Origin of the sequence: Bacillus sp. FSL W7-1582 (assembly GCF_038593325.1) — a bacterium.
Classification (GTDB): domain Bacteria; phylum Bacillota; class Bacilli; order Bacillales; family Bacillaceae; genus Bacillus; species Bacillus altitudinis.
In genome coordinates, this window is sequence record NZ_CP151987.1 from 1,448,593 (window position 1) to 1,563,935 (window position 115,343).

114 protein-coding genes and 1 riboswitch (2 of these 115 only partly in view) are annotated in these 115,343 nt (G+C 42.1%); of the genes, 107 read left to right on the top strand and 7 right to left on the bottom strand.

Features of this window, described 5'->3' with window-relative positions:
• Both pyc and NSQ11_RS07440 read left to right on the top strand, forming a co-directional pair.
• Nucleotides 1-2,005 carry the 3' portion of a pyruvate carboxylase gene (gene pyc / locus NSQ11_RS07435; RefSeq protein WP_048001592.1) on the top strand. It extends 1,442 nt beyond the left edge of the window, so only the last 2,005 of its 3,447 coding nucleotides appear in the window; its start codon lies off the left edge, out of view; its stop codon occupies nt 2,003-2,005.
• Nucleotides 2,006-2,307: 302 nt separating this feature from the next.
• Nucleotides 2,308-3,741 (top strand): deoxyribodipyrimidine photo-lyase, encoded by a 1,434-nt coding sequence (locus NSQ11_RS07440; protein WP_046527240.1) that lies wholly within the window; start codon nt 2,308-2,310, stop codon nt 3,739-3,741.
• Nucleotides 3,742-3,780: 39 nt separating this feature from the next.
• On the opposite strand, the gene NSQ11_RS07445 is transcribed toward NSQ11_RS07440, so the two are convergent.
• The gene (locus NSQ11_RS07445; protein WP_025207284.1) at nt 3,781-4,704 is read right to left on the bottom strand and encodes a heme A synthase; all 924 of its coding nucleotides are present in this window, start codon (nt 4,702-4,704) and stop codon (nt 3,781-3,783) included.
• A gap of 389 nt (nt 4,705-5,093) precedes the next feature.
• Here NSQ11_RS07445 and cyoE point away from each other — a divergent pair, with 389 nt between their 5' ends.
• The 6 genes from cyoE to ctaG all read left to right on the top strand — a co-directional run bounded on the left by cyoE (nt 5,094) and on the right by ctaG (nt 11,278).
• Nucleotides 5,094-6,011 carry a heme o synthase gene (gene cyoE / locus NSQ11_RS07450; RefSeq protein ID WP_007499825.1) on the top strand — a complete coding sequence of 306 codons (918 nt, stop codon included), beginning with the start codon at nt 5,094-5,096 and terminating at the stop codon, nt 6,009-6,011.
• A 278-nt stretch (nt 6,012-6,289) separates the two neighbouring features.
• A complete protein-coding gene (gene coxB / locus NSQ11_RS07455) occupies nt 6,290-7,357 on the top strand; it encodes a cytochrome c oxidase subunit II (protein WP_039168612.1) in 1,068 nt (355 codons plus the stop codon).
• A 188-nt stretch (nt 7,358-7,545) separates the two neighbouring features.
• Nucleotides 7,546-9,417, top strand: a complete 1,872-nt coding sequence (gene ctaD, locus NSQ11_RS07460) for a cytochrome c oxidase subunit I (RefSeq protein ID WP_007499823.1) — start codon at nt 7,546-7,548, stop codon at nt 9,415-9,417.
• Nucleotides 9,414-10,037: a cytochrome c oxidase subunit III gene (gene ctaE, locus NSQ11_RS07465; protein ID WP_089374148.1), complete on the top strand. Its 624-nt coding sequence runs from the start codon at nt 9,414-9,416 to the stop codon at nt 10,035-10,037. Before ctaD ends, ctaE begins: the two co-directional genes overlap by 4 nt.
• Nucleotides 10,038-10,039: 2 nt before the next feature.
• Complete coding sequence (gene ctaF, locus NSQ11_RS07470) at nt 10,040-10,369, top strand: cytochrome c oxidase subunit IVB (RefSeq protein ID WP_003211520.1); 330 nt, start codon at nt 10,040-10,042, stop codon at nt 10,367-10,369.
• Between the two features lie 30 nt (nt 10,370-10,399).
• Nucleotides 10,400-11,278, top strand: coding sequence for a cytochrome c oxidase assembly factor CtaG (gene ctaG / locus NSQ11_RS07475; RefSeq protein ID WP_008345036.1), 879 nt, complete (start codon nt 10,400-10,402; stop codon nt 11,276-11,278).
• A 31-nt stretch (nt 11,279-11,309) separates the two neighbouring features.
• Here the strand turns inward: ctaG and NSQ11_RS07480 are convergent, their stop codons facing one another.
• Entirely contained in the window at nt 11,310-11,675 is a 366-nt protein-coding gene (locus NSQ11_RS07480) for a YugN family protein (RefSeq protein WP_008345035.1), read from the bottom strand.
• A 161-nt stretch (nt 11,676-11,836) separates the two neighbouring features.
• Here NSQ11_RS07480 and NSQ11_RS07485 point away from each other — a divergent pair, with 161 nt between their 5' ends.
• From NSQ11_RS07485 to coaD, 9 genes are all read left to right on the top strand, one after another.
• Nucleotides 11,837-12,259, top strand: a complete 423-nt coding sequence (locus tag NSQ11_RS07485) for a CBS domain-containing protein (protein ID WP_034646433.1) — start codon at nt 11,837-11,839, stop codon at nt 12,257-12,259.
• Between the two features lie 122 nt (nt 12,260-12,381).
• Nucleotides 12,382-13,425 (top strand): CAP-associated domain-containing protein, encoded by a 1,044-nt coding sequence (locus NSQ11_RS07490; RefSeq protein WP_342501326.1) that lies wholly within the window; start codon nt 12,382-12,384, stop codon nt 13,423-13,425.
• A 109-nt stretch (nt 13,426-13,534) separates the two neighbouring features.
• Entirely contained in the window at nt 13,535-13,948 is a 414-nt protein-coding gene (locus NSQ11_RS07495) for a YlbD family protein (RefSeq protein ID WP_017367184.1), read from the top strand.
• 19 nt (nt 13,949-13,967) lie between these two features.
• Nucleotides 13,968-14,216, top strand: coding sequence for a YlbE-like family protein (locus NSQ11_RS07500; protein ID WP_017359376.1), 249 nt, complete (start codon nt 13,968-13,970; stop codon nt 14,214-14,216).
• A 73-nt stretch (nt 14,217-14,289) separates the two neighbouring features.
• On the top strand, nt 14,290-14,697 hold the full coding sequence (locus NSQ11_RS07505; protein ID WP_035392159.1) for a hypothetical protein: 408 nt from the start codon (nt 14,290-14,292) through the stop codon (nt 14,695-14,697).
• A 57-nt stretch (nt 14,698-14,754) separates the two neighbouring features.
• Nucleotides 14,755-15,204, top strand: coding sequence for a YlbF family regulator (locus NSQ11_RS07510; protein ID WP_007499807.1), 450 nt, complete (start codon nt 14,755-14,757; stop codon nt 15,202-15,204).
• Between the two features lie 65 nt (nt 15,205-15,269).
• Nucleotides 15,270-15,542 (top strand): YlbG family protein, encoded by a 273-nt coding sequence (locus NSQ11_RS07515; protein WP_008345023.1) that lies wholly within the window; start codon nt 15,270-15,272, stop codon nt 15,540-15,542.
• Nucleotides 15,543-15,855: 313 nt separating this feature from the next.
• The gene (gene rsmD / locus NSQ11_RS07520) at nt 15,856-16,413 is read left to right on the top strand and encodes a 16S rRNA (guanine(966)-N(2))-methyltransferase RsmD (protein WP_007499805.1); all 558 of its coding nucleotides are present in this window, start codon (nt 15,856-15,858) and stop codon (nt 16,411-16,413) included.
• 3 nt (nt 16,414-16,416) lie between these two features.
• Complete coding sequence (coaD, locus tag NSQ11_RS07525) at nt 16,417-16,899, top strand: pantetheine-phosphate adenylyltransferase (RefSeq protein WP_007499803.1); 483 nt, start codon at nt 16,417-16,419, stop codon at nt 16,897-16,899.
• A gap of 13 nt (nt 16,900-16,912) precedes the next feature.
• Here the strand turns inward: coaD and ylbJ are convergent, their stop codons facing one another.
• A complete protein-coding gene (gene ylbJ / locus NSQ11_RS07530) occupies nt 16,913-18,121 on the bottom strand; it encodes a sporulation integral membrane protein YlbJ (RefSeq protein ID WP_048001591.1) in 1,209 nt (402 codons plus the stop codon).
• Between the two features lie 156 nt (nt 18,122-18,277).
• Here ylbJ and NSQ11_RS07535 point away from each other — a divergent pair, with 156 nt between their 5' ends.
• Together NSQ11_RS07535 and NSQ11_RS07540 are read left to right on the top strand one after the other, a co-directional pair.
• Nucleotides 18,278-19,057, top strand: coding sequence for a patatin-like phospholipase family protein (locus NSQ11_RS07535; protein WP_017367186.1), 780 nt, complete (start codon nt 18,278-18,280; stop codon nt 19,055-19,057).
• Nucleotides 19,058-19,061: 4 nt separating this feature from the next.
• Nucleotides 19,062-20,090 carry a SepM family pheromone-processing serine protease gene (locus tag NSQ11_RS07540; RefSeq protein WP_017359372.1) on the top strand — a complete coding sequence of 343 codons (1,029 nt, stop codon included), beginning with the start codon at nt 19,062-19,064 and terminating at the stop codon, nt 20,088-20,090.
• Between the two features lie 36 nt (nt 20,091-20,126).
• Here NSQ11_RS07540 and NSQ11_RS07545 read toward each other — a convergent pair whose 3' ends face one another.
• Nucleotides 20,127-21,551, bottom strand: coding sequence for a nucleotidyltransferase (locus tag NSQ11_RS07545; RefSeq protein WP_038475156.1), 1,425 nt, complete (start codon nt 21,549-21,551; stop codon nt 20,127-20,129).
• A 26-nt stretch (nt 21,552-21,577) separates the two neighbouring features.
• On the opposite strand from NSQ11_RS07545, the gene NSQ11_RS07550 reads away from it, so the two are divergent.
• The 3 genes from NSQ11_RS07550 to gerR all read left to right on the top strand — a co-directional run bounded on the left by NSQ11_RS07550 (nt 21,578) and on the right by gerR (nt 22,969).
• Nucleotides 21,578-22,096, top strand: a complete 519-nt coding sequence (locus NSQ11_RS07550) for a DUF177 domain-containing protein (RefSeq protein ID WP_008345010.1) — start codon at nt 21,578-21,580, stop codon at nt 22,094-22,096.
• Nucleotides 22,097-22,117: 21 nt separating this feature from the next.
• Nucleotides 22,118-22,291 carry a 50S ribosomal protein L32 gene (gene rpmF / locus NSQ11_RS07555; RefSeq protein WP_008354700.1) on the top strand — a complete coding sequence of 58 codons (174 nt, stop codon included), beginning with the start codon at nt 22,118-22,120 and terminating at the stop codon, nt 22,289-22,291.
• Nucleotides 22,292-22,429: 138 nt separating this feature from the next.
• On the top strand, nt 22,430-22,969 hold the full coding sequence (gene gerR, locus NSQ11_RS07560; protein ID WP_017359370.1) for a sporulation-specific transcriptional regulator GerR: 540 nt from the start codon (nt 22,430-22,432) through the stop codon (nt 22,967-22,969).
• 53 nt (nt 22,970-23,022) lie between these two features.
• Here gerR and NSQ11_RS07565 read toward each other — a convergent pair whose 3' ends face one another.
• A complete protein-coding gene (locus tag NSQ11_RS07565) occupies nt 23,023-23,502 on the bottom strand; it encodes an N-acetyltransferase (protein ID WP_007499784.1) in 480 nt (159 codons plus the stop codon).
• Nucleotides 23,503-23,712: 210 nt separating this feature from the next.
• Here NSQ11_RS07565 and NSQ11_RS07570 point away from each other — a divergent pair, with 210 nt between their 5' ends.
• The 59 genes from NSQ11_RS07570 (at nt 23,713) to NSQ11_RS07860 (ending at nt 86,145) form a co-directional block, all read left to right on the top strand.
• Entirely contained in the window at nt 23,713-24,606 is an 894-nt protein-coding gene (locus NSQ11_RS07570) for a 2-dehydropantoate 2-reductase (protein WP_048002856.1), read from the top strand.
• Nucleotides 24,607-24,671: 65 nt separating this feature from the next.
• Nucleotides 24,672-26,291, top strand: a complete 1,620-nt coding sequence (gene bshC, locus NSQ11_RS07575; protein ID WP_052320389.1) for a bacillithiol biosynthesis cysteine-adding enzyme BshC — start codon at nt 24,672-24,674, stop codon at nt 26,289-26,291.
• Between the two features lie 127 nt (nt 26,292-26,418).
• Nucleotides 26,419-26,850: a division/cell wall cluster transcriptional repressor MraZ gene (gene mraZ, locus NSQ11_RS07580; protein ID WP_003211163.1), complete on the top strand. Its 432-nt coding sequence runs from the start codon at nt 26,419-26,421 to the stop codon at nt 26,848-26,850.
• Nucleotides 26,851-26,916: 66 nt separating this feature from the next.
• Nucleotides 26,917-27,849: a 16S rRNA (cytosine(1402)-N(4))-methyltransferase RsmH gene (gene rsmH, locus NSQ11_RS07585; RefSeq protein WP_007499781.1), complete on the top strand. Its 933-nt coding sequence runs from the start codon at nt 26,917-26,919 to the stop codon at nt 27,847-27,849.
• A 36-nt stretch (nt 27,850-27,885) separates the two neighbouring features.
• A complete protein-coding gene (ftsL, locus tag NSQ11_RS07590) occupies nt 27,886-28,233 on the top strand; it encodes a cell division protein FtsL (protein ID WP_008344998.1) in 348 nt (115 codons plus the stop codon).
• A 7-nt stretch (nt 28,234-28,240) separates the two neighbouring features.
• Nucleotides 28,241-30,391, top strand: coding sequence for a penicillin-binding protein (locus tag NSQ11_RS07595; protein ID WP_024720306.1), 2,151 nt, complete (start codon nt 28,241-28,243; stop codon nt 30,389-30,391).
• Between the two features lie 125 nt (nt 30,392-30,516).
• A complete protein-coding gene (locus tag NSQ11_RS07600; protein ID WP_017359366.1) occupies nt 30,517-32,436 on the top strand; it encodes a stage V sporulation protein D in 1,920 nt (639 codons plus the stop codon).
• Nucleotides 32,437-32,647: 211 nt separating this feature from the next.
• Nucleotides 32,648-34,123, top strand: coding sequence for a UDP-N-acetylmuramoyl-L-alanyl-D-glutamate--2,6-diaminopimelate ligase (locus NSQ11_RS07605; RefSeq protein ID WP_017359365.1), 1,476 nt, complete (start codon nt 32,648-32,650; stop codon nt 34,121-34,123).
• Between the two features lie 136 nt (nt 34,124-34,259).
• Nucleotides 34,260-35,234 (top strand): phospho-N-acetylmuramoyl-pentapeptide-transferase, encoded by a 975-nt coding sequence (gene mraY / locus NSQ11_RS07610; protein ID WP_007499771.1) that lies wholly within the window; start codon nt 34,260-34,262, stop codon nt 35,232-35,234.
• Entirely contained in the window at nt 35,235-36,590 is a 1,356-nt protein-coding gene (murD, locus tag NSQ11_RS07615) for a UDP-N-acetylmuramoyl-L-alanine--D-glutamate ligase (protein WP_017359364.1), read from the top strand.
• Between the two features lie 59 nt (nt 36,591-36,649).
• Nucleotides 36,650-37,750: a stage V sporulation protein E gene (gene spoVE / locus NSQ11_RS07620; protein ID WP_007499768.1), complete on the top strand. Its 1,101-nt coding sequence runs from the start codon at nt 36,650-36,652 to the stop codon at nt 37,748-37,750.
• Nucleotides 37,751-37,948: 198 nt separating this feature from the next.
• Nucleotides 37,949-39,043: an undecaprenyldiphospho-muramoylpentapeptide beta-N-acetylglucosaminyltransferase gene (gene murG / locus NSQ11_RS07625; RefSeq protein WP_024720309.1), complete on the top strand. Its 1,095-nt coding sequence runs from the start codon at nt 37,949-37,951 to the stop codon at nt 39,041-39,043.
• 30 nt (nt 39,044-39,073) lie between these two features.
• Entirely contained in the window at nt 39,074-39,985 is a 912-nt protein-coding gene (gene murB, locus NSQ11_RS07630) for a UDP-N-acetylmuramate dehydrogenase (protein ID WP_007499764.1), read from the top strand.
• Nucleotides 39,986-40,121: 136 nt separating this feature from the next.
• Entirely contained in the window at nt 40,122-40,901 is a 780-nt protein-coding gene (locus NSQ11_RS07635) for a cell division protein FtsQ/DivIB (protein WP_046527246.1), read from the top strand.
• Nucleotides 40,898-41,587, top strand: coding sequence for a DUF881 domain-containing protein (locus tag NSQ11_RS07640; protein WP_046527247.1), 690 nt, complete (start codon nt 40,898-40,900; stop codon nt 41,585-41,587). Before NSQ11_RS07635 ends, NSQ11_RS07640 begins: the two co-directional genes overlap by 4 nt.
• A 20-nt stretch (nt 41,588-41,607) precedes the next feature.
• A complete protein-coding gene (locus tag NSQ11_RS07645) occupies nt 41,608-42,333 on the top strand; it encodes a DUF881 domain-containing protein (protein WP_046527248.1) in 726 nt (241 codons plus the stop codon).
• Entirely contained in the window at nt 42,333-42,701 is a 369-nt protein-coding gene (locus NSQ11_RS07650) for a small basic family protein (protein ID WP_003210988.1), read from the top strand. The genes NSQ11_RS07645 and NSQ11_RS07650 overlap by 1 nt, the downstream gene beginning before the upstream one ends.
• Before the next feature lie 159 nt (nt 42,702-42,860).
• Nucleotides 42,861-44,183, top strand: a complete 1,323-nt coding sequence (gene ftsA / locus NSQ11_RS07655) for a cell division protein FtsA (protein WP_007499754.1) — start codon at nt 42,861-42,863, stop codon at nt 44,181-44,183.
• 33 nt (nt 44,184-44,216) lie between these two features.
• On the top strand, nt 44,217-45,362 hold the full coding sequence (ftsZ, locus tag NSQ11_RS07660) for a cell division protein FtsZ (protein ID WP_007499752.1): 1,146 nt from the start codon (nt 44,217-44,219) through the stop codon (nt 45,360-45,362).
• A gap of 306 nt (nt 45,363-45,668) precedes the next feature.
• Nucleotides 45,669-49,982 (top strand): S8 family peptidase, encoded by a 4,314-nt coding sequence (locus NSQ11_RS07665; RefSeq protein WP_240688381.1) that lies wholly within the window; start codon nt 45,669-45,671, stop codon nt 49,980-49,982.
• 249 nt (nt 49,983-50,231) lie between these two features.
• On the top strand, nt 50,232-51,161 hold the full coding sequence (spoIIGA, locus tag NSQ11_RS07670) for a sigma-E processing peptidase SpoIIGA (RefSeq protein WP_008344972.1): 930 nt from the start codon (nt 50,232-50,234) through the stop codon (nt 51,159-51,161).
• 58 nt (nt 51,162-51,219) lie between these two features.
• Entirely contained in the window at nt 51,220-51,939 is a 720-nt protein-coding gene (sigE, locus tag NSQ11_RS07675; protein WP_007499746.1) for an RNA polymerase sporulation sigma factor SigE, read from the top strand.
• A gap of 143 nt (nt 51,940-52,082) precedes the next feature.
• Nucleotides 52,083-52,862, top strand: a complete 780-nt coding sequence (gene sigG / locus NSQ11_RS07680; protein WP_003211879.1) for an RNA polymerase sporulation sigma factor SigG — start codon at nt 52,083-52,085, stop codon at nt 52,860-52,862.
• Nucleotides 52,863-53,012: 150 nt separating this feature from the next.
• Nucleotides 53,013-53,951, top strand: coding sequence for a sugar-binding transcriptional regulator (locus NSQ11_RS07685; RefSeq protein ID WP_007499742.1), 939 nt, complete (start codon nt 53,013-53,015; stop codon nt 53,949-53,951).
• A gap of 243 nt (nt 53,952-54,194) precedes the next feature.
• Nucleotides 54,195-55,439, top strand: coding sequence for an SAF domain-containing protein (locus NSQ11_RS07690; protein WP_025207299.1), 1,245 nt, complete (start codon nt 54,195-54,197; stop codon nt 55,437-55,439).
• Between the two features lie 12 nt (nt 55,440-55,451).
• Nucleotides 55,452-55,883 carry a transcriptional regulator GutM gene (locus NSQ11_RS07695; protein ID WP_008354650.1) on the top strand — a complete coding sequence of 144 codons (432 nt, stop codon included), beginning with the start codon at nt 55,452-55,454 and terminating at the stop codon, nt 55,881-55,883.
• A gap of 17 nt (nt 55,884-55,900) precedes the next feature.
• Complete coding sequence (locus tag NSQ11_RS07700) at nt 55,901-56,431, top strand: PTS glucitol/sorbitol transporter subunit IIC (RefSeq protein ID WP_003210918.1); 531 nt, start codon at nt 55,901-55,903, stop codon at nt 56,429-56,431.
• Between the two features lie 13 nt (nt 56,432-56,444).
• Complete coding sequence (locus NSQ11_RS07705) at nt 56,445-57,455, top strand: PTS glucitol/sorbitol transporter subunit IIB (RefSeq protein ID WP_008344962.1); 1,011 nt, start codon at nt 56,445-56,447, stop codon at nt 57,453-57,455.
• Nucleotides 57,456-57,481: 26 nt separating this feature from the next.
• A complete protein-coding gene (locus tag NSQ11_RS07710; RefSeq protein WP_007499733.1) occupies nt 57,482-57,838 on the top strand; it encodes a PTS glucitol/sorbitol transporter subunit IIA in 357 nt (118 codons plus the stop codon).
• Between the two features lie 129 nt (nt 57,839-57,967).
• Nucleotides 57,968-58,744 carry an ABC transporter ATP-binding protein gene (locus NSQ11_RS07715; RefSeq protein ID WP_019743283.1) on the top strand — a complete coding sequence of 259 codons (777 nt, stop codon included), beginning with the start codon at nt 57,968-57,970 and terminating at the stop codon, nt 58,742-58,744.
• A 79-nt stretch (nt 58,745-58,823) separates the two neighbouring features.
• Nucleotides 58,824-59,060: a YlmC/YmxH family sporulation protein gene (locus tag NSQ11_RS07720; RefSeq protein WP_008344958.1), complete on the top strand. Its 237-nt coding sequence runs from the start codon at nt 58,824-58,826 to the stop codon at nt 59,058-59,060.
• A gap of 224 nt (nt 59,061-59,284) precedes the next feature.
• Complete coding sequence (gene pgeF / locus NSQ11_RS07725) at nt 59,285-60,148, top strand: peptidoglycan editing factor PgeF (protein ID WP_035700679.1); 864 nt, start codon at nt 59,285-59,287, stop codon at nt 60,146-60,148.
• A gap of 6 nt (nt 60,149-60,154) precedes the next feature.
• Entirely contained in the window at nt 60,155-60,844 is a 690-nt protein-coding gene (locus NSQ11_RS07730) for a YggS family pyridoxal phosphate-dependent enzyme (RefSeq protein WP_048001631.1), read from the top strand.
• Nucleotide 60,845: 1 nt separating this feature from the next.
• Complete coding sequence (gene sepF, locus NSQ11_RS07735) at nt 60,846-61,304, top strand: cell division protein SepF (RefSeq protein ID WP_017359354.1); 459 nt, start codon at nt 60,846-60,848, stop codon at nt 61,302-61,304.
• Between the two features lie 3 nt (nt 61,305-61,307).
• A complete protein-coding gene (locus NSQ11_RS07740) occupies nt 61,308-61,592 on the top strand; it encodes a YggT family protein (protein ID WP_034657633.1) in 285 nt (94 codons plus the stop codon).
• Between the two features lie 54 nt (nt 61,593-61,646).
• On the top strand, nt 61,647-62,423 hold the full coding sequence (locus NSQ11_RS07745; RefSeq protein WP_048001582.1) for an RNA-binding protein: 777 nt from the start codon (nt 61,647-61,649) through the stop codon (nt 62,421-62,423).
• Between the two features lie 26 nt (nt 62,424-62,449).
• Nucleotides 62,450-62,944, top strand: coding sequence for a DivIVA domain-containing protein (locus tag NSQ11_RS07750; RefSeq protein ID WP_008344947.1), 495 nt, complete (start codon nt 62,450-62,452; stop codon nt 62,942-62,944).
• Between the two features lie 356 nt (nt 62,945-63,300).
• Nucleotides 63,301-66,066, top strand: coding sequence for an isoleucine--tRNA ligase (gene ileS, locus NSQ11_RS07755; protein WP_007499722.1), 2,766 nt, complete (start codon nt 63,301-63,303; stop codon nt 66,064-66,066).
• A gap of 160 nt (nt 66,067-66,226) precedes the next feature.
• Nucleotides 66,227-66,601 (top strand): hypothetical protein, encoded by a 375-nt coding sequence (locus NSQ11_RS07760; RefSeq protein ID WP_007499721.1) that lies wholly within the window; start codon nt 66,227-66,229, stop codon nt 66,599-66,601.
• Between the two features lie 94 nt (nt 66,602-66,695).
• On the top strand, nt 66,696-67,163 hold the full coding sequence (gene lspA, locus NSQ11_RS07765; RefSeq protein WP_008344942.1) for a signal peptidase II: 468 nt from the start codon (nt 66,696-66,698) through the stop codon (nt 67,161-67,163).
• On the top strand, nt 67,160-68,074 hold the full coding sequence (locus NSQ11_RS07770) for an RluA family pseudouridine synthase (protein WP_074042037.1): 915 nt from the start codon (nt 67,160-67,162) through the stop codon (nt 68,072-68,074). Before lspA ends, NSQ11_RS07770 begins: the two co-directional genes overlap by 4 nt.
• Nucleotides 68,075-68,244: 170 nt before the next feature.
• Entirely contained in the window at nt 68,245-68,787 is a 543-nt protein-coding gene (pyrR, locus tag NSQ11_RS07775) for a bifunctional pyr operon transcriptional regulator/uracil phosphoribosyltransferase PyrR (RefSeq protein ID WP_007499718.1), read from the top strand.
• A 155-nt stretch (nt 68,788-68,942) separates the two neighbouring features.
• Nucleotides 68,943-70,271, top strand: a complete 1,329-nt coding sequence (locus tag NSQ11_RS07780) for a solute carrier family 23 protein (RefSeq protein WP_050827243.1) — start codon at nt 68,943-68,945, stop codon at nt 70,269-70,271.
• Between the two features lie 130 nt (nt 70,272-70,401).
• On the top strand, nt 70,402-71,325 hold the full coding sequence (locus NSQ11_RS07785) for an aspartate carbamoyltransferase catalytic subunit (RefSeq protein WP_017367206.1): 924 nt from the start codon (nt 70,402-70,404) through the stop codon (nt 71,323-71,325).
• Complete coding sequence (locus NSQ11_RS07790; RefSeq protein WP_008344934.1) at nt 71,309-72,595, top strand: dihydroorotase; 1,287 nt, start codon at nt 71,309-71,311, stop codon at nt 72,593-72,595. The genes NSQ11_RS07785 and NSQ11_RS07790 overlap by 17 nt, the downstream gene beginning before the upstream one ends.
• On the top strand, nt 72,592-73,686 hold the full coding sequence (locus NSQ11_RS07795) for a carbamoyl phosphate synthase small subunit (RefSeq protein ID WP_019743288.1): 1,095 nt from the start codon (nt 72,592-72,594) through the stop codon (nt 73,684-73,686). Before NSQ11_RS07790 ends, NSQ11_RS07795 begins: the two co-directional genes overlap by 4 nt.
• Nucleotides 73,671-76,886 carry a carbamoyl-phosphate synthase (glutamine-hydrolyzing) large subunit gene (gene carB, locus NSQ11_RS07800; RefSeq protein WP_206114318.1) on the top strand — a complete coding sequence of 1,072 codons (3,216 nt, stop codon included), beginning with the start codon at nt 73,671-73,673 and terminating at the stop codon, nt 76,884-76,886. The genes NSQ11_RS07795 and carB overlap by 16 nt, the downstream gene beginning before the upstream one ends.
• Entirely contained in the window at nt 76,883-77,659 is a 777-nt protein-coding gene (locus tag NSQ11_RS07805; RefSeq protein WP_144740274.1) for a dihydroorotate dehydrogenase electron transfer subunit, read from the top strand. Before carB ends, NSQ11_RS07805 begins: the two co-directional genes overlap by 4 nt.
• Nucleotides 77,653-78,585 (top strand): dihydroorotate dehydrogenase, encoded by a 933-nt coding sequence (locus tag NSQ11_RS07810; protein ID WP_017359348.1) that lies wholly within the window; start codon nt 77,653-77,655, stop codon nt 78,583-78,585. The genes NSQ11_RS07805 and NSQ11_RS07810 overlap by 7 nt, the downstream gene beginning before the upstream one ends.
• On the top strand, nt 78,557-79,261 hold the full coding sequence (pyrF, locus tag NSQ11_RS07815; RefSeq protein ID WP_342501327.1) for an orotidine-5'-phosphate decarboxylase: 705 nt from the start codon (nt 78,557-78,559) through the stop codon (nt 79,259-79,261). Before NSQ11_RS07810 ends, pyrF begins: the two co-directional genes overlap by 29 nt.
• A 7-nt stretch (nt 79,262-79,268) precedes the next feature.
• The gene (pyrE, locus tag NSQ11_RS07820) at nt 79,269-79,907 is read left to right on the top strand and encodes an orotate phosphoribosyltransferase (protein ID WP_017359346.1); all 639 of its coding nucleotides are present in this window, start codon (nt 79,269-79,271) and stop codon (nt 79,905-79,907) included.
• Between the two features lie 158 nt (nt 79,908-80,065).
• A riboswitch (SAM riboswitch) is annotated at nt 80,066-80,168 on the top strand.
• Between the two features lie 74 nt (nt 80,169-80,242).
• On the top strand, nt 80,243-80,389 hold the full coding sequence (locus tag NSQ11_RS07825) for a YezD family protein (protein WP_008344920.1): 147 nt from the start codon (nt 80,243-80,245) through the stop codon (nt 80,387-80,389).
• Between the two features lie 45 nt (nt 80,390-80,434).
• Nucleotides 80,435-81,136, top strand: a complete 702-nt coding sequence (locus tag NSQ11_RS07830) for a phosphoadenylyl-sulfate reductase (RefSeq protein ID WP_007499702.1) — start codon at nt 80,435-80,437, stop codon at nt 81,134-81,136.
• A 13-nt stretch (nt 81,137-81,149) separates the two neighbouring features.
• Nucleotides 81,150-82,214 carry an inorganic phosphate transporter gene (locus NSQ11_RS07835; RefSeq protein ID WP_008344915.1) on the top strand — a complete coding sequence of 355 codons (1,065 nt, stop codon included), beginning with the start codon at nt 81,150-81,152 and terminating at the stop codon, nt 82,212-82,214.
• Nucleotides 82,215-82,271: 57 nt separating this feature from the next.
• Complete coding sequence (gene sat, locus NSQ11_RS07840) at nt 82,272-83,408, top strand: sulfate adenylyltransferase (protein ID WP_125588903.1); 1,137 nt, start codon at nt 82,272-82,274, stop codon at nt 83,406-83,408.
• 13 nt (nt 83,409-83,421) lie between these two features.
• The gene (gene cysC, locus NSQ11_RS07845; RefSeq protein WP_008344911.1) at nt 83,422-84,015 is read left to right on the top strand and encodes an adenylyl-sulfate kinase; all 594 of its coding nucleotides are present in this window, start codon (nt 83,422-83,424) and stop codon (nt 84,013-84,015) included.
• A 28-nt stretch (nt 84,016-84,043) separates the two neighbouring features.
• On the top strand, nt 84,044-84,799 hold the full coding sequence (gene cobA / locus NSQ11_RS07850) for a uroporphyrinogen-III C-methyltransferase (RefSeq protein ID WP_024720329.1): 756 nt from the start codon (nt 84,044-84,046) through the stop codon (nt 84,797-84,799).
• Nucleotides 84,800-84,875: 76 nt separating this feature from the next.
• Nucleotides 84,876-85,661, top strand: a complete 786-nt coding sequence (locus tag NSQ11_RS07855) for a sirohydrochlorin chelatase (protein WP_099496499.1) — start codon at nt 84,876-84,878, stop codon at nt 85,659-85,661.
• Nucleotides 85,642-86,145 (top strand): NAD(P)-dependent oxidoreductase, encoded by a 504-nt coding sequence (locus NSQ11_RS07860; RefSeq protein WP_057079569.1) that lies wholly within the window; start codon nt 85,642-85,644, stop codon nt 86,143-86,145. The genes NSQ11_RS07855 and NSQ11_RS07860 overlap by 20 nt, the downstream gene beginning before the upstream one ends.
• Before the next feature lie 31 nt (nt 86,146-86,176).
• On the opposite strand, the gene NSQ11_RS07865 is transcribed toward NSQ11_RS07860, so the two are convergent.
• Nucleotides 86,177-87,886 carry an NFACT RNA binding domain-containing protein gene (locus tag NSQ11_RS07865; protein ID WP_099496500.1) on the bottom strand — a complete coding sequence of 570 codons (1,710 nt, stop codon included), beginning with the start codon at nt 87,884-87,886 and terminating at the stop codon, nt 86,177-86,179.
• Between the two features lie 165 nt (nt 87,887-88,051).
• Between NSQ11_RS07865 and NSQ11_RS07870 the strand changes: the two genes are divergently transcribed.
• The 17 genes from NSQ11_RS07870 to spoVM all read left to right on the top strand — a co-directional run bounded on the left by NSQ11_RS07870 (nt 88,052) and on the right by spoVM (nt 105,622).
• Complete coding sequence (locus NSQ11_RS07870) at nt 88,052-90,727, top strand: calcium-translocating P-type ATPase, SERCA-type (RefSeq protein WP_007499684.1); 2,676 nt, start codon at nt 88,052-88,054, stop codon at nt 90,725-90,727.
• An 83-nt stretch (nt 90,728-90,810) separates the two neighbouring features.
• Nucleotides 90,811-91,686: a YicC/YloC family endoribonuclease gene (locus tag NSQ11_RS07875; protein ID WP_007499682.1), complete on the top strand. Its 876-nt coding sequence runs from the start codon at nt 90,811-90,813 to the stop codon at nt 91,684-91,686.
• Between the two features lie 76 nt (nt 91,687-91,762).
• On the top strand, nt 91,763-92,032 hold the full coding sequence (remA, locus tag NSQ11_RS07880; RefSeq protein ID WP_008344898.1) for an extracellular matrix/biofilm regulator RemA: 270 nt from the start codon (nt 91,763-91,765) through the stop codon (nt 92,030-92,032).
• 9 nt (nt 92,033-92,041) lie between these two features.
• Complete coding sequence (gene gmk / locus NSQ11_RS07885; protein ID WP_007499680.1) at nt 92,042-92,656, top strand: guanylate kinase; 615 nt, start codon at nt 92,042-92,044, stop codon at nt 92,654-92,656.
• 3 nt (nt 92,657-92,659) lie between these two features.
• A complete protein-coding gene (gene rpoZ, locus NSQ11_RS07890; RefSeq protein ID WP_008344896.1) occupies nt 92,660-92,863 on the top strand; it encodes a DNA-directed RNA polymerase subunit omega in 204 nt (67 codons plus the stop codon).
• A 115-nt stretch (nt 92,864-92,978) separates the two neighbouring features.
• Nucleotides 92,979-94,196, top strand: a complete 1,218-nt coding sequence (coaBC, locus tag NSQ11_RS07895; RefSeq protein ID WP_048002840.1) for a bifunctional phosphopantothenoylcysteine decarboxylase/phosphopantothenate--cysteine ligase CoaBC — start codon at nt 92,979-92,981, stop codon at nt 94,194-94,196.
• Nucleotides 94,193-96,601 carry a primosomal protein N' gene (priA, locus tag NSQ11_RS07900; RefSeq protein ID WP_017359338.1) on the top strand — a complete coding sequence of 803 codons (2,409 nt, stop codon included), beginning with the start codon at nt 94,193-94,195 and terminating at the stop codon, nt 96,599-96,601. Before coaBC ends, priA begins: the two co-directional genes overlap by 4 nt.
• Before the next feature lie 15 nt (nt 96,602-96,616).
• On the top strand, nt 96,617-97,099 hold the full coding sequence (gene def, locus NSQ11_RS07905) for a peptide deformylase (protein ID WP_017359337.1): 483 nt from the start codon (nt 96,617-96,619) through the stop codon (nt 97,097-97,099).
• Between the two features lie 5 nt (nt 97,100-97,104).
• Nucleotides 97,105-98,058: a methionyl-tRNA formyltransferase gene (gene fmt / locus NSQ11_RS07910; protein ID WP_017359336.1), complete on the top strand. Its 954-nt coding sequence runs from the start codon at nt 97,105-97,107 to the stop codon at nt 98,056-98,058.
• Nucleotides 98,045-99,388 carry a 16S rRNA (cytosine(967)-C(5))-methyltransferase RsmB gene (rsmB, locus tag NSQ11_RS07915; protein ID WP_254505756.1) on the top strand — a complete coding sequence of 448 codons (1,344 nt, stop codon included), beginning with the start codon at nt 98,045-98,047 and terminating at the stop codon, nt 99,386-99,388. The genes fmt and rsmB overlap by 14 nt, the downstream gene beginning before the upstream one ends.
• Nucleotides 99,389-99,391: 3 nt before the next feature.
• Nucleotides 99,392-100,480, top strand: coding sequence for a 23S rRNA (adenine(2503)-C(2))-methyltransferase RlmN (rlmN, locus tag NSQ11_RS07920; protein ID WP_007499669.1), 1,089 nt, complete (start codon nt 99,392-99,394; stop codon nt 100,478-100,480).
• 3 nt (nt 100,481-100,483) lie between these two features.
• Complete coding sequence (locus tag NSQ11_RS07925) at nt 100,484-101,254, top strand: Stp1/IreP family PP2C-type Ser/Thr phosphatase (protein WP_034647887.1); 771 nt, start codon at nt 100,484-100,486, stop codon at nt 101,252-101,254.
• Complete coding sequence (gene pknB / locus NSQ11_RS07930; RefSeq protein WP_342501328.1) at nt 101,248-103,203, top strand: Stk1 family PASTA domain-containing Ser/Thr kinase; 1,956 nt, start codon at nt 101,248-101,250, stop codon at nt 103,201-103,203. Before NSQ11_RS07925 ends, pknB begins: the two co-directional genes overlap by 7 nt.
• A 12-nt stretch (nt 103,204-103,215) precedes the next feature.
• Nucleotides 103,216-104,112, top strand: a complete 897-nt coding sequence (gene rsgA, locus NSQ11_RS07935) for a ribosome small subunit-dependent GTPase A (RefSeq protein ID WP_041090545.1) — start codon at nt 103,216-103,218, stop codon at nt 104,110-104,112.
• A 3-nt stretch (nt 104,113-104,115) separates the two neighbouring features.
• Complete coding sequence (rpe, locus tag NSQ11_RS07940; RefSeq protein ID WP_050827255.1) at nt 104,116-104,766, top strand: ribulose-phosphate 3-epimerase; 651 nt, start codon at nt 104,116-104,118, stop codon at nt 104,764-104,766.
• 59 nt (nt 104,767-104,825) lie between these two features.
• A complete protein-coding gene (locus NSQ11_RS07945) occupies nt 104,826-105,470 on the top strand; it encodes a thiamine diphosphokinase (protein ID WP_050827256.1) in 645 nt (214 codons plus the stop codon).
• Nucleotides 105,471-105,541: 71 nt separating this feature from the next.
• Nucleotides 105,542-105,622, top strand: a complete 81-nt coding sequence (gene spoVM, locus NSQ11_RS07950; RefSeq protein ID WP_008354550.1) for a stage V sporulation protein SpoVM — start codon at nt 105,542-105,544, stop codon at nt 105,620-105,622.
• Nucleotides 105,623-105,691: 69 nt separating this feature from the next.
• Here spoVM and rpmB read toward each other — a convergent pair whose 3' ends face one another.
• On the bottom strand, nt 105,692-105,880 hold the full coding sequence (gene rpmB, locus NSQ11_RS07955) for a 50S ribosomal protein L28 (protein ID WP_003212514.1): 189 nt from the start codon (nt 105,878-105,880) through the stop codon (nt 105,692-105,694).
• 271 nt (nt 105,881-106,151) lie between these two features.
• On the opposite strand from rpmB, the gene NSQ11_RS07960 reads away from it, so the two are divergent.
• From NSQ11_RS07960 to fabG, 9 genes are all read left to right on the top strand, one after another.
• Entirely contained in the window at nt 106,152-106,514 is a 363-nt protein-coding gene (locus NSQ11_RS07960; RefSeq protein ID WP_008344871.1) for an Asp23/Gls24 family envelope stress response protein, read from the top strand.
• Between the two features lie 15 nt (nt 106,515-106,529).
• Nucleotides 106,530-108,203, top strand: coding sequence for a DAK2 domain-containing protein (locus tag NSQ11_RS07965; RefSeq protein ID WP_270107960.1), 1,674 nt, complete (start codon nt 106,530-106,532; stop codon nt 108,201-108,203).
• A 149-nt stretch (nt 108,204-108,352) separates the two neighbouring features.
• The gene (gene sdaAB, locus NSQ11_RS07970; RefSeq protein WP_008344864.1) at nt 108,353-109,015 is read left to right on the top strand and encodes an L-serine ammonia-lyase, iron-sulfur-dependent subunit beta; all 663 of its coding nucleotides are present in this window, start codon (nt 108,353-108,355) and stop codon (nt 109,013-109,015) included.
• 20 nt (nt 109,016-109,035) lie between these two features.
• Nucleotides 109,036-109,938: an L-serine ammonia-lyase, iron-sulfur-dependent, subunit alpha gene (gene sdaAA, locus NSQ11_RS07975; RefSeq protein WP_026050092.1), complete on the top strand. Its 903-nt coding sequence runs from the start codon at nt 109,036-109,038 to the stop codon at nt 109,936-109,938.
• The gene (gene recG / locus NSQ11_RS07980; protein WP_342501329.1) at nt 109,916-111,964 is read left to right on the top strand and encodes an ATP-dependent DNA helicase RecG; all 2,049 of its coding nucleotides are present in this window, start codon (nt 109,916-109,918) and stop codon (nt 111,962-111,964) included. Before sdaAA ends, recG begins: the two co-directional genes overlap by 23 nt.
• Before the next feature lie 112 nt (nt 111,965-112,076).
• Nucleotides 112,077-112,643: a transcription factor FapR gene (gene fapR, locus NSQ11_RS07985; protein WP_017359102.1), complete on the top strand. Its 567-nt coding sequence runs from the start codon at nt 112,077-112,079 to the stop codon at nt 112,641-112,643.
• 15 nt (nt 112,644-112,658) lie between these two features.
• Nucleotides 112,659-113,657, top strand: coding sequence for a phosphate acyltransferase PlsX (plsX, locus tag NSQ11_RS07990; protein ID WP_050827257.1), 999 nt, complete (start codon nt 112,659-112,661; stop codon nt 113,655-113,657).
• Between the two features lie 15 nt (nt 113,658-113,672).
• Entirely contained in the window at nt 113,673-114,617 is a 945-nt protein-coding gene (gene fabD / locus NSQ11_RS07995; RefSeq protein ID WP_206116192.1) for an ACP S-malonyltransferase, read from the top strand.
• Nucleotides 114,617-115,343, top strand: the 5' portion of a protein-coding gene (gene fabG, locus NSQ11_RS08000; protein ID WP_008344855.1) for a 3-oxoacyl-[acyl-carrier-protein] reductase. It continues 17 nt past the right edge of the window; only the first 727 of its 744 coding nucleotides appear in the window; the start codon lies at nt 114,617-114,619; its stop codon lies off the right edge, out of view. Before fabD ends, fabG begins: the two co-directional genes overlap by 1 nt.

Here is a 115,343-nt window from a genome sequence, read left to right on the forward strand (position 1 = left end):
TGGGTTCCCTGGTATTTCGGAAAATAAGAAGCCTCATTTTGATAAACCAAATGTGCCGAAACTTGCTGTCCATGAAACGATTCCTTCTGGAACAAAACAATTGTTAGACAAGCATGGACCTGAGGGGCTCGCCAATTGGGTGAAAGAGCAAAGCGGTGTACTTTTAACGGATACAACCTTTAGAGACGCACATCAATCCCTGCTTGCAACACGCTTTAGAACACACGACTTAAAGAAAGTTGCGCAGCCAACAGCAGGTTTATGGCCAGAGTTATTCAGTATGGAAATGTGGGGCGGCGCTACATTTGATGTGGCATATCGTTTCTTGAAAGAAGATCCTTGGGAAAGATTGAAAGAGCTTCGTCAAGAAGTGCCAAACACTTTGTTCCAAATGCTATTAAGATCATCAAACGCTGTCGGATATACAAACTATGCGGATAATGTGATTAAAGCATTTGTAAAGGAATCGGCAGAGGCAGGCATTGACGTCTTCCGTATTTTTGACAGCCTAAACTGGGTCAAAGGCATGACGCTTGCCATTGATTCTGTTCGTGAATCAGGCAAAGTGGCAGAGGCAGCGATTTGTTATACAGGTGATATTCTTGATCCATCACGTCCGAAATATGATTTGAAATATTATGTCTCTCTTGCGAAGGAGCTTGAATCCGCAGGCGCTCATATTTTAGGCATTAAAGATATGGCGGGATTATTAAAACCGCAGGCGGCTTATGAACTTGTATCTGCTCTAAAAGACGAGCTCACGATTCCAATCCATCTTCATACACACGATACGAGTGGAAATGGACTCTTCACCTATGCAAGAGCGATTGATGCAGGTGTTGATATTGTTGATGTTGCAGTCAGCTCTATGGCGGGGCTCACATCACAACCAAGTGCGAGCTCATTATATTATGCTTTAGACGGACATGAAAGAAAGCCCGAAATGAATGTTCAAGCGGTTGAACGTCTTTCTCAATATTGGGATTCCGTCAGAAAATATTACCATGAGTTTGAAAGCGGAATGAATTCACCGCATACAGAAATTTATGAGCATGAAATGCCTGGTGGCCAGTATAGTAACCTGCAACAGCAGGCGAAAGGGGTCGGCCTTGGCGACCGCTGGAATGAAGTAAAAGAAATGTACAGACGTGTAAATGACATGTTTGGTGACATTGTGAAAGTGACACCGTCTTCTAAAGTGGTCGGAGATATGGCACTTTATATGGTGCAAAACGATCTGACAGAAGAGGATGTTTATGAAAAAGGAGCAACACTGGATTTCCCAGATTCGGTTGTTGAATTGTTTAAAGGCTATTTAGGACAGCCTCATGGCGGATTCCCAGAAAAATTGCAAAAGCTGATTTTAAAAGGGGAGGAGCCGCTTACTGTCAGACCAGGTGAGAAACTGAAACCAGTGGACTTTGAAGAAATCAAAAAGCAGTTCAAAGAATCGCATGACTTGACGTTAACAGAACAAGATGCCATTGCATATGCTTTATACCCGAAAGTCTTTTCTGAATTTGTTCAAACAGCAGAAAGCTATGGAGACATCTCTGTTCTTGACACACCAACCTTCTTCTACGGCATGAGACTTGGTGAAGAAATTGAGGTAGAAATTGAAAAAGGGAAAACCCTCATTGTCAAACTCGTGTCAATTGGAGAACCGAATCCGGACGCTACAAGAGTGCTTTACTTTGAGCTGAATGGACAACCGCGTGAAGTGGTCATTAAGGATGAAAGCATCAAATCCTCCGTTCAAGAAAAAATGAAGGCAGATCGCTCAAATCCAAATCACATTGCGGCATCGATGCCAGGCACTGTGATCAAAGTGCTTGTTGAAAAAGGACAGAAAATTTCTCAAGGTGAGCATTTGATGATCAATGAAGCGATGAAAATGGAAACGACGGTACAAGCACCGTTCTCAGCAGTCGTGGATGAAATTCATGTCACGAATGGAGAAGGGATTCAAACTGGAGATCTGTTGATTGTCTTAAAGCCTGAATAATGAGTGAGACACATCCACTGCGATGTGTCTCAGCGTGTAGACAAACCCTTGCATTCTTTGTCAGTCCTGCGTGCTGGTGCTCACGAATGTCAAATTCGCTCCGCTCCAGTACTCGTTCTTTTCCTAGACTTCAAGGGCTTTCTATCACGCTGAAAAGAAAACAAAGGGCTAAAATAAAGAGCATTTTAGCCCTTTGTCAACAATCCAAGACACATCCACTGTGATGTGTCTTTTTTTTGAGCGCATTAAAATGTGCAGCCGCCCGCTAGAGTGATTACACTATAGAATGAGGTGAAGAAAGAGTGGAAATTGTCGTGATTTGGTTTCGCCGAGATATGCGATTGGATGATCATATCGCCTTATCAAAAGCGATCACATATGCAAAAAAACATCAGTACCGATTATTTGCTTTTTATCATCTAGATCCGTTTTTTACAGAAATGGAACTGGATTTGAACAACGAACATTTCTTTCAAAACTTGGCCAATTTCGTCAAGGAAGCGAGAGAATCTCACATGTATGTTCATCTCATTCATGATGATATTTTGTCCGCTTTTCAAAAGCTCATGAATGCTTATGACATCAATGCGGTCTTTTTTAATGAGGACGAAGTAGGAAATGGTCGAACACGTGATGAGCAAGTGACCCGTTTCTTAGAAGAAAAGGGCATTCATGTGTCAAAGTGGCAAGATACGCATCTGCATGGGGCGAGAGATATTTTAAAAGCGGATGGGTCTCATTATCAAGTGTTTACTCCATACTATCAAGCGTGGCGGAAGCAGGAGAAGCAGTCTGTGATAAAAGTTGACAAATCATTTCTGAGCAGTGAGCACACGATTTGTGATGAGTCACTTTCTGAAAAGGGAGATGAGAAACTAAGGGACATCATCAAGAAATGTACAAGGAAATTCGATCAGATTGGGTCAGACAAAGCGAGAAGCACGCTAGGCGGCTTTATTCAAGAAAGATTGACGCGTTATCACGAGAAACGAGATATTCCGTCTGTTTTTGGGACGAGCAAGCTGTCTCGGTTCTTAAAAACCGGGACCATTTCTATTCGCACAATCTTTCATGCGGTCAATGAGGAAGAACTTTTTGAAGATGAGGGCAAGGAAACATTTATCAAAGAGCTGGCATGGCGTGATTTTTATCATATGATCTTTGCGCATTATCCAGAGATGAAAGAAAAAGAAATCAATGCCTCCTTTCAACATATAAAATGGAATGATGATGAGACACTTTTTGAAGCTTGGTGTAAAGGACAAACAGGCTTCCCGCTCGTTGACGCTGGGATGAGACAGTTAAATGAAGAAGGCTGGATGCATAACCGTTTGAGAATGGTGACGGCTTCATTCCTGACAAAAGATTATCTCATCGATTGGAGAATGGGCGAAGCGTATTTTGCGAGAAAACTTGTCGACTATGATGAGGCTTCGAATATTGGAGGATTTCAGTGGGCAGCCTCTGTCGGAACGGATGCTGTTCCTTACTTCCGTATTTTTAACCCAACGACCCAGTCGAAACGATTTGACCCAAGCGGAGAATATATTAGAAGGTATGTACCAGAACTAAAGCATGTGAATGAAAAATGGATTCATGAACCGAGTAAAATGCCGATAGATGAGCAAATGAAATCGGGATGCATGCTGGGGGATACATATCCTCTGCCTACAGTCGATCATCAAGAAAGACGAAAAAAGGCCATTTCGCTATTCGAAGAAGCGAAACAAACATAAAAGAAATCCCCCTTTTCGGATGAAAGGGGGATTGTATGTTTATCTGAAAGGCTCTCTATTTTCATATTTAAACCGGGCAATGAGTAAGCAGAAGTAGCATAGTACCCCAAACAAACAAGAAATAAAGAATGAATGAGCAAGCGCATAACCGAGTGCGAGATGAGAATAAACAGACATGACACCAGAGATCGCTTGAAGTGTAATCAGAATGGCTGAAATGATCCATCCATAATACAGCTGCTTTTGTTCTTTATAATGTTTAAGGGCATGGAACATCGCAACAAATATCCAAACGAATAAAAGAAGGGCTGCTGCTCGGTGAGACATTTGAACCCATTGATTAAAATACGCTGGAAGTGCGCCGTCTTTTGAACAAAATGGGAAGACAGAGCATGCAAGACTTGATTTTGTATGTCTCACATAGGCGCCCGTATACACCACAATATACGTATATGTGATCAACCCATAAATATGGAACTGCATTCTTTTGCCGATATGAAGCGGCTTCACAAGCTTTGTTTCAGATCTGGTGGCTTCAAACACAAGCAGTGCCAGCAGTAAAACGGAAGCAAAAGAAATCAGTGAAATACCGAAGTGCAGTGCCATGACAAGTGCGTTAGAACCAAACACAACGGCGAGTGCCCCTAACAGCGCTTGAAGCAGTAAGAATATAATGGACATGATGACCAAAAATTTGGTTTCACGGAATACTGGACTGATTTTTTTCCAGCATAAGACCGCCAGTGCCAGTACAAGAATGGTGGAAACTCCTGTTGACATGCGGTGGCTCCATTCGATAATGGAAGCAGGGTTCATTTCTGGAAAGAAACGACCGTGGCAAAGGGGCCACTGTCTGCCGCAGCCAAGACCGGAGCCAGTTTTCGTCACAAGCGCACCGCCAATCAGAACGATCAGCATCACAAATGTTGTGACAACGCTCAATAACCTTAAAGCAAATTTCATCAAATGATTTCACCTTCTCTAAATAACTTCTGATCTAAATGAAAACCTCACATGCTCTCAAGTTTAAGCCAAATGCGTGTTCTGTTGCAATTCATAATGACCAAAGTTCACAAAAAAATGATATGTTAGTTCACAAAGTTTACAGATTTAGAGTGCTTGATCTTTCTTTGACAGTCTGATAGAAATAGAGGAGAGAATATTTCATTTTGCACCGCCTTCTGAAACGCACATCCTAATAAATTCACGAAAAGTTCACAAATAACTTCAAGTTTGTCGTTTATTATTTAATAGGATGTTTTTTTACAGCTCTTTATCTTGTATGATAGAGTTGTAACGATTTTACGTTTTATTCGTTCGTTTGAAGGTTTGGGCAAGGGAGGTTATACACATTGGCAAATTCCAAAACAGCCGCGGAAGCAGCTATTCATGGACAAATAGAAGAAACAACCGCTTTAAAAGATTTTCTTGCTCTTATTAAAATGGGCATCGTCAATTCCAATTTCATTACAACTTTTACTGGAATGTGGCTTGCTTTTTATTTTACAGATATGAGTTTTCTTGGGAATCTTGATATTGTGCTGTTAACAATGATTGGTTCTTCTCTTATTATTGCCGGTTCATGCGCCATTAATAATGCGTTTGACCGTGATATTGATATACTAATGGAAAGAACAAAAACAAGACCGACGGTGACAGGTAAAGTTCAGCCGGGTCAAGCGTATGCATTTGGTATTCTGCTTGTTGTACTTGGACTGATTATGCTTCTGATGACAACTGTTACATCAGCAGTGATTGGATTTATCGGTGTCTTTACTTATGCAGTTCTATACACGATGTGGTCTAAACGTCATTACACCATTAATACAGTCATTGGGAGTGTATCTGGTGCGGTTCCGCCATTAATTGGCTGGACAGCTGTTACAGGCACCATCGACACAACGGCTTGGGTCCTGTTTATGATTATGTTCATCTGGCAAATTCCGCATTTCTTATCACTTGCGATTAAGAAAACGGAAGATTACCGCAAAGCAGGTATTCCAATGCTGCCAGTTGTTTACGGCTTTGAAGTCACAAAACGCCAAATCATCATTTGGACAGCATGTCTTCTCCCGCTTCCATTTTTCTTAGGTGGATTAGGATGGCCGATTGTCGCACTTGGCACATTGCTGAACATTGGATGGCTCGTCATTGGTCTTATGGGCTTTAAAATGAAAGATATCATGAAGTGGTCAACACTCATGTTCGTTTATTCATTAAACTACTTAACGATCTTTTTCGTTGCGATGATTATTATTACACTATTCTAGAGTGAAATACACTTTGATCACATCAAAACAATGGCTATATCTTATAACACAACATTTTCTTACAACTATGAAAGCCGCCTGATATTCAGTTCTATTTAGGCGGCTTTCTGTTTATACATAAATGGTATTTTGAGTAAAAACATCATTTTTTTATGAAAAGAGGAAATGTAAGTGCTTTTATAAGAGGCGGGGGTTATGGATGGGTGAAAGGTGATTTTATAAATAAGAGGTAAAAGCGAAAGGCAAAGGAGATCAAGCAAAAGGGGTTGGGACAAATTATGATAAGAAAATGGCGTGTTTATTCACTGTTTCTCTTACTGACGCTCGTTTTGGCGGGCTGCGGTGAACCATACTTATCAACACTCAAGCCAGTTGGGGAAGTAGCAGATAAACAGTTTTTCCTAACGGTACTGAGTACACTTATTATGGTTCTTGTCGTTATTGTTGTATCGATCATTTTCTTTTACGTCATCATTAAATTCAAACGTTCTAAAGTGGGAGAAGATACGATTCCTAAACAGGTAGAAGGGAACCGTAACCTCGAAATTACGTGGACAGCGATTCCGATACTTCTACTCATTATTCTCGTTGTACCTGTTGTGGCATACACGCTTGAGCTAGGGGATACAAGCGCTATGGATAAGAAAAAACGAGATCCTGAAAAAACACTTGTTGTGAATGTAAGAGCCAGCTTATATTGGTGGGAATTTGAATACCCTGATTATGGGATTGTGACAAGTCAGGAATTGATTGTTCCAACTGATCAAAAGGTTTATTTTAAGCTGAAAGCATCTGATGTGAAACACTCATTCTGGATTCCATCAGCTGGGGGTAAAATTGATACAAATACAGACAACGAGAACAAGTTTTATTTAACATTTGACTCAAAACGAACGAAAGATGCTGGAGAATATTTCTATGGGAAATGTGCAGAGCTTTGTGGTCCATCACATGCTTTAATGGACTTTAAAGTTAAAACGCTTTCTCAAGATGAGTTTTTAGGCTGGACGAAAAAGATGACAGATTATAAAAAGCCTGCATCTACGTCAGATCTAGCCCTTGAGGGTGAAAAACTCTTTAAAGAGAAAAACTGTTTAAGTTGTCACGCGGTAGAGCCTGGAGATGAACGACCAGAGGCGGCAAGGACTGCACCAAACCTTGCAACCTTCGGAGAGCGGACAAAAGTAGCTGGAATTAAAGACATGAACAAAGAAAATGTCAAAGCATGGCTGAAAGATCCAGAGAGCTTTAAACCAGGTAATAAGATGACAGGGACGTACCCTAAACTAAATGATTCAGAAGCAGATGCACTCTACGAGTATTTAAAAGGTCTTAAAATACAGTAAATGCCTTGAGCAGCTTGAAGTTGCGCACATTCAAAAGGGTATACGATCTATGTGAAGTTTTTGTTAAGAGCTCCCGAATAAGTCTCTACATCCAAGAATAAGTCATCTGTCAGATATAGTCTGTTTTTAGAACGTGAAGATAGACATTGATATGAAAAGGGGCAAATGGGAGATAAGAGGGGGATTTCATGGTGAGTACAATAGCTAAAAAGCGGGGGTTTGGCGCTGTCTTATGGGATTACTTAACGACGGTTGACCACAAAAAAATTGCCATACTATATTTAGTGGCAGGGGGATTTTTCTTTTTAATTGGTGGCCTGGAAGCGATGATTATCCGTATTCAGCTAGCCATCCCTGAAAATGATTTTGTGAGTGCAGGGTTTTACAATGAAGTCATGACGATGCATGGAACAACGATGATTTTCCTTGCAGCAATGCCGCTTTTATTTGCATTAATGAACGCGGTTGTACCCATTCAAATTGGTGCACGTGACGTAGCGTTTCCATTTGTGAATTCACTTGGTTTTTGGTTGTTCTTTTTCGGAGGAATTTTCTTAAACCTTGGATGGTTTATGGGCGGAGCACCTGATGCAGGCTGGACTGCCTATGCGTCGCTCACGCTGAATTCAGAAGGGCACGGCATGGATTTCTATATTTTAGGGTTGCAGATAGCGGGTATTGGTACGCTAATTGCCGGAATCAACTTTCTTGCAACGATTATTAATATGAGAGCGCCAGGTATGACGTATATGAGAATGCCGCTCTTTACCTGGACGACGTTTGTGGCATCTGCACTAATTTTATTCGCATTCCCGCCGCTGACAGCAGGACTTGCGATGCTGATGCTTGATCGAATGTTTGATACGAGCTTTTTTAATCCAGAGCTCGGCGGAAATACAATCATCTGGGAGCATTTGTTCTGGATTTTTGGACACCCAGAAGTGTATATCTTGATTTTGCCGGCATTTGGGATTTTCTCTGAGATCATTCCGGTGTTTGCAAGAAAAAGATTGTTTGGTTATTCGTCCATGGTGTTTGCGACTGTATTAATTGGTTTCCTTGGATTCATGGTGTGGGCGCATCACATGTTCACAACAGGACTTGGTCCAATTGCCAATGCGATCTTTGCCGTAGCCACAATGGCGATTGCGGTGCCAACTGGAATTAAAGTGTTTAACTGGTTGCTCACCATATGGGGCGGTAATGTGAAGTTTACAACGCCGATGCTATATTCAGTTGCGTTCATTCCGTCATTCTTACTTGGCGGTGTAACCGGCGTCATGCTTGCAGCAGCAGCAGCGGATTATCAGTTCCATGACACGTACTTTGTTGTGGCGCATTTCCACTATGTCATTATCGGTGGTGTGGTCTTCGGTATTTTAGCTGGTGTGCATTATTGGTGGCCGAAGATGTTTGGGAAAATACTGAATGAGAAGCTTGGGAAAATTGGCTTTGTGCTGTTTTTCGTCGGTTTCCATTTAACGTTCTTTATCCAGCATTTTCTCGGTCTTTGGGGCATGCCGCGCCGAGTCTTTACATTCTTGCCAGGTCAGGGTCTAGACCTTGGGAACTTGGTCAGTACGATTGGGGCACTGTTCATGTTTGTAGCAGTTGTGATCATGCTGATTAATATCATCTGGACGACAGCAAAAGGAGAGCGTGTATCGGGCGATCCTTGGGGAGATGGAAGAACGCTTGAATGGGCAGTATCTTCACCTCCGCCAGAATATAACTTTAAGCAGCTGCCTCTTGTACGGGGACTTGATCCATTATGGATTGAGAAAATGGATGGTAAAAAAGGAATGACAGCATCTGAACCGCTCGATGATATTCACATGCCGAATAATTCCATCTTGCCTATCATTATCTCATTCGGTCTATTTGTGTCAGCGTTTGGTTTTATGTATCGTCAAGAACACAGCTGGGGTCTACCGGTGATCTTCATTGGTCTTGGGATCACGTTTGCGACCATGCTCGTTCGCTCTCTTAAAGATGATCATGGATACCATATTCACAAAGAAGATTTGACGGATGACGATGACAAAGGGGTGAAAGCATAATGGAACCACAAAAAATGACAGCGGAAACCTTTCCGGCTTCTCCTGAGAAAGCCACGTTAGAAGGAAAGAATAAGTTCGTCGGGTTCTGGTTGTTTCTTGGGGGAGAAACGGTCCTGTTTGCATCTTTGTTTGCCACTTATTTGGCGCTGAAAAATTCAAATGCAGGCGGCGCAACAACAACTGAAATGTTTGACCTCACACTTGTCTTTATTGCCACAATGCTTCTGTTAACGAGCAGTTTAACGAGTGTGTATGCTATGTATCATATGAAAAACTTTGCCTTTAAAAAAATGCAGCTTTGGCTAGGTGTAACCGTTCTTTTAGGTGCTGGATTTTTAGGGGTAGAAATTTATGAGTTTTATCATTATGTGCATGCGTATGAATTTACCATTACGAGCTCTGCACTTGGCTCTTCCTTCTATACGCTTGTTGGAACACACGGGGCTCACGTCGCATTTGGACTTTGCTGGATCACCGCTCTGATGATTCGGAATATGAGACGCGGACTCGATTTATACAATGCACCAAAATATTATGTGGCGAGCCTTTATTGGCACTTCATTGATGTTGTGTGGGTCTTCATCTTTACCGTTGTATATTTAATGGGAATGGTGGGATAAGAATGGGAAATAAAAACACAAATCAGTCCAAAGTCGATCTTGTCTATCGGAAAAAGAAAAATGCCGAAGAAATGAAGCATCAGCTCATTTCTTTCGGCTTGATGATTGGTTTAACGTTTGTTGCCTTTTTAACAATCGCCTCTGAAGATGTCGGAAATTGGTTCGCTGTCCCTTTTATTTTACTGCTTGCAGTGATTCAGGTAGCTTTTCAGCTTTATTATTTTATGCACATGAACCAAAAAGGGCATGAAACACCCGCGTTGTTTCTTTACTCAGGTGTGTTTGTCGCGTTTATTACCGTTTTAGCCTTTTTGACCATTATTTGGTGGTAAGCTCGCTTTGCCCTTGAAGGAGGCGCAGCAATGGAAAACTTAGAGATATTTGGATTTCGTGCATTATGGAGTCCTTACTATTTGACATGTATTGTAGTAGCAGCCGCTTTTTATCTGCTTCTCGTGACGAAGGGCAAGCACCGTGCGACGGTGAAAGAGAAAACGCTATTTCTCACGGGGCTTGTGTTGCTTTATGCAGTGAAGGGGAGCCCGATTGATTTAATGGGGCATATTATGTTCAGTGCGCATATGGCGCAAATGGCAGTGCTCTATTTGGTCATCCCGCCGCTTCTTATTACAGGTTTACCTGCGGCGATTTGGGAGCGGATCATTCAAACACGGGGCATTCAGCCGATTTTCCGCTTGTTTTCTAAGCCGTTGATTGCCTTGCTCGGATTTAACGGGTTGTTTTCGCTGTATCATATTCCGCTTGTGTTCGATTTTGTCAAAACAGATCCGTTTTATCACGCATTGATGACGGTTGTCATTTTTATCGCTGCCTTTTTCATGTGGTGGCCGCTTGTCCATAAAGTGCAAAGTCAGCCGCAGATTACGGGCATTTTAAAGCTTGGATATATTATGGCAGATGGGATTTTAATGACACCTGCCTGCGCACTCATTATGTTTAGTGAAGCGCCTATCTATGCCACTTATTCAGATGCCGGCGCATGGATACAAGCACTGCACCTATGCGTACCGAGTGATATGCTTGCTGGTCTTGCGCTTACGGGACCTGACATGTTTCATACATTGCCGCTGCTAGAAGATCAGCAGCTAGGTGCTATTTTGATGAAAATCATTCAAGAGATTGTATACGGATCGATTCTTGCTGTTGTCTTCTTTGACTGGGCGAGAAAAGAAAGAGCGAAAGATGCTGTACCAGATGCGCTCATTCCGAAATATGAATAAATGAAAAGCACAGCCGCAGGGGCTGTGCTTTTTATGCTTCAGCAGTTATCGCTTCTAGTTTTTCTTTTAATTGGTTCAGCGTTTTTTTGCTTGATTGAATAAGAGATTTAGGGAAATCTTCGCCTTCTCCATATTCAACACCATGTGGATAATAGTGTTTTCCAAGTAAAGGTGTCAGCAGCTGGATGTGGGCTTTTTTGGAGCCAACATCTCCCTCAGTGGCGTAGCCAGAGATCCGTAAGTAAAACGTCCCCTCTACCATGTTATACTTCCTGTCGTACGTCACACGCTCATAATCCCATTGATCGGCTCGTACAAATCCTTCACTTTCCATAATGAAATCCAATTTATTTAAGTCAGCTGATACCTTCTCAATCCCCGTACCTTCAAACTTCACCCAAAACCCCTCCTTATAAAAATTCCCTTTACTGACAATCATAGTATGAAAGCGTTAAACTTTCAACTGTGAAAGGTATGTTCTTTTATAAGCTGGTTACAGTAATAAAGAAAATAACGGATGGAGGAATCAACGTGAAAACGAAAAAAATCAAAGATATCATGACGAAAAAAGTAGTGACGTTGCAAAAGGACGACAATGCGTATGAAGCGGCAGTCAAAATGAAAGATGCTGACATTGGTGCCATTCCAGTAGTCGACGGAGATCAGCTTGTTGGTATTGTCACAGACCGCGACCTTGTACTTAGAGGTATTGCTGAGAAAAAGCCGAACTCACAAGAGGTTGGTGCCATCATGACGAAGGAAGTTTTGACAGCTGAAGAAGATGCAACCCTAGAAGAAATTGTCCGGTTGATGTCAGAACATCAGCTCCGCCGTATCCCGGTTGTCAAAAATGGGGCACTCACAGGAATCGTAGCCCTTGGGGATTTATCAGTTGAAGATTTATCAAACGATCGTGCAGGTGATGCTCTAACGGAGATCTCTCAACAAGACCAGGATCATGGCCAAGGATTTCTTCATTAGGAGGGGCATATTTTAAATTCGTGTTAAATAGGCTGTATTGTCGTTGATAAATGGAGCAAGTTTTGTTTAAATGACAATAGAAGGTACTTTTTGTACCTTGCCAATTTAACGGAGGTGTTTATTTGAAAACTGTGCTGAAAACACTCTTCATCCTCCTGATTATATCTGGAACGTACATTCTGTTTATTCAATATGGATCTTCACCAGAAAAAGAAAACAGCAATGAGCCGAAGGTGTCTAATGAAGAAACATCTAGCGATAAGCCGATCAACATTCCGAAAAAAGGTCTCATGTCCTTTATGGGGAAGTCTTCAAACGAAGTGCTTAAACAGCTAGGGGAACCAGATCGCATTGATCCTTCCGCATATGATTATGACTGGTGGATATACAATCAATCGAAGAAACACTATATTCAAGTAGGGGTAAAGGACAGTAAAGTGGTGACCTTGTTTGCGACAGGGGATGGGCTGAATGTTGAGCCGTTTAAAATCGGTCAAGCCACAAGTGAAGTATTTAAAAAAACACAAATCGCTCCTTACATTCATGTAGAGGACGAGGGAAATTCATATCGCTTTGAATTCTCAGAAGATGATATGAATACCAGGCCGACGGTGAAAGTGGGAGATGATGTGTATGTCCAGCTCTACATGGATAAGTTTGAAAGCACTCTTTCGAGCATTAGAGCCTTTAACGCAGATACATTTGTCAAACAAAAGCCGTATGAAGTCGTTTATCGAGGTCAATTAATTGAACCTGAGGCGATATCAGGTGAAAAATGGAAGGATATTGAAGCGTCGAGTCAAAAACAAATTTTTGATATGACCAATATTATCCGCCATAAGTACAAACTGCCGACCTTAAAGTGGGACGATGAAACCTCTGAAGTGGCATTCATGCATAGTGAGGACATGAAAGATCATCATTATTTCTCCCATGAATCTAAAAAATACGGCACGCTGAAAGACCGGTTAGAAAGAGGTGAGGTCGCATTTCAGCTTGCGGGGGAAAACATTGCATATAATTATGTTGATGGCCCTGCAGCTGTAGAAGGCTGGCTGAATAGCGAAGGTCACCGGAAGGCATTGTTAAATCAAGATTACACGCACCTTGGCGTTGGTGTGAAAGAAAAGTACTATACACAAAACTTCATTAAGAAAACGTCTTAATCCTCTAAACAGCTGCGCACAGATGGCGGCTGTTTTTTTATGAAAAGGGCTCACCAAAATAGACCCAGATGTATATAGTATAGTAGGCATTTGTATGGGGGGTGAGGATATGACAAATAAGCAAAAGCAAACATCCATTGATGAATTTAAACAGTTCGTCAGACGCCATCCGAAATTAATTCAAGAAGTGCAGACGCAAGAAAAAAGCTGGCAAAGTTTATACGAGAATTGGGTCATGTTTGGTGAGGAAGATGATATGTGGTCTCCTTACCGGCAAACACAAAAGGAAGAAGCAAAAGAAGAAAAAGCCGCTAAGCAAAGTGAACCGGGAAAAGCAGATTTTATGTCTAAAATGGTTTCTGCAGTGAAAAAAATGGACGCTGATCAAATGAATGAACAAATTAATAAAATGAGCCAGTCTATTTCCTCTTTACAAAGCTTACTCGGTCAATTTTCATCCAATGGCTCAAAGAAGGGTTCATCTGGAGGCAGCCAGCACCCATTCTCCTTCAGGAAAGATTAATTGAAAGGGGATGCTTTTGGTGCGGAGAGAAGTACAAGAGTTTGTCATGGCCGAAGAGGATCGAATCAAATTCATCAGGCAGCGCCCACTCTGGTATAGACAGTTAACGCGGCATCCTGAAAATGTCACTTCGTTTGAATTAGATAAAATGAACTTTTACGAAAAAACCATTCCTCATCGTGTAAGCCAGTTGAGCAATAGTGTCCAAATGGCTGAAATGATGATCCAGATGTTCCAAGCAATGCGCAATCAAAATGGAGCCGGGTAAGGCTTTTTTTGAGTTGATTAAGATGTCTATTTCATGAGCATCCTATGAAAGTAGACGAAAGGAGAATCAGAACATGAAATGGATGCTGTCAATATGCGCATTGCTTTTTCTTCTCACCGGATGTCAAAGTCAACATGATCAAGAGCAAGTAACTAGGCAAGAACCAGCAATACCAGTCATGCAGCAAACGCAAAGTGAAATGAAGCAGCAAGGCTTTTTAAAATACAAAGTGCAGGGATCTGTTGTGTATATAGAAAGTACACTTCAAGATTTTCACCTTGAACCTTCACCCTTGAAAAAGGATAAGAAGGCGGGGTATTTTACTGTGTATGTAGACGGGAAACGGGCAGGCAATGAGTATACTGCGGCGTTTGTGGTCAAGCACCTTTCAAAAGGAAAGCATAAAATGACCGTTGTGCTAAATTCTCGTCACCCTGAATATAAGCAGAAAAGAGAGACATGGGATGTATTTGTCACGTAAAAGCATTTTCTGATCCATAGGTTTCGTGGTAAACTATGAATTGGAGGTGCAACATTTATGTATGCGACAATCGAATCTGTGGAGCTCCAAGAGGAAGCAAATCAATTGGCTGCCATGATTCTTCAGTCGGAGGAGGCTGAACATTACCGCAACTGCTTTAAGCGTCTCCAGCAAGACGAAGAAGCCCAACAAATTATTGCCCATTTTACAAAAGTAAAAGAGCAATATGAAGATGTGCAGCGGTTCGGCAAATACCATCCGGACTATAGAACGATCTCAAAAGAAATGCGTGAGGTCAAAAGAAAGCTAGATCTTCACGATACAGTGGTTGATTTCAAAAAAGCAGAAACAGCGATTCAATCCATCTTAGATGAGATTAGTATTGAAATCGGTCAAGCTGTATCAGCATATATTAAAGTTCCAACAGGGAACCCATATTTTGATGGTCTATCATCATGCGGCGGTGGCTGTGGATCAGGAGGCAGCTGTGGCTGTAAAGTATCTTGACGAGACTTGAACGTCTCGTCTTTTACATAATGAACGGAAAGAATTGAAAAGCGGCAGGTGAAAAGATGGATACCAAACGTCAAGGGATGGTCGTTTGGCTGCATTCGTTAAAGCAGTCAAAAGCGCTAAGGAAATTTGGGAATGTTCACTATATTTCAAGGAAAATGAAATATGCAGTGATTTATTGTGATATGAATGATCTTGAGCGCCACATGGCAAAGCTCAGTTCATTGCCATTTGTAAAACGTGTTGAGCCTTCCTATAAACCTTTTATTAAATTAGAGTACGAATCGAAATTGGACAAAGCAAAAGAGTATGATTATAAGGTGGGCTTTTAAAGACACAAAAAAACCCCCGCGGCATCACCCGCGGGGTCCTTCTATTCTTAATGATTCATTAAGGAGAAGGCAAAGGGAGAGGAGAAACCGGAGGAAGAACTTATGGGGAAACGTAAGTCTTCTCCGCGGTTGGCAACAGCACCACATCAGATGCTGTTAACAGTAGTATGACCCTCTCTTTTGTGATCTATACATAGAAAATGAATGGAATTCAGTGCATTGTCCCATGTGGAGTGGATATGGTAAGATAATGTTGAATTTTTTGTCATCAAACAATATTCAATAGATGCAAGCAGAAAAAGTGGTGGAAAAAATGAGAGTGATTTCTGGAACAAAAAAAGGCCGCACGCTGAAAGCCGTACCCGGCCAATCAACAAGACCAACAACAGATAAAGTAAAAGAATCCATTTTTAATATGATTGGACCGTATTTTGATGGGGGATGGGCCCTTGATTTATTTGCTGGAAGTGGTGGTTTAGGTATTGAAGCGCTTTCTAGAGGGTTCGATCATTGTATATTTGTGGATCGAGATATGAAGGCGATTCAGACGATTAAAGGCAACTTGAATCAATTGTCGCTGATGGATCAAAGTGAAGTGTTTCGAAATGATGCAAACCGTGCACTCGCCGCTGTAGTGAAGCGAGAAGAATCTTTTCAAGCCATCTTCCTTGATCCGCCGTATAAAGATCAAAAGTTGAAAGCACTTCTTGATACGATTGATGAGCATTCCTTATTAGCAGATGATGGCGTCATTGTGTGTGAGCATGATAAAGATGTGACACTGCCAGAGGAAGCAGGACAGCTGCATATCTCAAGGCAGGAAATGTACGGAATGACTGGCATTACGATCTATAGAAAGCGGGGAAATTAAAGCATGGGGAATATAGCCGTTTGTCCGGGTAGCTTCGATCCAGTCACATTGGGCCATTTGGATATTATCAAAAGAGGGGCGAAGATTTTTGATGAAGTATATGTGTGCGTCCTCAATAATTCGTCAAAAAAGCCGTTGTTTACTGTTGAAGAGCGATGTGAACTCATTCGTCAAGCAACAAAGGAGCTACCAAATATCAAAGTGGAATCCTTTCATGGACTGCTCGTTGATTATGCGAAACAAAAAGAGGCGAAAGTCATTTTACGCGGACTTAGAGCGGTGACGGACTTTGAATACGAGATGCAAGGGACATCAATGAACAAAGTGTTGAATGATGACATTGAAACGTTCTTTATGATGACGAATAATCAATACTCCTTCTTAAGTTCAAGCATTGTTAAAGAAGTAGCGAAATATCATGGATCAGTCAAAGAGCTTGTACCGCAAGAGGTCGAAGCTGCGCTGAAAGAGAAATTTAATGGATGAGTGCATTGTGCACTCATCCATTTTTTAATTTCTGATAATAGAGTGCAATATACACGATCAGACTGAACAAGGTGATGAGAGGACCAGCAGATACAAGCTGATTCCATAACACGCTGCTAAACATCACGACTTGCTCGCTTGTTTCAAATGCCCCTGCTGGAAGCGCCATGTCTGCTTTAGAGACATAAAGGGGTTTGAATAACAAAAAGGCAAAGACGGCTGCGTAAATACCGTGAAGCAAACGGGCGAAGAAAAACGGTTTAAAGCGTATATCGGTGGCTGCCAAAATCCCAGCTACCTGAGCTTGAACGGAGAATCCGCTAAATCCTAAAATAAAGCTGACCACAATTGTTTTAGCGAGCAGGGAAACCTCTTGTGACCCTGTGAGCTGACTTCCTAATGTGATTTCAAATAGACCCGCAATCATGGCTAGATCTAATTCCGGCGGAAGGTGCAGCGTTTTCAGTATAGAGCCGATCCCGATAGAGAGAAGATCTGTTACATGAACGACAGCGAGCATTTTACTAAAGACAGAAAATAAAATGATAAAGCCGCCAATCATAAAGAGCGTTTGAACAGATGACATGACAGCGTCACTTAATATTTGGCCAAGTGGTCTTTTTTCTGCGAGTCTTGCCGTATGAAGAGCGCTGAATGCTTCTCGAATTGGAGGCAATAAAAATCCTTTTCGGCTTCTGAGGTGCGCATCATGACGTGCTTTATATCCGCGCATCGTCACCCCAACCGCGAGATTTCCTAAATAATGTGCACAGGCTAACACAATGCCTAAAGCTGGGTGATGAAAAAATCCTACAGCCACTGCTCCAAAAATGAACAAAGGGTTTGAAGAATTGGTAAATGACACAAGGCGTTCTGCTTCAATTCTTGTCAGCTGTCCTTCCTGCCGAAGTCTTGTCGTCAATTTAGCGCCAGAAGGAAAACCAGAGGCCATTCCCATCGCTAATACAAAACCGCCGACACCAGGCACCCGAAAGATAGGCCGCATAAATGGCTCTAATAATACGCCGACAAATCTGACAATCCCGAAACTGATTAATAGCTCGGACAAAATAAAAAAAGGTAGCAGCGATGGAAAAACCACTTCCCACCACATTGCAAGTCCATTTTTCGATGCTTGCAAAGAGGCTTGTGGATGTGTTATCACAGTGGCTGTTAAAAAGATAAAAAAAGCAGCGATGAACAGAGTGTTCCATTTTTTCATGGAGATGTCGCCCCTTGCCGTTATAATCTATTGGCGAGCTCGTGATTAAAGAAAAAGAGATGCTAGCCGAGCCTGTCTTCTATTACTATACGATGAGAAGGGGCATGTTTAGACCTATAGATTCGTATATATGCATAGAAAGAGGAGGGTGGATTCATGAAACGACCGATTATCGGGCTTGCGCTGGGCTCCGGGGGTGCCAGAGGGATGGCGCATATCGGGGTTTTATCTAGTCTTGAGAAACAAGGAATTCAGGTGGATATGATCGCAGGAAGCAGTATTGGTGCTCTTGTGGGGAGCTTTTATGCGGCAGGACAAGACGTAGAAAAAATGAAAAAACTTGCACTTGTCTTCAGAAGAAAGTATTATGCTGACTATACACTGCCAAAAATCGGTCTGTTAAAAGGAAATCGAATTTTGCAGCTGATTCACACGTTTACATATGGGAAGAATATTGAAGAAATGCGCGTGCCTCTTGCGATTGTCGCCTGTGACCTTCAGACAGGGGAGAAGGTTGTGTTCAAAGAAGGGTCTGTCTCACAAGCAGTCAGGGCAAGCATTAGCATTCCGGGTGTGTTTGTTCCGCATGAAATAGGCGGCAGGCAATTGGTGGATGGAGCGGTAGTGGACCGCATTCCTGTCTCTGTTCTCAAAGAAATGGGGGCAGATCTCATTATCGCCTCTGATGTATCAAGGGTGAAAAAAACAGAAAAGGCAACGAGATTATCGGATGTCATTATGCAAAGTTTGGACATCCTTCAAAATGAATTGGTTCGTCACCAAACCATTCATGCAGATCTCATGATTCGGCCGAAGCTCGAGACCTTTAGCTCTAGTGCGTTTACACAGGTTCAAGAAATGATTGAAGCAGGTGAACTCGCCGCCGACCAACTAAAAGGAAAACTGAAAGATGTCATTGATAAATGGGAGTGTTAATCGAATGAAAAAATTAAATATTCGCTGGCTCAGCTTTTTTGCTGTTGTTCTAGTCTTATTTGGCTTAACTTTTGTGAAACTGCCCTATTACGTCACAAAGCCAGGTGATGCCACAGAAATTGCGCCACACATTCAAGTAGACGGAGGATATGGCGAGAAGGGCAGCTTTTCTCTTATGACCATTAAAGTAGGTCCAGCCAATCCATATACGTATTTGCTTGCAAAAATGAACAAGTATGACGAAATCGTTCCAGAAGAAAATATTAAAGCGGACGGAGAGTCTGATGAGGATTATATGAAACGGCAGCTGCAGCTCATGAAAAGTTCTCAAGAAAATGCGATGATTGCCGCTTATACAAAAGCGGGAAAAAAAGTAGATTATACGTTTAATGGGGTATATGCGAGCTATGTGATGAAAGGAATGCCTGCATATGGGAAGATTGAAGTTGGTGATAAGATCAAAAGTGTCGACGGCCATACATACGAGTCAGCAGATAAAATGGTTTCGTATATCAGCAGTAAAAAAGCAGGCACGACTGTCCGTTTTGTACTTGAACGTAATGGCAAAGAAATCACGCAGAACGTGACGTTAAAACCATTTAAAGAAGAGCCAAAACGAGTGGGAATTGGCGTATCACTATTTACAGACCGTCATGTGAAAGTGTCTCCTTCTGTGAAAGTGGATATTGAAAACATCGGCGGTCCATCGGCTGGTTTAATGATGTCACTTGAAATTTACAATCAGCTGACAAAAGAAGATGAAACACATGGCTATGCGATCGCAGGAACTGGAACGATTGATGCAGATGGTACAGTCGGACCGATTGGCGGAATTGATCAAAAGGTTGTTGCAGCAGACAAAGCAGGGAAAGACATCTTCTTTGCACCGAATGATAAAGGTGACCCAAACTCTGACTACAAAAATGCAGTCAAAACAGCAAAAGATATTAAAAGTGATATGAAAATCGTTCCTGTGGATACCATGCAGGACGCACTAAACTATTTAAACAAATTAAAAGAGAAAGCATCATAAAAAAGAGCAGCCTGCAAATCAGGCTGCTTTTTTCTATCAAGATGAAAAGAGTCCGCTCTCTTCATCATATCGAATCGGTGATGTTTTAAACTCTGCTTTCGTTAATTCTGTTTGCATGGGTTCACAGATGGGAAGGCTGAACACCCTTGAAGCGCGAATATCAAGATCAAGGGCGGGATGTGAAAAGGAAGACAGTTTACTCACAAGTGGTACATCCAACTCTTTTTTTACAAGAGACAGGTACTGTTGTCCTTTCCTTGTCATTCCAAGTAAACGAATATAGGGCGCTTTTTTCTCTTCAAGCAGCTCGTGCATCGTCTTTTTCTTCACGTTCATTAATAGATGCGTATTCATCCGCTGTAACCTTGTCCACGTATATCGTTTTGTTTTGACAAGTGATAGATACTCCTCGTAGGAAGACGCATGTGTCATGGCTTTTTGCATGCGGTGTTCAATGCCTTCTTCAATTTCATAGATGCCCTCTAGTTCACTCGTATCCATTGTATGAAAGACATGTTTCAGAAAGCGAAAATAGGCTTCTTGCGTATGTAAAAGACCATATGAAGAATGATAGTCGTGTAATTGCTTTAAAGTAGCGTCCGGGAGGTAGGGCGTGACTGCTTGAAATGAGCTCTGTTCTTTTAAAGCTTTTCGGATACTTGTTGCGCTTGCGATTTTTTGGTTGTCAGGTAGTTCTTCATCATGATAATCAGATGCAATTCTTTGAGACGTAAAAGGCTGCATGTGAGGAGCTCTCTCTAAGATGGCTTTAACATAATGAAAGCCTAAAATGTTATTTGGTTTGGACAAATCCAGTAAGTGTTCAGAATGAATGACTTCTTGAAACGCACCTGCTGCTGCTGCGGGATAACTAAGACCTTCTTTCACCTTTTCTTTTGTGAAAAGGTCAATCTCTGCCTTTTTTTCATACCAAGCGTGTGCTGTGCGCTCAAATGCGTTGATCTCTCCATCCTCACTGCCGAAAAAAAGAGAATGGCATTTTAATGCATCAAGGATGGACACAGCGCCATTGGCGAAGGTTTCTGCCTTTTGTACGGCATATATGTATGGAAGCTCACACACAATGTCTACGCCGTTTTGCAGTGCCATTTTTGTGCGTGCCCATTTTGAGACGATGGCAGGCTCCCCGCGCTGGAGGAAAGAACCGCTCATGACGGCAATGGCAACATCTGAGGAGGTTTGTTTTTTCGCCTGATTCACATGATAGGCATGCCCATAATGAAATGGATTGTACTCGACAACGACTCCCACTGCTTTCAATAGATGTTCCGCCTTTCTTGCTATGGTTAAATGGTCTGTGCTACAGTAGCATAAGGGAAAAATGAAGACCATTTTTTTCAGTTTAGGCATTCCGAGAACTGATGTCAAACAGCCCTTTGACGTCATGAAGGACTGTAAAGAAAAAATATTGACAAATAGCATGATGAAAGCTATAATCATGTTTGTTGCTCTTAGAGGTGATACAATTGAAATGGACAGTTTATCAGTTACATCAAAAAGCTAAAAACAGCTTCGATTTTCATGAGACGGTTGACTTAAATGAACTTACTAGCCTTCATTCAGATATACGTCGTATTTCACCAGTAGAGGTGAAAGGGACTGGAGTGATCGAATCAAAGCAAGTCGCATTTGATTTAACCATCACAGGTGAAATGACATTGCCTTGTTCAAGAACGCTTGTTGATGTAAATTATCCATTTGCGATTTCAACAAAAGAACTATTTGTACTTCATAAGACAGACGATATAGAAGATGAAGACGTATCTGTTGTAGAAGACGATATCATCGACTTAACGCCTATAGTCAAGGAAGAAATTCTTCTTGAAGTGCCCATGCAAATCTTTTGCGACCAAGCTGACGTAAAAGGTGCTGCACCACAGGAAGGGAATGACTGGGCGGTCATTTCGGAAGATGCACATCAAAACCGAATTGATCCTCGTCTGGAAGGCTTGAAGAAGCTCTTAGAAGAAAATAATGAATCTTAACTCTTTAAGGAGGTGGGAATAATGGCTGTACCTTTTAGAAGAACTTCTAAAATGAAAAAAAGATTGCGTCGTACGCATTTCAAACTACAAGTACCTGGTATGGTAGCTTGCCCAGAATGCGGTGAAATGAAAATTTCTCATCGTGTCTGCAAATCTTGCGGAACATACAAAGGCAAAGACGTAAAAAGCAACTAATGCTTGATAAAAAAACGTGAGGGAATCTTCCCTTGCGTTTTTTTATTGATCTATTTTTTAGGTTTCTCTCCTGCAAATAGTCTATCTACTCTAGTAAGCGCATATGATGTGGTATTCAGATTCAGGGGGGATGATGAGTTGACGATTACACGGCAGGACGCATGGACACAAGATGAAGATTTACTTTTAGCAGAAGTTGTCTTAAGGCATATCCGAGATGGCGGTACCCAGCTTTCAGCATTTGAAGAGGTTGGAAAAGCATTGTCAAGAACAGCAGCAGCATGTGGATTCAGGTGGAATTCTTACGTCAGAAAGCAGTACCAGGCGGGCATTGAGCTTGCCAAAAAACAGCGAAAAGAACTGCGTAAAAAAATTGGTATCCATTCTTCGGGTTTACCGCAGCATGCGTTCACCATAGAGGAGAAGGCATCTTCTGATCAGACTGAACTGACGCTTCGAGAAGTAATTCGGTTTCTAGAGCAGCTTGAGAAAGAACCATCTGGTCCAGCTTATTTACGGGAGGAGCTTAAAGATGCACAGCATCAATTAAAATCACTCACCGAAGAAAATGAACAGCTGAAACGTCAATTAAAAATGACAGAAGAAGATTACCGGGCACTTATTGGTATTGTTGAAAGAGTCAAACAGAATATCAGCTTAAAAGATTACGCAAAATAAGAAAACGCCCCTCACAGATGGAAAGAGGGGCGTTTTCTTATTGATTAAAATGATTAAGCGGACTCACCTGTGTTCTTTTGAATATGTGCAGGCTCCCAAATGAGTGGGTTTTCTCCTTTATCGCGTTCCATATCATATTTCACCGCTTCAAAGCCCATTTTATCCCAAAAACCGGCAGATTTGACGCGTGGATTCGTTCGAATTGGAAGGCCGAAAGATTTTGCGAAATCAACAAGTGCTTCGCCGTATCCTTTACGCTGATATCCTGGCAGCACTTCTAGCTTCCACAGCTCTAGATAATCATGATTATGGTCAAAATACGTCGTCGTCGAGCCATCTACTTGATAGAGGCTCATACGTGCCACAAGCTTATCTCCAAAGTAAATCCCATAAAATGGAGAGTTGCTGTCATTTTCAATCATATTACTTTCTAGGTCTTCAAGCATGGAAAGTTCTTGTATGCCATATTCCTTAAATTGTTTAAATTCCTCTAATGTTTTGTAGTTAATCAGAAGACGTTTTACTTGTGTCATGTGATCTTCCCCCTTACACACATAATGTCGACAGTGATGTCATTGAAGGCGTTTTCATCCCATCCGCCTAAAAAAGTTTTTACACTTATTATTATAGTTTTTTAATTAAAAAAATTCAATCATAGCGCGTTATCTGCTTTTTGCATCGTAGCACGAAACTGGTAAAATAGTTGATAACATGAAGTAAACAGAAAAAGGGAAGTGCGGCAATTGAAAATTGGAATCATTGGCGGTGGTGCGATTGGTCTGCTTTGTGCTAGTTATTTATCAGAGCATCATGACATTACCGTCTTTACAAGAAGAAAACAGCAGGCAGAAGAAATTCGAGCATTAGGAATCGAACGAATGGTAAGAGGGGAAACCATTCAATCAGCTGTTGGGGCCGATACGGGAGTCAAAGGAATATTTGATTTGCTGATTGTGACAGTGAAGTATCATCACCTGCAAGATGTTCTAAGTGAATTATCAGGACTGCCTCGTCAGCGGATCTTATTTTTGCAGAACGGAATGGCCCACTTATTCGATTTAAAGAACTGGAAAACGGCACATCAGTTATATATTGGTGTAGTAGAGCATGGCGCAATGAAGGTGTCTGATCGCGCAGTAAACCATACAGGAATGGGTGTCATCAAGTGGGGAGCATTTCTGCATGAGGAAAAAGGACCTATGAGTAGTGAACTGTCAACGGGCGATTTTCAAATGGTTTATACAGATGAATGGAAGAAAGTACTGGAGGAAAAACTGCTCGTCAATGTGTGTATTAATCCGTTGACGGCTTTATTACATGTGAATAATGGGGAATTGGTATCGAACCCGTCATATGAACATATGATGACATGTGCATTTGAAGAAGCGGTTTCCATTCTAGGGTTGCCTGAGAAAGATCGTCTATGGGCTCATGTGGAATCAATTTGCCATCAAACGGCTGCCAATCAATCGTCGATGCTGCAAGATATCGTCAAAGGCCGCCAAACTGAAAGAAAAGCAATCATTGGCTACCTTTTAAAAAAAGCTCAAGGTCAAGGGATGACGCCGCCATTCCTCACTTTCTTGAATAGAAGCTTGGAAGTATTGGAAAAAAAGCAAACAAAATCTTTTGAGTGAGCTCATTTACATGCTATACTTTTTTCGGGAAACTAACTATTTATTGAAGAAAGGAAGTTCTAAACATGCAATTGACTGAACTTTCCATCCGAAGTCAGAATTTATTCATACGTGATTATATAGAAGAAAAAAAAGAGATGACTGCTTTTTTTGATTATGATATACATTCTGAGCACACATGGAAAAAGAGATACGACGATCTCATGGAAAGGAGCTTCCCGCGCGAGGCTTTAGCGGATTATATGAGCGCATATCATGCAAAATTTGATTCGGCTGCGATGCGTGAGAATATTGAGAAGATCCGTGATGAACGGAGCGTCATGGTGGTTGGAGGACAGCAGGCAGGCTTACTGGCAGGTCCGCTTTATACCATACATAAAATCATTTCCATTATTCAGTTTGCCAAAGAAAAAGAATCAGAGCTTGGCGTTCCTGTTATTCCGGTCTTTTGGGTAGCGGGTGAAGATCACGACGTAGACGAAATTAACTTTGTGTACACGTCTGGCGAAAAAGGCCCAGTCAAACAAAAGCTTCCATTACATCATGTGAAAAAAACAGCTGCGAAAAGAACACCCCTCCACCAAGAGAAAACAGAGAGATGGCTTCGTGATGTATTTTCAACCTATGAGGAATCTGCTTACACAAATGACTTGTTTGATCAGCTTCTTCGATGTTTACGCAAATCAGAAACGTTTACTGATTTCTTTGAGTGGATTGTTTGCGATCTATTTGAAGAAGATGGACTGCTGTTATTGAATTCAGGAGACTTCGGCGTGAAGCCACTTGAACGTACGTTATTCAAGCAAATTGTGGAGTCAAGTGATGCGATCGTAGCTCGCTTAAATAACACGCAGGCTGCCATGGAACAAGCAGGGTATCAGCCGATTATTGAAGCTGGTGACCAACAAGCCAACTTGTTTTACGAATATGATGATGAGCGTTTCCTCATTGAAAAAGAGAATGGCCAATTTTCTATATCAGAAGTGGGGCTTACTTGGACAAAAGATGAGCTATTACAGGAAGTCGAGGAGCACCCAGAGCGGTTTAGCAATAATGTGGTGACACGTCCATTGATGCAGGAAACCCTTCTTCCAACGCTTGCTTTTATGGCTGGACACGGTGAAGTGAACTATTGGGGTGAGCTGAAAGGCATCTTCGAGTACTTCGATGTCAAAATGGCACCCGTTCTTCCGAGACTGCACGTCACCATTCTTGAACGTCACATTGATAAGAAGCTGCCGATAAGAGAATTGTCGGTTGAAGAAGTGCTGACAAAAGGCGTGAAAGAAAAGAAGGATGCGCACTTTCAGCAAAGTCTTCCAGACAGCTTCGTTCAATCAGTTCAACATGCCAAACGTGAATTAGCGAATGTTCACGAGGCCATGAGACAAGAAGCGCTAGAGATCGAACCAAGCTTTGAACAGCTATTAGATAAAAATGCCAAATTTATAGAAGACCAGCTTCAATTTGTTTATCAAAAGGTTGCAAAGCGTGTGGAAGAGAAGGAAGGATACATCCTTCGAGATTTTGAACGAATTGAAAATAGTTTAAAACCACTCGAAGCACCACAAGAAAGAATTTGGAATATCATGTACTTTTTAAACAAATATGGTCCAGAATTCTTCAAAACGTTCAAAAATCTGCCATTTTCATTTCAAAACAAGCAACAAATTGTCAAACTTTGAAATAAAGTTTTAATGAACCCTGACTAGTTCAGGGTTTTTTTTTATGTAGAAACAGTGTAAAATAAGTTTTGTGGAGAGAAGTGGTGGATAGTGGAGAGTATGGGTGAGAAAGTGGGGCTCTGATATCATGTTCATGGGTGAATACCAACATACGATTGATACAAAAGGGCGCATGATCATCCCTGCTAAATTTAGAGACGGTCTCGGAGAACAGTTTGTGCTGACGAGAGGGCTTGATCAATGTTTATTTGGCTACCCTATGAGTGAGTGGAAACTAATTGAAGAGAAACTCAAAGCACTGCCGCTAACGAAAAAAGATGCACGTGCGTTTACCCGGTTCTTCTTCTCCGGCGCAGTTGAATGTGATCTGGACAAGCAGGGGCGCATTAACATCGCATCCAACCTACTCCAATATGCAAAACTCGAAAAAGAATGTGTGGTCATCGGCGTTTCAAATCGAATTGAGTTGTGGAGTAAGTCGATCTGGGAACAATATACAGAAGAGCAAGAAGATTCTTTTGCTGAAATTGCTGAAAACATGATTGGATTTGATATATAATAATCCCTTGTGCAGCAAGCTTTCTACACATTCATTTCTATTTGAAAAAGGTGGGACCATATCATCATGTTTCAACATGAGACAGTATTATTAAAAGAAACAGTTGACGGTTTAAACGTCAAAGAAGACGGTACATATGTGGACTGCACGCTAGGCGGCGCAGGTCATAGCTCATATTTACTATCTCAATTATCAGAAAAAGGTACATTGATTGGGTTTGACCAAGACGATGCTGCACTGGATCATGCACGAGAGAAGCTCGCACATGTTAAAGCGAACATTCTTTTCATAAAAAGCAACTTCCGATATTTAAAAGAACGTCTGAATGAACAAGGAATTACAAGCGTAGACGGTGTGATTTTTGATCTTGGGGTTTCATCACCTCAGCTTGACACGCCAGAGAGAGGCTTTAGTTATCACCATGATGCACCTCTTGACATGCGAATGGATCAAACCGCTGCTTTGTCAGCAAAACAAGTGGTGAATGAATGGCCATTTGAAGATCTAGTTCGGATTTTCTACAAATATGGGGAAGAAAAATTCAGCAAGCAAATCGCACGCAAAATTGAAGAAGCCAGAAAAAAAGCGCCAATTGAAACAACAGGTGAGCTTGTCGACATTATTAAAGAAGGAATTCCCGCACCTGCAAGACGAAAAGGCGGACATCCAGCGAAAAGAGTATTTCAAGCGATCCGAATTGCCGTAAATGACGAATTGAAAGTATTTGAAGAAGCACTAGAACAAGCAATAGAGTTACTCAATCCGAAGGGGAGAATTTCTGTCATTACATTCCATTCACTTGAAGATCGGATTTGTAAAAGTACATTTAAAGAAATGTCTTCTCTTCCAGAACTTCCGCACGGACTACCAGTGATTCCAGAAGGACTTGAACCAAAACTGAAGCTGATCACGAGAAAACCAATCGTTGCATCAGAACAAGAGCTGGAATATAACAACCGTGCCCGTTCAGCGAAGCTCCGAATTGCAGAAAAAAAGTAAACGACACCATAGATGATGATAAAAAGGAGGTTTCTTATGAGTAATTTGGCTTACCAAAGAGAAGTAAAGCAACATCAAACCGAGCAGCAAGGTCAATCGGTTGTGATTAGAAGAAGAGGTTCTATTACACTTGGTGAAAAAATCTTACTTGTCATGTTTGTCATGGCTCTCATGTGCAGCTCGATCCTCATCATTTCGAAAGCCTTTGCTGTTTATCACGCAAATATCGAAGTGCAGAAGCTAGAACAGCAAGTGTCTTTAGAATCGAAAAAGATCACTGAACTGCAAAAGGAAAAAGACTTACTAAGTGAACCAGAGAGAATCATTGAAGCCGCTAAAAAAGCGGGCTTAAGCATATCGAAAGATGTTAAGAAGGTCGATTAACATGGCGATGCCTAAAAAGAATAAAATGATGAACAGAGGCGCGGCAATTGCGAGTATTTGCTTCGCCCTGTTTTTCTTTATCATCCTTGCACGTTTTATTTACATTCAGATTACGGGAACCGTCGATGGACAAGTGTTAGCTGCAAAAGCCAATGAACAATATCAATCGAAAAAAACACTTGAAGCCAAAAGAGGGTCCATTTTAGACAGAAATGGCAATGTGATTGCGGAAGATACATCTGTGTATAAGCTGATTGCGATCATGAGCAAGAAAATGACGGTCGATCCAAAGCATCCGATGCATGTCGTTGACAAAGAAAAGACAGCAAAAGAGCTGTCAAAAGTCATTGATATGAGTGAGAGTGAAATTTTAAAGCGTCTGAATACAAAGGATGCGTTCCAAGTTGAGTTTGGTAAAGCCGGAAAGGATATTAGTTTTTCAACAAAGGAAAAAATTGAAAAGCTAAAACTTCCTGGAATCGCCTTTGAAAAAGACACAAAGAGGTATTATCCAAACGGCATGTTTGCTTCGAACTTAATCGGTTACGCTAGATTAGATGAAGCAACGAAGGACATGTCAGGCGCAATGGGTCTAGAAAAGGCTCTGAATAAATATTTAAAAGAAAAAGATGGCTATGTAACATATAACAGCGACAGAAGCGGATGGGCACTTCCGAATAGTAAAGAAGACATCGTTGCCCCGAAAGACGGGAAAAACGTCACACTGACCATCGACCAAAAAATTCAAGCATTTCTTGAAGAAAGTATGACGCAGGTCGCTAAAAAATATAAGCCGAAGAAAATCATTGCGACAGTCGTTGATCCGAAAACTGGAAGAGTTCTTGCAATGGGACAGCGGCCAAGCTTTAATTTAAATGAACTCGACATTACGAATTATAACAACGATGTCATTTCTTACGCATTTGAACCAGGTTCAACGATGAAAATTTTCACACTCGCTGCTGCTATCCAAGAAGGAGTGTACCAAGGCAGTGACAAGTATCAGTCTGGTACTTATAAAGTAGGCGGCGGTCTTGTAAGAGACCATAACAACGGAAATGGTTGGGGGAAAATTGATTTTCATGAAGGTGTTCTACGTTCTTCAAACGTAGCTTTTGCGAAACTGGCAAAAGAAAAGCTAGGTTTCACACGCTACGAACAATACTTGCAAAAATTCCATTTCTATGACAAAACAGGCATAGACTTGCCGAACGAAGCGTCTAGTAAAATCAATTTCAGATACGAATATGACAAAGCATCGACTGCTTATGGTCAGGCGTCCGCGATTACCCCAATTCAGCAAATTGAAGCGGCGACAGCCATTGCAAACGGTGGAACGATGATGAAACCATATGTAATCGATCATATTACAGACCCGAACACAAACAAAACAATTTTACAGCACGAACCAACAGTAGCAGGAAAACCAATTTCTTCTGATACAGCGAAGCAAGTCCGTGACATTTTAGGTGAGGTCGTTTCCTCAAAAATTGGCACAGGACAGCCATATCAAATCAAAGGTTTTGATGTCGCTGGGAAAACAGGTACAGGACAAATTGGTGGTGCTGGCGGCTACCTTCAAGGGAGAAACGATTACGTCTTTTCATTTATGGGAATGGCACCAAAAGATGATCCGAAGCTGCTCGTTTATGTGGCTGTCCAACAGCCTCAGCTATCTGAAACACAAACAGGCTCTGCCCCTGTTTCAGAAATCTTTAACCCTGTGATGAAAAATAGTTTGCTCTATTTAAATATCGCACCAACAAAAACAGACGATAAAAAATCTGGCAAACAGAAAATAAAACAAGAAACAATGCCGTCATTCCTAGATTTAGAAGTGAAACAGGCAGAAACAGAAGCAAAAAACAAAAAGTTATCACCTGTTGTCATTGGTGACGGTCTATCCATTAAACGCCAATGGCCAAATGCGGGCTCTGAATTCTCTGAAAGCCAGAAAGTCTTTTTGAAAACAGCAGGGAAAACCATTAAAATGCCTGATATGACAGGCTGGTCCAGAAGGGAAGTTCTTCAATATGCGTCTATTTCAGGTGTGCATATTGAAACAAATGGACAAGGATATGCTGTCAAACAAAGCGTGAAAAGTGGAGCGGAGATTTCAGATAAAGTCGTCACAGTGACCTTCAAAAGTCCAAATTAACTTGAAAACCTAGCAAATCATTTGCTAGGTTTTTTTCTTTTGCTTGAGCGATGGACGAGATCGTTCTATAAAAAGACGAGCCTGCATATGATGAAAACAAGCCATATGTAAGGAGTGAACCGGGCGTGCGAGTGTCAAGTGTAACAGTGAGAAAACGATTGCTTTTCGTGCTGCTGTTTGGGGTGATCATTTTTTTCATCATAGATACTAGATTAGGATATGTGCAGTTTATTATGGGCGAGAAGCTGACAAGTTTAGCGAAAGATTCATGGAGCCGTAACCTTCCATTTGAACCAGAACGAGGAGATATTTTGGATCGAAATGGGGTGGAGCTGGCGACGAACAAAAGTGCTCCCTCTATTTTAGTCGTGCCACGGCAGGTGAAAGACCCAGCAGAAACAAGCAAAAAATTAGCAGCAGTGCTGAATATGTCTGAGGAGAAAGCGTACAAGCATGTCACCAAGAAAACGTCTATAGAACGAATTTCCCCAGAGGGGAGAAAAGTATCTCATGAAAAAGCAAAAGAAGTCAGAGAGCTTGATTTAGATGGAGTCTATGTAGCAGAGGACAGCATCAGACATTACCCGTTTGGAAGTTTCTTATCTCATGTATTAGGTTTTGCTGGAATTGATAATCAAGGCTTACTTGGGCTAGAAGCGTACTATGATGATGACCTAAAAGGTGAAAAAGGCTCTGTGAAATTTTATTCTGATGCAAAAGGGCAGAAAATGCCAGATGAAGCAGATGATTATACACCGCCTAAAGATGGGCTTGATATGAAATTAACCGTTGATTCAAAAGTACAAACCATCATCGAACGAGAACTAGACAATGCTCAGGCAAAATATAACCCAGATGGCATGATTGCCATTGCCATGAATCCGAAAAATGGTGAGGTTCTGGGAATGTCGAGCAGACCTGACTTTGATCCGGCTGACTATCAATCAGTTGATTCAAAAGTATTTAACCGAAACTTACCGGTGTGGAGCACATATGAGCCAGGATCGACGTTTAAAATCATTACACTGGCAGCTGCCCTGGAAGAAAATAAAGTAAATTTAAAACGTGATCATTTTTTTGACAGCGGATCTGTGACAGTGGATGGCGCAAGGCTCAGATGCTGGAAAAAGGGAGGACATGGATCACAGTCGTTTCTAGAAGTGGTACAAAACTCTTGTAACCCAGGATTTGTCGAGCTAGGCGACCGTCTTGGAAAAGATAAACTATTTTCTTATATTAAAAATTTCGGCTTTGGTCAAAAGACAGGAATCGACCTTCAAGGAGAAGGTAGAGGAATTTTGTTCCCGCTTGATCGTGTTGGTCCTGTAGAACAGGCAACAACAGCCTTTGGTCAAGGTGTATCTGTTACGCCGATTCAACAAGTAGCTGCAGTGGCAGCCGCAGTAAATGGAGGAACGCTTTACACGCCGTATATTGCAAAAGAATGGATCGATCCAATTACAAAAGAGGTAGTGAAAAAGCAATCACCAATTGCCAAGAAGAAAGTCATTTCAGCGGAGACGTCTAAAGAAATCAGGTATGCCCTTGAAAGTGTAGTCGCTCAAGGAACTGGCCGGAATGCATTCGTTGAAGGATATCGGGTGGGCGGAAAAACAGGAACAGCACAGAAAGTAAAAGACGGAAAGTACATGGAAAATAACCACATTGTGTCATTTATCGGGTTTGCACCTGCGGATGATCCAAGCATTGTTGTATATGTAGCAGTAGATAACCCAAAAGGCACGATTCAATTTGGTGGGACAGTAGCAGCACCTATTGTGGGCCATATTATGCGAGACAGTCTGCCTGAAATGGGCGTGAAAAAAAGAAAAGGACAAATTGAAAAGAAGTATCAATGGCTGGACACAAAAACCATTGAGGTACCGAATCTTGTAGGAGGATCTGTTTCTGACCTTGAATCACTCCTGATTAATCTAAAGATTGATGCTTCAGGAACTGGCAGTAAAGTGGTGAAGCAATCGCCTGCTGCCGGCACAAAGGTCAAAGAAGGTTCCACGATCCGATTATACTTAAATGATGAATAATAAAGAATGAACAGAGGGTAGCCGCACTCATTCGGCTGCCTCTTTTTGTTGAAACAGAAGGGTCGCTTTAAAAAAAGAGCATAAAGTGTGCTTTTTCCAAGAGAAACTTAAGGAATACGCTGGATGTATCCTTTTTTTTACGATAAAATATAGACTGTGTGTTTTTTTCACAAGACATGCACGTGAACGAATTTGAGAGGTTTGATATGAAATGAAATTACAAGAACTCCTTACATACTTTAAAAGTGAAAACAATGAACTGATAAACGAAAATCCGGAGATTACTTCCATTGAAATGGATTCAAGAGAAGTGAAAAAAGGGAGTCTTTTTGTCTGTATAAAAGGCTATACAGTAGATGGACATGATTACGCTGAAAAAGCAGTGAAAAGCGGGGCTGCAGCGATTGTAGCAGAACACCCACTTCACATAACAGATGTACCAGTCATTATTGTAAAACACTCTCAAAGAGCACTTGCAAGAATAGCAGATGCTTTTTACGAACAGCCAACTCATCAACTCAATCTAATTGGTATTACAGGAACGAACGGGAAAACGTCCACAACACACATGATTGAGCAAATCATGAGAAAAGCCGATAAAAAAACAGGTTTAATCGGTACGATGTATATGAAGGTAAACGATGAAATTCTCGAAGTGAAAAACACAACACCTGAGAGTGTCACCCTTCAGAAGACCTTTAAGCAGATGCTTGATCAAGACGTAGATACGGCCATTATGGAAGTATCATCACATGCTTTGCATCTTGGGCGTGTTCATGGATGTGATTATGATATTGCCGTCTTTACAAATCTTACCCAAGATCATTTGGACTACCACAACACAATGGAAGAATATAAACATGCAAAAAGCTTGCTCTTTTCCCAGCTCGGAAGTGCCTTTCAGCACGATAAGCCGAAGCATGCCATTTTAAATGCAGATGATGAAGCGTCTAGTTATTTTGAAAAAGTCACAGCTGCTGAAATTATGACGTATGGCTTAGAGCAAGAAGCAGATGTAATGGCAAAGAACATTCAAATCAAACCAAAGGGAACACAATTTGATTTGATCACCCCAATCGGCACAAAAAATGTGACGGTTGCCCTTATTGGGAAATTCAATGTGTATAACATTCTAGCAGCTGTATCAGTAGGAATTGTATCAGGCTTAACGTTTGAAACGATCGTTAGTGCCATTGAAGAACTTGAGGGAGTCAAAGGAAGATTCGAACTTGTGAATTGTGATCAAGACTTCCCAGTCATCGTTGATTATGCGCACACACCTGACAGTTTAGAAAATGTACTGACTACGTGTAGAGAATTAACAGAAGGTAGAATTTTCTGTGTAGTTGGCTGCGGGGGCGACCGTGATAAAACCAAGCGCCCTCAAATGGCCCAAATCGCTGTGAAATATGCAGATGAGCCTGTTTTTACATCAGATAATCCAAGAAGTGAAGATCCATCAGCCATTTTGAAAGACATGGAAAATGGCGTGCCAAATGCCTATTATCACAGCTTTGTGAACCGGAAACAGGCCATCTTTTTTGCCATTGCCAATGCAAAAAAGGGCGATACAGTCTTAATAGCTGGAAAAGGGCATGAGACGTACCAAATCATTGGTGATCAAGTCTATGACTTTGATGATGCCAAGGTGGCAGCGGACGCTATTTTAGATCTAAACAAATCTTAAAAATGATGAAAAGAGTGTAATGAAATGAAGCATTTTGTACAAAAACAACATACGAAAGACACGAATGAATATCATAATAATGAATGCTATTTTCTAATGGAAAACGGCTTTGGAAATTCGGAAGGAGTAAAGAACAATGCTTGAACAGGTGATATTGTTTACAATCATAATGGGATTTTTAATCAGTGTTCTTTTATCCCCGATTTTTATTCCGTTTTTAAGAAGACTTAAATTTGGTCAAAGTATTAGAGAAGAAGGACCTCAGTCTCACCAAAAGAAATCTGGTACCCCAACAATGGGTGGAATTATGATTATCTTTTCTATTACAATTACAACGATCGTGATGATTAACAAATTCTCTGAGATTAGTCCAGAAATGTTTTTATTGTTATTTGTCACCCTTGGCTACGGATTATTAGGATTTTTAGATGATTATATTAAAGTAGCGATGAAGCGAAATCTTGGCTTAACATCGAAACAAAAACTGATCGGGCAAATTGTGATTGCTGTGATTTTCTATGCAGTCTTCCATTATTATGAGTTTGCAACGACTATTCGCATTCCAGGAACAGATGTCAGCTTTGACTTAGGATGGGCATACTTTATCCTCGTCGTTTTCATGCTTGTCGGTGGTTCTAATGCGGTAAACCTTACGGATGGACTTGATGGTTTATTATCTGGAACAGCTGCTATTGCATTCGGAGCTTTTGCTATATTGGCTTGGAATCAATCTCAGTATGATGTTGCGATCTTTTCGGTAGCAGTAGCAGGCGCTGTCCTTGGGTTCCTTGTCTTTAATGCGCATCCTGCAAAAGTATTTATGGGTGATACGGGATCGCTTGCTTTAGGCGGTGCCATAGTGGCCATTGCCATTTTAACGAAACTTGAGATTTTACTCGTCATTATTGGAGGAGTATTTGTTGTTGAAACGTTATCCGTTATCCTTCAAGTCATCTCCTTCAAAACAACTGGAAAAAGAATCTTTAAGATGAGCCCGCTTCACCACCACTATGAGTTAGTTGGCTGGTCTGAGTGGAGAGTAGTTGTCACCTTCTGGACAGCTGGTTTATTGCTTGCTGTTTTAGGAATTTACATCGAGGTGTGGTTATAATTGAATAGGATGCAAATGTTAAAAGACGAACATGTACTAGTACTAGGCCTTGCAAAAAGCGGATATGCGGCAGCCTCAATTCTTCACGAGCACGGAATAAACGTGACGGTCAATGACCAAAAAGCTTTTGAAGAAAACGAGCCTGCTCAGTTACTTTCTGAAAAGGGGATTGATGTCATTTGTGGCAGTCATCCTCTTCGTGTGTTCGACGATAAAGAAATTACGATTTTAATTAAGAACCCTGGAATTCCTTATGAGAATGTGATGGTCCAAGAGGCGCTTCGCCGAAAAATTCCAGTTTGGACTGAAATAGAATTGGCGTATCATTTGACCTCATCTCCTTTTATTGGGATTACCGGATCAAATGGAAAAACGACCACGACTACTTTGATTTATGAAATGTTGAAAAAAGACAGCCAAAAAACATTGGTAGCAGGTAATATCGGAACGGTCGCAAGTGAAGTTGCCGCGCGTGCAGCGGGCGATGAATGGATCGTAACTGAGCTCTCTTCATTTCAGTTAATGGGAACCGTTGAATTCAGACCTAAAATCAGCTTAATATTAAATATTTTTGACGCACATTTAGACTATCATCACACGCGTGAAGAATACGAAAAAGCAAAACAGAAAGTGTATGCACATCAACTGGAAGATGACATAGCTGTGGTTAACCTAGATGATCCATCTGTTGTCAAACTAGCAGAAGATTCGAAAGCGCAAAAAGTGTTTTTCTCAGTTAAAGAGCCGGTAGCACATGGAGCGTTTATTAAAGATGATGCCATCTACTATATGAATGAACATGTCATTGACCTCAAGGATGTTGTTCTTCCTGGTGAGCATAACCAAGAAAATATTCTAGCAGCTATTTGTGTTGTAAAAAATTCAGGCTGCTCAAACGAAGCGATTGCGCAAGTTCTTACTACATTTAGTGGAGTGAAGCATCGTTTGCAATTTGTGGAGACGATTCAAAATAGAAAATTTTATAATGACAGTAAAGCGACCAATATACTGGCAACAAGTAAAGCTTTGTCTGCCTTCAAGCAGCCGACCATTTTACTAGCAGGTGGACTGGATCGTGGCAATGAATTTGATGAATTAAAACCTTTTATGAAGAATGTAAAAGGAATAATTACATTTGGTGAGACTGCGCCTAAGTTTGTGAAGCTTGGTGAAGAGCTGGGAATACATCACGTAAAACATGTCGATAATGTTGAACAAGCAGTACCTGCGGCGTTTAGCATATCTGAAGAAGAAGACGTGATTTTATTGTCTCCAGCTTGTGCAAGCTGGGATCAGCATAAAACATTTGAAGAACGTGGAGACATGTTTGTAAACGCCGTGCATATGCTTAAATAAGGGCTTGTCTCTCATAAGACTGACAGCCCAAATGAAATTATGCTTGGGGTGTCGGTCTCTTGACGAATAAGAAAACTTCTCCGGATTTTTTGCTTGTTGTCATTACGTTACTTTTATTGACGATTGGTTTAATTATGGTGTACAGCGCAAGTGCTGTGTGGGCATCGTATAAATTTGATGATTCGTTTTATTTTGCAAAAAGACAGCTTTTGTTTGCCGGAATCGGAGTTATCGCAATGTTTTTCATTATGCGGGTCGATTATTGGACGTGGCGGACTTGGTCAAAGATACTGATTGCAGTGTGTTTTCTCCTCCTCGTGCTTGTCTTGATTCCTGGTATCGGTATGGAGAGAAATGGTTCAAGAAGCTGGATTGGTGTCGGTGCGTTTAGTATTCAGCCCTCTGAATTTATGAAGCTTGCGATGATTGCGTTTCTTGCAAAATTCTTATCTGAAAAGCAAAAGAATATCACATCCTTTCGTAAAGGTTTCGCCCCAGCACTAGGTATTGTGTTTTCTGCATTTGCCATCATTATGCTGCAGCCGGACCTAGGTACAGGAACGGTTATGGTTGGAACCTGTATTATTATGATATTTGTTTCAGGTGCGAGAATCGCTCACTTTATCTTTCTCGGTCTTTTAGGGCTTAGCGGATTTGCCGCACTTGTCTTATCAGCACCCTATCGAATAAAACGAATTACATCTTATTTAAATCCTTGGGAGGATCCACTTGGCAGCGGGTTTCAAATTATTCAATCCTTATACGCTGTCGGTCCAGGCGGTCTGTTTGGAATGGGGCTAGGTCAGAGTAGACAAAAATTCTTCTATTTGCCTGAGCCTCAAACAGACTTTATCTTTGCTATATTGTCTGAAGAACTTGGATTTATAGGTGGATCACTCATTTTGCTGCTCTTTAGTGTTCTATTGTGGAGAGGCATTAGAATAGCCCTCGGGGCACCAGATTTATATGGAAGTTTCTTGGCAGTGGGTATCATCTCAATGGTTGCCATTCAAGTAATGATTAATATCGCAGTTGTCACTGGTCTCATCCCTGTGACGGGCATCACACTCCCATTCTTAAGTTATGGCGGTTCATCACTGACATTAATGCTGATGGCAATAGGCGTACTTTTGAATGTAAGCAGATATGCTAGATATTAATGTGCTGATAGTTCATGAAACCATATAGACTTTTATTTTGCAAAAGTATGAAAAAATGATTTGAAGAGTGAAAATGGCAGTTTCTGTTTCGAAAACATGATGATTGACTCTTCTTTACAGGTTTTGACGGAGCCCTGTTGTTTAAAACAGGGTTTATACTTTGTTCAGAGCAGAAAAAAATTGAGGGGAAATGGTATAATGCGTATAGTTATTAGTGGAGGCGGAACAGGCGGGCATATTTATCCTGCTCTAGCTTTTATTAAAGAAGTGAAAAGACTGCATCCTGATGTGGAATTTTTATATATTGGCACTGAGAATGGGCTTGAAAAGAAAATTGTAGAAAGAGAAAATATCCCTTTTAAATCAATTGAAATTTCAGGTTTTAAAAGAAAGCTTTCGTTTGATAATGTAAAAACAGTGATGAGGTTTCTAAAGGGCGTCCAAAAAAGTAAATCTTATTTAAAAGAATTTAAGCCGGATGCTGTTATTGGAACAGGTGGTTATGTGTGTGGTCCAGTTGTTTATGCTGCGTCTAAGCTAAAAATCCCAACGATCATTCACGAACAAAATAGCCTGCCAGGCATCACAAATAAGTTTCTGGCACGGTATGTGAATAAAGTAGCCATCTGTTTTGAAGAAGCAAAGGAACACTTTCCTTCAGAAAAGGTTGTTTTTACGGGAAACCCAAGAGCCTCTGAAGTCGTCTCTATTAAAGAGGGAAAATCTCTTAAAGAGTTTGGGCTGGATGAGAAGAAAAAAACGGTTCTCATTTTTGGCGGGAGCAGAGGTGCAGCTCCAATCAATCGAGCAGTGATTGACATGCAAGATGAATTAAAGGCAAAGAACTATCAGCTTTTATATATTACAGGTGAGGTTCATTATGAAAAAGTGCTGAACGAATTAAAAGAAAAAGGTGAAGCACCGAATATGATCACAAAGCCTTTCTTGCATCAAATGCCGGAGTATTTAAAATCAATTGATGTCATTGTTGCAAGAGCGGGAGCCACAACGATTGCTGAAGTGACGGCACTTGGAATTCCGACCATCTTCATTCCAAGTCCATACGTCACCGCAAATCATCAAGAAATTAACGCGAGATCACTTGAAAAACATGATGCTGCGATCGTTTTAAGAGAATCAGAGCTTTCTGGAGATCGCTTGCTTCATGCAATTGATGAAATTGCTGGTAATGACGAGAAACTACATCAAATGAGCCGTTTAACAAAAGAACTCGGAGTACCAGATGCGGCCACACGTTTATATAATGTGTTAAAAGAAATTACGACTTCATGATGAATGATATGAGGTAAGGCGGAGGGTAATATGGAGAACTTGAAGAATGAATTATTAGAAGCGCAAGTTGGTAAAGTACTTGAAAATGAACCGCTTGCAAATCATACGACAATGAAAATAGGTGGACCAGCCGATCTATTAGTCATCCCTAAAGATGTCGATGCTGTCAAAACAATTATGGATCAGGTGAAAAAACATGATACTCAATGGACGGTCATTGGGAGAGGGTCCAATTTACTTGTTCTTGATAAAGGAATTCGTGGGGTCGTTTTAAAGCTGGGCGCTGGGCTTGATCACTTAACTGTCAATGATGAAGAAATTACAGTTGGCGGAGGCTATTCAGTTGTAAGACTTGCTACGTCTCTTAGTAAGCAGGGGCTGTCAGGATTGGAATTCGCAGCTGGTATTCCAGGTTCTATTGGTGGCGCTGTTTATATGAACGCAGGGGCACATGGATCTGACATTAGCAAGATTCTTGTGAAAGCGAGAGTCTTATTTGAAGATGGAACGATCGAGTGGTTAACTAATGAGCAAATGAACTTCAGCTATCGAACTTCTGTGCTTCAAAAGGAACGCCCTGGAATTGTTCTAGAAGCAGTTTTCAAGCTTAAACAGGACGAACGTGAGAAAATCACAAAGAAAATGCAGCAAAATAAAGATTATCGCAAGGAAACACAACCGTATAATAAACCATGCGCCGGCAGTATTTTCCGAAATCCATTACCTGAATATGCAGGACAGCTTGTAGAAAAGGCGAATTTAAAAGGATATCAGATTGGCGGCGCTAGAATTTCTGATATGCACGGAAACTTTATTGTCAACGCTGGTGGGGCGAAGGCTCAAGATGTGCTCGACTTAATTCAGTACATTCAAAAGAAAATCAAAGATGACTACAATGTAGAAATGCATACAGAAGTAGAAATTATTGGTGAAGCAAATTAAAGGCTACTACTTATGAATGATGGTATCACAGGAAAACAAACGGCATTTTTTCATGCCGTTTGTTTTCTAATCAATATGAGATAAAGAATGATCCAAAGGTGCGGACAAGCAGCTTTGAATGAGGTGAAGAGTATATATGCGGCCTGATCATGAAAATGAAAAGATCGTCAATATAGAAGAGCGAATCCCTAAAATTAAAGAACAAAGGAAGCAGAAAGCGAATCGGAGATTAATCTCTTTTATTTTGCTGTTTTTTATCATGGTTTTAATTATTGTCTATTTGCAAACACCAATCAGTAAAATTTCTTCTTTAACCATTACCGGTAATGAACATGTACCAACAAAACAGCTCGTTAAACTTTCGCAAATTAAAGAAGGCGAGACAGAGTTTTGGAATTTAAATAAAGATATGACAGCAGACCATATAAAGCAAAATAAATTGATTAAAAGTGTCAATATCAAAAAACATTTCCCTAATAAGGTCAGTATTGCTGTCAAAGAGTATGCAAATATTGCGTATCTACAAAAGGGACATTTTTATTATGAGCTTCTTGAAAACGGGACGGCTTTGCCAGATGAAGTAACACCAAGTCACGCAGGACCTATTTTTGTCGATTGGGACAATAAAGAGAAATTGAAGCAAACAGTGAAAGCTCTAAATCAACTGCCGGCTTCTATTCAGGAACTAATCTCAGAAGTATATTACGTACCGACTAGCTCCAATCAGTGGCTCGTTAAATTTTATATGAATGATGGAAACACCGTTATTGCATCAATTAAAACATTCGCAGATAAAATGACGACGTACCCTGCCATTGTCAAAGAGCTTTCGTCCTCTGAGAAAGGTACGATTCATATGGAAGTAGCTACGTATTTTGAAGCTTTTAAATCTAAGAAAAAGGAAGATGAACGTTGAGAGGCAAAACCGTCATATTCTCAATTGTAATGCTTGTTCTTGGATTTCTGATTTCTTTTTCATACCAATATACGAAGCAGCATCGAGCAGATGTCAATCGAACAGAACAATGGAAAAAAGAATATTCTTTGAAAAGTCAGCTAACAAAGCAAGAAAAGGCGAATCAAAAACTTGAAAAAGAACTTTATCGTCTTCAATCAAAGGTTCAAGCAACAGAGTTTGGTTTGAAAAATGAAAAAGAGCAGTATTTTAATGTTTTGGAAGATGTTGAGAAATACAGAATGTTTACAGGAGAAATAGGTGTAAAAGGGAAAGGGGTAAAAGTATCTCTTGAAGATGCATCTTATATCCCGAGTGGACAAAATGTCAATAATTACATTGTGCATGAGAGCCACATTTTCCATGTGATAAACGAACTATTTATATCAGGGGCATCTGCTGTAGCTATAAACGGACAAAGAATCACACACCAATCATACATACATTGTAACGGTCCAGTCGTCACGGTTGATGGTGTTCAACATCCAGCACCATTTGTCATTTCTGCTATTGGAGATCCAGCTGTTTTAATTCCTGCATTAAACATTGCAGGCGGGGTGGTTGATCAGCTGACAAGTGATCATATTTCCATGACGATTGAAAAGAAGGATATTCGTATGAATCCTCTTCTAAGAAACAAAGATTAATTGTGAAAAGGTGAGTGGTGTTGAGGAAAAAGAAGCCATTACTTAGTTTGACAGTCCTGATGGTCATATTTGGCATCATGGTCTCGATCCAGTTTAACTCTCTACAAAAGCCTAAAGTTCGCGATACTCGAGACGTTTGGGAATTAAGAGAGGATTTATCTGCATCTAAAAGTAAGGAACTGGATTTATTGAAAGAAATTGATAAATATGATGAAATGCTAAAAAAGTATGGCAACCAAGAAGATCAATCCAAAGAAGCACAATTAACAAAAACGTTGAAGGATTTGAAAGAAAAGGCTGGTTTTACAGAGGTAACGGGTGAAGGAGTTGAAATAGAAATTACTCAGCTTTTTTCTAAGGAACTTACTGGAGAAGAAGTCAAAAATATACCACCTGATCTTCTGAAAAAATTAATCAACGAAGCCAATATGTTTGGGGCAAAACATATTTCCATTAATGAACACCGGGTGATTAACACCAGTGTTATTCGAGATATTAATGGTACGACGAAAATGGATGGTTACAGCATAGATGGTGATACAGTCACGATTAAGATGGTCAGCGAGCAGGCCGATAAATTATACAGCCGTTTAAATGTATCAGATATTGGTGATTTGTTTGCTCAGGAAAATTTCAGTTTGAGTATTAGACGGCCGAAGAAAAAAATTCATTTAAAAGCATTTGACGGTACAATTCAATTAAATGAATTGAAGCCTCTTGACGATGTAAAGGAGGGAAAATCTTAATGTGGCTTCCTGTACTTGGTTTAATCATAGGAGTTGCGATCGGTTTCTTAACGAATTTTACGATACCGAATGAGTATTCTAACTATCTTTCCCTCGCTGTACTTGCTGCGCTTGATACATTGATTGGTGGAATCAGAGCACATCTGCAAGGGGCATACGATGAACTAGTGTTTGTATCAGGTTTCTTCTTTAATATTATACTCGCAATAAGTTTAGCTTTTCTGGGCGTCCATCTTGGTGTAGACTTGTATTTAGTCGGAATGTTTGCATTCGGTGTTAGATTGTTTCAAAATATCGCCGTTATTCGAAGAATTCTACTAACAAAATGGACAATTTCTAGAGAAAAAAAGAAAAAAAGTGAGTCATAAAAAAGGATATACATATGATGTAACGAATATTTTCAGTAATCCTAATAAAAAATGTTGATTTTTTAAGTTTTGTTACACACTTGTAAAAACACATTCATTGTATTGTTGTTCAGCAAATAATAGAATAGAAAGTATTGATATGTGAGGAGGTGCCATAGAATGAACAACAATGAAATTTACGTCAGCCTTGACATCGGTACATCCAATATAAAAGTCATCGTCGGAGAAATGGCGGATGATTCGCTTAACATTATAGGTGTTGGAAATGTCCCTTCAGAGGGGTTAAAAAAAGGATCGATTGTTGATATAGATGAAACAGTTCATTCTATTAGACAAGCATTTGAACAGGCTGAGAGAATGGTAGGTTTTCCTTTACAAAAGGCGATAGTCGGAATTAACGGAAACCACATTCATATTCAAAATACGAGCGGCGTGGTCGCAGTGTCTAGTGAAAATAAAGAAATACATGCTGAAGATGTGAGACGTGTCTTGGATGCTGCACAGGTAGTATCTATTCCGCAAGAACATCTCGTAGTAGACGTCATTCCGAGACAATTTATCGTCGACGGAAGAGATGAGATCACAGATCCGAAAAAAATGCTAGGTGTACGGCTAGAAGTGGATGGATCGTTAATCACAGGTTCTAAAACGATTCTACATAACTGGCTCCGATGTGTAGAGCGGGCTGGTATTGAAATTATGGATATTTGCTTGCAGCCACTCGCATCGGGTTCAGCAGCGTTATCGAAAGATGAAAAAAATCTAGGGGTAGCTCTTGTCGATATTGGCGGCGGCTCTACTACGATATCCGTATTTGAAAACGGGCATCTCTATTCTACTCACAGTATCCCATTGGGCGGAGAGAACATTACAAAAGATTTGTCTATAGGACTTAGAACTTCCACTGAAGAAGCTGAACGAATCAAAAAGCAATTTGGGCATGCATTCTATGATGAGGCATCGTCTGAGGAGACATTTGAAGTTTCCGTCATCGGTACGGACCAAAAACAGACGTATACACAACTTGAAGCAGCCAATATCATCGAAGCACGATTGGAAGAGATTCTGCTTTTTGTGGCAGAGGAATTACGCAATATGGGTGTCCATGATTTGCCTGGCGGATTCGTTCTAACAGGTGGACAGGCAGCTATACCAGGTATTCTTTCTCTGGCACAAACGGTCTTACAAAACAATGTAAGAATCGCAAGTCCTAATTATATTGGGGTCAGGGAACCTCAATATATGACAGGAGTGGGCCTGATCCATTTTGCTTATCGCAATGCAAAGATTCAGGGCAGACAGGTTGGATTCCAAATGCCGGATGAAGCATTTCATGAAGTAGGCGCGTCCATGGAGCCGGTTTCTTCTACACCACAAGTAAAAGAAGCTCAGCCAAGACCGAAAGTGAAACAAAAAGCGCAACAAGAGACAAATAAAAAACCGGGCAAAATGAAAAAACTATTTAATATGTTCTGGGAATAGAACTAGATTTTCGACGGATTAGGAGGATTCAGCATGTTGGAGTTTGAAACAAATATAGACGGCCTAGCATCAATTAAAGTAATCGGTGTAGGTGGCGGCGGAAATAACGCTGTCAACCGAATGATTGAAAATGACGTACAGGGTGTCGATTTTATTGCAGTGAATACAGATGCACAGGCGTTAAACTTATCAAAAGCAGAAACAAAAATGCAAATCGGTGCTAAGCTGACAAGAGGGCTTGGAGCAGGTGCGAATCCTGAAGTCGGTAAAAAAGCTGCTGAAGAAAGCAAAGAACAAATTGAAGAAGTCCTAAAAGGCGCTGACATGGTCTTTGTGACAGCCGGTATGGGCGGTGGAACTGGTACGGGTGCTGCACCTGTCATTGCGAAAATCGCAAAAGATTCTGGAGCCTTGACAGTTGGAGTTGTGACTCGTCCTTTCACATTTGAAGGAAGAAAGCGTCAGCTTCAAGCAGTTGAAGGGATTGCTTCTATGAAAGAAGCAGTTGATACGTTAATCGTGATTCCAAACGATCGCCTGCTTGAAATTGTCGATAAAAACACGCCAATGCTTGAAGCATTCCGTGCAGCAGATAACGTGTTAAGACAAGGTGTTCAAGGGATCTCAGATCTTATTGCCACACCAGGTTTAATTAACCTCGACTTTGCTGACGTGAAAACGATCATGTCTAACAAAGGTTCAGCTCTTATGGGAATTGGTGTCGCAACAGGCGAAAACCGTGCTGCTGAAGCAGCGAAAAAAGCCATTTCTTCACCACTTCTTGAAACAGCGATTGATGGAGCACAAGGTGTTATCATGAATATTACTGGTGGTACGAACCTTAGTCTTTATGAGGTACAAGAAGCAGCGGATATTGTTGCATCAGCCTCTGATGAAGATGTCAACATGATCTTTGGATCTGTCATTAATGATAACTTGAAGGATGAAATTGTGGTCACAGTCATCGCAACCGGTTTTATTGAGCAAGAGCCGGAAGTGACAAAACCTCAAAGAAATCCATTAGGACAAGGATTAAAGCAGAATCAATCTATTCCACAAAAGCGTGAAGTAAAACGTGAGGAACATCAGCAAACATCATCACAACCAAGACAAAATACACAGTCAAGTGATGATACATTGGATATCCCAACGTTCTTACGTAACCGCAACAAACGATAAGCAAACACGATTCAACCCCTTCCTTTGGAAGGGGTTTTTTTATGTCTGCATGGTGAAAAGATCCTGAGTCTGATTGATATAAAAGTCTTGTTTCTGCATGTTATTTGGATCTATCGTATGTGTTTTGGTATGAGTTTTTTAAGTCAAAAGAATCATTTTTAATTCCCTTTACAAAAAACGACAAAATGTTGAACTTTATTTGACTACATTAATGAGAACACCATGAATCTTGTCATGATCAAAAAGAAGGGGGAGGGGCAGGATACACACTGTTTGACCATTTGAGGAGGAGGGATTTTATTGAAAGTGAAGTTTCGTAAAACCGCCGTCTATCGTTTCATGAGTCTTTTGGTGATTGGTATTTTAACGATGACAAGCTTTGGGATGGTTCAAGCAAAATCGACTTCTACCTCATATCAGGAGGAAGCTGTTTCCTCTAAGACAACAAAAGCCAAGATTTCTTCGAGATTAAAGAAGCAGTTTCAAAAGGAAGATAAGGTGACCTTCTTAGTCAAAATGAAGGAACAAACGAATGTACAAAAAGTAGCAAAAGAAGCTGTATCAAAAGCAAAAAAACAAAAATTAACCGCGGCTAAAACGCAGTACACAAAAAGATCAGCCGTTGTATCTGAGCTGAGAGCAACATCTGATGAAACGCAGCAAGCGCTCCTAGCGTATTTACAAAAGGAAAAAAAGAATAAGCAAGTGAAAGATATTCATTCCTACTATATTGTGAATGGTCTAGCTGTGACGGCAACAAAAGAAGTGATGGAAAAGGTTGCTTCTTTTCCAGAAGTAGCTCAAGTGCTGCCGAATGAAACACGTCAACTTCATCGTCCTGTTGATTTGAAGCATGCTAAGCCAAACAAACAAATCAAAGCAGTAGATGGAGTCGAATGGAATATTGCTCAGGTGCATGCACCAGAAGCGTGGGATTTAGGCTATGACGGGACTGGAACCGTTGTGGCAAGTATTGATACTGGTGTCGAATGGGATCATCCTGCGCTAAAAGAAAAATACCGCGGGTTTGATCCTGCTCGTCCGAACGAACCATCTCATGAACTGAATTGGTATGATGCCACGACAGGCTCTGAAGTCCCTTATGATGACTTGGAGCACGGGACCCATGTGACAGGCACAATGGTTGGTTCTGAGCCAGATGGAAAGAATCAAATTGGGGTCGCACCGGGAGCAGAATGGATTGCAGTGAAAGCTTTTTCAGAAGATGGCGGTACAGATGCTGATCTGTTAGATGCCGGTGAGTGGATTTTAGCACCGAAAGATCGTAACGGAAATCCTCACCCAGAAAAGGCACCTGATGTTGTGAATAATTCGTGGGGCGGTGGGCCAGGTCTTGATGATTGGTATAAAGATGTAGTGAATGCTTGGAGAGCAGCAGACATCTTTCCAGAATTTTCAGCCGGTAATACCGATTTATTCAATCCAGGCGGCGCGGGTTCGATTGCAAATCCTGCTAACTATCAAGAAGCCTTTGCTACGGGCGCAACAGATCATGACAACAAGTTAGGGTCTTTCTCCCTTCAGGGTCCTTCTCCATATGGCGTAATGAAACCAGATATTGCTGCTCCGGGAGTAAACATTCGTTCTTCGATCCCGGGAAAAGGATATGAGGATGGGTGGAATGGTACATCGATGGCAGGTCCGCATGTCTCAGCTGTTGTTCTTCTTCTTCGCCAAGTGCAATCAGACCTTTCTGTGGATGAAATTCAGCAAATTCTCATTGAGACAGCGAAACCACTGACAGATCAGCAATTTCCTGAATCCCCTAACAACGGTTATGGGGCAGGGTTAGTTGATGCAAGAGAGGCGATTACGGCTTTAACCAATGGCATCGGTACGATTGAAGGTCAGGTGACAAAAGAGGGAGAAGATACAGAACCACCTGTTTTTTCACATAAAGGTCCGAATGAAATTTTTGCTGCAACGCCAACCCCATTAACCATCACTGCAGAAGATGGGATAGCAGTGACAAATGTTTCTTTGACTTACCGAGTAGATCAAGGTGAATGGGAGACGCTGAAAGCCAACCGCACGGATGGGAATCATTTAAAAGGAACCTATACGGTACAGCTCCCTGAACTTGAGGGGGAAAACGTGACGTACCGATGGATTGTGAAAGATTTTGGAGAAAATGAAGCGGCATCAGATTCTTACACACTTCCAATTAAAACATCCATCACCACTGGCTACTCACAAGATTTTGAAGCATGGCCAAGTGGATGGTTCAGTGGTGGAACAAAAGATCCGTGGCAGTGGGGAAGACCGTCCACAGGTCCAAAACAAGCATTTAGCGGGGAACATGTCTACGCCACCAATTTAGATAGTCCTTATGAAAATAAAACGGACGCCAATTTGTCTATGCCGCTCATTGCTGTACCAGATTCAGGTTCTTCCTACCTGCAATATCAATACTGGCATGATCTCGAAGCCAATTATGATTATGTGCATGTCTATGTACAGCCAGAGGGTGAAGACGCCGTTCAAGCGTCCGCTTATACGGGGAAAACAAATGCGTGGACAGCAGGCGAAGTTGATTTATCTGCTTATAAAGGTCAAAAAGTGAGAGTCCTGTTTCAGATAAGAACAGATGGCAGTGTCACAAAAGATGGCTTTTATTTAGATGATGTGAAAATCACAGATGAGGCTTTGTCTCAACAAGCCAAGAACCAGCTAGGTGTGATCAAAAAAGAAAAATCCACAAGCCAGAATAAGAAATCAGTTGATCCAAAAAAGGCAAAGCCTGCTAAAGTAAAAAATAAACATGTACACATTCAAAAGCAAAACAGTCATGATGCTCCGTCTATTCAAGCTCTTCCAATGAGAGCGCAAATCAGTGTTCTAGAAAGCGGAAAATCAACTTCCACCGATGAAGCGACAGGGAAATATCAGCTGTCTCAAGGAGCAGGAGAATGGACAGTGAAAGCGGAAGCTTACGGCTTTGAATCATGGTCCCAAAAAGTCAAAGTGGCATCAAAAGAAACAGCAGAAGCGAATTTCTCCTTACAGCCGCTAGAGAAACGAACGATCTCCGGCACGGTCGTCAATGAAACAACTGGTGAAAAGGTGAAGAATGCAACTGTTTATCTTGTGGAGGACGCAAAAATTGAGCCGGTGAAAACAGATGAATCCGGTGAATTTTCTCTAGAGGCATTAAGCGGTGTCTATACAGTCAAAATTTTTGCAAAGGGGTTTAAAGGCTATACGTTTTCAGCGGATGTGACGGAAAAGCCGCTTGAAAAGTCAGTGAAACTTGAGCCTTTTATCGGTTTTCCGGGAGAGATTGGCTACGATGATGGAACGGCTGAAAATGCACGGGCTTTCTACGATCCTAGCAATGGCTGGGCTGTGAAGTTTTCATTAGAAAAAGGAAAGAAACAAGCACAAGTCACAGGTGGTCTTTTCCGGTTTTGGACATCAGAATGGCCAGCTCCTGGAGGCGATGAATTTGCTGTTGAAGTATATGATGCTTCTGGGAAGGGTGGCGCACCAGGTGAGAAAATCGCAGGACCTTTAAAAGCAAATGCGCTGCGTAATGGTGAATGGACAAAAGTAGATTTAGAAGATCAAGCCATTACAGTGGATGGAGATTTCTATCTTGTTTATATTCAAACGAAAAAGAATACCGAATCTCCGGGACTTGCCACAGATGAAGATGGCCCTAATGCTGAAAGAAGCTGGCAGCTGACGAGCGGTGCTTTTTCTCCTTCTCCGAAAGAAGAGGGGAATTATATGATACGTGCGCTCGTAAACTATGAAGCAGATGTACCAGAAATCACTTCTCCAAAGGCAGGAACCATTACAAATCAAGGTGAATTGACGATTGAAGGCACGGCCTCTCCGGGTCTCGATGTGGCCATTTATCAGAATGATGAAGAGGTGGCCAACGTCAAATCAGATGAGTCGGGTACTTTCAAAGAAAATGTATCTGTTCCAAGTGGAGAGCATGTCTTCACGGCGGTGACTGTAACGGATAAAGGCTCAACAAAACATTCCAATCCAGTCAAGGTGATCATCGATCAAACAGCACCGACATTGACCATTGATACACCGAAAAAAGGCGACAAGTCTAATAGAGAATCACTCACGGTGGAAGGGAAAGTAGCGGATGATTATCTAGATCAAGTCACAGTCAATGGAAAAAAAGCGACCGTAAAGGATGGGGCATATTCTGCAAGGGTGCTGCTTGAGAACGGGAAAAATACAATCAAAGTGACAGCAAAAGATGCGGCTGGAAACAAAACGACTAAAAAGGTCGACATCGATGTACAATATGATGCACCTGTCATTTCTGAATTAACGCCAAAAGACAATATGAATCTATCATCAGGTGAATCGGTTAAGATTTCATTTAAAAGCAGGGAAAAGCTAGATGCCACCTTTGTTCTTCATATGCCGCTGACAAATGCTAGATCAAAACTTCAAAACACAACCGAACTGCCGATTCGTGAAGTAGCACCGGGAACGTATGAAGGCTACTGGACGGCGACATCTATTGCAAAAGCAAAAGGTGCAGTGATTGAAGTCATTGTCAAAGATGATTATGGAAATGTCACAAGACAGAAGGCAGAAGGAACACTCACCATCAATGAGAAAGAATGACAGCGAAAAAGACACGACTCTTCGGAGCGTGTCTTTTTTTGTGCAATTGATAGAGGAGACACTTGTCCAACAAATCATTCCGATGTTCTTTCTATTTCATACCTCGACAAAAACGATAACAATCCACCAAAAGTTCTCTATCATCCCCTACAAGAATTGACAGACTTCCATCCGATGACTGTTTTATACTGGTACAAACAAGTGCAAGTACTGCTTTTGATTCTTTGTTTCAGATGAAAGGAGCAGAAGGTGGTCATTTATTTAGATGTCATTTGGCTGTTAAACTTTTGTTTTGATCTATTGCTGCTCTTACTCACGGCATTTATTCTCAAACGACAAGTGAAAAAAAGGCGATATATGTTAGGAGCTCTCATTGGATCGAGCATTGTTCTCTTGCTCTTTACGCCATTTGCAATGATTGTGTCGCACCCTTTAGGCAAACTGCTTTTTTCTGTCTTGATCGTGCTTGGAACCTTTGGCTTTCAAAGATTTCGTTCCTTTTTTCAAAACCTGTTTGCTTTTTACTTTGTCACATTTTTGATGGGAGGGGGCATGATCGGGGTTCATTCGTTTTTGCAGACAAATACAGTCATTCAAGATGGACTGCTTATTTCACAAAATGATGGATTTGGTGATCCCATTAGCTGGCTTTTTGTTCTCACTGGCTTTCCGGCCATTTGGCTGTTTTCAAAGAAACGATTAGGAGAGGTTGGTGCGAAAAAAAGACAATATGACGAACAAGTACTTGTGGAGATCCACATTCAAGGAGAAACGATCCGCTTAAATGGTCTGGTCGATTCTGGAAATCAGCTGTATGATCCATTGACGAAAACACCTGTCATGATCGTCCAGCTCGATCAGCTCACATCTATTTTCGGAGAGCCATTTATAGAAAAAATGAAACAGTTTCATCCTGTTGAATTGATGCAAAAGCTCGATGACCATTTTCCGCTGCTTGATCGTTTAAGACTTGTTCCGTATCGCGCAGTCGGTCATGATCACGGGTTTCTACTATGCTTTAAACCAGATACGGTCGTCCTTTATACAAAAACACATATGATCCAGCCAGCAAAGTGTTTTGTTGGGATGAGTCTAAGTGGATTATCAGCAGATCAGGAATTTCAATCCATCATTCATCCAGAGATGTTAGACGGAAAAATGATACAAGGGGTGTCGTAGTTTTTTGTGATGTCTTTTATCTTACGAAGTCAACTGGACATTTAGAAGGGAGAAGAAGATGAAAAAATTAAAATTTAAACTCACTTACTACTGGTATAAACTCCTCATGAAGCTAGGGCTAAAGAGTGATGAGATTTATTATATTGGTGGAAGTGAGGCACTGCCTCCGCCGTTATCAAAGGATGAAGAACAAGAATTGCTCGTTAAATTACCAAAAGGGGATCAAACAGCAAGAGCCATTTTGATTGAACGAAACTTGCGATTGGTCGTTTATATCGCAAGAAAATTTGAAAACACAGGCATTAACATTGAGGATTTGATTAGTATCGGAACGATAGGCCTCATAAAAGCAGTAAATACGTTTAATCCAGAAAAAAAGATCAAACTGGCCACATATGCGTCTAGATGTATTGAAAATGAGATTTTGATGTATTTGCGTCGAAATAATAAAATCCGTTCAGAAGTATCGTTTGATGAGCCGCTTAACATTGACTGGGACGGCAATGAATTGCTTTTATCAGATGTACTTGGGACAGATGATGATATTATCACCCGGGATATTGAAGCAAATGTCGATAAAAAATTACTGAAAAAAGCGTTAGAACAATTAAACGATCGTGAAAAACAGATCATGGAACTGAGGTTCGGTTTAGTTGGCGGTGAAGAAAAAACCCAAAAAGATGTTGCCGACATGCTTGGTATTTCTCAGTCCTATATTTCAAGGCTCGAAAAAAGAATTATTAAACGATTGCAAAAAGAATTTAATAAGATGGTCTAAAAAAAAATTTTTGAAAGCTTTATCCCTGTACTGTCAAAGGGATCACCATTTTTTCACATCTTTCTCGTCGTAGACCGTGCATATTTTTCCATCCCACGGAGATACTGAACTTTGTACAACAGCTCCTGTAGGGAGGGAAAAAAGTGTCCAGAAATAAAGTGGAAATCTGCGGAGTCGACACCTCCAAACTGCCTGTTCTGAAAAACGACGAGATGAGAAAATTATTCAGACAGCTGCAAGATGAAGGTGATGATACAGCAAGAGAAAAGCTAGTCAATGGCAATTTGCGGTTGGTTTTAAGTGTGATTCAGCGTTTTAACAACAGAGGCGAGTATGTTGATGATCTCTTCCAAGTAGGCTGTATCGGATTAATGAAATCAATTGATAATTTTGATTTAAGCCACAATGTCAGATTTTCAACTTATGCGGTCCCTATGATCATAGGAGAAATCCGTCGATACTTGCGCGATAACAACCCTATCCGGGTATCTCGTTCACTAAGAGATATTGCCTATAAGGCGCTTCAAGTCCGTGAGAGACTGATTAGTGAGACAAGCAAGGAACCAACGGCAGAAGACATTGCCAAAGTATTAGAAGTCCCTCATGAGGAAATTGTTTTTGCCCTAGATGCCATTCAAGATCCTGTTTCTTTGTTTGAACCGATTTATAATGACGGAGGAGATCCGATTTATGTGATGGATCAAATTAGTGATGAACGGAACAAAGATACACAATGGGTAGAAGAATTGGCCTTAAAAGAGGGAATGCGCAGATTGAATGATCGAGAAAAAATGATTCTTCGTAAACGCTTTTTCCAAGGCAAAACACAAATGGAAGTGGCAGAAGAAATCGGCATTTCTCAAGCACAAGTATCAAGGCTTGAAAAAGCAGCAATCAAACAAATGAATAAAAATATTTTTTAAAGCCGCCGCTAATGTGCGGCTTTTTTCATTCTTTTTAGAGAACCCATCTCTAGTATTGACTCTGTTATTTTTTTCATTTAATCTGTTTTTAACAAATGTTATTTGAAATATCATTTGTGAGGGAATAGAGAAGCGGAAAGAAGGGTTATTATGACATTCCATGATGAAAGAAGGCTGCTCATTAAGGTTGCGCATATGTACTATGAAGAAGGCGCCACTCAATCTAAAATTGCAGAAGCTGTTGGGGTTAGCCGTTCGCTCATATCGAAATATTTGGCAAAAGCACGTGAAGCAGGAATCGTGGAAATCATTATTCATGATGAAGTAAATCAACAATATGGTTCGTTAGAAAGAAAAATAGAGCGAAAATATGGGCTGCGAGAAGTCGTGTGTGTGGAATCTCTCAGTCAAGAAACAACAAAAAGTCGGATAGGAGCTGCGGCTGCGGGCTTTTTATTAAAAGTCATGAAGGATGGACAAGTCATCGGTTTTTCATCAGGGACAACCTTGCATGAAATGGCGAAAGCGCTTACGTCTGTTCAGCATTTTCCGTCTGTGACATTTGTTCCGCTTGTCGGAGGCGTCGGAAATGAAGATGTTGATATTCATGCCAACTATATTATTGGAAGATGCTCAGAAGCACTCAAATCCAAATGTGAGTTTTTACATGTGCCTGTCATGCTTGATACGAAAGAAGCGAAAGATGTACTCATTAGACAGCCGTCGATCAAAAAAGTCATTGAATTAGGAGAATCATCAAATATCGCGGTCGTAGGAATAGGCGGGGTTCCGCAACATTCAACGATGGTGAAATCCTATATGACAAGTGGTGAGGAAGATATCCTGCAAGCGAAAGATGTCGCGGGTGACATTTGTTATAACTTTATTGATCATAAAGGTGAAGTGTATCCGCATCCGTGGAACGACCGGGTGATGGGGATCAGTCCTCAAAAACTGAAAGAGATCCCGCTTGTGATAGGTGTCGCTGGAGGAGAAGAAAAAATTGAAGCGATCAGGGCAGCGTTAGAAGGTGGATTAATTCATGTGTTAATTACAGATGAACAAACCGGAGATGCCCTATTAAAGTAACTACCTAAGCCGATTAGGTAGTTTTTTTGAGTCTTTAGACTCAAAAAGATTGAAAATTTTATCGATTTTATCTTGACACAAAGTTGACACATCATATAAACTAAGTTCATAACAAATGATAAATAAAATAACAAATGTTACAAGAAACAGATTTTTGTTAATTTTTATAACATTTGTTAAAAGTTTCAGATTATTTTTCTAGCAATCTATTGTGAAGCAAGAAAACCTGAAAGGATGATTTAGATGTCAATTTATCAACAATTGTTAGCACGAGAACGCAGCGGAGATCCAATCAAAGTTGGGATAATCGGGGCAGGCCAAATGGGGTTTGGACTCATTTCACAAATTTCTAAAATTCCAGGCATGATTGTCGCAGGTGTTTGTGATATTCATCTTAGTGCAGCTGAGAAAGCAGCGAATTTTTACAAGCAACATGCGAAACCACATCAAATGGTCGTCACAAATGATTACAGAGAAGTGATTCAATCAGATTCCGTGGAAGTCGTTGTGGATGCAACAGGTGTTCCAGAGGTCGGAGCAAACATTTCTTTGGAAGCGCTTAATTCAAAAAAACATCTCGTTCTTTTAAATGTAGAAGTCGATATTACGATCGGTTTGGTCATGCATAAATTATTCACGAATGCAGGACTTGTTTACTCTGGATCAGCTGGAGATGAACCAGCAGCAACGCTAGAACTATATGAATTTGCAAAAACAATGGGGCTTGAAGTATTGGTTGCTGGGAAAGGTAAGAACAACCCATTCTTCCCAGAAGCAAACCCAGATACGTGTAAAGCTGAAGCAGATAGTAAACATATGAGTGCCCACATGCTGGCAGCATTCCAAGACGGAACAAAAACGATGGCAGAAATGAACCTATTAAGTAATGCAACAGGACTTTTGCCTGATAAAGTCGGCATGCACGGAGTAGAAGCGAATTTAGAAAATGTAGCAGATAAATTAAATCAAAAACAGCAAGGCGGCGTACTGGATAACTTCGGAGTCGTTGAATATGTAAACGGACTGGCACCAGGTGTCTTTGTCATCGTCAAGAGTGATCTTGAGCCAGTAGATGAAGAGCTTCGTTACTTAAAAGTTGGAAAAGGTCCTCACTACACACTGTATCGTCCTTTCCACTTAGCAAGCCTTGAAACACCAGTGACGATCGCAAAAGCAGTCTTACAACACGATTCTTCAATCCATCCAATTGGTGTACCAGTATCAGAAACTGTCGCTGTGGCGAAAAGAGATATTAAAGCAGGAGAAACACTTGATGGTATTGGCGGATACTCCGTAAGAGGTGTACTTGAAACACATCAAGACATGAAAGCGAACGGCCACATCCCAATTGGCTTAATCAGCGGAAAAGTGGTAGCGAAAAAAGATATCAAATTGGGGCAATTCTTATCTCATGATGATGTAGAACTTGATGCAAACACAACGGTCTGGAAGCTGCGTTCATTACAAGATCACTTATTTCAATCATAAGGACGTGAGGCTATGGAAAAATTAGCAATCGTACTTTGTATCATTCTAATTGTGCAGTATGGTTTATCGTTTATTCAAATCAAGTACTACCGCAAAAGCATGGATTCACTGATTGACGACTATAAAGGGAAACAAGGCTATCACTTGTTTTCAGGAATGGAGCGGCGCAAATTTGGTCCTGGAGCCATTGCGCTCATCATTGTCGATGAATCATACATCATTCAAAAGTGTCATGTGCTGGGTGGCGTCTCGATTTTGTCTAAATTTAAGGAACTGCCTTCCTATGAAGGAAAACATGTGGGGGCTGTGCTTGATGAGCATCACATGATGAAACAAACATTGAAAAAGCGCAAAAGGGGACCAGCTGTCATGCAAGCACTCTCCATGGCAGCGGAGCAGGCGCTTGTCTCGATTTCTAAAAAAAATATAACAAATGTGAACTAAGAAAGGGGAGATGAAACATGGAATGGATTCAATGGTTTGGAGAGCACTTTATCGGGATGTTTGAAGCCGGCGGAAAGCAATTCATGGGTCTTGTTACAGGTATCGTTCCAACGCTTGTTGTGTTACTTACTTTCACTTATGCTGTCATGAAGTTTATTGGAGAAGAGCGAGTGAATAGAGCGATTCAGTTTGCAGCGAAATATACCATTTTGCGCTATACGTTAATGCCGATCTTATCCGTTCTTATTTTGACAAACCCAATGGCTTATACGTTTGGCCGCTTCTTACCTGAAAAACAAAAACCAGCATTCTATGATTCAGCTGTTTCATTTGTTCATCCGGTGACATCGCTGTTCCCGTATGCCAACGCAGGAGAACTGTTTGTCTACTTAGGAATTGCGAACGGGATTAAAGAAGCTGGATACTCTATGTCAGAGCTGGCTGTTCGTTACTTCTTAGTCGGGATCGTTGTCATTTTACTTCGCGGAATCATTACGGAATGGATCACAAAGTACTTAGCAGGAAAAATGAAAGCGAATTCACAATAGGGGAGGGTTAGACATGACAAACCACAAAGTATTTGTTGCAAAAGGTGCTGGCGGATGGGGAAAAGGATTAGAGCTTGAACCAACCGGTAAAAGAAGAAAGGTCGTTTCCATTACAGGAGGAGGCATTCACCCAGTTGCACGTAAAATTGCAGAAATGACAGGGACAGAAGCATGTGATGGTTTTAAAAATTCTATACCAGAAGATGAAATGATGTGTGTTGTCATTGACTGCGGAGGAACAGCGCGAATCGGACTTTATCCAATGAAACGCATTCCAACTGTCGATGTGCTGGCATCCTCTCCTTCTGGACCGCTTGCAAAACACATTACAGAGGATATCTTCGTATCAGGTGTCACAGAAAAAGATATTTCCTTTGCGGAAGCATCTGATAGTGAAGGGACTGTAGAAGGTCAAGAAAGCAGCGGCCCAATTGACAAAGAGAATTTCAAAGAAACCTATTCAAAACTGAAAGAGGAAAATATCGAACGTCAAGAAAAAGGGAATTTCCTCATGAGATTCTCAAGAGGAATCGGGAAAGTAACCGGCACATTCTATCAAGCTGGTCGTGATTCAGTTGATATGCTCCTTAAAAACATTATTCCATTCATGGCCTTTGTCAGTATGTTAATTGGAATTATCAATTATACAAAAATCGGTGATCTGATTGCCCATTTCCTTTCACCTTTGGCAGGATCTTTATGGGGGCTCTTACTGCTCGTTGTTGTCTGTACCTTACCGTTCCTATCGCCTGTCTTAGGACCTGGGGCAGTCATTGCACAAGTCATCGGTGTTCTCATTGGTAGTCAAATTGCACTAGGGAATATTCCGCCTCAATTTGCTCTTCCAGCACTGTTTGCGATCAACGGTCAAGTAGGGTGTGACTTTATCCCGGTGGGGCTATCACTTGGTGAAGCGAAGCCGGAAACGGTACAATATGGGGTACCAGCAGTTTTGTATAGCCGTCTCATTACAGGCGTTCTATCTGTTGTGATCGCATACGTTGCCAGCTTCGGTATGTATTAAACGTATTAAAGGAGGAATCGAGATACATGGTAACACAATCTGTCGTAAAAGAAATTGGGATCTTAGTCCCGCAGTTTAAAGAAGATAAGCTGATTGTTTTATTTGGACCAGCAGCGCCGCAGGAATTAAGAGATATGTCTGTCATTCATGAGTTTGAACACTTAGAAGAAGAGCCGCTGAAATTAGGCGGAACGATTCAAGTGGGCGACCAAACTTATACCATTACTGCTTTAGGCAATAAAGCAAATGACAACTTTAAGGAACTCGGCCATATTTCGATCTACTTCCAAGAGCCGTTTGATGATGTATTACCGGGAGCTGTCTTTGCATCCCCGCATACGTTTCCTGACATTAAAGAGGGCGTACGAATTGAAATTTCGTAACCATGCAAAAAAGCTGTTCCTTAATAGGGAGCAGCTTTTTTGCGTTAGGTTTACTGATTGAAACATTTGCGATATGCTGTAGACGTTATTATTTGTTTATTCAGAATTTTTATTCAGGGGGAAAAGATCGTGTCGCTTGACTTGAAGGATGTTTCTTTAAAACGAAATGGAAAATGGCTGCTTCGTTCTATTGACTGGCAGGTGAAAAACCAGGAACACTGGGTGCTTTATGGATTGAATGGTGCGGGAAAAACCGCTTTATTAAATATGCTTTGCTCATATTATTTTCCAACGTCAGGTGAGATGACGGTGTTAGGTCATGTGTTTGGCAAGGAAGCGCTTGGTGAAAAACTAAGGAAGAAAATTGGTCTCATCTCTGCTGGTCTTGAAAAGAAGCTGCACAGAGATGACAATGCATTTGAAATTGTTTTGAGCGGGGCATTTGCTTCCATCGGACTTTATGAAACACCGACAGATGAGATAAGAGAGAAGGCAATTGATTTATTAAAAACATTTGGCTCATTTCAATATGCCAATCGCACGTATGAAACCCTGTCGCAAGGGGAGAAACAAAAAGTGCTGATCGCAAGAGCTTTAATGAATGATCCGAAGCTTCTGATCTTAGATGAACCTGTGACAGGTCTTGATTTTTTAGCAAGAGAACAAGTTCTGGAGACGATCTCATTGATTGCATCAAAACCAGATGCGCCCACATTGCTCTATACAACCCACCACGCAGAAGAGATTCTCCCGATTTTTCAGCACACCTTATTATTAAAAGAAGGTACTGTTTTTCATAAAGGGGAGACAAAGCAGATGATGACAAGTGACTTGCTTTCTTCCTTTTTTGAATGTCCAGTCGAAGTCATGTGGCAAAACGGCCGTCCTCACTTAAGTAAATTGTAGATAAGAGAAACTATTGGTCTGCTTCCCTGCTTTTCCATCATACATATTATAGTAGAAAACGAAAGGCGGGGAAGGACAGATGATCAGTATTTCTGAATTCCAAATCAAAGATGTCGTCGATGTGTCCAGCGGAAAAAAATTAGGTACCATTGGAGACATCGATATTAATGTCACGAGCGGTAAAATACAAGCGATTATCATAGGCGGTACAGGTAAAATGATGGGATTTTTCGGAAAAGAAGAGGAAATGATTGTCCCGTGGCGAAATATAGTAAAAATTGGCGAAGATGTGATACTTGTCCGATTGTCTTCTTAATTCGTGTAAACTCCTCAATCAATAGATCAAATTTTCCTTGAAACAAGCTCTCCATTCTCAGCAATCAATGTCTTTTTCGGGTAAAAAGATTACGTTTTCATATCAATTTGAAAAAAAACCTGTAGAAAGGGCACATTTGAGTGTAATATTTAATGAATCCCACTAACTGTCTTTGCACGTCTTGTGGTAAAATAGGAGCGATATTAGGAGCGATATAAAGAGAGATGAATGAAAGGTGGGAGGCAGCTTTGATAGACAAATATGACCCCTTTCAGCAGAAATCACCTTATGCAATGCTGATTCATGATTGGACGAACATGACATGTTCTGGAAAAGAGATATTGGCCGGTTTTACGACAAAAAATGGCGGCTTTAGCCTTTCTCCATATCAATCAATGAACACTGGACTCCATGTAGGAGATGATGCTTCTAGTGTCCAAATGAATCGTCAAGTCATTGCAGATGCTACTGCTGTGCCGCTCTCTAATTGGGTGTTTGCTGACCAAACACACGAGGATCGCATCATGAAAGTCACAAAGGAACAAAAGGGAAGAGGAAGTCTTCAGTATGATGAAGCACTCTCTAGAACAGATGGTTTATACACCTCTGAACCAAACATCATGCTCGCTCTTTGTTTCGCTGACTGTGTTCCGCTTTATTTTCTAGCGCCGCAATCTGGGCTGATTGGAACGGCTCATGCCGGCTGGAAAGGAACCGTCAAACAAATTGGCGCCAACATGGTTGATGCATGGGTTCGCCAAGAAGGCGCTGATGCCGATCATATACAAGTCGTCATTGGACCATCCATTGGCAGCTGCTGCTACATAGTAGATGATGTTGTCATAGATCAAGTGAAACAGCTTCCTTTTTCAACAGAGGATGTGTATTCCGAGATGTCACAAGGACAATACAAAATTGACTTAAAAACACTAAACAAAAACGTATTACTTCATGCAGGATTAAAAGAAGAAAACATACATGTCAGTTCGATGTGCACAAGTTGCAATGAGCAGCATTTCTTCTCACACCGGCGTGATCAAGGGAAAACAGGACGTATGATGTCTTTTGTCGGGTTTAAGGAGGCATAAGTGCAATTGAATGTACGAGAGAATCTCAGACAAATAAATGAACAAATCAACGAAGCATGTAAAAGAGCAGGTAGACATCCAGACGATGTATCGGTTGTCGCTGTCACAAAATATGTCTCGATTGAACGAGCATTAGAAGCAAAGGATGCCGGCATTTTGCACTTTGGTGAAAATCGTGACCAAGGGTTACTTGAAAAACAGGCAGCCATAACCGATGAAAATATTAGCTGGCACTTCATCGGCAGTTTACAGACGCGAAAAGTGAAATCTGTCATTCAGACCATTGACTACTTACATTCGCTAGACAGAATGTCCCTTGCGAATGAAATTGAAAAAAGAGCGGATCACACGGTTCGCTGTTTTGTACAGGTGAACACATCACTTGAGGAGTCAAAACACGGCTTACAAAGCGAAAACGTGATTCCATTTGTCAAACAGCTGGCTGATTTCAAACATATTGAAATTGCTGGACTCATGACGATGGCTCCATTTACAGATGATCATACTGTGATACGAAACTGTTTTAAAACATTAAAAAGCCTTCAACAAGAGGTAAAACAACTGAACCAAGTAAATGCACCTTGTCAGCATTTATCGATGGGTATGTCAAACGATTTTGAAATCGCAATTGAAGAAGGTGCGACATTTGTTCGGATTGGCTCTTCACTTGTTGGAAATGAAACAGGAGGTGCGTGACATGAGCATAAAAAATAAGTTTAAAAGCTTCTTCACACTCGATGATGAAGAGTATGAGTACGAATATATTGATGAAGAAAGAGAACCAGCACAAGAAGAAAAAAACACAAAAGATAAAGCGGCATTTCAAGAGCGTCCTCAGGCAGGAAAACAAAATGTCGTCAGCTTGCAAAGCGTGCAAAAATCCTCTAAAGTGGTGTTAAGTGAGCCACGTGTTTATGCAGAGGCTCAAGAGATTGCAGATCATATTAAAAATCGGCGTGCAGTCGTCGTCAATTTGCAGCGCATTCAGCACGATCAAGCAAAGCGAATCATCGACTTCTTAAGCGGAACGGTTTATGCAATCGGTGGAGACATTCAGCGTATTGGCTCGAATATTTTCCTCTGCACTCCTGATAATGTGGATGTATCTGGCACAATATCAGAGCTATTGACAGAGGAAGAACCTCAGAGGTGGTAAATCATAGTTATTCTAAATTTCATTTTTAATATTTTGGGTACGGTATTAACGATTTACTCATTCGCGATCATTATTTACATCTTTATGTCATGGGTGCCATCTGCAAGAGAAACATCGATTGGCCGCTTCTTGACAAACATTTGCGAACCGTATTTAGAACCATTCCGTAAAATTATTCCGCCAATTGGCATGATTGACATCTCGCCGATTGTGGCATTGCTTGTGATTCGTTTCGCATCATCGTATGGACTAACTGGTCTTTATAATATGATTGTACGATTCATGTAAACAGGCTGCCGGGCTTGGCATCTGCCAGGCTCTTTTACATAAAAGGGGAACAAAATGAGCGATATTTATCAACATTTTAGAAAAGACGAACAGCCATTTGTCGACCAAGTATTAGGCTGGAAAAACATCGCACTCGATCAATATCGAATGAAATTAACAGACTTTCTTGATCCGCGTGAGCAGTTCATTACCCAGTCCGTGATTCAGCATTCTGATGAACTGGGTCTCATGTTTTTTGGCGGGTATGAGGAAGCAGAGCGAAAAAGGGCTTTGATCTATCCTGATTATTTAGCACCGTCTATACAGGATTTCGAGCTGACTTATTTTCAGGTGAACTATGCGAAAAAGTTTATTTCGATAGAACACCCCAACCTTCTCGGTTCGCTCATTGGGACAGGCCTGAAGCGTCAAAAATTCGGTGATTTGTTGTTTTCAGAGGACAACGTGCAATTTATTTGTACAAGCGATGTTGCCGATTTTGTTCGGGCTCAGCTGACGCATGTCGGCAGAGCATCTGTTTCATTAGAGGAAATTAGCAAGGCAGATCTTCAGCCAGTCATCAGCAAAACCGATATCAAAGAAGATACGATTTCTTCACTGCGGCTTGACGCTGTATGTGCTGCTGTCAGCCGTCAGTCTCGGCAAAAAGCACAACTTTTGGTCAAAAATGGTCTTATCAAAGTCAACTGGAAAGTCACTGAAGACCCTTCCTTTACAATTGGTGAAGGTGATCAGCTCTCTGTCAGGGGATTTGGCCGCTTTAGCTTAAAAACAATTGATGGGAAGACGAAAAAAGGTAAATTTAAAGTAACATTTGAGCTTCTGACATAACGAATTTGAATCTGGAGGTGGCAAGTTTGCCATTAACACCTAATGATATTCATAATAAAACGTTCACAAAAAGTTTTCGCGGCTATGACGAAGATGAAGTAAATGAGTTTTTAAGCCAAGTACGTAAAGATTACGAGATCGTACTTCGCAAAAAGAATGAGCTTGAAGACAAAGTCAACGAGCTTGATGAAAGACTAGGCCATTTTGCAACAATTGAAGAAACATTAAACAAATCCATTCTTGTGGCGCAAGAAGCAGCAGAAGACGTGAAGCGTCATTCTGATAAAGAAGCGAAATTGATCATTCGTGAAGCTGAGAAAAATGCAGACCGTATTATCAACGAAGCGTTATCAAAATCAAGAAAGATTGCAATGGAAATCGAAGAGCTCAAGAAACAGTCGAAAGTCTTTAGAACTCGTTTCCAAATGCTCATCGAAGCTCAGCTTGATCTTCTGAAAAATGATGATTGGGATCATTTGCTGGAATATGAAGTTGACGCTGTCTTTGACGAAAAAGAATAAGCGGATCATCTTGACATGACGTGCTCATGTTGCATATAATACCATCATAAATTAACAAGAGATAAACGTTTGAAAGGGACACTCGCAGCGGTTACATGCGTAATAAAGCGAATCAGGGACGGTGGAAGCCTGACATTACGAAACGCTGCAATGAGATCACCCCTTTAGTTCCTTTTCTGAAATGAATGAGTAAGAAAAGGCGTCTGATCACGTTACGATTTTAGAGTGGATAAGCGGCAATTTCAAAGCGCTTGTCTAAAAGGGTGGTACCGCGAGACAAGCCTTCTCGTCCCTTATGGGATGAGAGGGCTTTTTTTATTGTTTTTTAATACGAATTTGCATGTGGAGGAATAGGTATGAACTACAAAGACACCTTATTAATGCCAAAAACAGAATTCCCGATGAGAGGAAACTTGCCGAACAAAGAGCCTGAAATCCAAGAGGAGTGGGCAGAAAAAGACATCTATCAAATGGTTTTAGAGCGGACAAAAGGACGCCCGACCTTTATTTTGCATGATGGACCTCCATATGCGAATGGTGACATTCATATGGGGCACGCACTCAATAAAATCCTCAAAGATTTTATTGTCCGTTTTAAATCAATGAATGGATTCCATGCACCGTACGTACCGGGCTGGGATACACATGGCTTACCGATTGAAACAGCCCTTACGAAAAATAAAAAAGTCAAACGCAAAGAAATGTCGACAGCAGAATTCCGTAAACTATGTGAGGAGTATGCTTGGAAACAAATCGAAGGTCAGCGCAATCAGTTTAAACGTTTAGGCGTAAGAGCAGACTGGGACAATCCATATGTGACATTAAAGCCTGAATACGAAGCGCAGCAAATTCTTGTCTTTGGTGAAATGGCGAAAAGAGGCTATATTTACAAAGGCCTTAAGCCTGTTAACTGGTCTCCATCAAGTGAATCAGCACTTGCTGAAGCAGAAATTGAATACAAGGACAAACGTTCACCATCGATTTACGTATCATTTAAAGTGAAAGATGGCAAAGGCGTACTTGAAAACGGCGAGCAGTTCATCATCTGGACAACAACACCTTGGACACTTCCTGCAAACCTTGGCATTTGTGTTCATCCAAACCTAGAGTACAGTGTGCTTCAAGTGGGTGCTGAGCGATATGTCATCGCATCTGAGCTAGTTGAACAAGTGGCAAAAACACTTGGCTTTGAAGAGTACGAAGTTGTGAAAACCTTAAAAGGTAAAGAATTAGATAAGGTCGTTGCAGTACATCCAATTTACGATAGAGATTCTCTTGTGATGCTTGGCGATCACGTCACAACAGATGCAGGAACAGGCTGTGTTCACACAGCGCCAGGTCACGGGGAAGATGACTTTATCGTAAGTATGAAGTACGGTCTTGATGTGCTATGTCCAGTAGATGAAAAAGGTGTGATGACAGAAGAAGCACCTGGTTTTGAAGGACTATTCTACGAGGATGCCAATAAAGCCATCACAGAACAGCTTGAAGCAAAAGGCGCATTGAAAAAACTCGACTTTATCACGCACTCCTATCCGCATGACTGGAGAACGAAAAAACCAACAATTTATCGTGCAACTGCTCAGTGGTTTGCTTCCATTAAAGATTTCAGAGAAGCGCTATTAGATAATATTAAAGAAACGAAATGGGTTCCAGCTTGGGGCGAAACGCGCCTGTTCAATATGGTGCGTGACAGAGGTGACTGGTGCATTTCAAGACAGCGTGTATGGGGCGTTCCAATCCCAGTCTTCTATGCTGAAAATGGTGAGCCAATCATCACAGATGAAACGATTCAGCACGTCTCTCAATTATTTAGAGAACATGGCTCGAATATTTGGTTTGAAAAAGAAGCAAAAGAATTATTGCCTGAAGGCTTTACACATCCAGGCAGCCCGAATGGTGAATTTACAAAAGAGCAAGATATCATGGATGTATGGTTTGATTCTGGTTCTTCTCACCAAGCGGTATTAGAAGAACGAGATGACCTGGTTCGTCCAGCAGACCTTTACCTTGAAGGTTCTGATCAATATCGCGGCTGGTTTAACTCATCTTTATCTACAGCAGTTGCTGTCACAGGAAAAGCGCCATATAAAGGTGTTCTCAGCCATGGCTTTACGCTTGATAAAGAAGGACGCAAGATGAGTAAATCATTAGGCAATACGATCGATCCGACGAAAGTGGCGAAGCAGCTTGGTGCGGAGATTCTTAGACTTTGGGTATCTTCTGTCAACTATCAAGCCGATCATCCAGTGTCTGATGACATTTTAAAACAAGTCGCAGAAGTTTATCGTAAAATCCGTAACACGTTCCGCTTCTTGCATGGTAACCTGTTTGACTTTGATCCAGCAGTCAATGCAGTACCGGTCGAAGAGCTTCGCGAAGTGGATCAATATATCTTAATCAAATTAAACAAATTGATTGATAAAGTGAAAAAAGCTTATGATGATTACGAATTTGCGGTTGTCTATCATGCCATCCACAACTTCTGTACGATTGAGCTTAGCTCTTTCTATCTCGATTTTGCAAAAGATGTGGTATACATTGAGCATGCGGATCATCCAGACCGCCGCAGCATGCAAACGGTCTTCTATGAAACATTAATGGCGTTAGTGAAGCTGACAGCACCAATTCTTCCGCATACAGCAGATGAACTATGGAGCCACTTAAGCTTTGTTGAAGAGCCAAGTGTTCAGTTAACAGATATGCCAGAAGGTGTAGCTGTTCCTCAAGCAGAAGCGACAGAAGTGAAGTTTGACCGCTTTATGGAAGTACGTGACGATGTGCTAAAAGCGCTGGAAATTGCGCGTAATGAGAAAGTCATCGGACGTTCACTTGAAGCGAGTGTGACCCTTTATGCAACAGAGGAAGTGAAAAATCTTCTTGCATCCATTAAAGAAGATGTGAAGCAGCTCTTTATCATTTCTGAGTTAACAGTAGAAGATGAGAAGCATGCAGACGCATCAGCGCCTGAATACACATCAGGACGTATTGTTGTTCAAAAAGCAGAAGGCGAACTGTGCGAACGTTCCCGCATTATTTCAAAAGATGTTGGCGCAAATCCAAAATACCCAACATTGTCGCTCAAAAATGCTGAAATCGTGGAGAAATATTACCAGAATTAACAGCGTGATATCACCAACTAGCGCCCCGCATATAGCGGGGCGTTTTTGATATAGAGAAAATGACAGCGTTTAGAACGAAAGGAAAAATCTTATGGCTTTAAAGTGAACAGGCGGGGCAACAATATGATTATCACGACAGGGCAGGAGTTGAAACAGCGACATGAATGGCGATCTAGAGACGATTTACATGGAACTCCTTCAAATGAGAGAAGAACTGCAATCGAAACTGTTTGAATATGCATCATTGCGTTCACCCGCTGAACATGTCACTTTCGATCAAGCAAAAACGACCACGCTTCTTTATCACATCAAAGAAGAACTGCAAGATGTTTCGCTCGCGATTGCAAAAATTGAACAAGGAACTTATGGCATATGTGAGGCGACAGGGCTTACAATGCCCATTGAACAAATGAGTATTCTTCCGACAGCTCGTACGACTGACGACTTTTTATATCATAAGCAATACGAGAAAAAAGCATTCACCCCTTATCCTCACGAATCAAACGATTCTCATTTTGAAGCCTTCCACATGTAGGGAGGTTTTTGTCTGTCAACTAAAGTTTCTTTACTCCTTCCTGTTTTCTTGATAAAATGCTTAAAGACCAAAGTATGAAGATGGAGGAACGTGTGTGTTCTATTACATAATCGCATTCGTGATAATTTGTTTAGATCAATTAACAAAATGGCTCATTGTCAAACATATGATGCTCGGTGATTCTATTCCTGTGATTGATGGCTTCTTTTACATCACATCCCACCGAAATTCAGGAGCCGCATGGGGGATTCTCCAAGGACAAATGTGGTTTTTCTATGTGATCACACTCGTTGTTATTGCAGGAATTGTTTATTATTTGCAAAAACATGGACAAAAGGACAAGCTACTTGGCGTAGCACTTGCCTTAATGCTTGGCGGAGCGATTGGGAACTTTATTGACCGTATTTTCCGTCAAGAAGTGGTTGATTTTGCTCATTTCGTATTTGGGGATTATCATTATCCGATCTTTAATATCGCAGATTCCTCTCTATGTGTGGGGGTTATTCTGCTCTTTATTCAAATGCTGTTAGATGGAAAGAAAAATAAGGAGTCAACTACATGAATCAAGTAAACATTGCCGTTTCAGAAGAACAAACGAGTGAACGGCTTGATAAATTTTTAAGCACAACTGAACCAGAATGGTCAAGAACCCAAGTCCAGCAGTGGGTGAAAGATGGGCTCATCGAAGTAAATGGAAAACAAGTGAAGGCCAATTATAAAGTACAAGCTGGAGATCAAATCAAAGTAGAGATTCCAGATCCAGAAGCACTAGATGTAGAAGCGGAATCAATGGATCTTGATATTTATTATGAGGATGAAGATGTACTAGTGGTCAATAAACCAAGAGGAATGGTCGTTCATCCAGCACCAGGACATGTGACAGGTACTCTTGTCAATGGCCTCATGGCTCATTGCAATGATTTGTCAGGCATTAATGGTGTGATGAGACCAGGAATTGTCCACCGGATTGATAAAGATACGTCAGGGCTTTTAATGGTCGCAAAAAATGATATGGCGCATGAATCACTCGTCAATCAGTTAGTGGCGAAAACGGTCACTAGAAAATATACAGCCGTTGTTCATGGCATCATTCAGCATGATACTGGAACGATTGATGCACCAATTGGTCGAGACAAAAAAGATCGCCAAAGCATGACGGTCACAAAAGAAAATGCAAAGCAGGCAGTCACACATTTTGATGTGATGGAGCGCTTTAAAGACTTTACCGTTGTAGAATGCCGCCTTGAAACAGGAAGAACCCACCAAATTCGTGTTCATATGAAATACATTGGTTATCCTCTTGCCGGAGATCCAAAATATGGCCCGAGAAAAACGGTTGATTTCAATGGACAACTGCTGCATGCAGGCGTGTTAGGATTTGATCACCCTAGAACAGGAGAATATATGGAGTTTACAGCTCCAATTCCAGCTGATATGCAGGGCTTTATCGATTCATTAAGAAATAACGATTGACAGGCCGTTCTTTTTTTGAAATAATAAACGAAGAAATTGAGATTCTTTAAAACAGTCCAGAGAGGCTGAGAAGGATAACGGATCAATTTGTGCATGTGTATGCACAAATGAGCGCCCCTCTCTGCCCTTTGCAGAAGGGGCTTTTTATTTGTCAAAAAGAGGTGTAAAAGATGGAACAAAAAGCAGTCATTCTTGATGAACAAGCGATAAGACGAGCGCTTACCCGTATTGCACATGAAATGATTGAGCGCAACAAAGGGATGAAGGATGTCATCCTAGCCGGGATCAAGACAAGAGGCATTCATCTTGCAAAGCGCCTTGCAGAGCGCATCGAGCAAATTGAGGGAAACCCAGTGACTGTGGGTGAACTTGATATTACGCTATACCGTGATGACCTGACAAAAAAGACAGAGAACCAAGACCCGCTTGTCAAGGGTGCAGACATCCCAGCTGACATTAATGACAAAACACTGATTGTCGTAGATGATGTTTTGTTCACAGGTAGAACCGTCAGAGCGGCTATGGATGCGCTTGTGGATGTAGGAAGACCATCTTCCATTCAGCTAGCTGTTTTAGTCGACCGGGGACACCGGGAGCTGCCGATTCGAGCGGATTATATCGGGAAAAACATCCCGACATCAAAAGCAGAGACAGTCATGGTTCAGCTCAATGAAGTAGATCAAAACGACCTTGTCGCTATATATGAAAAATAACCTTTTTAAATGCATTCCAGAGAGTTTGCAAAGAGGGCAATAACAGAGACACCGAGCACACGGCTAAAGTGACGTGTACGGTTTTTCTAGGCCTCTTTGCGCTTACTCGCAAAGAGGCTTTTTTAATGAAAAAGGACACATCTAGGAGGAAAATCATGAGTCAGCAAAAAGCCAATTTAGGCATTCGAGATATCCCAAAACCGTTCACATGGCTGTCACTCAGCCTGCAGCACTTGTTTGCCATGTTTGGTGCAACCATTCTTGTACCAAAGATCATTGATATGAGCCCAGCCGTCGCGCTCATCTCAAGCGGGGTTGGAACCATTGTGTACTTAATCATCACAAGAGGGCAGATTCCGGCGTATCTTGGATCGTCCTTTGCCTTTATCGCCCCTATCTTGAATGTAAAAGCCACCGGCGGCCCTGGAGCCGCAATGGTAGGTGCCTTTATGGCTGGTGTGGCATATGCACTCATCGCATTATTTATCAAATGGCTCGGCACAGGCTGGCTAATGAAGCTTCTGCCGCCTGTCGTTGTAGGACCCGTCATTATGGTCATCGGACTCGGACTCGCTGGAACAGCTGTTAACATGGCGATGTACGTGGATCCGAATGCAAAGGAGCTTGTTTACAGCCTGAAGCACTTAATGGTTGCAGGCTTCACACTCGCTGTCACCATTATTAGTATGATCTTCCTAAGAGGATTCCTTAGCTTGATTCCAGTCTTAATCGGCATTATCAGCGGCTACCTCTTTGCCTTAACACAAGGCATTGTGAACTTCCAGCCGGTCATTGCTGCAAAATGGTTTGCTGTACCAGACTTTGTTGTACCATTTGTCGACTATACACCTGCTGTGACTTTAAGCATTCTCACAGTGATGGTGCCGGTTGCCTTTGTGACCATGTCTGAGCACATCGGCCATCAAGTCGTGTTAAGCAAAGTTGTTGGACAAGATTTTATTAAAAAGCCAGGTCTTCATCGCTCCATTTTAGGAGACAGTGCGGCGACAATCTTCGCTTCACTCATCGGCGGACCTCCAACAACGACTTATGGAGAGAACATTGGCGTCCTTGCCATCACAAGAGTGTTCAGTATCTTCGTCATCGGCGGAGCAGCGGTGTTTGCGATCTGCTTCGGCTTTGTTGGGAAAATTTCAGCATTAATCAGTACAGTACCATCCGCGGTTATGGGGGGCGTTTCGTTCCTGCTCTTTGGAATCATAGCCTCAAGCGGACTGCGAATCCTGATTGATCATAAAGTGAACTTTGAAGAAAAGCGCAATCTCATTATCGCATCAGTCATCTTAGTCATTGGAATTGGCGGAGCATTCATTGAGGTGAAACAAATCAATCTGACGCTGTCAGGAATGGCACTCGCTGCCATTACTGGCGTCCTTTTAAATATGATTCTGCCGCATCAGAAGGCAGAAGATGATGAGTCAAATGAATCGAATACCGAAAACCTTTTAAAAGAAGTCCAGTGAGGCTGACAAGGGTTCTAAACGGAGCAGAACGTGCGAAAGCACCCCTGCTTCTTTTGGAGAACCCTAAGCTGCCGAGGCTTAGGGTTTTTTTGAACCTGAAAGTGATGAAAAACTAGAGGGGGCAGAAAAAATGAATGATTTATCGACAATGAGCAGCTTGTCAAAGGAAGAAATTTTACAGCTGATTGAAGAAGCATGTGCATTGAAAAAAGGGAAACAGGAACATGGTTTAGCAGGTGAATTTGTGGCGAACCTCTTCTTTGAACCAAGTACAAGAACGCGTTTTAGCTTTGAGGTGGCAGAGAAGAAACTTGGAATGAATGTGCTGAACCTAGACGCAGCAAGTACCTCTGTTCAAAAGGGAGAGACCCTTTACGATACAGTGAAAACACTTGAATCCATCGGAGTCAAGGCATGTGTCATCAGAGACAGTACCGACGAATATTACAAAGAGCTGATTGGGAAGGTCGGGATTCCAATCATTAATGCGGGAGATGGCTGCGGACAGCACCCTACACAATCATTGCTGGATTTGATGACGATCTTCGAAGAGTTTGGCGGCTTTGAAGGATTAACGATCTCGATTCATGGTGATATCAAACATAGCAGGGTGGCAAGGTCCAATGCTGAAGTCCTCGCAAGACTAGGAGCGACAGTGCTCTTTTCAGGACCAGCTTCCTTCCAAGATGAACAAAATCCTCATGGAACGTATGTCGAAGTGGACGAAGCCATGAAGCGGTCTGACGTGGTGATGCTGCTGAGAATTCAGCATGAAAGGCACTCAGAAAAGATGGGCAATGAGGGTTACTTATCGACTTATGGATTAACAGTAGACAGGGCAAGCAAAATGAAAGAAAGAGCGATTATTATGCATCCAGCACCAGTAAATAGAGGTGTTGAAATAGATGATTCATTAGTAGAGTCAAAACAGTCAAGGATTTTTAAACAAATGGAAAATGGTGTGTATATCCGAATGGCTGTGTTAAAAAGGGCTTTTCAAAATAGCAGACTACATCAAAAAGGGAGAGATTCTGTCTATGTCATATCTCATTAAAAACGGTTTTATCTTATCAAGCACAGGGGAAAGAGTGCAGCAGGATATTAGGGTAGAAGGAAAAGTGATTCAAGCAATGGGTCACTTAGAAAGAGAAGACGGAGAAGAAGTCATTGATGCAGCAGGGCTATTTGTATCACCAGGTTTGATTGATCTGCATGTGCATTTAAGAGAGCCAGGCGGCGAGAAAAAAGAAACCATTGAAACAGGATCTAAGGCAGCAGCAAGAGGCGGGTATACGACCATTGCAGCGATGCCGAATACACGGCCAGTTCCAGATACAAAAGAACAAATGGAATGGCTGATGAATCGAATCAAAGAGACCTCATCTGTAAGAGTACTGCCATACGCTTCCATCACGACGAGACAAATTGGTGAAGAGATGACAGACTTTGCAGCGTTAAAAGAAGCGGGCGCTTTTGCCTTTACGGATGACGGTGTTGGTATTCAAACAGCAGGCATGATGTACGAAGCAATGAAAAAGGCAGCAAGCCTTGATCAAGCCATAGTGGCGCACTGTGAAGATAACTCACTCATTTATGGAGGATGCGTTCATGAAGGAGACTTTTCAAAAGCAAATGGGTTAAACGGGATACCGTCAATTTGTGAATCGGTGCATATTGCAAGAGATGTCCTCTTAGCAGAAGCAGCGAATTGTCATTATCATGTATGCCATATCAGCACAAAGGAATCAGTCCGAGTGGTACGCGATGCAAAAAAAGCAGGCATTCGTGTGACGGCTGAGGTCTCGCCACATCACCTTCTCTTATGTGATGCAGACATCCCAGGTCTTGACACAAACTATAAAATGAATCCGCCACTCAGAGGAGCAGAAGATCGCGAGGCACTGATCGAGGGGCTTTTAGATGGCACGATTGATTTTATCGCCACAGACCATGCACCGCATACAGAAGAAGAAAAGAACGAAACGATGCAGAGGGCACCTTTTGGGATTGTTGGACTTGAAACAGCGTTCCCGCTTCTTTACACACGTTTTGTGAAAACAGGGGAATGGACATTAAAAGAACTTGTTGATTATATGACCATCAAACCAGCAGAAGCCTTTGCTCTTCCATACGGAAAGCTGGAAGAAGGTCAAATCGCTGATATCACACTGATTGATTTAAACAAAGAAATGGCAATTGACAAAAAAAGCTTCTTATCTAAAGGACAAAATACACCGTTTGACAAATTGACTGTATCAGGATGGCCGGTCATGACACTTGCATCTGGGAAAGTCGTTTATGAAGAGGGGAGACTAGTAAAATGAAGAGACGCTTAGTGCTAGAAAACGGAACAGTATTCGAAGGAACAGGCTTTGGCAGCTTAGAACCGTCAGTCGGAGAAGTCGTCTTTAACACAGGGATGACAGGCTATCAAGAGATTTTGTCTGACCCGTCGTACTGCGGACAAATTGTCACACTCACTTACCCGCTGATCGGCAACTATGGCATTAACCGTGATGATTTTGAATCGATCACACCGTTTGTGAAAGGGCTGATCGTGAAAGAGCTTTGTGAAAAGCCTTCAAACTGGCGCTCTTCATACTCACTTGATGAGTATTTAAAAATGAAAAATATCCCAGGTCTTAGCGGCATTGATACACGCAAGCTCACGCGCATGATTCGAAGTGCAGGTACATTAAGAGGGGCTTTTGCAGGACCGGATGAACAAGTAGAAGACGTTGTAAGCCGCCTTCAAACGATGCAGCTACCAACAGATCAAGTAAGCCAAGTATCTGTGAAAAATGCGTATCCAAGCCCAGGAAGAGGAAAAAGAATTGTGCTTGTCGATTTCGGCATGAAGCACGGCATTTTGCGCGAGCTCAATAAGCGAGACTGTGATGTCATTGTGGTGCCATACAATATCACGGCAGATGAAGTATTACAGTTAAAACCAGACGGCATCATGCTTTCAAACGGACCTGGTGATCCAGTCGATGTGCCAGAAGCGGTTGAAATGATTCAGCAGCTGATTGGAAAGGTACCACTCTTTGGTATCTGCCTAGGACACCAATTATTCGCGCTTGCGTGCGGCGCAAGTACAGAAAAAATGAAATTTGGGCATAGAGGGTCCAATCATCCAGTCAAAGAACTAGCAACTGGCAAGGTAACTCTGACGTCTCAAAACCACGGTTACACGGTTAGCGCCATTAATGAAGACGTGCTTGAAGTCACACATATTGCGCTAAATGACAACACCATTGAAGGATTAAAACATAAAGAAGCACCAGCATTCACTGTCCAGTATCACCCAGAAGCATCACCGGGTCCAGAAGATGCGAACTACTTATTTGACGAGTTCATGGACATGATTCATACAACTGAGAAAGAAGGGGAAGAAGTATGCCAAAACGCGTAGATATCAAAAAGATTTTAGTGATCGGTTCAGGTCCAATCATCATCGGTCAGGCAGCGGAGTTTGACTATGCAGGCACACAGGCTTGCTTAGCGCTAAAAGAAGAGGGCTATGAAGTCGTTCTTGTGAACTCTAACCCTGCGACGATCATGACGGATACAGAAATGGCCGATAAGGTATACATCGAACCACTGACACCAGAATTTTTAACACGAATCATTCGAAAAGAACGTCCTGATGCGATTCTGCCGACACTTGGCGGACAAACTGGATTGAACCTTGCTGTTGAGTTATCAGATCTTGGTGTACTCGCTGAATGCGGTGTTGAAGTACTAGGCACCAAGCTGTCAGCTATTCAAAAAGCAGAGGACAGAGATTTATTCCGTAATCTAATGAATGAATTAAATGAACCTGTACCAGAAAGTGAAATCATCCATAACCTTGAAGAAGCGATGGCATTCACAGATCAAATCGGTTTCCCGGTCATTGTTAGACCAGCCTATACACTAGGCGGAACAGGCGGCGGAATTTGTACAAATGAGCAAGAATTAAAAGAAATCGTCGAGAATGGACTGAAGTTAAGTCCGGTGACACAATGCTTGCTTGAAAAAAGTATCGCAGGCTTTAAAGAAATTGAATATGAGGTCATGCGTGACAGCGGAGATCATGCCATTGTTGTTTGTAACATGGAAAATTTTGATCCTGTCGGCATCCACACAGGAGACAGTATCGTTGTGGCACCAAGTCAAACGCTAAGTGATCGTGAATATCAGCTGCTTCGTAATGTGTCACTCAAGTTGATTCGTGCACTTGGCATTGAAGGCGGATGTAACGTACAGCTGGCGATTGATCCAGACAGCTTCCAATACTATATTATCGAAGTAAACCCGCGCGTGAGCCGTTCTTCTGCTCTTGCGTCTAAAGCAACTGGATATCCAATTGCAAAACTTGCAGCGAAGATCGCAGTTGGCCTAACACTTGATGAAATGATGAACCCAGTCACAGGTAAAACATATGCAGCGTTCGAGCCAGCACTCGACTATATCGTTTCAAAAATCCCGCGCTGGCCGTTCGATAAATTTGAATCTGCCAACAGACGACTTGGAACACAAATGAAAGCAACGGGTGAGGTCATGGCGATCGGCCGTACATTAGAAGAGTCTCTTTTAAAGGCTGTTCGTTCACTTGAAGCGGATGTGCATCACATTGAATTAAAAGACGAAGCGGACATTACGAACGAAGTGCTCGAAAAGCGGATTATCAAAGCAGGAGATGAACGTCTGTTTTATATCGCTGAGGCACTAAGAAGAGGCTATACCGTCGAACAGATTCATGAATTCTCGAAAATTGATTATTTCTTCCTTCATAAACTGGAAGGCATCATCACATTTGAAAAGACACTAAAAGAAAATAAAGGCAATGTAGACGTTTTAAAAGAAGCGAAAGAAAAAGGTTTCTCAGATATTTATATTAGCCGCGAATGGAATATGAACGAGGCAGATGTCTATAACCTAAGAACAGAAGCAGGCATCGTTCCTGTGTATAAGATGGTGGACACATGTGCGGCAGAATTTGAATCAGAAACACCGTACTTCTACAGCACATATGAAGATGAAAATGAATCCGAACGAACAGAGAAGAAAAGTGTCATCGTGCTAGGCTCAGGTCCAATCAGAATCGGACAAGGGGTTGAATTCGATTATGCGACCGTTCATTCAGTGTGGGCAATCAAACAAGCAGGCTATGAAGCCATTATTATTAACAACAACCCTGAAACCGTCTCAACAGACTTTAGTATTTCAGATAAGCTCTACTTTGAACCACTCACTGTAGAAGATGTGATGCACATCATCGACCTTGAACAACCAGAAGGTGTCGTCGTTCAGTTTGGCGGACAAACAGCGATTAACTTAGCAGATGAATTATCAAATAGAGGGGTTAAGATACTTGGAACATCGCTTGAAGACCTTGACCGTGCGGAAAACCGTGACAAGTTTGAACAAACATTAGAAACTCTCGGCGTGCCGCAGCCAAAAGGTAAGACAGCAACGTCTGTGCCAGAGGCAGTAGCGATTGCGAATCAAATCGGTTACCCCGTGCTTGTCCGTCCTTCCTATGTATTAGGCGGCCGTGCAATGGAAATTGTGTATCAAGAAGCTGAGCTCCTTCACTACATGGAGAATGCGGTCAAAGTCAATCCGCAGCATCCAGTGCTCATTGACAAGTATTTGACAGGAAAAGAAATTGAAGTAGATGCTGTGTCTGACGGAGAAACGGTTGTCATACCAGGCATTATGGAACACATTGAAAGAGCCGGCGTTCACTCTGGAGACTCGATTGCGGTCTACCCGCCGCAAACTTTGTCTGAGGACATCAAAGCGAAAATCGCAGAATACACGATTAAACTCGCAAAAGGCCTTAACATCATTGGGCTTTTGAACATTCAATTTGTGCTATCAAAAGGTGAAGTGTATGTACTTGAAGTGAATCCGCGTTCAAGCCGGACTGTCCCATTCTTAAGTAAAATTACAGGCATTCCAATGGCGAACTTAGCTACAAAGGTTATTTTAGGAGAAAAACTGAAAAACTATGGCTACCAAGAAGGGCTTCATGTTGAGCAAGAAGGCGTATATGTTAAAGTTCCAGTCTTCTCTTTTGCAAAACTAAGAAGAGTAGATATTACACTAGGGCCTGAAATGAAATCAACAGGTGAAGTCATGGGGAAAGATGTCACAATCGAAAAAGCCCTCTACAAAGGGTTGATTGCATCAGGCATTCAAATTCCAAAAGACGGAACGGTTCTCCTGACAGTGGCTGATAAAGATAAAGAAGAAGGACTTGAGATTGCAAGAAGATTCCATTCCATCGGCTATCATATTTTAGCAACAGAAGGAACAGCGAATTACTTAAAACAAGCCTCCATTCCATCAAGTGTTGTCGGCAAAATAGGAGAAGAAGGAAAGAATCTGCTGGATGTCATTCGAAATGGTGAAGCCCAATTTGTCATCAACACCTTAACAAAAGGAAAACAGCCGGCAAGAGACGGCTTTAGAATTAGACGTGAATCTGTTGAAAATGGTGTCGCTTGCTTAACGTCACTAGATACAGCGGAAGCGATTTTAAGAGTGCTAGAGAGCATGACATTTAGAGCAGATGAAATGCCAGAAGTGAAAACGAATGCTGAGGTGACAGTAACGATATGAAAAAAGCATACTTGACGGTCGTCTCAAACCGAGAGATCGCTGATCATATTTACGAAATGACATTAAAAGGTGATCTTGTTGAATCCTTTCAAACAGCTGGACAGTTTCTTCATATAAAGGTCAGTGAATCCATGACACCGCTGCTGAGAAGACCGATCAGTATTGCCAACATTCATGCCGAAACGCAAGAAGCAACCATCATTTACCGCGCAGAGGGAGAGGGCACAAAGCTCCTTTCCCAAAAGCGGGCGGGAGAGTCAGTCGATGTGTTAGGACCGCTTGGAAACGGCTATGACCCTACAGTCGTTCAGGCCGGACAGACCGCATTATTAGTCGGTGGAGGAATCGGTGTGCCTCCGTTATATGAACTGTCTAAGCGGTTAACGAAAAAAGGCGTCATCGTAAAACATGTTCTCGGTTTTCAATCGAAAAAGGATGTATTTTATGAGGAGATGTTTCAAGCGCTCGGAGATACATTTATCGCAACCGTTGATGGAACATATGGCTCGAAAGGTTTCGTGACAAATGTCATTGAAGAGAATGAGCTGGACTTTGATGTCTTGCTTTCCTGTGGACCGACACCTATGTTAAAAGCACTAAAAGACTCTTATCCCGATAAGCCTGTCTATATTTCAATGGAAGAACGAATGGGCTGCGGAATCGGTGCATGCTTTGCTTGTGTCTGTCATACCGATCAGCACGAGAAACCGTACGTTAAAGTTTGTCTGGATGGACCTGTTTTTAAAGCGGAGGAGGTGGCGCTATCATGCTAAACATCGAATTACCCGGCTTATCTTTAAAAAATCCAATCATTCCTGCATCAGGCTGCTTTGGATTTGGAAAAGAATTCGCATCATTATATGACCTTTCCTTGCTGGGCGGCATCATGATTAAAGCCACGACCCTTGAACCGAGATTTGGCAACCCGACACCGAGGGTAGCTGAGACAGGAGCCGGTATGCTGAATGCGATTGGTCTCCAAAATCCAGGTCTAAAAGGCGTGCTTGAACATGAATTACCTTGGCTTGAGCAGTTCGATACCCCTATTATTGCCAATGTTGCTGGATCACAAGTTGATGATTATGTTGAAGTAGCAAAGCAAATTAGTCAAGCAAGCAATGTTCACGCCCTTGAACTGAATATCTCGTGTCCGAATGTGAAAACAGGCGGAATTGCCTTTGGGACCGATCCAGAAATGGCGGCCACATTGACAAAAGCTGTCAAGGAAGTTTCCTCCGTTCCTGTTTATGTGAAGCTGTCACCTAATGTAGCCAATATCGTTGAGATTGCTAAAGCGATTGAATCGGCTGGAGCGGATGGACTCACCATGATCAATACCTTGATTGGGATGCGTTTAGATTTAAAAACAGGCAAACCCATTCTTGCCAATAAAACAGGCGGATTATCAGGTCCTGCCGTAAAACCTGTTGCCATCCGAATGGTGCATGAGGTCAGTCAGGCCGTTTCTATTCCGATTATTGGGATGGGCGGGGTGCAAAGCGCTGAAGATGTACTTGAATTTTTACTAGCTGGCGCAAGTGCGGTAGCTGTTGGGACAGCCAATTTTGTGAACCCATTTATTTGCCCGGAAATCATTGATGAACTGCCGAATGTGTTAGCGGCTTATGGGTATTCATCTGTAGAGGAATGCATCGGAAGGAGCTGGAAACATGAAGCACTTGCCCATCATCGCGCTTGATTTTCCATCAGGACAGGAGGCGCACGCCTTTTTAGATCGTTTTGAAGGTACTCCATTATTCGTAAAGGTTGGCATGGAGCTGTTTTACCAAGAAGGTCCTGCCATTATTGACGCACTGAAAGAAAAAAATTGCCGTATTTTCCTTGATCTGAAGCTTCATGACATTCCAACAACCGTGCAAAAAGCGATGAACAGGCTTGCTGCACTTGGGGTTGATTTGGTGAATGTGCATGCAGCCGGCGGGAAGAGAATGATGCAGGCGGCCGTAGAGGGGCTTGAAAGCGGAACCCCTGCCGGGCAAAATCGCCCGGCTATTATTGCAGTGACCCAGCTGACAAGCACGTCAGAAGATATGATGAAAAAAGAATTACTAATTGACCGCCCATTGCAAGAGGCGGTGCTTCATTATGGACAATTGGCATATGAAAGTGGACTTGATGGTGTGGTGTGCTCTGTTCATGAATCAAAACAGCTTCATGAACAAATCTCTCCTTCCTTTCTCACTGTGACGCCAGGAATTCGCTTACCAAATGATCAAACGGATGACCAAAAGCGTGTGGCGACACCTGCCTTTGCCAAAGAACAGGGTGTTTCACAGATTGTTGTGGGAAGATCGATCACAAAAGCCACAAACCCAGTGGAAGCTTATCAACAAATTTTGAAAGAGTGGGAGTGACTGCCGGATGAAAACGAAAATCGCGAAGCATTTATTACAAATCAAAGCTGTCTCTTTAAAACCAGACGAACCATTTACATGGGCGAGCGGTATCAAATCACCGATTTACTGTGACAATCGCCTCACCTTGTCTTATCCTGAGGTCAGAGGAGACATTGCGGAAGGTTTAAAAGACTTGATTCTCACTCATTTTGAAGGAGCGGAAGTTGTCGCAGGTACAGCTACAGCTGGCATTCCTCATGCGGCATTAGCAGCTGATCGTCTGAACGTACCGATGTGTTATGTAAGAAGTAAACCAAAAGCACACGGAAAAGGAAATCAAATTGAAGGAGCCGTATCACCTGGCCAAAAAGTGGTTGTCGTAGAAGACCTCATCTCAACTGGAGGCAGCGTTCTTGAAGTTGTGGCTGCTTTAGAAGAAGAAGGCTGTGACGTACTCGGAGTTGTTGCGATCTTCACTTATGGACTGCCAAAAGCAGCTGCGGCTTTTCAAGAGAAAAACATTCCCTATGTCACGCTGACAGACTATGACACACTGACAGAAGTGGCACTTGAGCTAAAAGCAATTGAGCCTTCTGCTATGAATAAACTAAAACGCTGGAGACAGGATCCTTCGTCTGAATCTTGGATGGAAGAAACGGTCTAAAAAGCTTGTCTTGTTTTAAAAAAGCTGTGCTGCACTGCACAGTTTTTTATTTGGTTAAAAATAGTAAAATAGACTCAAATTTAAATAAAAACTAATCCTATCAATAAAGTCGGGTTGACTTTTGTTTGAATTGTGTTAATATTTAATACAAATTAAAACTCTTATCCAGAGAGGTGGAGGGACTGGCCCGATGAAGCCCGGCAACCTGCGATTTGCAAGGTGCTACTTCCTGCAAAATGATTCTATTTTGAAAGATAAGGAAATCGTGAGCTTCCTCATCTTTCTTTCGGACTGAAAGAAAGTTTTTTTATTTTAACGGTGAGGAGGAAGAGGAGATGGAACTGAAACAAAACCAGGATGAGGACTTAGTGAAGCATATGCAAGAGCTGATTGGGGATATGAAATTCGGTTCAATTACGTTGATCGTTCAGGACGGTCAAGTGATTCAAGTGGAAAAAAATGAAAAAATCAGATTAAAGTAGTGCGGAGAATAGCAATAGAAGCAGTACTCCGGAAGGGGAGAAACAATGTTAACTTATGAAAATTGGCAAGAGCCGTCCATTACATTTCAAGAGGACGATTTGTATAAAGGGGCCCTATCTGTGCTGAAATGGGCGTACGGCCACTATGGTGATCAGCTCGTTTATGCATGCAGTTTTGGCATTGAGGGCATTGTCCTGATCGATCTTATTGCGAAAGTAAAAAAAGATGCAAGAATTGTCTTTTTAGATACAGGTCTGCATTTCAAGGAAACATACGACACCATTGATGCAGTTAGGGAAAGATATCCCGGGTTAGACATCGTGCTGAAAACACCTGAGCTGACGGTGGAAGAGCAGAATGAGCAGCATGGTGATAAATTATGGGAAACGAATCCTCAAAGCTGCTGCCATATGAGAAAGGTCATTCCGTTGCAAGAGGCACTATCTGGCTATCCGGCATGGCTGTCTGGTTTAAGGAGAGAGCAGTCGCCTAAACGAGCAGGTACGAACTTCTTAAATAAGGATGAAAAATTCCAATCAGTCAAAGTATGTCCGCTCATCCACTGGACGTGGAAGGACATATGGAGATATGCGTCTAGAGAGGATCTTACTTATAATCCGCTGCATGACCAAGGATATCCAAGCATCGGGTGTGCACCTTGTACACAGCCGGCATTTACTGCTGATGATTTGCGTTCTGGAAGATGGTCAGGGACAGCAAAGACTGAGTGCGGATTACATGAGTAAGGGAGCATAATGTATGGAAATCGCCGCAATTTTATTTAGCTTATTCTTTGCTTTAAATATTGGCGCAAGCGGAGCAGCTGCTTCGATGGGCATCGCATATGGTTCAGGTGCGATCAAAAAGCCAATATACGCGCTCAGCGTTTGTGCGGTTGGAATATTAGCAGGTTCAGTGATTGGCGGCGGTGAGGTCGTCAAAACGATCAGCTCCGGGATTATGCCGGAATCTGTCATCACACTTGAAATTGTGTGTATCATCATTGGCTCGGCCGCATTATCACTTTTCATAGCGAATCTCTTGGCCATTCCTTTATCCACAAGTGAGGTCACAGTAGGAGCTGTGGTCGGTGTGGCAGCCGCATATAAAGTGCTGTATGTGAAATCGATCTTAGTCATTGTCTCTTTTTGGGTGATTATTCCGATTGTTGCCTTTGTTTTTACCTTTGCTGTTGTCAAAATCATCAGATTGTTCCCTAAACGGACGTTATCCAAAAAAGGTACATTGATCTTATCTGTTGTTTTGATTATCAGTGGGTTTTTAGAAGCATTTTCAGCCGGCATGAACAATGTCGCCAATGCGGTCGGCCCGCTTGTCGCGTCAGGTGTTTTATCAGTCGGGCAAGGGACCCTTTACGGCGGAATCTTTGTGGCCATTGGGGCGCTGCTTCTAGGAAGAAGGGTACTAGAAACAAACGGAAAGAAAATTACACGCTATCAAACGGGTGAAGGCATTCTATTATCGAGCACCGGTGCAGGACTTGTCATCGTCAGCTCTATATTCGGACTCCCTGTTCCCCTTACTCAAATTACCTCATCGTCCATTATTGGGCTAGGTATGGCAAAGGGTGGACCGAACATTTTTCATAAACATGTTGTGAAAAAAATGCTGAAGGTATGGGTTGTGTCACCTTTCTTATCACTTAGTCTATCTTATTTGCTGGTAAGCCTTTTCTTAAAAGGAGACTATTACTCTATCTTTATCATGATGAGTGTACTGCTAGCTTCATTAGGTGCACTGAGTCTTATGAAGGCAGTTAAAAATGAGAGCAGCTCGATTCATGAACAGGGCGGCGGGATTTAAATATAAATCCGACTATTAACATCTAATAAATATGAACATTGAGAGGAAGATGAACAAATGAGTTTAACACCACATGGTGGCGTATTAATTAATCGAGTAAATGAAGAATTTGATCTAAGCACAGCTGCGAAAGAAATTGAGCTGGATGCCATCTCTTTTGCAGACCTTGAACTCATCGCAATTGGCGGGTATAGTCCAATTGAAGGGTTTTTAACGAAAGCTGATTATGAAGCAGTTGTCAGCAGTATGCGACTAGCAAGTGGTGTCGTTTGGTCTCTTCCGATTACTTTGCCTGTCACAAAGGAACAAGCAGCGGAGATCAATCAAGGTGACATTGTTCGTCTATCGTATAATGGAACAGTATACGGGGTCATTGAGGTGGAAGATCAATACACACCTGATAAGGAAAAAGAAGCAGTGAATGTGTATAAAACAGATGACCGCAATCACCCAGGCGTGAAAAAATTATTTGAACGCGGTGATACGTATATTGGTGGTAAAATTACACTGACGAAACGCAGTGAAAAACCTTTCCCGCAATTTACGTATGAGCCAGAAGAAACAAGAAAACAGTTTAAAGAAAACGGCTGGAAAACCATTGTCGGTTTCCAAACGAGAAACCCAGTCCATCGTGCGCATGAATACATTCAAAAGACAGCACTGGAAACAGTGGATGGTCTATTTCTAAATCCACTTGTTGGTGAAACAAAATCTGATGATATTCCAGCAGATGTAAGAATGAAAAGTTATCAAGTGTTACTGAACGGTTATTACCCGAAAGACCGCGTCTTTTTAGGTGTTTTTCCTGCTGCCATGCGTTATGCTGGACCAAAGGAAGCGATTTTTCATGCGCTTGTGCGTAAAAATTATGGCTGCACACATTTTATTGTCGGCAGAGATCATGCAGGTGTTGGTGATTATTACGGGACATACGAAGCGCAGGAGCTATTTGAACAATTTACAAGCGAAGAAATTGGGATCACACCATTAAAATTTGAGCACAGCTTTTACTGCAATACATGTGAAGCCATGGCAACACCAAAAACATGCCCACATGATAAAAGCGAACATGTCATTCTCTCAGGTACAAAGGTCAGAACGATGCTGAGAAATGGTGAATTACCACCGAGCACGTTCAGCCGAAAAGAAGTCATTGAAACATTAATCGAAGGATTAAAAACGACGGTATCTTAAAGGAGGATATGACATGAGCAACGAACATATCGTGTGGCATGATTCATCTATTACTAAAAAAGAATATCAACAGAAAAACAACCATACAAGCGGAATCATTTGGCTGACAGGTCTAAGCGGTTCAGGTAAATCGACGATCGCCAACGCAGCGGCTCGAGAGCTGTTTGAACAGGGGTATCAAGTGACAGTTCTTGATGGCGATAACGTACGCCATGGACTCAATAAAGACTTAGGCTTTTCAGATGACGACAGAAAAGAGAACATTCGGCGCATCGGTGAAGTGGCGAAATTATTTGTTGAGCAAGGAACGATTGTCATTACTGCTTTTATTTCACCATTTCAAGAAGACCGCCAAATCGTAAGACAGTTAGTCGAAGACGGAGAATTTCACGAAGTGTTTGTGAAATGTGATCTGAACGTGTGTGAAGAGCGTGATCCAAAGGGATTATATAAAAAAGCAAGAAACGGCGAAATTCCATTTTTCACGGGAATCGATTCACCATACGAAGAGCCAGCTGCGCCTGAGCTCGTCCTAGATACAGGTGAATTATCACGCGAGGAGTCAAAACAGCGCCTTGTTGATTATGTAAAGGATAAAACGAAATAATCGCCTGATGGCAGGGGGAGAAAGCAAGATGGGGAAAGTATACATTGTTGGTGCCGGACCGGGTGACCCAGACTTAATTACGCTAAAGGCCCATAAGGCAATACAGCAGGCAGATGTCATTTTATATGATCGTCTTGTCAATCAAGAGATTCTTGCCCATGCCAAACCGGAGGCGGAGTTGATCTATTGCGGCAAACTGCCGAATCATCATACGATGAGACAGGAAGCGATTAATGAAGCACTTGTTGCTCATGCGAAGGAAGGGAACATAGTCGTTCGTCTAAAAGGCGGTGATCCCTTTGTATTTGGCCGTGGCGGTGAAGAAATCGAATGCTTAGCTGAGCATGGTATTCCGTATGAAGTTGTCCCGGGGATTACTTCTGGCATTGCAGCCGCTGCTTATGCAGGCATTCCAGTCACGCACCGAGAATTCAGCTCGAATGTTGCGTTTGTAACAGGGCATTATCAAAAGGATGAACATTTTGAAGAAAAGTGGGAAGCGCTGGCGACGGGGATTGATACCCTTGTCATTTACATGGGCGTCAAAAACGTGGAAAGAGTCCAGCGGCTGCTTTTGAAGAATGGGCGGAATCCTGAAACCCCAGCTGCGTTTATTCACTGGGGAACGACCACAAGGCAAAAGACGACTTGCTGCACGGTGGCGACACTATCTAAAACGGTTGAAAAAGAAGGGATCGAGCACCCAAGTTTAATCGTGGTAGGAGATGTCGTTCACTTTCATCAAAAGTTGAACTGGTTTGAACCAGCACTGATTGAGAAATGAGAACAAAGGTGAAAAGACACGTGTGGACATCGTGTCTTTTCGTCTGAATAAAACTAAGGTCGCAAGGAGGAGTCAAATGAAACAAGCTGTCCTTTATGTTGGGCATGGAAGCAGGGTAAAAGAAGCACAGGATAAAGCCATTTCTTTTATGAAAAGCTGTATTCCGTTAGTGGAAGCAGATATCCAAGAAATTTGTTTTTTAGAGTTGACGGACCCTTCAATCGAAGAAGGGTTTGAGACTTGCGTACAAAAAGGAGCAACCCACATTGCGATCGTCCCGCTCCTCCTTTTAACTGCCATGCATGCCAAATCAGATATTCCAGATGAGATTGTGAAAGTACAAAAACGTTTCCCAAAAGTGAAGGTTACATATGGAAGACCTATAGGCGTGAACCAAGAAGTCACGAAAGCGGTTATTGCAAGGATTGAAGAAGCAGGATACAAGGGAGAGCGCGCAAAAATTCTCTTAATTGGCCGCGGAAGCTCTGATCCAGATGTAAAGCGGGATGTGTTTGGCATTGCAGATGATGTCCGAAGCATGTTGCCTTGTGCAGAGGTTTTTCCGTGTTTTATTACAGCGTGTGAACCGAATTATCGTGACGTCTTAGCACAGTTAACAGTAGATGACGATACGCCTGTCTATCTCGTGCCTTATCTTTTATTTACCGGCATTTTAATGAAAGAGATTGAGAATGAAGCGAATCAGGCGAGAGAGCGGCTGCGAGATGTCCGTGTCTGCCGGTATATTGGGTTTCATCCCCATGTAAAAGCAGCTTATATTGAACGTGTGCAGGAAACGATCTTAAACAAAGAGGATGCGTTTCGTTTTCAAGGAGAAAGCCATGCTTCCAGTTCATCTTGATCTAACCAATAAACACGTGCTAATTGCCGGCGGTGGAAGGATTGCGGCTAGAAGGACGAGTGCGCTATGCATGGAGCCATGCAGCATAACCATTGTGAGCCCTGACATTTGTGATGAAATGGCGAATCTTATTGAGACATATCAGCTGACTTGGAAGAAAAAGAAAGTTGATGCGGAAGATGTAAAGGATGCATTTTTGATTGTCGCTGCTACAGACGATCCTTCAGTAAACGAGTGGATGACGCAATCAGCGCTTCCTCATCAGCTCGTCAACTGTGTGAGCCAGTCAGAGCTTGGCAATGTGATTGTGCCAAAGGTTGTGAGGGCAGGAAAAGTGACAATCTCTGTATCTACGAGTGGTGCAAGCCCAGCCCGCACTAAACAGCTGGCTGCGGCCATTGAGACCTTGCTTGAACAAGAGGACGTAGATGCACTGGATGAGCTCTATATAGAAAGGAAAAAACGACAAAGAAAGAGCCGATAAAATCTCATCTAAAGATTTAATCGGCTCTTTTTTATTTTCTCAGCTTTAGGACAACATCCTCATCAGGCGTCACAAATAATGTTTGCTGCTGATCATACGTGACAAAACCCGGTTTTGCTCCGTTTGGTTTTTTCACATGCCGGATTTTCGTATAATCGACAGGGACGGAGCTTGATTCTTTTGCCTTCGAGAAGTAGGCAGCAATTTGTGCCGCTTCAAGCAAGGTTTGTTCATCAGGCGCTTGGTGACGAATGACGACATGTGATCCAGGAATATCCTTTGTGTGCAGCCAAATGTCATCACGAGCTGCCGCCTTTGTGGTCAAATATTCGTTTTGCTTGTTGTTTTTTCCAACGAGAATCGGAACACCTTGAGAAGATTCATATGCTTCAAGCTGAATGGCCGATGGCTTTTTCTTTTTGGCGTTGCGTTTTTGTTTGGGACGCAAATATTTTCCTTCCACCAGTTCTTCTCTTATTTCCTCTAAATCTTTTGGTGAGGCAGAGGACAGCTGCTGGATCAGCTCGTCAAAATAAACAATTTCTTCATGCGTTCGCTTGATTTGTTCATTTACGGCCTCTACTGCATTTTTTGCCTTTTGGTATTTTGTAAAATACGCTTGCGCATTTTCAGAAGGGGTTTTGTTTGTTTTGAGCGGGATCGTGATCTCTCCGCCATCTTCATCATAATAATTGATAACTGTCGCTTCTTTATCCCCTTTTTTAATCGCATATATATTGGCAGTAAGCAATTCACCATAAAGCTGGTACTTGTGCGCATTTTGAGATTCTTCAAGTGTTCTTGTTAGTTTTTTCAGCTTGTTTTCATTTTTCTTTTTTTCATTCGCAACAAAACGTTCAAGATCAGCCGCCTGCTGTTTGACTCTGTCTCTTTCAGCTTTTCCGAAATAAAAGCGGTCAAGTAGCTCACTAAGAGAATCAAACGTCTTCATGTCACCATCGACGTGCTGAAGTTCTAATAAATAAAAATACTCTTTCCCATCTTTTCTCGTGAGCTGAGGGGTAAAAGAATGCGCCTGAATGAGCTGAAACATCTCGAGCAAAGTACTTGGAATCGTTTCCTGATTGGCAAGACCGGCCCGGTGGACAGCTTCTTTAGCAAACAGCGGAGAAACCCCAGAGAATGTATCGACAATTTGATTGGCGATTTTCCCTTCTTGAAAACGTAAATGCTTTAAAATATCTTCCTTTGTCACGTCAAAAGGATTCAGCTTTTGCTGTGCCGGCGGCAGAAGATATTGATGTCCTGGTAGCACCGTTCGATAGCTGTTCACAGATGGAGAAAGATGTTTCAGTCCGTCAATGATCTGCTCCGTTTCGTCCTCCACGAGGATCAAGTTGCTGTGCCGGCCCATAATTTCAATATACAGCTTACGGGTTTGTTCATCTCCAATTTCATTTCGGCTTCGCACGTGCAGCACGATCACCCGATCTAACCCAATTTGTTCAAAACGTTCAATGAACCCACCCTCAAGATGTTTTCTGAGGAGCATACAAAACATTGGCGGTTCGCTCGGATTATCATCATGGTGCTCAGTGAGCTGTACCCTTGCATAGCTCGGGTGAGCGGATAAAAGCAGCTTATGATTCTTCCCCTTTGACCGGATATGAAAAATCAACTCATGCTTGTATGGCTGATGTATTTTCGAAATTCTTCCGCCAGTTAATGTTTCTTGCAATTCATTTGTCATACCGTATGTAAAAATGCCGTCAAATGACATGTTGGATACACCCTCTTCTTTCACACAAATCTACTGAAAGAACCTTACGTTTTCTCGTTCTTTAGGCAGTCTTATTATTATAGCATGATTTAGGACGAGTCTGAATAAACTGGCTTATAGAACACTGCATAAGAGAGAGAACAAAAGAGGAGTGGACGAGGTCAAATGAATTGGCATGAACTGAACCAAACCGATTTATTAAAAACAATGAATACATCGATAGGTGACGGACTGTCAGAAAAAGATGTGCAAAAGCGGCTTGAAAAGCATGGGCCAAATGAATTGCAGGAAGGGAAAAAGGCGTCGGCGTTCGTTATTTTTTTAGCGCAATTTAAAGACTTTATGGTGTTAATCCTGCTTGCGGCAACGATTATTTCTGCCTTTTTAGGTGAATACATTGATGCTGTGGCGATTGTGGCGATTGTGCTGATAAATGGTGTGCTTGGCTTTTATCAGGAACGCCGTGCGGAAAAGTCCCTCCAAGCACTAAAGGAATTATCAACGCCTCATGTCTATGCAAGGAGAAACAATGAATGGGTCAAGATCCCGTCGAAGCACCTCGTGCCGGGAGATATTGTGAAGTTTTCAAGTGGGGATCGAATTGGGGCAGATATCAGATTACTAGAAACAAAGAGTTTGGAAATCGAAGAATCTGCCCTCACTGGAGAGTCCATCCCAGCGGTCAAACATGCGAGTCCGCTCTCGCGAGATCATGTCTCACTTGGAGATTTGACGAACATGGCCTTTATGGGGACGCTTGTCACGAGGGGAAGCGGTGTAGGGGTTGTCATTGGTACAGGGATGAATACGGCGATGGGACAAATTGCCGGTATGCTGGATTCAGCAGGTAATATGGAAACACCGCTGCAAAGACGCCTTGAGCAGCTGGGGAAAATTTTAATTGTTGCTGCATTATTTTTAACTGTGCTTGTGGTTGTTCTTGGTGTGGTGCAAGGTCATGATTTGTATCATATGTTCTTAGCGGGTGTATCTCTCGCTGTTGCTGCGATTCCAGAAGGACTGCCGGCGATCGTCACTGTCGCACTTTCCCTAGGTGTGCAGCGGATGATTAAACAAAAATCCATTGTCAGAAAGCTGCCGGCTGTGGAAACACTCGGCTGCGCCTCAATTATTTGCTCAGATAAAACAGGCACAATGACACAAAATAAAATGACAGTGACACATGTATGGGCAGAGGGGAAAACGTGGAATATTTCTGGCACTGGGTACGAGCCGTCAGGTGATTTTACCTTAAACGGAGAACTTGTCCATGTAGACAAACATCCAAGCCTGCAAAAGGTGCTATTATACGGAGCACTTTGTAATACATCGACCATCGTTGAAAAAGACGGTGAGATGAGACTTGATGGCGATCCGACAGAAGGAGCACTTCTAACCGCTGCGCGTAAAGCGGGTTTTACAGAGCAATTCATCGAAGCGGGATTTCGAGTGGTGGAGGAATTCCCTTTTGACTCTGAAAGAAAAATGATGTCAGTCGTCGTGGAAACGAATCAGAAGGAGCGATATGTCATTGCCAAAGGGGCGCCAGATGTGCTGATGAACCGTTCAAGTCATATGATGCACGGCGGACGCACCGCATCATTTTCAAAGGCCCACCGGCAAGAAACAGAAGCTGCCATTCAAGGTTTAGCAAGACAAGCGCTTAGAACCATTGCGATTGCATATAAAAAAGTAAGCCTGACAGAAAAAATCACATCTGTTCAGCAGGCAGAAACTGGCCTCACATTTATCGGTCTAGAGGGCATGATTGATCCACCTCGTCCTGAAGTGAGACGAGCGATTAAAGAATGCCGGGATGCTGGCATTAAAACAGTGATGATTACAGGCGATCACGTAGAAACGGCTAAAGCGATCGCTAAAGATTTAAGTCTCTTACCGAAGCAAGGAAAGGTGCTTGATGGAAAAGCTCTGGATCAGCTAAGCGACAAAGAGCTGGAGCAAACAGCAGAAGATGTGTACGTCTTTGCCCGTGTATCACCTGAGCATAAACTGAGAATTGTGAAGGCCTATCAAAAAAATGGCCATATTGTCGCGATGACAGGTGATGGGGTGAATGATGCGCCAGCGATTAAACAGGCGGATATCGGCATATCCATGGGGATTACCGGAACAGACGTTGCCAAAGAAGCTTCTTCTCTTATTTTGCTTGATGACAACTTTGCGACCATTAAATCCGCTATTAAAGAGGGCCGGAATATTTATGAAAACATTCGCAAATTTGTCCGCTATTTGCTGGCATCGAATGTGGGAGAGATTTTGGTCATGCTGTTTGCGATGCTTCTTGCGCTTCCATTGCCTCTCGTCCCAATTCAAATTTTGTGGGTAAACCTTGTCACAGACGGCTTGCCGGCTATGGCACTTGGAATGGATAAACCAGAAGGCGATGTCATGAAGAGAAAGCCGCGCAACATGAAAGAGGGGATTTTTGCAAGAGGGCTTGGTTGGAAGGTCATATCAAGAGGGTTTCTGATCGGGATTGCCACTTTGTTAGCCTTTATGTTTGTGTATCACCGTGATCCGAACAATCTTCAATATGCGCAGACGGTTGCATTCAGCACACTCGTTTTGGCGCAGCTCATTCATGTGTTTGACTGCCGCAGTGAACGGTCTATTTTTGAACGCAATCCATTCGGGAATATGTACTTGATCGGCGCTGTTGTGTCTTCTCTGCTGCTGATGCTTGTGGTCATTTATTATCCGCCGCTTCAGCCAATTTTCAAAACGGTGGCGGTCGCACCAGTCGATTGGCTTCTGATCATCGGTATGTCTGCATTGCCAACTTTTTTACTGGCAGGATCACTTTTGACAAGAAAAAAATAATTGGTTATGGTATAATTTTGAGGTAATAGTGTCTGCTATTACCTTTTTCATTTTATTAATATGAAAGAATTGGGTGTTTTCACATGATACGCAGTATGACGGGATTCGGCCAAGCGAGTAAAACGGATGGTGAACTGACAGTGTCAGTTGAGCTAAAATCGGTCAATCACCGTTTTAAAGAGGTTCATGCCCGTTTGCCGAGGCCGCTTTTATATTTCGAAGATACATTAAAAAAAATTATCCTTCGTCACGTGCAGCGCGGTCGAATTGAGCTGTTTGTTACGATTGAAGGCGGTAAACTTGCAAGCCGGTCTTTACAGATTGACTGGCCGCTGCTTGATGAATATATGAAAGCCGCAAAAGACCTTGAGGACCGCTATCATATTTCAGGTATTCAGCATGCACATGACTTACTGAAGCTGGAACAGGCTGTTCAGGTGGAAGAGTCAGTTAGCCGAAATGAGCAGCTGGAGCATTTGTTGATAGACACTTGTGAAGAAGCTGTCAAGGAGCTTTGCTTTATGAGAGAGCAGGAGGGAACATCACTTCAAAAAGACTGTGAACTCAGGCTGTCTGAACTCGAGGCGTTTACAGAAGAAATCAAAGTGTTTGCACCAGAGGTTGTGAGTCAGTACAAAGAACGATTGAATCAAAGATTGCAAGAATGGATCGGAGAGGCGCTTGAAGAGAGCAGACTGACCACAGAGGCGGCCATCTTTGCTGATCGCTGTGACATTACAGAAGAGATTACCAGGCTGAAAAGTCATTTTCAGCAGTTCCAGCAAATTTTGACGCAAGGCGGCGCTGCCGGACGAAAGCTTGACTTTCTTGTACAGGAGCTCAACCGTGAAGTGAACACGATTGGATCAAAAGCAAACCATCACCATTTAACAAAGCTGGTGGTTGAAATGAAAAGCGCTATTGAAAAAATAAAAGAACAAGTGCAAAATATAGAATAGTCATTGTGTATGCTGTTTACAGTGCGTCTCTTTCGGCGAGACTAGAGACGTTTATATTACAGGGGGACGTTAGAAGATGACCATAAAGTTGATCAATATCGGATTTGGAAACATCATTTCAGCGAATCGGATGATTTCGATCGTCAGTCCGGAATCAGCACCGATTAAACGAATGATACAAGACGCAAGAGATCGAGGCATGCTCATTGATGCGACATACGGAAGAAGAACCCGTGCTGTTGTCATTATGGACAGTGACCATGTCATCTTATCTGCCGTTCAGCCTGAGACTGTCGCGCAAAGACTTTCTGTAAAAGAAGAAATCATAGATGAAGGGCAGGGGTAATACGCCATTATGAAAGAAAGAGGACTTTTAATCGTTCTCTCTGGACCTTCGGGAGTTGGAAAAGGAACGGTCAGACAAGCCATTTTCTCCCAGGAAGATACGAAATTTGAATACTCTATTTCTGTGACAACCCGCAAACCGCGTGAAGGTGAAAGAAATGGTGTTGATTATTTCTTTAAAACCAGGGAAGAATTTGAACATATGATTGAAAACAAAAAGCTGTTAGAATGGGCAGAATATGTCGGGAATTACTACGGCACGCCTGTTGACTATGTAGAACAAACATTGAGCGAAGGAAAAGATGTTTTCCTTGAAATCGAAGTGCAAGGTGCACTTCAAGTAAGAGAAGCATTCCCAGAAGGTCTCTTTATTTTCCTTGCACCGCCAAGTCTTTCAGAACTTCAAAACCGCATTATTACACGCGGGACAGAATCTGAGGATCTCATCCGTAACCGAATGGCTGCTGCAAAAGAAGAAATTGAAATGATGGATGCTTATGACTATGTCGTTGAAAACGACGATGTCGAGCTTGCGTGTGAAAGAATTAAAGCGATCGTCCTTGCAGAGCACCTGCGAAGAGACAGAGTCGCACCAAGATATAAAAAAATGCTGGGGGTAGAATAAACCATGTTAGATCCTTCAATTGACTCATTGATGAACAAACTTGACTCAAAATATACACTTGTCACAGTGTCTGCACGCCGTGCACGTGAAATGCAAATCCATCAAGATCAACAAATCGAAAACACAAAATCCTACAAATTTGTAGGGAAAGCTCTTGAAGAAATCGATGCTGGTCTTTTGACATTTGAAAAAGAAGAGCAAGAATAACATCGCTTCTGCCATGCAGATACGATACGTTCAAAAAAGTCAAAACTATGATTGGTTTTGACTTTTTTGAATTGTAGACGAATTTGTGAAAAAGGCCGTTAAGGGGGACAAACAAATGTTACAGTCAAAAAATATTTTGCTCGGCGTCAGCGGAGGAATCGCCGTATATAAAGCAGCTGCACTCACTAGTAAACTCGTACAGGCAGGCGCAAACGTAAGAGTGATTATGACAGAATCTGCCCGTGAGTTTGTGTCTCCGCTCACCTTTCAAGCCCTATCTCGGCATGAGGTGTATGTGGATACATTTAAAGAAAACAATCCAAAAGTCATTGCGCATATTGATGTAGCTGACTGGGCCGATCTCATTCTTGTTGCCCCTGCAACAGCACATACCATTGGTAAAATGGCCGCAGGACTTGCTGATGATATGCTCACAACGACCTTGCTTGCTTCAACAGCTCCTGTATGGGTTGCACCGGCTATGAATGTGCACATGTATGACCATCCAGCTGTCAAGCGGAACATCCGCACTTTATATGAAGACGGCTACCGGTTTATAGAGCCAAGTGAAGGCTATTTAGCATGCGGCTACATTGGAAAAGGACGCTTAGAGGAGCCTGAAAAAATTGTTGAACACATTCGTGCGTTTTTTGATGAGCCAACTAGCTTGCCGCTTTCAGGTAAAAAAGTCGTGGTCACAGCTGGCCCTACACGAGAAGTGATCGACCCTGTTCGTTTTCTTTCAAATCGATCTTCTGGGAAAATGGGCTATGCCATTGCAGAAGCTGCCGAGCAAATGGGGGCTGATGTCACGCTCATTTCAGGACCTGTTTCGTTAACTGCGCCTGAGCATGTGGATGTGGTGCAAGTGGAATCGGCTGAGGAGATGTATCAAGCAGCGTTAGATGTATACGAGACAGCAGATATAGTGATTAAATCAGCAGCCGTTGCTGATTATACGCCTGTCACGACGTATTCTCATAAAATGAAAAAACAAGACGGTGAACTAGCGGTTGAATTTAAGCGGACGAAAGATATTTTAAAAGAGCTTGGGAAAAGAAAAGAACATCAGGTGCTAGTCGGCTTTGCAGCTGAGACGCAGGATGTAGAATACTATGCGAAAAAGAAAATCGAATCCAAGCACTTAGATATGATTGTCGCGAACAATGTTGCAGCAGAGGGCGCAGGCTTTGGCACAGATACGAATGTCGCAGCATTGATCAAAGCAGACGGAACAAAAAAAGAGCTGCCAATGATGAGTAAAAAAGACCTTGCCTTTGAAATCTTACAGGAGGCAAAACAGCTGCTGCCAAAAGAGCGTGATCGAGCATGATTGCTGAAGTGATCGTCGATGTCACAACGAAAGCCATTGACAGGCCATTTGACTATCGTGTGCCAGACCGCTTTAAAGGCCTTGTCAAGGCTGGTATGAGGGTAGTGGTTCCTTTTGGCCCAAGGAAGATTCAAGGGTTTGTGACAAAAATCAAAGAAGAAACAGACGTACAGTCAGGAAACATCAAGGACATTGTCGATTTATTTGATTTATCTCCTGTTCTGACAGATGAGCTATTGGAGCTTTCCCACTGGCTGACGGAAAAAACATTGTCCTATCATATTACGGCGCTTCAATCGATGCTTCCAGCAGCGATGAAAGCCAAATATGAAAAAGAAATTCAGGTGTTATCAGCTGAGGAACTTCCGCAGTCATTGAAAGAGCTTTTCGGTCAGCAAGAGAGCATCCTTTACGCTGACATTCCGCCTGAACAGCTGAAGCCTATTCAAAAGCATGTCCAAAAAGGCCATCTAGAAGTCAGATATCACGTCTCACAAAAATCCGGAAAGAAAAAGGTGCGGACACTTCAGATAGCAGTTACGAAAGAAAAACTTGAAGAAAAGCAGGAACAGTTAAAGAAAAATGCGGTGAAACAGAAGGCGCTGCTTGCCTTTTTACTTCAAACGAATGAAACGACGTTTTTAGCAAAAGATTTGCAGCAGCAAACAGGTGCTAGTTCTCAAACGATAAAAGCCTTGATTCAAGAAGGTCTGTTAACAGAAAGCTATGAAGAGATTTATCGAGATCCTTATCGGGATAGGGAGTTTACACCGTCTACTCCTCTTGATCTCACAGCAGAGCAAGCAGAAGCGGCAAAACCCATTCATCAAGCAGTGAGCGATGACAAACATGAAACGTTTTTACTGCACGGAGTCACAGGAAGCGGTAAAACCGAAATTTATTTACAGACGATTGATCATGTCCTCCAAAAGGGAAAAGAAGCGATCGTCCTAGTTCCTGAAATTTCATTAACGCCTCAAATGGTCCAGCGTTTTAAAGAGCGCTTCGGGTCCAATGTGGCTGTTCTTCATAGCGGCTTATCGACTGGGGAAAAATACGATGAATGGCGGAAAATCCACCGCAAGGAAGTCAAGCTTGTCGTTGGCGCAAGATCGGCTGTTTTCGCCCCGTTTGAAAATCTAGGAATGATCATTATAGATGAAGAACACGAATCGTCATATAAACAAGAAGAAATGCCTCGGTATCATGCGAAAGATGTGGCCATTGAACGAGCAGGGCGGCACCAATGTCCGGTTGTATTGGGCAGTGCAACGCCTTCACTTGAGTCATATGCGCGTGCGAAAAAGGGTGTGTATACACTGCTGACGCTCAAACGGCGCGTCAATCAGCAGCAGCTGCCGCACGTTTCGTTAATTGATATGAGAGAAGAATTAAGAAACGGCAACCGCTCCATGTTCTCAGAAGAATTAATGCTCAGGTTAAAAGAAGTACTTGAAAGGAAAGAGCAGGCGGTTTTATTTCTCAATAAAAGAGGCTATTCATCCTTTGTGATGTGCCGTGATTGCGGATATGTGGAACAATGTCCACATTGTGAGATTTCTCTCACTTATCACCGCTTTCAAAAACGGCTGAAGTGCCATTACTGCGGTCACGAAGCTCCTGTACCTGCAGAATGCCCAGAATGCCATAGTGAGCATATTCGCTATTTTGGTACAGGCACGCAGCGTGTGGAAGAAGAGCTGACGAAGGTATTGCCAGAAGCAAGGGTCATCCGAATGGATGTAGATACAACCTCTCGGAAAGGCGCGCACGAAAAGCTTCTCACGTCCTTTGGCAACAAAGAAGCGGATATACTGCTTGGGACGCAAATGATTGCAAAAGGCTTAGACTTCCCAGATGTTACACTTGTCGGTGTCCTTAGTGCGGATACGTCTCTTCACATCCCTGATTTTCGTTCAAGTGAAAAAACGTTTCAGCTTCTCACGCAAGTAAGCGGACGTGCGGGACGTCATGAAAAAGCGGGGTCAGTCATTATTCAATCATATACACCTTCGCATTATAGTATTGAATTAACCAAACAGCATGATTATGAAGCCTTTTATGAGCAAGAGATGTTGCACCGTCGTCATCAGTCCTATCCGCCATTTTATTTTTTGGCGATGGTGACTGTATCACATGAAGAAGTGACGAAGGCAGCGCATGTCACAGACAAAATTGTTCAGTTCTTGAAAATGAATTGTGCACCGAATACAAGGATTCTCGGTCCTGCTGCTTCTCCGATCGCTAAGATCAAAGATAGATATCGATATCAATGCGTGATAAAATACAAAAGGGAAAATGAACTGGCAAGTTTATTACGAAAAATACAAGATCATTATCAAAAAGAAATGGAACAAAAACAGTTGATGATATCAATCGATATGAATCCATATATGATGATGTAAAACGGAGGTCTTTTCGTGGCAATCAAACCGATAGTCTTACATCCTGCAGACGTGCTTGAACAACAAACAGAGCTTGTTGATACATTCGATAAAAAACTGAAAAAACTGCTGGATGATATGTATGATACAATGCTTGAACTAGATGGAGTCGGCCTAGCCGCACCACAAATCGGCATCTCAAAAAGAATCGCCGTGGTCGATATCGGCGAAGATTCTGGGAGGATTGACTTGGTAAATCCTGAGATTCTTGAAGTGGAAGGGAGCCAGACAGACATTGAAGGCTGCCTGAGCTTTCCATCTTTGTACGGAACGGTTGAAAGACCAAATTATGTGAAGGTGAAAGCCTTTGATAAGAAAGGCAAACCATTTACAATAGAAGCAGAAGGATTTTTAGCAAGAGCTTTATTGCATGAAATTGATCACTTAGACGGTGTATTATTCACGTCGAAAATCATTCAAACCTATACAGAAAAAGAACTTGCGGAAATGGAAGGGTGAAGAAAATGGCACGTATCGTATTTATGGGAACCCCTGATTTCTCAGTACCTGTGCTGCAAACACTTATAACAGAAGGATATGAAGTTGTCGGGGTCGTCACACAGCCAGATCGCCCGAAAGGCAGAAAACGAGTACTGACGCCGCCTCCTGTAAAAGTAGAAGCCTTAAAACACGGCATTCCAGTTTTACAGCCTGAAAAGGTACGTCTTGATGAAGAAATTGATAAAGTGCTTGCGTTAAAGCCAGATTTGATCGTAACAGCAGCGTTCGGACAAATTTTGCCAAAAAGATTACTTGATGAACCTGAATTTGGCTGTATCAACGTTCATGCCTCACTGCTGCCAGAACTAAGAGGCGGTGCACCGATCCATTATGCGATCCTGCAAGGCAAAAAGAAAACAGGCGTGACGATCATGTATATGGTAGAAAAGCTTGATGCAGGTGACATGATTAGCAAAGTAGAAGTAGAAATTGATGAATTAGACAACGTCGGAACACTGCACGATAAATTAAGTGTGGCTGGTGCGGCCTTATTAAAAGACACAGTTCCAAATGTGTTAAGCAGGTCTATCTCGCCAATTCCGCAAAATGAAGAGGCAGCAACGTATGCACCAAATATTAAGCGGGAGCAGGAAAGGTTAGACTGGACCAAGCCAGGAGAAGAGCTTTACAACCAAGTTCGCGGCTTAAATCCATGGCCAGTTGCCTATACTGAATGGAACGGTGCTAACTTAAAAGTATGGGAAGCGAAAAAAGTTCCGCTTCAAGCACCAGAAGAACCTGGGAAAGTGATTGAGCTTCAAAAAGAAGGACCAGTCGTTGGAACAGGAAATCAGCAAGGCCTTTTATTAACGAGTGTACAGCCCGCTGGAAAGAAAAAAATGAGCGGTGAAGACTTCTTAAGAGGCGCAAATATCGAAATTGGACAGAAATTAGGGCTAATCAATGAAGAAAAGTAATGTGAGAGAAGTAGCGCTAGACGCTTTAATCAAACTCGAACAAAATCAAGCCTACAGTAACTTGCTTTTGCAGTCAGTGATGAAAGAGAAAGAACTCTCCGATCAAGACAAACCGCTATTAACAGAACTTGTATACGGTACACTGCAAAACAAGCTGGCACTTGATTATATGCTCACACCCTTTGTGAAAAAACCGCAAAAAGTGGCTCCATGGGTGATGCAGCTTTTGCGGATGTCTCTTTATCAGATGGTTTATCTTGAAAAAATTCCAGATCGTGCAGCCATCCACGAAGCAGTGGAACTAACGAAAAAGCGCGGACATAAAGGTATTTCTTCACTAGTCAACGGCGTTCTTCGTTCTGTGCAAAGAGAAGGCGTGCCATCATTTGATGCGATCAAAGATCCGGTAAAAAGGCTCTCAATAGAGACAAGCCATCCATTGTGGCTCGTACAAGAATGGGTGGAGGCGTACGGTTTTGAAGCAGCAGAAAGCATGTGCCGTATTCATTTAGTCCCGCCAAAGCAGACATTGCGTGTCAATCAAATGAAAAAAAACCGCACTGCACTGCAGCAAGAACTCATGGATGCAGGAATTGAGACAGAGCTCGGCGATCTCTCTGAGGATGCACTCAAACTCATGAAAGGATCTATCGTATCCACTCCTTTCTTTCAAGAGGGCTTTGTCACGATCCAAGATGAAAGCTCCATGCTTGTCGCAAGAGCGCTGGATCCTCAGCCGGGAGAAATGGTGCTTGATGCCTGTGCCGCTCCTGGTGGTAAATCAACACATATCGCAGAGCGAATGAACGATGAGGGGAAGATTGTGTCTCTTGATTTACATGAGCACAAAGTAAAACTGATCAAACAGGCAGCAAAACGTCTGAACTTAACGCATATTGAGGCAAAAGCGCTTGATGCAAGGAAAGTATCCGACCATTATGATGATGCTTCGTTTGACCGTATTCTCATTGATGCACCATGTTCAGGTTTTGGCGTCATCAGACGAAAACCAGATATGAAATATACAAAGTCCTCGGAAGACTCAGCAAGACTTGCGACAATTCAGCAATCGATCTTGCATGAAACAGCCCAGCTGCTAAAGCCAGGCGGAACCCTTGTATACAGTACATGTACAATGGATCCAACAGAAAATCAACAAGTGATTCATGCGTTTTTACAAGAACACCAAGACTTCGACCCCGATCTATCTCTTAATGAACGGCTGCCTGAGCAGGTTGCTCCGTTTGTTCAAAACGGAAGTGTACAAATTCTTCCTCATTATTTCGGAACAGATGGTTTCTTTATTTGCAGCATGAGAAAGAAGGGATAAAAAATGACAGAACAAAAACAAAAAGTAAGAAAAGAACTGAAAACAGACATGCCGTCGATCTACTCGTTCGAGCTAAATGAAATCAAAGACTGGTTAAAGGAACAAGGCGAGAAGCCTTTCCGTGCAACACAAATTTTTGAGTGGCTTTATGAAAAACGCGTCACGTCCTTTGATGAAATGTCTAACCTTTCAAAGGAATTAAGAGAAAAATTAAAAGATCAATTCGCCATCACGACTTTAAAAACAGTGATAAAACAAACATCTCAAGATGGAACGATCAAGTTCTTATTTGAATTACACGATGGCTATACCATTGAAACCGTGCTGATGCGCCACGAATATGGCAACTCTGTCTGCGTCACAACACAGGTTGGCTGTCGAATTGGTTGTACATTCTGTGCATCTACACTTGGCGGTTTGAAACGTAACCTTGAGGCGGGAGAAATTGTGGCCCAAGTATTGAAAGTACAACAGGCGCTTGATGAAACAGATGAACGCGTCAGCTCAGTTGTCATCATGGGAATTGGCGAACCGTTTGATAACTTTGATGAAATGCTTGCATTCCTTAAAATCATTAACCATGATAACGGCTTAAATATTGGTGCACGTCATATTACCGTTTCGACGAGCGGGATCATTCCAAAGATTTATCAATTTGCGGATGAGCAAATGCAAATCAACTTTGCTGTCTCCCTGCACGCACCAAATACTGACATTCGAAGCCGCCTCATGCCAATCAATAAGGCATACAAGCTGCCAAAATTAATGGAAGCTATTGAATACTATATTCAAAAAACAGGCAGACGCGTGAGCTTTGAATACGGTCTGTTTGGCGGAGTCAATGATCAAGTCCATCACGCAGAAGAACTTGCTGATTTATTAAAAGGAATCAAATGCCATGTAAACCTCATCCCGGTGAACTATGTACCAGAAAGAGATTACGTGAGAACACCAAGAGAACAAATCTTCCTATTTGAAAAAACGCTGAAAGAACGAGGCGTAAACGTAACGATTAGACGAGAGCAAGGCCATGATATTGATGCTGCTTGCGGTCAGCTAAGAGCGAAGGAGCGTCAGGAAGAGACGAGGTGACGAATGTTGATAAGGGCAGCCTTTCAAACCGATACAGGAAAAGTCCGTCAGCATAATGAAGATGATGCAGGTATTTTTGAAGCAAAAGAAGACACACTTCTAGCTGTTGTAGCAGATGGAATGGGAGGTCATCTTGCTGGTGATGTAGCCAGCAAGATGGCAGTTTCTTCTTTAAAAGAATACTGGCAGGAAACATCTTCAATTCCAAATAAACCAGCCGATCAAGAAAATTGGTTAATCTCAAAAATTAGCGACATTAATGACCAGGTATACGAACATGCGAAAAACAATGAGGAATGCCAAGGAATGGGGACGACCATCGTTTGTGCGCTCGTTCATTTGCAAACGGTCACAATTGCCCATATTGGTGACAGCCGCTGCTATTTGCTAAGAGAAGGTGCGCTGACCCAATTAACAGATGATCACTCACTAGTGAATGAGTTAGTGAAAACAGGAGAGATTTCAAAAGCGGATGCAGAATATCATCCAAGAAAAAATGTGCTGACCAAAGCGTTAGGAACGGATAAACACGTTCAAATTGATGCACGAACTTTTGAAGTGGATCCAGGAGATCAAATTTTGCTTTGCTCAGACGGATTATCGAATAAAGTAGAAGAAGAACATTTGATTCAGATTTTATCGCAAACAACCGCACCAGATGAAAAAGTAACAGAGTTAGTTCAAACAGCGAATGACAACGGCGGTGAAGATAACATTACAGCAGTACTGTTAGAAATCTCCTCCCAAACAGAGGAGGGTGACAGCAAGTGTTGATCGGAAAAAGGATCAGCGGCCGTTATCAAATTCTTCGCGCCATAGGCGGAGGCGGAATGGCCAACGTTTATTTGGCGGAGGATATGATTTTAGATCGCGAAGTGGCGATTAAAATTTTACGGTTTGACTTTGCAAGCGATGATGATTTTATTAGACGGTTCCGGAGAGAAGCGCAATCAGCAGCCAGCTTAGATCATCCGAATATTGTCAGTATCTACGATGTAGGAGAAGAAGATGACATTTATTATATTGTCATGGAATATGTCGAAGGGATGACGCTGAAAGAATACATACACGCCAATGGACCGCTTCATCCAAAAGAAGCCGTTCGCATTATGGAGCAAGTCGTTGCGGCGATGGAAGAAGCCCATGCGAAACAGCTCGTCCATCGAGACATTAAGCCTCACAATATATTAATAGACAACTTGGGGAATATCAAAGTCACTGATTTTGGCATCGCCATGGCGCTTAGCTCAGCGACCATTACCCATACGAATTCTGTTCTTGGCTCCGTGCATTATTTGTCCCCAGAGCAAGCGCGCGGTGGTCTTGCAACGAAAAAGTCAGACATTTATTCACTTGGTATTGTTCTTTATGAGCTGATTTCAGGACGCATGCCATTTGAAGGAGAATCCGCTGTCAGTGTCGCACTGAAGCATTTGCAATCAGAGCCGCCATCTGTGAGAAGGTGGAATCCTTCTGTACCACAAAGCGTGGAGAACATCATTTTAAAAGCGATGGCCAAAGATCCATTCTATCGATACGAAGATGCATCTGAAATGCAAAAAGACTTAAAAACGGTTTTTGACCCTGCAAGACTAAAAGAAAAGCGCTTTGTCATTGAAGAAGATCATGAAGCAACAAAAGCCATTCCTATTATAAAAGATCATCAAGTCGATCAAGACAATGAAAAAACAGCCGTCCACCCGGTTCAAAAACCAAAGAAAAAAGAGAAACAAAAGCCGAAGAAAAAACGGAAAAAATGGCCGTGGATTGTAGCGTCGATCTTATTTGTTTTGACGGCTGCGACCATTTTAGCGATCACGGTCTTCCCAGGATTACTCTTTCCAAAAGACGTAGAGGTAACCGATGTTTCTGGCATGACGGTTGAAAAAGCGGAAGACACCTTGCAGAAAGCCGGATTTACCGTCGCTTCTGAACCCATTGATATTGCCGACGAGAAGATTGAAAAAGGGCTGGTTGTCAAAACAGACCCGAAAATTGGAACAAAGGTAAAAGAAGGGACAGAAATTCAGCTTTATCAAAGTACAGGTAAAGAAAAAACCGAATTACCTGATGTAACAGGTGAAAAGGTCGAGAAAGCAAAAGAACTATTAGAGAAAAAAGGGTTTAAACAGGTTGTTGTAGAGGAAGTGAATGATAATGACACAGAATCAGGCATTGTCATGGAACAGAAACCTTCCGCGAATACAGAACTTGTCGCAGCAGATGAAGAAGTCACATTGACCGTCAGTATAGGCCCTGCCGATATTACCTTACGGGATTTAACGACGTATAGTAAACAGGCCGCATCAAATTATTTAGAGGATAATGGACTAAAGCTAGATGAAAAAGAAGCATATTCTGACGATGTGCCAAAAGGTGAGGTCATGAAGCAGGAACCGGGAGCGGGGACAGCTGTTAAACCTGGTGATACGGTTAAAATTACGTTCTCCCTTGGACCAAAAGAGAAACCAGCCAAAACAGTGACTGAAAAGATTGCGATCCCATATGAACCAGAAACAGAAGGACAAGAAATGAATGTTCAAATATCCATTGACGATGCAGAACATAGCATTTCTGATTTATATGAAACCTTTAAAATCACTGCGCCCACTGAGCGAACGATTAAATTTAAGATAGAACCTGGTCAAAAAGGATACTATCAGGTGACTGTGGATGATAAAGTAGTAAGCTCCAAAACGATTGAATACCCTGATGATGAATAAAGGAGGGACTTTATGCCTGAGGGCAAAATTATTAAAGCATTAAGCGGATTTTATTATGTGCTGGATGAGTCTTTAGAAAGTGGCAAAGTAATTCAGTGTAGAGCAAGAGGGATTTTTCGTAAAAACAAAATAACCCCTCTTGTTGGAGATTATGTCGTCTATCAAGCAGATAACGATAAGGAAGGCTATTTGCTGGAAGTAAAAGAGCGGACCAATGAGCTGATTCGGCCGCCTATTAGCAACGTTGATCAAGCGGTGCTCGTTTTCTCAGCAGCAGAGCCGACCTTTAGTACATCGCTGTTAGACAGATTCCTAGTGCTTGTTGAAGAGAGCCAGATTGAACCGATTATCTGCATCACAAAAATGGACTTGCTGAAAACAGAGCAAGAGCGAGAAACGATTCAAGCCTATGCAGAAGACTATCGCCAAATTGGATACGACGTTCATTTAACATCGACAATCGAAGGGGATGGAATTGAAAAGCTGACCCCGTATTTCCATCACAAGATTACTGTTTTTGCAGGTCAATCGGGTGTAGGGAAGTCTTCCCTCTTAAATGCGATGAGTCCTGATTTAGCACTGAAAACAAATGATATTTCCTCCCATCTTGGCAGGGGGAAACATACAACAAGACATGTGGAACTCATTCGAACGGCTGAAGGGCTCATTGCCGATACACCAGGATTTAGCTCGCTTGAATTTACAGGTATCGAAGCGGAAGATTTAGGGCTCTATTTCTTAGAAATCAGAGAGAAGAGTGCAGAATGTAAATTTAGAGGCTGTTTGCACGTAAAAGAGCCTGGATGTGCAGTAAAAGAGGCAGTAGAACACGATCGCATCAGAGAGTATCGCTATCAGCATTATTTAGAGTTTTTAACTGAAATTAAAGACAGAAAGCCGAGGTACTAAATCATGGTTTATATTGCCCCATCCATTTTATCAGCCGATTTTGCCAATCTTGCGAAAGATATCCGTGATGTGGAACAAGGTGGAGCGGATTATATTCATATTGATGTGATGGACGGTCATTTTGTACCGAATATGACATTTGGACCAAATGTAGTGGAGGCGATCAGGCCGCATACAAAGCTGCCGCTCGATGTTCACTTAATGATTGAGCAGCCAGACCAGTATATCCCTGCATTTGCAAAAGCGGGCGCTGATATTATTTCTGTTCATGTCGAGGCGTGTCCACACTTACATCGCACGATTCAGCATATAAAAGAACAAGGTGTCAAAGCAGGGGTTGTTTTAAACCCGCACACACCCGTTTCTCAAATCGCGCATGTATTAGAGGATGTTGACCTCGTCTTATTCATGACGGTGAACCCTGGTTTTGGCGGACAGGCGTTTATTCCTGCTGTTCTCTCAAAGGTAAAAGAAGTAAAGACACTTAGTGAACAAAAAGGCTTAACTGATTTACTCATTGAAATAGATGGCGGTGTCAATGTAGAGACAGCAAAGAGCTGCAAAGAAGCAGGCGCTAATCTACTTGTTGCCGGCTCAGCGGTATATGGGAAAGAAGACCGCACGGCGGCCATTCAGGCCATTCGAGAAGCATAACAAAAAGAACCAAAGTCATTGTGATCTTTGGTTCTTTTTCAATGGAGAGGAGCGTAATCATGCACATACATATCGTGGCCGGCGGTCCTTTTGTGTACATCCCGCCGCTTGATCATGAAGCATCTGAGGAGGACATTCTCTGGATCGGCGTAGACCGGGGAACCCTTTTCTTACTAGAGCATGGCATTGTACCTGACAGAGCATTTGGTGATTTTGATAGTGTGACAGAAGAGGAGCTTCATGAACTGAAAAAGAAATTGCCTGCACTCAATCTATTTCAGGCAGAGAAAGATGAAACGGATTTAGAACTTGCGCTGAACTGGTCTTTGCGTCAGAATCCAGCCCATATTCAAATTTACGGCATCACAGGCGGAAGAGCAGATCATTTTCTTGGGAATATCCATCTCCTTTATAAAGGCATTCAGCACAAACAGAGCATGAACCTTGTAGATAAACAAAATATTATTCAAATGTTTGGACCTGGTACATACGAAATCAAACAAGACCCGGATAAAAAATATGTGTCGTTTTTGCCCTTCGGTACATCGGTTGAAAAGCTGACATTAAAAGGTTTCAAATATCCTCTGAAAAATTGTCATATTGAGCCTGGTTCCACACTATGTATTAGTAACGAACTCATCCACTCAAATGGTACTTTTTCTTTTCATGAAGGCATATTAATAATGGTAAGAAGCAAAGATTGACCAACCTATCAATGTGGATGGCTGATTAAGCTCAATTGTGCTGCAAGCGGTACTTTTAGGAGGGGGACAAAATGAAATTTTATACAATCAAACTGCCTAGATTTCTTGGCGGCATTGTCCGTGCGATGCTTGGTTCATTTAAGAAAGATTAATGAGTAATCTCCTTTATTTCCACATAAAAACGCCTGCTACAGTTAAATGTAGCAGGCGTTTACTCTTGCTTATACACGCTCAACTTTACCAGATTTCAAAGCTCGAGCTGATACATATACTCTTTTAGGCTTACCGTCCACTAGAATACGAACTTTTTGAAGGTTCGCGCCCCATGTACGTTTTGTAGAGTTCATTGCGTGAGAACGGTTGTTCCCAGCTTTTGTTTTTCTGCCTGTAATAACGCATTTACGTGCCATTTGTTTCCCTCCTAACTGCGAAAACATCATCATATTCTTCATATACGTACTTAGAGATGCCTCAAGATACTTTAATAATTTACCACAGCTTCAAGGGGTTTGCAAGGATTGTTTGCTCCTCTTTCAAGAAAAATACCTTGACATCTTGATAAAAAATCAAGGCTATAGTATAAGTAGGATTGGGTCGGATTGAATGATTTCTTTTAAAAAGAAGGGTCTTATAGTAAAATAGTGATAACTCAGGGCAATTTCTCAAAAAGGGGGAACCAATGTGTCCATTGAACTTAGAACGAAATACGGACAAATTGATATATCAAATGAAGTCATTGCAATGGTGGCAGGAGGCGCTGCGATCGATTGCTATGGTATTGTTGGCATGGCGTCCAAAAATCAAATAAAGGACGGCTTGACGGATATTCTCCGCAAAGAGAACTTCAGCCGGGGTGTTCTTGTGCGTCAAAAAGAAGATCGCATTCATATTGATATGTACATCATCGTCAGCTACGGTACAAAAATATCAGAAGTCGCACATAATGTTCAAACGAAAGTCAAATATACGATTCATCACACGATTGGACTTTCAGTTGACTCAGTCAACATTTATGTACAAGGAGTAAAAGTTACGAACCCGTAGTAAGGAGGAAATATATTGTCTATTAGAAATCTGGGTGGCCGCTCATTTGCAAAAATGATTCTTGCAGGTGCTCACCATCTTTCTCAAAACGCACAAATTGTTGATGCGTTAAATGTTTTTCCAGTGCCAGACGGAGACACGGGGACAAATATGAATTTGTCAATGACTTCAGGGGCAAAAGCAGTTGAAGAAACAAATACCGATCACATTGGTAAGGTCGGGGTGGCTCTGTCGAAAGGGCTGTTAATGGGGGCAAGAGGAAACTCAGGTGTGATCCTGTCTCAGCTCTTCAGAGGTTTCAGCAAAAATATAGAACAAAAAGAAACAATTGACGCAAAAGAATTTGCGCTTGCCTTGCAGGCCGGTGTTGATACAGCATATAAAGCCGTCATGAAACCGATTGAAGGAACCATCTTAACGGTTGCAAAAGACGCAGCAAAGAAAGCGGTTGCTGTTTCAGCAACAGAAGACCAAATCGATCGTGTACTAGAATTAACGATTGAGGAAGCAAGAGCATCACTTGACCGCACGCCAGATCTCCTTCCTGTTTTAAAAGAAGTCGGCGTTGTAGATAGCGGCGGTAAAGGACTTCTTTGTGTATATGAAGGTTTTCTTGCTTCATTAAGAGGAGAAGAGCTTCCCCCTAAAACGGCCTCTTTGCCAACATTAAAAGAATTAGTGAGTGCAGAGCATCATAAAAGTGCACAAAGTCATATGAACACAGAAGATATTGAATTTGGCTATTGTACAGAATTTATGGTGAAATTCGAAGAAGACAAACAGTCCTTTGACGAAAATGCCTTTAGAGAAGAATTAAGCGAATTCGGAGATTCACTTCTTGTGGTATCTGATGATACGCTTGCAAAAGTTCATATTCATGCAGAGCAGCCGGGAGATGTCTTATCATATGCACAGCGCTACGGCAGCTTGATCAATATGAAAATTGAAAACATGAGAGAGCAGCATAGCTCGATCGTCAATGAAGAAAAAGATCACTCGCCTGCTGCACCAAAAGCAACAGCTGCTGAAAAACAGCGCTTTGGAGTAGTGAGTGTCGCAATGGGAGAAGGGATTGCTGACTTGTTTAAAAGTATCGGAGCATCCGTCGTCATTGAAGGCGGGCAGACGATGAATCCGAGCACAGAAGACATTGTCAAAGCAATTGATAGCATTCATGCCGAAACCGTCTTTATCTTACCTAATAATTCTAATATTGTCATGGCAGCTAAACAGGCGGCAACTGTCTCAAGTCGTGAGGTCGTTGTTATTCCGACAAAGACCGTTCCTCAAGGAATGTCGGCACTTCTTTCTCTAAATGAAGCAGCTTCAAATGAAGACAATGAAGCAGCGATGTTAGAAGCGATTGATCATGTGAAAAGCGGCCAAATTACCTTTGCAGTGAGAGATACCCAAATTGATGGGGTCGACATTGCCAAAGGCGACTATATGGGCCTATACAATGGAAAAATCACCTTAACAGCTAAAAATCAATTAGATGCAGCAAAAGAGCTTTTGACCCAAATGGTGACAGAAGATGATGAGATTGTCACAATCATCAAAGGGGAAGATGCATCATCTGATGAGATGGAAGCTTTAGAAGCATATATTGAAGACACATTTGAAGATGTAGAAGTTGAAGTCCACGATGGAAAACAGCCGCTTTATTCATATATTTTGGCTGTTGAATAAAGAAAGAAGGGCATATGAAGCCCTTCTTCTTCTTTTGCATTTTTTTACTATGTGTTCATCGGTGAAATGAGTTGCGGGAATCGAATGAATCCATTAGTCTAAAGGGAGTAACAAACCAATCTGTGATTGGTGATGAGAGGGGAAGACCTATGAAATTTAGAAGTGTGTTTGATATTATTGGACCCGTCATGATTGGTCCATCAAGTTCGCACACGGCGGGTGCGGCTCGTATTGGAAGAGTGGCTCGCAGCTTGTTCGGAAGGGAACCGAAACGAATTGTTGTGTCGTTTTATGGCTCTTTTAAAGATACGTATAAAGGACACGGGACAGATGTAGCCATTATCGGCGGTGTTCTTGACTTTGATACATTTGATGAACGAATCAAAACAGCGATCGATATTGCAAAAAGCAAAGAGATCGACATTGAGTTTAAAGAAGAAGATGCGGTACCAGCGCATCCGAATACAGCAAAAGTAGAAATTTCAGATGCCAATGGAAGCCTTGAATTAATCGGCATTTCCATTGGCGGAGGTAAAATTGAAATCACAGAATTAAATGGCTTTGAACTGAGACTCTCAGGGAATCACCCGGCCATTCTTGTGGTTCATAACGACCGCTACGGGACGATTGCGGCAGTTGCCAATGTGTTAGCGAAATTTGCCATCAATATTGGTCATATGGAAGTGGCACGTAAAGAGGTCGGGCAAGAAGCACTCATGACGATTGAAGTGGATCAGAATATTGACCCAGCGGTTTTAACAGAGCTTGAGACGCTGCCAAACATTATTCAAGTCACACAAATTGCAGAGTAACAACAAGGAGGTTATGTATGATGTTTAAAAACGTCAAAGAACTCGTGCAGCTAACAGAAGAACGGAATACCTCCATTTCAGACATTATGATTACTCAAGAAATGGAAGTGACAGGGAAATCACGTGAAGACATTTTCTCGCAGATGTACCGCAACCTAGAAGTGATGGAACAGGCCGTTGAAAACGGACTGAAAGGTGTGAAATCATTATCTGGTTTAACAGGCGGAGATGCGGTGAAACTTCAAGCATATATCGCATCAGGCAAGACATTGTCTGGTCATACCATTTTAGATGCTGTCAGTAAGGCAGTGGCAACAAATGAAGTGAACGCAGCAATGGGAACGATCTGTGCAACGCCTACTGCTGGCTCAGCAGGTGTTGTGCCAGGAACGCTCTTTGCGGTGAAAGAAACATTAAAGCCAACAAAGGAACAAATGGTCAGATTCCTATTTACATCTGGTGCATTTGGTTTTGTTGTCGCCAATAACGCAAGTATCTCTGGTGCAGCAGGCGGATGTCAGGCAGAAGTAGGATCTGCATCAGGTATGGCAGCAGCAGCTATTGTAGAAATGGCAGGCGGTACGCCGCAGCAATCCGCTGAAGCCATGGCCATCACCCTAAAAAATATGCTGGGTCTTGTTTGCGATCCAGTCGCAGGACTTGTAGAAGTGCCATGTGTGAAACGAAACGCAATGGGCGCTTCTAATGCGATGATTGCAGCAGATATGGCACTTGCCGGCATTACAAGTCGCATCCCTTGTGATGAAGTCATTGATGCGATGTACAAAATTGGTCAAACGATGCCAACAGCTCTTCGTGAGACCGCACAAGGCGGACTTGCTGCAACACCGACAGCAAGGGAGCTTGAAAAGAAGATTTTCGGAGGTGTGACCTCATCTCGTGATACAGAAACTGCAAGATAATATCTCTGCCCTCAAAGGGATTGGAGAAGAAACAGAAAAAACACTAAATGAACTTGGAATCTACACAGTAGCCGACTTACTCGGCTACTTTCCTTATCGATATGACGACTATGAGCTTCGCAACTTAGAAGAAGTCAGACATGACGAACGTGTCACAGTTGAAGGAAAAGTGCACAGTGAGCCCGTTCTCACCTATTATGGAAAAAAACGAAGCAGGCTGACATTCAGGCTGCTTGTCGGTCGTTTTTTGATTACAGCCATATGCTTCAATCGCCCCTATTTAAAACGAAGTCTTGCTTTAGGCGATACGGTATCCGTCACAGGCAAGTGGGATAAAAACCGGCAATCCATTATGGTGCAGGAATTTAAAAAAGGAACACACGAACAAGATGGCAGCATAGAACCCGTTTATTCGGTCAAAGAAAATGTAACCGTGAAAATGATGAGGCGATTTGTGAAACAAGCGTTGTCCCTCTATGTAGACCATGCAGAAGATCCACTGCCAAAGCAGCTTGTGGCTGCTTATAAACTCATGTCTTATCAAGAAGCACTAAAAACCATTCATCTCCCTGAAACGAGAGACTCACTCAAGCAAGCAAGACGACGATTCGTGTACGAGGAATTTCTCATCTTTCAGCTGAAGATGCAGGCGATCAGAAAAAAAGAACGAGAAAAAACATCAGGCATCCAGCATCCATTCTCAAAAGAGGGGGTCTTTGAGTTTGTACATAGCCTGCCGTTCCCGCTGACAAAAGCACAATCAAGAGTGCTTGATGAAATTATGGCAGATATGGCGTCCCCGTACCGCATGAACCGGCTTCTTCAAGGGGATGTTGGATCGGGGAAAACAGCTGTTGCGGCAATTGCTCTTTATGCCGCTCATTTATCCGGCTTTCAAGGTGCGCTGATGGTGCCAACTGAAATTTTGGCAGAACAGCATGCCGATTCACTGTATCAGCTATTTGAAAAATGGGGGCTAAATATTGCTCTTTTGACGAGTTCAGTGAAAGGAAAGCGCCGCAGAGAACTGCTTGAACGTCTGAAAGAGGGAGATATTGATATTTTAGTCGGCACGCATGCCCTTATCCAGGACGAAGTGGAATTTCAGCAGCTTGGTCTTGTTATTACAGATGAACAGCACAGGTTCGGCGTGGAACAACGGAAAAAGCTGCGAAGCAAAGGGCAGGACCCAGATGTTTTGTTTATGACCGCAACGCCGATTCCAAGAACGCTTGCCATCACAGTATTTGGAGAAATGGACGTCTCAGTCATTGATGAGCTGCCAGCCGGCCGAAAGCAGATTGAAACGTATTGGGTGAAGCATGACATGCTTGAGCGGATTCTTGCTTTTGTTGATAAAGAGCTGAGAAAAGGCAGACAAGCGTATATTATTTGTCCACTTATAGAAGAATCAGACAAACTGGATGTCCAAAATGCGATTGATGTTCACAGCATGCTGACAGAGGCGTATCGGGGAAAATGGTCGATCGGCTTAATGCATGGGAAACTTGCCAGTGATGAAAAAGATCAAGTGATGAGAGATTTCACTTCCAATGAAGTGCAAATCCTTGTGTCAACGACAGTTGTTGAAGTTGGTGTCAACGTGCCGAATGCGACCATCATGGTCATTTATGATGCGGACCGCTTTGGACTGTCACAGCTTCATCAGTTAAGAGGCCGGGTCGGACGCGGAGAGCATCAATCTTTTTGTATTTTAATGGCGGACCCTAAATCAGAGACCGGTAAAGAGCGCATGCGGATCATGTCTGAAACAACGGATGGCTTTGAACTGTCTGAAAAGGACTTAGAACTAAGAGGCCCTGGCGACTTCTTTGGCAAGAAACAAAGCGGAATGCCTGAATTTAAAGTGGCAGATATGGTTCATGACTATAGAGCGCTTGAAACCGCTAGAAAAGATGCGGCAGAGCTCGTGCAGTCTGAAGCCTTTTGGACAGAACCTGAATACAAAGAACTTAGGCAAACACTCGTAGACAGCGGTGTGCTAGGCGGAGATAAATTGAGCTGATCAAGTGCTGGAGGAATTTTCTTGTCTTTTTGAAACAAGGATTGATTTATCATCTATGAGATTATATACTACTATTAGTACCTAGTCATAAATGTACGGATGGTGTCTGCATATGAAACTAAATAAAAAAGAACGACAAAAGCTTCTCCAGCAAACGATCAGCTCGACTCCGTTCATTACTGATGAAGAATTGGCAAGTAAGTTCGGTGTAAGCATTCAAACAGTTCGTCTTGACCGTTTGGAGCTGTCAATCCCTGAATTACGCGAACGAATTAAGCACGTGGCCGAAAAGACATTAGAGGATGAAGTGAAGTCTCTTCCGCTGGATGAAGTCATTGGAGAAATGATTGATGTAGAGCTTGATGATCAAGCGATTTCCATTTTTGAAGTGAGAAAAGAGCATGTATTCAGCCGTAACCAAATTGCCAGGGGACATCATCTTTTTGCCCAGGCAAATTCGCTGGCAGTAGCCGTCATCGACGATGAACTGGCTTTGACAGCAAAAGCAAATATTAAGTTTACAAGGCAGGTCAAACAAGGCGAAAGAGTCGTCTCAAAAGCCAAAGTTGCCTCACATGATAAAGAAAAAGGCAGAACCGTAGTTGAAGTAAACAGCTATGTAGGTGAGGAAGTTGTCTTCTCAGGCGATTTCGTCATGTATCGCTCAAAACAAAAGTAAAAGGTGGCACATAACATGAGAATTGCAGTCGATGCAATGGGGGGAGATCATGCCCCTAAAGCCATTATTGACGGTGTGCAAAAAAGCTTAGAAGCATTTTCAGATATCGAGATTACACTAGTCGGCGATGAAAGCAAGATCAAATCATACATAACAAATCATGAACGCATCACGATCTTAGATGCAAAAGAAGTCATTGAACCGACGGATGAACCAGTGCGTGCAGTGAGACGTAAAAAGGATTCTTCTATGGTGAAAATGGCGCAGGAAGTTTCAGAAGGAAGAGCAGATGCCTGTATTTCAGCTGGAAATACTGGGGCACTCATGACAGCAGGCCTGTTTATCGTAGGCAGAATTGATGGTATTGACAGACCAGCACTTGCTCCGACGTTGCCAACACTTGATGGCAGCGGGTTCTTATTATTGGATGTCGGCGCAAACGTTGATGCAAAGCCAGAGCATCTTGTGCAATATGCCATGATGGGATCTATTTACGCAGAGCATGTCTTCCCGAAGAGCAATCCACGCGTTGGACTTTTAAATGTCGGGACAGAAGATAAAAAAGGCAACGATTTAACGAAAAAAACCTTTGAATTATTAAAAGCATCAGATTTGAATTTCATAGGAAATGTAGAATCGCGTGATTTATTAGAGGGTGTAGCTGATGTCGTTGTCACAGATGGTTTCACGGGGAATATCGCCCTTAAAACGATCGAAGGCACAGCCCTTTCTGTTTTTAAAATGCTGAAAGAAACCTTAACATCCAGTTTCACAGCTAAAATAGCAGCAGGTATGATGAAGCCAAAATTAATGCAGATGAAATCTAAAATGGATTACTCCGAATATGGTGGTGCCGCATTATTTGGTTTAAAAGCACCGGTTATTAAAGCGCATGGTTCCTCTGATGAAAATGCGATTTTTCATGCCATTCGTCAGGCGCGCGACATCGTTAAAAAAGACGTTTCAGCTATCATTCATCAAGAAGTTCAAAAAGAAGACACGAATGAGTCGTAATGGAGGTAGAGCAGCATGAGTAAAATTGCTTTTTTATTCCCAGGCCAAGGCTCTCAAAAAATTGGCATGGGAAAAGATTTATTTGACCAAGAAGCAGCATCCAAAGCTGTGTTTGAAGAAGCAGATCAGACCCTTGGTTTTGATTTATCTTCAATGATTTTTGAAGGAGATGCAGAAGAACTGACGCTGACATATAATGCACAGCCAGCTCTTTTAACGACAAGCATCGCGATCTTAAAGAAGTTTGAAGAGAGCGGAGTCAAAGCAGATTATGCAGCAGGGCACAGCCTGGGTGAATATACAGCCCTTGTTGCAGCGGGAGCTCTTTCGTTTAAAGATGCCGTTTTCGCAGTGAGAAAGCGCGGCGAATTAATGAATGAAGCCGTTCCAGCAGGAGAAGGCGCAATGGCGGCGATTCTTGGCTTAGACCAAGCGGCGCTTGTAGAAGTGACAAAAGAAGTGACAGAAAGCGGTCATCTTGTAGAACTAGCGAACTTAAACTGTCCGGGGCAAATCGTCATCTCTGGTACAGCAAAAGGTGTGGAACTTGCATCAGAGAAAGCGAAAGAAAAGGGCGCAAAACGTGCAATTCCACTTGAAGTGAGTGGACCTTTCCATTCTGCATTAATGAAACCAGCAGCTGAAAAATTCACAGATGTATTATCTAAATTAGACATTTCTGATGCCGCGACGCCAGTGATTTCAAACGTAACAGCAGACATCGTGACATCACGTAATGAAATTGAAACGAAGCTGATTGAACAATTGTATTCTCCTGTTCGATTTGAAGAAAGTGTAGAACGCTTGATTGACTTAGGCGTGACAACATTTATTGAAATTGGTCCTGGTAAAGTGCTCTCAGGTCTTGTGAAAAAAGTCAATCGCCGCCTGACGACCATTTCCGTATCAGATCAAGCAACAATTGAAGCAGCTATTCAAACACTCAAGGGGGATTCTTGATGCTTACAAATAAAACAGCCGTTGTCACAGGTGCATCTCGCGGTATTGGCCGTTCGATTGCGATCGATTTGGCGAAAAAAGGTGCCAATGTTGTGGTGAACTATTCAGGCAACGAAGCAAAAGCAAATGAAGTCGTCGATGAGATCAAAGCACTTGGCCAGCAGGCTTTTGCTGTCAAAGCGGATGTGTCAAATGCAGAAGAAGTACAGGCATTAATGAAACAAGCCGTTGATACATTTGGTTCAATCGACATTCTTGTGAATAATGCTGGAATTACAAAGGACAACCTGCTCATGAGAATGAAAGAAAATGAATGGGATGATGTCATTAACATAAACTTAAAAGGTGTCTTCAACTGTACAAAAGCTGTGACACGTCAAATGATGAAACAGCGCAGTGGAAGAATCATCAATGTAGCATCTGTTGTCGGCGTTTGCGGAAACCCTGGACAAGCAAACTATGTTGCAGCAAAAGCTGGTGTGATCGGATTAACGAAAACAACAGCGAAAGAGCTGGCAAGCCGTCATATTACAGTCAATGCCGTAGCACCAGGCTTTATTTCTACTGATATGACTGACAAGCTTGATGAGAATGTTCAAACAGAAATGCTTAAGCAAATCCCGCTCGCACGCTTTGGTGCGCCTGAAGATATAAGCAACGTTGTTGTCTTTTTAGCTTCAGAAGGAGCAGGTTATATTACAGGCCAAACCATCCAAGTGGATGGCG

Bases quoted from the DNA above. Each gene is read 5' to 3' on its own strand.
- NSQ11_RS07445 (WP_025207284.1), bottom strand. From the start codon at position 4,704: ATGAAATTTGCTTTAAGGTTATTGAGCGTTGTCACAACATTTGTGATG.
- coxB (WP_039168612.1), top strand. From the start codon at position 6,290: ATGATAAGAAAATGGCGTGTTTATTCACTGTTTCTCTTACTGACGCTC.
- ctaD (WP_007499823.1), top strand. From the start codon at position 7,546: ATGGTGAGTACAATAGCTAAAAAGCGGGGGTTTGGCGCTGTCTTATGG.
- ctaF (WP_003211520.1), top strand. From the start codon at position 10,040: ATGGGAAATAAAAACACAAATCAGTCCAAAGTCGATCTTGTCTATCGG.
- ctaG (WP_008345036.1), top strand. From the start codon at position 10,400: ATGGAAAACTTAGAGATATTTGGATTTCGTGCATTATGGAGTCCTTAC.
- NSQ11_RS07485 (WP_034646433.1), top strand. From the start codon at position 11,837: ATGACGAAAAAAGTAGTGACGTTGCAAAAGGACGACAATGCGTATGAA.
- NSQ11_RS07495 (WP_017367184.1), top strand. From the start codon at position 13,535: ATGACAAATAAGCAAAAGCAAACATCCATTGATGAATTTAAACAGTTC.
- NSQ11_RS07505 (WP_035392159.1), top strand. From the start codon at position 14,290: ATGAAATGGATGCTGTCAATATGCGCATTGCTTTTTCTTCTCACCGGA.
- NSQ11_RS07510 (WP_007499807.1), top strand. From the start codon at position 14,755: ATGTATGCGACAATCGAATCTGTGGAGCTCCAAGAGGAAGCAAATCAA.
- NSQ11_RS07515 (WP_008345023.1), top strand. From the start codon at position 15,270: ATGGATACCAAACGTCAAGGGATGGTCGTTTGGCTGCATTCGTTAAAG.
- rsmD (WP_007499805.1), top strand. From the start codon at position 15,856: ATGAGAGTGATTTCTGGAACAAAAAAAGGCCGCACGCTGAAAGCCGTA.
- coaD (WP_007499803.1), top strand. From the start codon at position 16,417: ATGGGGAATATAGCCGTTTGTCCGGGTAGCTTCGATCCAGTCACATTG.
- ylbJ (WP_048001591.1), bottom strand. From the start codon at position 18,121: ATGAAAAAATGGAACACTCTGTTCATCGCTGCTTTTTTTATCTTTTTA.
- NSQ11_RS07535 (WP_017367186.1), top strand. From the start codon at position 18,278: ATGAAACGACCGATTATCGGGCTTGCGCTGGGCTCCGGGGGTGCCAGA.
- NSQ11_RS07540 (WP_017359372.1), top strand. From the start codon at position 19,062: ATGAAAAAATTAAATATTCGCTGGCTCAGCTTTTTTGCTGTTGTTCTA.
- NSQ11_RS07545 (WP_038475156.1), bottom strand. From the start codon at position 21,551: ATGATTATAGCTTTCATCATGCTATTTGTCAATATTTTTTCTTTACAG.
- rpmF (WP_008354700.1), top strand. From the start codon at position 22,118: ATGGCTGTACCTTTTAGAAGAACTTCTAAAATGAAAAAAAGATTGCGT.
- NSQ11_RS07565 (WP_007499784.1), bottom strand. From the start codon at position 23,502: ATGACACAAGTAAAACGTCTTCTGATTAACTACAAAACATTAGAGGAA.
- bshC (WP_052320389.1), top strand. From the start codon at position 24,672: ATGCAATTGACTGAACTTTCCATCCGAAGTCAGAATTTATTCATACGT.
- mraZ (WP_003211163.1), top strand. From the start codon at position 26,419: ATGTTCATGGGTGAATACCAACATACGATTGATACAAAAGGGCGCATG.
- rsmH (WP_007499781.1), top strand. From the start codon at position 26,917: ATGTTTCAACATGAGACAGTATTATTAAAAGAAACAGTTGACGGTTTA.
- ftsL (WP_008344998.1), top strand. From the start codon at position 27,886: ATGAGTAATTTGGCTTACCAAAGAGAAGTAAAGCAACATCAAACCGAG.
- NSQ11_RS07595 (WP_024720306.1), top strand. From the start codon at position 28,241: ATGCCTAAAAAGAATAAAATGATGAACAGAGGCGCGGCAATTGCGAGT.
- NSQ11_RS07605 (WP_017359365.1), top strand. From the start codon at position 32,648: ATGAAATTACAAGAACTCCTTACATACTTTAAAAGTGAAAACAATGAA.
- mraY (WP_007499771.1), top strand. From the start codon at position 34,260: ATGCTTGAACAGGTGATATTGTTTACAATCATAATGGGATTTTTAATC.
- murG (WP_024720309.1), top strand. From the start codon at position 37,949: ATGCGTATAGTTATTAGTGGAGGCGGAACAGGCGGGCATATTTATCCT.
- murB (WP_007499764.1), top strand. From the start codon at position 39,074: ATGGAGAACTTGAAGAATGAATTATTAGAAGCGCAAGTTGGTAAAGTA.
- NSQ11_RS07635 (WP_046527246.1), top strand. From the start codon at position 40,122: ATGCGGCCTGATCATGAAAATGAAAAGATCGTCAATATAGAAGAGCGA.
- NSQ11_RS07650 (WP_003210988.1), top strand. From the start codon at position 42,333: ATGTGGCTTCCTGTACTTGGTTTAATCATAGGAGTTGCGATCGGTTTC.
- ftsA (WP_007499754.1), top strand. From the start codon at position 42,861: ATGAACAACAATGAAATTTACGTCAGCCTTGACATCGGTACATCCAAT.
- ftsZ (WP_007499752.1), top strand. From the start codon at position 44,217: ATGTTGGAGTTTGAAACAAATATAGACGGCCTAGCATCAATTAAAGTA.
- sigE (WP_007499746.1), top strand. From the start codon at position 51,220: ATGAAAAAATTAAAATTTAAACTCACTTACTACTGGTATAAACTCCTC.
- NSQ11_RS07685 (WP_007499742.1), top strand. From the start codon at position 53,013: ATGACATTCCATGATGAAAGAAGGCTGCTCATTAAGGTTGCGCATATG.
- NSQ11_RS07690 (WP_025207299.1), top strand. From the start codon at position 54,195: ATGTCAATTTATCAACAATTGTTAGCACGAGAACGCAGCGGAGATCCA.
- NSQ11_RS07695 (WP_008354650.1), top strand. From the start codon at position 55,452: ATGGAAAAATTAGCAATCGTACTTTGTATCATTCTAATTGTGCAGTAT.
- NSQ11_RS07700 (WP_003210918.1), top strand. From the start codon at position 55,901: ATGGAATGGATTCAATGGTTTGGAGAGCACTTTATCGGGATGTTTGAA.
- NSQ11_RS07705 (WP_008344962.1), top strand. From the start codon at position 56,445: ATGACAAACCACAAAGTATTTGTTGCAAAAGGTGCTGGCGGATGGGGA.
- NSQ11_RS07710 (WP_007499733.1), top strand. From the start codon at position 57,482: ATGGTAACACAATCTGTCGTAAAAGAAATTGGGATCTTAGTCCCGCAG.
- NSQ11_RS07720 (WP_008344958.1), top strand. From the start codon at position 58,824: ATGATCAGTATTTCTGAATTCCAAATCAAAGATGTCGTCGATGTGTCC.
- pgeF (WP_035700679.1), top strand. From the start codon at position 59,285: ATGAATGAAAGGTGGGAGGCAGCTTTGATAGACAAATATGACCCCTTT.
- sepF (WP_017359354.1), top strand. From the start codon at position 60,846: ATGAGCATAAAAAATAAGTTTAAAAGCTTCTTCACACTCGATGATGAA.
- NSQ11_RS07745 (WP_048001582.1), top strand. From the start codon at position 61,647: ATGAGCGATATTTATCAACATTTTAGAAAAGACGAACAGCCATTTGTC.
- ileS (WP_007499722.1), top strand. From the start codon at position 63,301: ATGAACTACAAAGACACCTTATTAATGCCAAAAACAGAATTCCCGATG.
- NSQ11_RS07760 (WP_007499721.1), top strand. From the start codon at position 66,227: ATGAATGGCGATCTAGAGACGATTTACATGGAACTCCTTCAAATGAGA.
- NSQ11_RS07770 (WP_074042037.1), top strand. From the start codon at position 67,160: ATGAATCAAGTAAACATTGCCGTTTCAGAAGAACAAACGAGTGAACGG.
- pyrR (WP_007499718.1), top strand. From the start codon at position 68,245: ATGGAACAAAAAGCAGTCATTCTTGATGAACAAGCGATAAGACGAGCG.
- NSQ11_RS07780 (WP_050827243.1), top strand. From the start codon at position 68,943: ATGAGTCAGCAAAAAGCCAATTTAGGCATTCGAGATATCCCAAAACCG.
- NSQ11_RS07785 (WP_017367206.1), top strand. From the start codon at position 70,402: ATGAATGATTTATCGACAATGAGCAGCTTGTCAAAGGAAGAAATTTTA.
- NSQ11_RS07790 (WP_008344934.1), top strand. From the start codon at position 71,309: ATGTCATATCTCATTAAAAACGGTTTTATCTTATCAAGCACAGGGGAA.
- NSQ11_RS07795 (WP_019743288.1), top strand. From the start codon at position 72,592: ATGAAGAGACGCTTAGTGCTAGAAAACGGAACAGTATTCGAAGGAACA.
- carB (WP_206114318.1), top strand. From the start codon at position 73,671: ATGCCAAAACGCGTAGATATCAAAAAGATTTTAGTGATCGGTTCAGGT.
- NSQ11_RS07805 (WP_144740274.1), top strand. From the start codon at position 76,883: ATGAAAAAAGCATACTTGACGGTCGTCTCAAACCGAGAGATCGCTGAT.
- NSQ11_RS07810 (WP_017359348.1), top strand. From the start codon at position 77,653: ATGCTAAACATCGAATTACCCGGCTTATCTTTAAAAAATCCAATCATT.
- pyrF (WP_342501327.1), top strand. From the start codon at position 78,557: ATGAAGCACTTGCCCATCATCGCGCTTGATTTTCCATCAGGACAGGAG.
- pyrE (WP_017359346.1), top strand. From the start codon at position 79,269: ATGAAAACGAAAATCGCGAAGCATTTATTACAAATCAAAGCTGTCTCT.
- NSQ11_RS07825 (WP_008344920.1), top strand. From the start codon at position 80,243: ATGGAACTGAAACAAAACCAGGATGAGGACTTAGTGAAGCATATGCAA.
- NSQ11_RS07830 (WP_007499702.1), top strand. From the start codon at position 80,435: ATGTTAACTTATGAAAATTGGCAAGAGCCGTCCATTACATTTCAAGAG.
- NSQ11_RS07835 (WP_008344915.1), top strand. From the start codon at position 81,150: ATGGAAATCGCCGCAATTTTATTTAGCTTATTCTTTGCTTTAAATATT.
- sat (WP_125588903.1), top strand. From the start codon at position 82,272: ATGAGTTTAACACCACATGGTGGCGTATTAATTAATCGAGTAAATGAA.
- cysC (WP_008344911.1), top strand. From the start codon at position 83,422: ATGAGCAACGAACATATCGTGTGGCATGATTCATCTATTACTAAAAAA.
- cobA (WP_024720329.1), top strand. From the start codon at position 84,044: ATGGGGAAAGTATACATTGTTGGTGCCGGACCGGGTGACCCAGACTTA.
- NSQ11_RS07855 (WP_099496499.1), top strand. From the start codon at position 84,876: ATGAAACAAGCTGTCCTTTATGTTGGGCATGGAAGCAGGGTAAAAGAA.
- NSQ11_RS07860 (WP_057079569.1), top strand. From the start codon at position 85,642: ATGCTTCCAGTTCATCTTGATCTAACCAATAAACACGTGCTAATTGCC.
- NSQ11_RS07865 (WP_099496500.1), bottom strand. From the start codon at position 87,886: ATGTCATTTGACGGCATTTTTACATACGGTATGACAAATGAATTGCAA.
- NSQ11_RS07870 (WP_007499684.1), top strand. From the start codon at position 88,052: ATGAATTGGCATGAACTGAACCAAACCGATTTATTAAAAACAATGAAT.
- NSQ11_RS07875 (WP_007499682.1), top strand. From the start codon at position 90,811: ATGATACGCAGTATGACGGGATTCGGCCAAGCGAGTAAAACGGATGGT.
- remA (WP_008344898.1), top strand. From the start codon at position 91,763: ATGACCATAAAGTTGATCAATATCGGATTTGGAAACATCATTTCAGCG.
- gmk (WP_007499680.1), top strand. From the start codon at position 92,042: ATGAAAGAAAGAGGACTTTTAATCGTTCTCTCTGGACCTTCGGGAGTT.
- rpoZ (WP_008344896.1), top strand. From the start codon at position 92,660: ATGTTAGATCCTTCAATTGACTCATTGATGAACAAACTTGACTCAAAA.
- coaBC (WP_048002840.1), top strand. From the start codon at position 92,979: ATGTTACAGTCAAAAAATATTTTGCTCGGCGTCAGCGGAGGAATCGCC.
- priA (WP_017359338.1), top strand. From the start codon at position 94,193: ATGATTGCTGAAGTGATCGTCGATGTCACAACGAAAGCCATTGACAGG.
- fmt (WP_017359336.1), top strand. From the start codon at position 97,105: ATGGCACGTATCGTATTTATGGGAACCCCTGATTTCTCAGTACCTGTG.
- rsmB (WP_254505756.1), top strand. From the start codon at position 98,045: ATGAAGAAAAGTAATGTGAGAGAAGTAGCGCTAGACGCTTTAATCAAA.
- rlmN (WP_007499669.1), top strand. From the start codon at position 99,392: ATGACAGAACAAAAACAAAAAGTAAGAAAAGAACTGAAAACAGACATG.
- NSQ11_RS07925 (WP_034647887.1), top strand. From the start codon at position 100,484: ATGTTGATAAGGGCAGCCTTTCAAACCGATACAGGAAAAGTCCGTCAG.
- rsgA (WP_041090545.1), top strand. From the start codon at position 103,216: ATGCCTGAGGGCAAAATTATTAAAGCATTAAGCGGATTTTATTATGTG.
- rpe (WP_050827255.1), top strand. From the start codon at position 104,116: ATGGTTTATATTGCCCCATCCATTTTATCAGCCGATTTTGCCAATCTT.
- NSQ11_RS07945 (WP_050827256.1), top strand. From the start codon at position 104,826: ATGCACATACATATCGTGGCCGGCGGTCCTTTTGTGTACATCCCGCCG.
- spoVM (WP_008354550.1), top strand. From the start codon at position 105,542: ATGAAATTTTATACAATCAAACTGCCTAGATTTCTTGGCGGCATTGTC.
- rpmB (WP_003212514.1), bottom strand. From the start codon at position 105,880: ATGGCACGTAAATGCGTTATTACAGGCAGAAAAACAAAAGCTGGGAAC.
- sdaAB (WP_008344864.1), top strand. From the start codon at position 108,353: ATGAAATTTAGAAGTGTGTTTGATATTATTGGACCCGTCATGATTGGT.
- sdaAA (WP_026050092.1), top strand. From the start codon at position 109,036: ATGTTTAAAAACGTCAAAGAACTCGTGCAGCTAACAGAAGAACGGAAT.
- fapR (WP_017359102.1), top strand. From the start codon at position 112,077: ATGAAACTAAATAAAAAAGAACGACAAAAGCTTCTCCAGCAAACGATC.
- plsX (WP_050827257.1), top strand. From the start codon at position 112,659: ATGAGAATTGCAGTCGATGCAATGGGGGGAGATCATGCCCCTAAAGCC.
- fabD (WP_206116192.1), top strand. From the start codon at position 113,673: ATGAGTAAAATTGCTTTTTTATTCCCAGGCCAAGGCTCTCAAAAAATT.